The organism is Chryseobacterium phosphatilyticum (genome assembly GCF_002899825.2).
Lineage (GTDB): Bacteria > Bacteroidota > Bacteroidia > Flavobacteriales > Weeksellaceae > Chryseobacterium > Chryseobacterium phosphatilyticum.
The window spans coordinates 115,343-224,058 of sequence record NZ_PPED02000002.1 but is presented as its reverse complement, the minus strand read 5'-3'; the positions used below and the strand labels follow the sequence as shown (position 1 = coordinate 224,058).

Genomic DNA, 108,716 nt, shown 5'->3' with positions numbered 1-108,716 from the left:
TTCACTCCATTATCTCCGTAATCCAACATAACGTTAGTTGTTCCGTCATTGAGTTTGAATGAATAGTTATGAAGCACCACAAGGAAATTATTGGCATCTATTTTTGTATCATAGTCTGTAATTCCTGCTCCGGATACTCCGGTAAGAGAAAGTTTCAGGTAATTAAATAATCCACTGCTTTCCAGTGTAGGATCATAGAGTTGCATTGCATTTTCTGAAGTAGCTAAAAAACTACCTCCGGTCATTGTAGGTTCACCCGGATTTCTAAGGTATAAAGAATTCGTGTGCGTTTTTCCATTGACATCAAGCGTCTCAACAGGATTGGAGGTATTTATTCCTACCTTCCCTCTCTGAGCGTTCAAAAACATCCCCAGACACATGATGATGGTAATATAAATTTTCTTTTTCATATGTTTTTTATTGAAGCCCTAAAGGCGTATTGGTTGAAACTCCTGAATAAGCAGGTGAAGCTGACGATGAAACTGAACCATTAAAAGTACCCCAGTCTTTCACCAGTGATTTTTCAAATACGTTTAAGGTAAGAGTCCAGGTACCGTTTACCGATGAGACAGTTCCTGCTCCTTTAAAACTTAAATTGATCGCATGATATTTCTTCCCGCTTTTTGTTACCTGAGTAATTTCTGTGGAATAAGAACCATACGATTTTGGAGTAGTTGAAGTATTTGCTGCTGATACCGCTCCGGTAAAAACAGCACCTGTAATAGCCACAACATATTTATCAGCATCTAATCCTGTATTCAAATTAACGACTTCATCCAACTTCACATTTTTCAATACAACATTATACATATTTACAGGTGCTACATTACGGAGCGAGATATCCAACAGCTTTACTTTTCCTACAGGTGAAGTATCTTTGGAACGGGTAAGAAGAAGATAATTTCCTCTTGCCGTAGCATTTTCTGTATCAATTAAATAAGACTCAACTAATGTTTCTCCTTCTACATCCAACATCCCTTTGGGTGTACTTGTATTAATTCCAACCTGAGCTTTTATAGCTAAAACAGCAAAAGTCATCAGGAATATTGTAATAATTTTTTTCATATCGTTTATGTTTTTATTGAATTAACGGAGCTGCGGCTGAACCGGTAGTAGAAGCTCTAAGATCCTGAGTAGAATTAAAATCCTTAGCATAAGATCTATCAAATACTAATAAATTCAAGGTCCATACTCCGGTAGGAAACGAAGAATCCGGAGAAAACCCCTGGTAATCTGCTTTAAGTTTCCAGGTACCTCCGTCAGCATAAGCAAATATCTGAGGCATTGGTGTAAGCCAATCTGCAGAATAAGTTCTGGTAGGTTGTGTGAATCCAAAAGAAGAAATCACGACAAGGAATTTATTTGAATTAATCTTCGTATCAAATTGATTTACCCAGTCTTTATCTGAAGGATCACAGGTAATTTTAAACTGCACCAAATTAATGGGAGCAGGAGAATTAGGAACAAAAGAATCGTTATAAGCCGTAATCTTGTTCTCCGGTGCAGGAGACTTAATGATGAAAGTATAGTTTTCATCTGCCCCTAACTTTTCCATAGGTTTCTTGAAAACCATCCCTGATGTTTTCATGGTACCATTAACTGTTAACTCTTTTTCAGGTTTAGTTGTATTAATTCCAACCTGTGCATTTATCCAAACTGCACCCAGTAAAAGAATAATCGAAGTAATTTTTGTCATTAGGCTATGTGTTTATATAAAGTTTGTGTTTTAAGTACCCAAATTTCATTTTCCATGTGAATTTCCATCTAAAAGACATAAAAAATCGCCATTGCAAAAAAGCAATGTAATAAATATGAAAAATATAAGTTTTTTGGATTACAGGATTGATAGGTTGCAATAAGCATGCCATAAAAAGTGAAATACATAATAGAAACCCTTTATTAGCAAGTAAACACAAAGGTTTTCCCATATATGTGATATTTTTTCAAAAAGTCAAAGTGTTATATAGAAGCATTAAGCTAACAAAACTTTCTCTTTTTTAATTAAGAAAAAAGTTGAATGTAAAAAAAACAAAATAATTAAACAACAGTTTAACTATATAAGAAAGCTCAATCAACTATATCCTATGAAATAAAATTACTAAACAACATAAAGTAAAACATTTTAAAACCTACATACACAACCAGGGAGTAAAAAAATAATGTAGACTTATCAATTCTTCCGCTAAATCAGCAACAAGTACTGTGATCAGATTATTGCATTCGTGGTATCCCACTCCACCAGGTTCTCTCCACTTCCATAGATATAAAAGCCTCTTCTGGGTAATTATAGTAATAGCAACAAGAGTTTAGTTAAAAAGTATAGGTGAGTCCATATTCTTTTCTCTACTTATTATTTTCTACTACTAATTTTAAAAACATTAAATAAAAAAAGATCGCCTTTAGGCGATCTTAATATATTTTGAAGTATATTTTAATTATACTTTTTCTACTTGCATATAGCTCAATTCCATAGGGGTTTTTCTACCGAAGATCAATACAGAAACTTCAATTTTCTTTTTGTCCTCAAGAATTTTCTCAACTGTACCATTGAATCCGTTGAATGGACCGTCAATTACTTTAACGTTTTCACCAACAATATAAGGGATTTCAACATCGCTTGCAAATTCTGAAAGCTCATCCATTCTTCCCAACATTCTGTTTACTTCAGATTTTCTCATGGGAACAGGATCTCCTCCTTTTGTTAAGCTCAGGAAAGAAATAACTCCAGGGATATTTTTGATAACGTGAGGAATCTCTCCCATCAGTTCAGCTTCAATCATTAAGTATCCAGGATAGTAAGGTCTTTCTTTAGGAACTTTTTTACCGTTTCTAATCTGAATTACCTTTTCCATAGGAATAACCACCTGAGTAACGTACTGCTCAAACCCTAAACGTTTGATTTCTGTCTCAATATAGTTTTTTACCTTATTTTCCTGTCCGCTGATTGCTTTCAGCACATACCATTTCAATTCGCTCATTTTGGGAAAATACTTTTAATTAATTGAACAAGTTGATTAGCATTCCTATTATGTTGCTGATTGCTTTTGAAAACAATTCATCAACTCCAAAAGTAAATAAAGCCAAGATCACTGTCGCAATAGTCACTACAATTGTAGATGACTGAAGGTCAGCCCATTTTGGCCATTCAACTTTATGTCTAAATTCGTTATAAGAACCTTTTAAAAAATCGACAAATGAACTCATAATTTATATTTGCACGGGCACAAGGATTCGAACCCTGATCAACGGTTTTGGAGACCGGTATCCTACCATTGGACGATGCCCGTAGATAAAAGCTTCCGCAAGAGATTCCTTGCGGAAGCTTTATTTATTTTAAGATATTAATCTAAGATTTCAGTAACCTGACCAGATCCAACTGTTCTACCTCCTTCTCTGATCGCAAATCTAAGACCTACGTTAAGAGCGATTGGCTGTAACAATTCTACAGTGATCTCTAAGTTATCTCCTGGCATTACCATTTCTACACCTTCTGGTAAGAAGATTTCACCTGTAACGTCAGTAGTTCTTACGTAGAACTGAGGACGGTACTTGTTGTGGAATGGAGTGTGACGTCCACCTTCTTCCTTAGAAAGGATATAAACAGAAGCTTTGAATTTTTTGTGTGGTTTCACTGAATCTTTCTTAGCGATAACCATACCTCTCTTGATGTCAGTTTTTTCAATACCTCTCAACAATAGACCTACGTTATCTCCAGCTTCACCTCTATCTAGGATCTTTCTGAACATCTCAACTCCTGTAATAGTAGAAGTTAATTTCTCGTCACCCATACCTACGATATCAACTGGATCACCAGTGTTGATAACACCAGCCTCGATTCTACCAGTTGCTACAGTACCTCTACCTGTAATAGAGAATACGTCTTCGATTGGCATCAAGAAAGGCTTATCAGTATCTCTTGGTGGTTGCTCGATCCAAGTATCAACAGCATCCATTAATTCTTCTACGCTTTTGAACCACTTATCTTCTGTGTTAGCAGGAGAAGCAGTAGCAGCCGTAAGAGCTCCTAGTGCAGAACCTTGAATTACTGGAGAGTTATCTCCGTCAAATTCGTAAGTAGACAATAAGTCTCTAAGTTCCATTTCAACTAGCTCTAATAATTCAGCGTCATCTACCATGTCAACTTTGTTCATAAAAACAACGATTCTTGGTACGTTTACCTGACGGCAAAGTAGGATATGTTCTCTAGTCTGAGGCATTGGACCGTCAGTTGCAGCACATACTACGATAGCTCCATCCATCTGAGCAGCACCAGTTACCATGTTCTTAACATAGTCGGCGTGACCTGGACAGTCAACGTGAGCATAGTGTCTTTTTTCAGTTTCGTATTCAATGTGAGCAGTATTGATAGTAATACCTCTTTCTTTTTCTTCTGGAGCAGAGTCAATTGCAGAGAAGTCTTTTTTCTCAGCAAGACCTTTGCTAGCTAATACAGCAGAAATAGCAGCTGTAAGAGTAGTTTTACCATGGTCAACGTGACCAATAGTACCAATGTTCAAGTGTGGTTTGTTACGATTAAACGTTTCCTTTGCCATGATTTAAAATTATTTATTTATTGTTTTTCAAATTTTCGGTGTGCAAATATAATGAATTTTTAAATACCAAAAACTTTTTATTTAAAAAACTTTCAATATTCTCATCCAATGAAGGACAAACCTTATATTTAACGTATTGAGACTGCAAATTTACGTAATTTTTCCCGATTGAAAAAAACTTTCTGAAACCTTTTATGAAAAAGCCTGAAATACAGAATATTCCAGACTCAATTAATATATAAAATAAAAGATAATCAGGCTTGGCGCAGCTTTTTAGTTCTATTGAAAATCCAGAATATAATAGGGAAAATAAGCAGGGTAAGCACCGTTGCAGTGATCAATCCTCCGATGATCACAATGGCCAGAGGTTTTTGAGACTCTGAGCCAATTCCCGTTGATAATGCTGCGGGCATCAATCCTATCGACGCCATAAGAGCGGTCATGATCACTGGCCTGGTTCTGGATTTCACTCCGGCAAGGATAGCCGTATCAATATCCAAACCGTCTCGGACATTCTGATGAAACTCTGTAATAAGAATTACCCCATTCTGGATACAGATTCCGAGAAGAGCAATCATCCCTACCCCTGCGGAAATACCAAAATTGATTCCTGTAACATGCAAAGCAATGATTCCTCCAATCAATGCAAAAGGGACATTGGCTAAAACAAGAAGAGAATCTTTCATATTTCCAAAAAGCACAAACAAAAGGAAGAATATCATCAAAATACTTACAGGTACCACCTGAGCCAACCTGTGAGAGGCACGTTGTTGATTCTCAAACTGCCCCGTCCATCCTACAGAATACCCATCAGGAAGTTCAATAGTTGCTACTTTTTTTTGTGCATCAGCAATTGTTCCTCCCAGGTCCCGGTCCCGAATGGAAAATTTCACTCCAATATATCTTTTGATATTATCTCTGTAAATAAATGCAGCACCGTTATCTTTAACGATAGTACTGATCTCTTTTAAAGGAATTTTAGCTCCATCCTGTGTAGGTACCATTAGTGAAGCAATATCATTTTCATCCGTTCTGTACTCCTGGGAATAGCGAAGACGAATCGGAAATTTTCTTTCGCCATCAAACATTTCAGAAGCTGTTTTTCCTCCGAATGCCATTTCTAATACAGCTTGTGCATCAGCGGGCATGACTCCATAGGCAGCCATTTTATCTCTGTCTAAGACTACGCTTACTTCCGGTTGACCAATATTTTTAATGATTCCCGGATCTTTTACCCCATCCACATCTTTGATCTTTGTTAAAACTTCATGGGCTAGTTTATCTAAGGTTTCAAGATTATCTCCATAAATTTTTATTCCGTTTTCAGCTTTAAATCCTGCCACAGCTTCCGCTACGTTATCTGAAATCGGTTGTGAATAATTAAAAGTAATTCCCTGATAGCTTCTTAGCTTTTTATCAATTTCATTGATTAATTCTTCATAGGTGATCTTCCGTTTCCACTCGTCTCTGGGCTGAAGGTTGACTGCAAATTGTACGAACCCAAACCCGTTGGGATCCGTTCCGTCATTGCTTCTACCTGTCTGCGCCAAAACATCGGTTACTTCGGAAAAGCTCAGAATATCTTTCTTTAGAAGATTGGCTGTTTTGAGAGATTCTTTTAATGATGAGCTCATTGGCATTTCGGCAGTAATCCAGAGAGACCCTTCATTAAGCTGCGGAAGAAACTCTGTTCCTAAAAATTTCCCTGAAAACAAAGTCACGGCAAGAAATGAAATGGCAACGATCATGCTCATTTTTTTATGCTTAAATGTCATATTAAAGCCTTTTAGCACAATCCTATCCCAGAAATTCACAAACGGGTTATTTTTTTCTTTTACATTTTTATTTAAAAGAATATGGGATAAAACCGGTACCAGCGTCAATGTAAAGATTAGGGCTCCTATTAAAGCAAATCCCAATGTAAAGGCTAAAGGAGAGAACATCTTCCCTTCTACTTTCTGGAAAGAAAAAATCGGGAGAAGGGAAGTAATGATAATTAACTTGGAGAAGAAAATTGATTTTCCCAATCCGGTTCCCGTTTGTTTGATCCAGCCTCCTTTCGCCAGTTTATTAAATTTCTCCATCCCATATTTATGAGCTTTATGATCCAGCATTACAAAGAGACCTTCCACCATGACGACGGCTCCGTCAATGATAATCCCGAAGTCTACAGCACCTAATGAAAGTAAATTTGCGCTCATCCCGGCAAGTTTTAAACATAAAAATGCGAACAACAGGGATAACGGAATGATAATGGAAACTATCAGCGTCGTTCTCCAGTCTGCCATGAAAATTAAAACAATTACCGTTACCAGTACAATTCCTTCAATAAGGTTATGCATTACGGTTTTCGTTGTAAAGTCCATGAGATTGTCACGATCGTAGAAGGTTACCATTTTTACATCTTTGGGTAGGATCTTTTCATTGAGTTCTTTGATTTTGGCTTTTACTCCTACCAGTACTTCTCTCGGGTTCTCCCCTTTTCTCATCACGACAATTCCTTCTACGGTATCATCATGATTATTGAGGGCAGCCTGCCCTACTCTCGGCATGGAGCTCTCATGAACTTCTGCAACATTTTTTACCAAAACAGGATTTCCACTATCGTTCTGAATGGTAATATTCCCGATATCTGTAGCAGATTTTACCAAACCTATCCCTCTTACGACATAAGCCTGCCCATTTTTTTCAATAACATCTCCCCCTACATTAAGGTTGCTTTTCGTAACGGCATCATACACCTGAAGTGGAGTCAGATTGTATTTATCCAAAGCTCTGGGATCAATACTCAGCTCAAAAACTTTATCCTGACCTCCGAAGACGTTAATATCAGCTACACCGGGTACTCCTCGTAAAGCACGATCAATGACCCAGTTTTGCAGAGTTAGCAGCTTACGGGAGTCTTTTGTTTTACTTTCCAGTGTATATCTGAAAATCTCACCGGTAGGCCCATAGGGTGGTTGTACTTCCGGATCTACTTCATCAGGCAGGCTAATGGTTCTTAATTGGTTATTGACCTGATTTCTGGCAAAAGTATCATCCACCCCGTCATCAAACAGAATTTTAACAATAGAGAGTCCAAACATAGTGGTACTTCTCACACTTGTCTTCTTCTGAACAGGGCTCATGGCCAATTCGATGGGTGTAGTAACAAAACGTTCTACTTCTTCTGCACTACGCCCATTCCACTGGGTTATGATGACAATCTGAGTATTGGTTACATCCGGAAAAGCTTCAATGGGCATATTTTTGAAGCTTATGAATCCGGATATTGCCAAAATAGCGACCCAGATAAAGGTAAATGCTTTATTTTTTAGTGAAAAAGCAATTATATTTTTAATGAATTTATTCATGACTGATACATTGATGACCTAAAAAAGCCGTTGAAAGAAATTATTTTAAATCACTACAGTTTTTAGCTATTCAAGGAGCGGTATATCAAAAGCTGATTATTAGTGATCACTTCTTCTCCTTCTTTAAGACCATCTGTTATATAAGTGATATCGCCCACCTGCTTCAATACTTTAACCTCTCTGATCTTGACGTCTGTCCGTGATTTGAAAATAACGACAAAACTTTTATTATCATCAAAAATGACAGACTTAGAGGGAACAGTCAACATGGTATTATTTTCCGAATTGAAAACTTTTATCGTTGCCTTGCTATCCGGGATAAGTAATCCATTGGCATTATTCAGAACAACTCTCGCCTGCATTGCATTGGTTTGCGGGTCAATAATTTTAAATATTTTATCAATTTTCCCATCAAATACTTTATCAGGATAAGAAAGAGTGGATACCTGAGCTTTCATACCCAGGTTTATTTTATCAATGTCAGATTCATTAACGTTCATAATTGCCCATACATTGGTGGTATTGGCAACATCAAAAATATTTTCACTTCTGTCGCTTCTCAACTGCATATCTTTATTGATATTTTTCTGAACAATATAACCGTTGATAGGAGCAATAACACTATAGATATTCCCGGTTTTGACATTATAAACTGTACTTACAGCTGTAGCTCTCTGCAACTGATCCTGTGCCTTCTGTAATTGACTTTTTGCTTCCAGCACATCTCTTTCGGTATTCAGTTTTCCTTCATATAATTCTTTGGAAACCCGCAAATTGTTCTTGGCAACGACCAAATCTGTTTTGGCATCACTTACATCTTTTTGAATTTCCGCAAGTTCTGTACTTCTGATTGTGGCCAGAATCTGACCTTTTTTAACATAATCACCCAGCTCAACATTCACACTCATTACATTGCCCCCAACCAGTGGGTAAACATCTATATAGCTATTTTTATCTGCTGAAATCTTTCCGTAAAAACTATACTCATTTTCAATATTTTTTGTTTCAACTTTAGCTAAAGAAATGGAATTCAACATGGTATTACTCAGTTCGAATCCTTTTTTAGCCTGATTTGTTTTTTCTTCCTCTTTCTTAGAGCAAGCCATTAATGACAGACCTACCAATACAGGGATAATATATTTTTTCATTATTTTAATAGAAGATTTTCGTTTGTACGAGTTGATTAAGTTGCTCTGCTGAAAGCATAATCTGTTTTTTCATATCATAAATGTGAAGAACACTTTGCTTGTAGCTTTCCATGAAGTCTGTGAATTCAATAAGACTTACATTCCCTCTTTGGAAGTTGGTGACGATTCCGTTAAATACCAAATCCATATTTTTAAAATCATGAGGTTTCAAAGTATAATACTGCTGGTACTGATTGTCCCATATTTTGTAAGTGGTATTGACCTGGGCCAGCAACTCTTGTTTTTGTCTTTCTTCATCCTTTTTACTTTCTTCGATCTGGAATTCGGCTTTCATCTCATTCCCTTTATTCTTTTTCCACAAAGGGATGGGGATTCCAAAAGATACGGCAACCTGATTGTCAAAAGCGGCCCCTCTTTGGGTGTAGCGCGCTCCCACTGTCAAATCAGGAATATTAAGAGATTTTTGCCATTTTAGATTAAGCTGACTGCTTTCTGTAATTTTGATGAAGGTGAGGTAATTGGTATTGTTTTCTACTGCTTTTTGTTGCAACTCTTCCAGATTTATCAATGGTTGCCTGTTGAATAGCTGCTCTAATTCTTCTTCAGAAATTATCGGTTCAATATCTGTCTTGTTTCCGGTAAGCAGCTTCAGCGTCTGTTTTTCCTGAATGATATTATTGGTGATCTCAGTTCTATCATTTTGTAATCCTATTACCAGGGACTGAAGTCTCACCACATCTTTTAATGAAACATTCCCTTTTTTATTCTGACTTTCGTAGGCATTGAGCAGATTCGTAATATACTTCAGCTGAAGATCTACATTTTGTTCTTTTTTTTCATCAAAAATAATACTGTAGAAAGTGTTTCTCAATTGGGCTCTCAGGTCTATCACCAATCCTTTGAACTGGAGTTCTGCAATTTCTTTATTGGATTTTGCAAATGCTACTTCGTTCTTTCTTTTTCCACCCAGGACAAGAAGCTGATCGATACCAAATTCTTTTGCTCCTGTAGAGCCTATGTGAAGAACTTTGTTATTCTCCGGGTCAAAAGCATTCAGCTCCACAGATAAATTAGGCTGATCCCAGATTTTTGCCTGAATAATATCTGCTTCTGCTTCGCTGATGTTATATTGAGCAGCAAGCAATTGAAGGTTATTCTTCTGGAAAGCTTCTTCACACTCCAAAAGAGACATTTGCTGTTGTGCTGCCGCAGATGAGGAAATGGCCAGGCACAGCATTGCAATTCTGTTCATTATTTTTCTTTTTAAATTACAAAATTGCTTTGAAGTGATTAAAAGAAACTTAAATGAGGCTTAAAAAAAAATTAAAATGTCCTTAAACAGGACATTTTAAATGATATTTCGATTTTTGAAGAATAAAAATTATTCTCCACTATTGGAATTTTTATAGAAAATTCAATCTATAGTTTAACAGAAACAATCCACAATATTTTACAAAGAATAATTTATTATGATTATTTTCTAAAAACGATACTAAATGTATTGACATGCTCAGCAGGAGAAGAATATACAATCTTAGCATTATGATATTCCAGAATTCGTTTTACAATTCTAAGGCCGAGGCCTGATCCTGCAATATTTTGGGTATTATTTCCCCTCATAAAAGCTTCAAATAGCTTAGACTGTTCTTCTTCAGAAATAGTCTCTCCATGGGAAATGACTTCAACAGCAAGATTGTCATTGGTTTCAGTTATTAACACTTTCACTTCAGCACTGTCCGAATAGATGGCAGCGTTTTTAAAAAGATTAATAAAAACAATAACCAATAAAGACTGAATCCCACTTATAGTCAGAAAAGCATTTTCTGAGGTCTCTTCAGTAATCAGAAAGTCCATTTTAAGATCCGGATAGCTTTTTTCTACCCCTTCAAATGCTTCAAAAATAACTTCATCAATTCTTACCTCCTCGTATATCGTCTGGATATTCTCTTTATCAAATTTGGTAAGAAGCAATAAAGAGTTGGTTAAATCAGACAATTGGTAAACATCACGTTGAATTTGTCGCAAAGAAGAAAGTGTTTCCGGCGAATGTTCTTCAAATTTGATCAGGTTCTCCAGCTGAAAAGCCATTCTGGTAATAGGAGTTCTGATCTCATGGGATGCACTGGCTGTAAAATCTTTCTGCGACTGAAAGACATCGTTTAATCTTGCAATCATGGTGTTAAAAGACTTTGCAAGAACGCTGATTTCGTCATTAGAATTCTGAACCGGAATCTGCTTTGTCAATTTGTGGGCCGTTACTTCTGAAATTTCTTTATTTAAATCTTCCAGAGGGTGTAAAAATTTCTCTACGAAATAATAGCTGAAAAAGCCGATAAGAAGCGTACTCATCACGTAAGCAGTGACCAAGAGATATTTTAGATATCCTAGTTTTGATTTTCCATTGGTATCGAAAGCACTGGTAAGAATATAATAGTTTTCTCCATTGATATTTCTTAATGCCGCGTAAATCTCAGGAACCGTCTTTTCAGTATAAATAATCTTTTTCCTATCCAATTCCTTAAGCATGGTAGTATCCCAGGTAACATTCCGGTCTTTAATAGTACTGTAGACTAGTTCTTTTTTTTGATTAAAAATCAAAATCGTCTCATTCAGAAGAATATTATCTGAATTTTCATTAAAAAAAACAGGAGCTTCTTCTTCAAAGTCCTTGGATTTTGAAATAAAATGAGTCGTAAACTCTAATCGCTGCCTGAATCTTTCTTTAAACTCGTCTCTCCTGAAATCGTTAAAAGATAAATAAATAACCGCCATTACCATTCCAAAAAGCAATGAAAAGGCAATACTAATCGTTAATGCTATCTTTCTCTTTAAAGACATCTATAATGGGCTTAAGTAGTATCCGAAACCTGAACGGGTATGGATCAATTTTATTTTAAAGTCTTTATCAATCTTTTTTCTTAAAAAATTAATATATACTTCTACGGTATTGGTATTGGTGTTAAAATTGTGTTCCCATACATGCTCTGTAATTTGCTGTTTGGAAACTGTTCTCCCCTGTGCTTCTGCAAGGTAAACCAATAATTGGAATTCTTTTAGGGTAAGTGCGATCTCATTACCTCCACGATATACCTTCTGTTCTGTTTTATTAATAATCAAATCATCAATTCTTATAATATCCTGATCAGAACTATCAGAGGTTGCTTTTCTTCTAAGCAGAGAATTGATTCTTAATAGCAATTCTTCAAACTGGAAGGGCTTAACAAGATAATCATCTGCAAGTCTGGTAAAGGCATCTTTTTTATCTGAAATATCACCATAAGCCGAAATAATAATGATAGGAGTACTTTTATCAAATGAACGGATGGTCTGACAAACATCAAGCCCGTTTACTTTAGGTACATTGATATCTAGCAAATACAGGTTGTAGTTATTATTTTTAATCTGGCGAAGAAAAGTTTCTCCGTCATAGATCTTATCACAAGTGAAATTATTAGATTCTAAAAACCTGCAAAGCTCTGCAGAAAGAATGAGATCATCTTCTAACAAAAGAATATTCATCAAAATTTATTTTACACGAATTTAATAATTTTTTAGCCACCGAACGTATTCCTTATATAAGAACATGAAATATGTTTTATAAAGAAAGGATATTTTTTCTCAAGAACTTATTTTTGTTTTCTAAAATAAAGGCAAAAAAAATCCCGAAAGAAATTCGGGAAAATCGAGAGCCAACTACGGGACTTGAACCCGTGACCTCTTCCTTACCAAGGAAGCACTCTACCGCTGAGCTAAGTCGGCATCAACTAAAAAAATCACACTAAAAGCGTGATTTTTTTGAGCGGAAGACGGGGGTCGAACCCGCGACATTCAGCTTGGAAGGCTGACGCTCTACCAACTGAGCTACTTCCGCAATTTTGTTTCCAAAATTATTGGTAAACGCTGTGCAAAACTAAGAAAACTTATTTAATCCTGCAACTTTTTTTTCTAATATAAAATGTGGGGAGAGCAGGATTCGAACCTACGAAGCCGAAGCAACTGAGTTACAGTCAGTCCCATTTAGCCACTCTGGAATCTCCCCAGATATTTTATATTAAATAGAGCCTCCAGAGGGATTCGAACCCACGACCCCGAGATTACAAATCACGTGCTCTGGCCAACTGAGCTATGGAGGCATTTAATATTATTTAAACCTGAAAGTGGTTGAGAAACTCTACTCATTACATTTCAGCAGTTAAAAAAAATTACTTTTATTCGTAATTTTTTGAGCGGAAGACGGGGGTCGAACCCGCGACATTCAGCTTGGAAGGCTGACGCTCTACCAACTGAGCTACTTCCGCAATTTTGTTTCCAAAACCATTGGTAAACGCTGTGCAAAACTAAGAAAACTTATTTAATCCTGCAAGTTTTTTTTATAAAAATATAAGTGGGGAGAGCAGGATTCGAACCTACGAAGCCGAAGCAACTGAGTTACAGTCAGTCCCATTTAGCCACTCTGGAATCTCCCCAAAAGTTTATATTTTATGAGCCTCCAGAGGGATTCGAACCCACGACCCCGAGATTACAAATCACGTGCTCTGGCCAACTGAGCTATGGAGGCAAATATAAAAAAGAATTCAAAAGATCACTGTTCCTTTTTTGCGAGTGCAAATATAGAACGGATTTTTTGAATTCTCAAATTTTTTATAAACTTTTTTTGACTTTTTTTCCTAAGCCATTTCTTTTTTCTTGATTAGTAGCTTTTTAGCAGTATCAACGCATAGGTCCAAACTTTCTTCAAAACTGACAGTTGTTTTCTTTACTACAATATCATCTCCCGGAACCGCCAAAATAATCTCGGCTGTTTTATTCGCTTTATCGGAATTATTTTCTACTTTCAAAAAGATTTTACACTCTTGAATTTTGTCATAGAAGGTATCTAATTTACCTACTTTTTTTTCGATGTGTGATTCTAGTGGTTCGTGAGGAGTTAAACCAATTGATTGTACTGAAATCTTCATAATTCTTCTTTTTTTGATGCTCGAGGGTGAGCTTGATTAAACACTTTTTTCAATTGTTCAATATTAGCATTCGTATAGACCTGAGTACTGGCAAGACTGGAATGCCCTAATATTTTTTTTACTTTGGAGATCTCCGCCCCATTATCCAACACGTGAGTAGCAAAGCTATGGCGGAGGATATGAGGACTTCTTTTTTCCTTTGTTGTTATAAGACTAAGGTACTTATTAACTACCACATAAACAAATTTTTCATTGAGTTTTTTCCCCTTCTTATTTACAAAAAAGTATGATTTATATTCTGTCTGTGGTTTTCTAATTTCAAGATAACTTCTCAAAAGTTCAGACAGCTCATTGGAAATAGGAATCACCCTTTCTTTATTCCCTTTACCAATGACTTTTAATTCGTTCTCATTTAAATCAATATTCTCAAATATCAGGCCACAAAGTTCTGCTTTTCGCATACCTGTCTGGTACAATACCTCCACAATACATTTTTCAAGTACATCGTGTACCTGCGCAAAAATTCTGTCATTGAGATCTGCCATTTCCTCTCTGGACATAGGGATCTGTTTTTCAGGATAAAACTTCAGAGAAGATATCCCTTCCAAAGGAGAAATCTCAATCTCCCCTATTTTAAGAAGAAAAAGAAAAAAACTTCTGAGTGAAGATAATTTTCTATTGATACTCCTTTTTGAAATATCATTTTCGCTTAGTTTAACAATAAAATTCCGTATTACTTTTTTATCGGCTTTGGAAATATCTTCAGAGGACTCTGTTTTGAGGTAGAAATAAGAAAAATCACCAAGGTCTTTTTTGTAACTTGTGATGGTATGGGGAGAATACCTCTTTTCGAATTGTAAATATGTTAAAAATTTATCCAACATCGCTTTAGGTATAAAAATAAAAATTCACTCCTCAAATATAAGAATTTAAGAAGTGAATTAATATGTGATTTAAGAAAAAATTCTTAAGCCTGCTCTTCTTTGCTAAGTGCTCTTTGCTTGTAAGCAGCTTTCAACTTAGATTGTCTCAAAGTTACAGAAGGCTTGATAAACGCTTGTCTAGATCTTAATTGACGAACTGTACCTGTTTTATCAAATTTTCTTTTGTATTTTTTTAAAGCTCTGTCGATGGATTCACCATCTTTAACTGGAATTATTAACATATTTTACATCTCATTTTGGATTGCAAAAGTACTTTTTTTTTCATTAACTGCAAAATATTCCTTAAAACTTTTTTTCAAAATCAAAAAAAATACTGTATTAAGCCGAGTTTAATGTAAAAACCAGGAGTTATTTTAATAAAAAAGAAATAAATCAATTAATCTCCTACACACCTATTTATCTTATACACAACACCCTCATTATCAATAAGTATTAAAAAAATACATTTGTAAAATCAAACAAAAACCAATGAAAAAAAAACTACTTCTGTATTCTCTTATTCTTTTATTTTGTATAAATAATACACTCTTATCTCAAACATATCAATTAACGGGAAATCCTGTAAATACAACCGGATGGACCATAGTCCCAAGCACCATAGTAAGTGGAGATTTCGTTAGACTTGTTGACGATCAACCAGGTAAATCAGGAGCTATAAATCTGAACGCACCAATCAATCTACGATATTGTGATAAATGGAAAGTTGAATTTGACTTCAGAATTGATGGAAACGGGACATCCAGTTTTGGAAGAGGAGACGGTTTTGCTTTCTGGTATCTTGCCAATCCTCCAACAGGATTTGTATCAGGCGGTGGATTAGGGATACCTGCCAATGCTTCTGGCCTGATGGTTGGTTTTGATATTTTCAATAATAGTAATGAAAGGCAAATGAGTAAGGTCCATATTTTATATGGTACAAATAATACTGCGGGAAATAATATAGAATTCAATAATACACCCGGAAGCTCATTCCATTCTGCCGACCTCAACTCAACACAGCCTTTTGTAGGTTCTACATATAAACACGTTGAAGTAACCGGGCAAATAGACCAAGCAAATATGGCAAACTGGATCATCACCGTGCGGATCGACGGCAATCTTATTACCACCCAGTCTTTTGCTCCCTCAGGAGGAGCCGCCAATATGACACAGGGATACTTTGGTTTTTCTGCATCGACAGGAGGAGCGTCAGCTAGAAGTTCCGTTAAAAACGTTAAAATTTACACGGATAAAATTCCTGTTCTTCAAAGTACTATTACGAAATCATTCTGTCCCGGAAACAATACGGTAGATCTAACTTCTTTCAATGCTCAGCTTACTTCCAATCCAAACAATTATACTTTTACTTATTATGTTCAGGGAAGCTCAACTCCTATTGTCAATCCTAGTAATTTTCAGTTTAATTCAAACACAACGATTATCGTTTTCATTAAAGACAATGCACAATCATTATGTGATAATTCAGATAGCAAAATACAGCTTGTTATCACTCCGGCCCCTCCCCCTACAATTACCGCTTCCTCTCCTACTATCTGCTATGGGGGGAATATCACTCTCACATCCAATCAACCCACAGGAAACACATGGTCGACAGGAGAAACAACACCATCCATTACAATAACAACTCCCGGAACCTATACACTCACCAATAGCACAACGGGATGCATTAGTTCCCCGGCTTCCGTTACTATTACAGGCGAAGCTGATCCGAATATACAAATTACAGGAAATTTTATTCTTTGCGAGACACCAACACAACTTACCGCTTCTTCAACTGGCACGGGAAATACCTACTCATGGTCCAACGGAACAACAGGAAACACCACCTCAGTTTCAACACCGGGAACTTATTCAGTAACGGCGACGACACCAGCAGGATGTCAGTATCAGAAATCAGTTACCGTTACTCAGGGAAATGTTCCGGTAGTGCAAAATTCCACTCTAAGCCAATGTTCAAATTCATCAACAGCGACTTTCGATCTTACTTCAGCTCAAAATAACCTTAGTTCAACTCCTGGTGTTACTTTTGATTATTACGTATCTCAGGCTGATGCCATAGCCGGAAACACCAACACAATTACCAATCCGAATGCCTATGTATCAGGAAATGCAATCATTTATGTAAGGGTAAAATCTTCCACAACATGCGCCAAGATTGCGGAACTTCAACTTACAATCACAACTACCACAACCCCAGTAATAACCGCTTCATCTCCTACTATTTGTTATGGAGGAAATATCATTCTTACCTCCAACCAATCTACCGGAAACACATGGTCGACAGGAGAAACAACACCATCTATTACCGTTACAACTCCAGGAACGTATACCCTCATCAATAATACAACAGGGTGTATCAGCTTACCGGCTTCCATAACTATTACCAGTGAATCCGATCCTAATATACAAATTACAGGAAATTTTGTTTTTTGCGAGACACCAACACAACTTACCGCTTCTTCAACTGGCACGGGAAATACCTACTCATGGTCCAACGGAACAACAGGAAACACCACCTCAGTTTCAACACCGGGCACTTATTCAGTAACAGCAACGACACCAGCAGGATGTCAGTATCAGAAATCAGTTACCGTTACTCAGGGAAATGTTCCGGTAGTGCAAAATTCCACTTTAAGTCAATGTTCAAATTCATCAACAGCAACTTTCGATCTTACTTCAGCTCAAAATAACCTTAGTTCCACTCCTGGTGTTACTTTTGATTATTACGTATCTCAGGCTGATGCTATCGCTGGAAATGCAAACACAATTACCAATCCAGCAGCCTATGTATCGGGAAATGCTACAATATATGTGAGAATAAAATCTATGCCCTGCTATAAAATTGCAGAGCTTCAATTAATTGTCAATTCAAAACCCTCTCCTATCATTTCTGCTTCAGCTAATGCAATATGCAATGGCAATAGTGTCATCTTAACCTCCAATTTATCTGCAGGAAACACATGGTCAACAGGAGAAACAACTCCATCTATTACAGTCAGTACAGCCGGAACATATACGTTAACCAATAATAACGGAACATGTACAAGCAATCCGGTAAGCATTACAATTACATCGGGCACTGATCCCAATCTTCAGATTAGCGGGTCCACAACTTTCTGTCAAGGTACATCTACTACATTAACCGCAACCGCAACAGGCACAGGAAACACTTTTTTCTGGTCTAACGGTGTCAATACTGCTACTAATACAATAACAGCACCGGGAACATACACCGCAACAGTAACAACAGCGGTAGGATGTCAATATCAAAAGTCAGTCACTGTAACAATGGATCCTTCAATAATTATCAATATTGCTACCCCAGCTGAAATCACCTGTACTACTTCACAAATCACCTTAGATGCTACATCTTCTGTTTATCAGCCCGGTGCAACATTCTTATGGACTGCTACAGGTGGAGGAAATATTGTTTCAGGAGGCAATACTCTTACTCCGGTCATCAATAATAGTGGTAATTATACTCTCAGAATTACCAGTGCAACACCTAATGGATGCAGCCAGCAATCTTCTATTACTGTCATAAGAAATACAGCTCCCCCAACAATTATACTTTCATCATCCAAACTTACCATTTGCAAGGGTGAATCTGTTACTATAACAGCAACCGGAGCCACCTCCTATATATGGAATACTCTTCCCGGAATCGGAAATACACAAACAGTAAACCCAACGACGACGACGACCTATTCTGCCACCGGAACCGGAGCTAATGGCTGTACATCCACTGCCAGCATTACAATTACTGTTGTTCCTGAAATTGTATCAACATTACATAATATTGAGGTTTGCCAGGGAGATACTGCAATTTTAGATGCAGGTACAGGTCCTGGTTACACATACCAATGGAATACCGGTGCCACTACACAAACTATCAGTGTAAGCACCTCAGGAACCTACACCGTAATAATCAATAACAGATCTTGCTCAAAAACATTTAATGCTACCGTTTCATATATTCCAACTCCAAAGATTCTGGAAATACTGTATAAAGATCCGGTTTTAACCATTATTGCAAAAAAAAACGGAACTACTCCATTAGAATATTCTATCGATGACGGAATTACCTGGCAATCTTCTCATATTTTCCAGGTTCTCAGAAATACAAAATATCCTATTTCTGTAAGAAACAAAGGGGTAACTTGTCTTTCTCGCACCGAATATTACACTTTTTTCATGGCTAATATAATCACTCCTAATGGAGATGGAATTAATGATGTTATTGATTTTAGTGCCATCAGTAAATATGGAAATTTTAACGGAGGAATTTTTGATCGGTATGGGAAATCTGTCTTTAAGATCAGTTCAAAAAATCCCGTATGGGACGGTAAATACCTTGGAAGACCCCTCCCTACTGACACTTACTGGTATAAATTATCATGGGAAAACCGACTAACTGAGAAACCGGAAGAACTTTCCGGATGGGTACTCTTAAAAAACAGGGAATAAAACCTGAAAGTATTAACAACGTTCCCCTTCTTTTTATGAGTGAACCAGCCCTTAATTAAACATAATGACTATAATTTAAAAAAGCTATGAATAGTATTAACGGTATTTGAACAAAATAATTTATCTTTGCACTCACTTTATTCATGGGGTTGACTGGTTTCGACAGCAAGACCAATGGGTAAGTAAGCATGCAGAGAACCGTAGCGCGATCTCTTTAATCCCTTGCTACAAAATTTTAACTGGCAACGAAGAGTTCGCTCTTGCAGCTTAATATCGAAGTATAGTAGATCAAGCGTTTTCCCGAAGATTTCAGTAGGGAAGCAAGATATTCCACAAATGCTCTGTTCTGCGGCGTTTGATTCTGGGATATAGGAATGCGGAAATAAGGCTGTAGAAACTTCGGCTACAACACGAAAACTTAGAAGATAAGCTGGGAGTTGGGTGTCTATCCTCTGCTTTCAGTCGAAAACCAATGGTAGAATAAGCATGTAGAAAGCTTATGTATTGCTTGTTTGGACGAGGGTTCGAATCCCTCCAACTCCACCAAAAAAAGAGAATCTAAATTTTAGATTCTCTTTTTTATTCTCAATAGCAGCCTTATGATAGCAGCTTACTCGGTGATAATCCAAATTGTTTTTTAAAGACAAAGGAAAAATGAGAGAGATCCTCAAATCCCAGATCAATATAAATTTCAGATGCTTTTTTTCCTTTTTCTAAAAGATATCGGGCTTCCTGCAATCTCTTTTGAAGCAGCCATTTTCCGGGAGCTACTCCAAATATTTTTTCAAAATCTCTTTTAAAAGTAGCCAGGCTTCTTCCCGTAAGATAAGCAAACCGATCAAGCTTCACGTTAAAATGATAATTCCTGAGCATAAATTCCTCAAGATTAATTTTATACGGGTCTGAAATATCGTATAAAATGTTTTTAAAAGAAATATCATATTCAAATAAGAGTAATAATGCCTCTTTCTGCTTAACCAAAGCAAGTTCAGGGGATTTATTTTCCAGCAAATCCTGATATTGTAACAGGGATTCCATAAAGTATCTTAAATGAGAAACCTGAGGTAACTCAATAAAAGCTGGTGTTTTTATTTTTTCCTGAACCACAAAGTGCTCTTCAGTACTCATTTGGTTTAATAATCTTTCATCAAATCTAATGGATAGAGATTTGAATTCCGTTTCTTTTCCTGGTTTTTTCAAAAACTTTATAAGCTGGTTTTTTCTTACCAGATAAACATCTCCACTTCGAAACACTTGCCTATGCACTCCGCCATTAAGCTCCATTTCTCCTGAAATCACCATAGACAAGGCATTGTAAGAAGCAAACTGTTCCCCTTCACGAAAAGCAGTAAAGTAACATGAATAGTTGATATACTCTAAGTTTTCAGCCATTTTTATACTATTAAATAAATAGATTCAAGCCAAAAAGTTTCGACCTGACTGTTAAATATAATATTTTTATTTTTTTATATTAAAATTGATTTTAATTCTAAATATTCTTCCAGGCCATAAGCCCCAAACTCTCTTCCTATTCCTGATTGTTTAAAACCTCCGAAAGGTGCCAGGGGGTCATGTTTAAAACCATTGATACAAATCCTGCCTGCTTCGATCCTTGAAGCTACATTCACTGCGCGTCTCTCGTCCTGTGAGGAAATATAGGCAGCTAATCCGTATGTAGTATCGTTGGCAATGGCAATAGCTTCTTCGTCATTATGATAAGGAATAATAGACAGTACAGGGCCAAAAATTTCTTCTCTGGCAATTCTCATATCGTTTCGTACATTCGTAAAAATGGTAGCCTTAACAAAATTTCCATTTTCAAAACCTTCAGGCTTTCCTATTCCTCCAGCCAATAGTTCAGCTCCTTCTTCTATTCCAATCTTAATGTAGTTTTGTACACGCTCATACTGCTTTTCGGACACCATGGGACCAACGTTCGTTTCTTCATCTTCGGGATTTCCTACCCGCACCTGTTCCACGGCTATTTTAGCTATTGCATTTACTTCTTCTAGTTTTGAATAAGGAACTAATAAACGTGTAGGGGCAATACATGCCTGGCCGCTATTCATATAAGCCGCAAAAACAGCCTGAGGAATAACCTGTGTTAAATCAGCATCATCAAGGATAATATTTGGTGATTTCCCTCCCAATTCCAGCGTCACCCTTTTCATAGTATCTACCGCACCCTTTGCAATCATTTTGCCCGTCTGTGTGGAGCCTGTAAATGATATTTTGGAGATATCCGGGCTGCTTACAATCTCAGTTCCAACTACATTTCCCAAACCATTTACTACATTAAAAATTCCTTTAGGTAATCCCGCACTATGAAAGCATTCTATAATAATCCGGGTTTGCAATGCACTCATCTCACTGGGTTTTACGACAACCGTACAGCCCGCAGCAACAGCAGTAGCAAATTTGTTGCAGATAAAACTGTTACTGGAGTTCCATGGGGTAATAATTCCCACTACACCCACAGGAGTCATCTGCACTGAAGTATTCCCTTCCTTTCTGACAAATTCAAAATGTCTCAGAGTCTCTATCATACTGTCGAAGCCACTTATCATATTTTGAAAACTAGCCGTACAAAACTGTCTGGTACCACCATATTCCAAAATCATGGTCTCAATAAGATCTTTTTTGCGGTTTTTCACGGCACTTTTAAGATTATTAAGAATAAGAATACGTTCTTCAATGCTGGTTCTTGAGAATGTTTTAAAAGCTTCCTTTGCAGCAGCAATGGCTTGTTGTGCGTCTATTTCGTTTCCCAGTACAACTTCTCCGATCTTCTGATGATCCGAAGGATTAATAAGTTCAAAAGTTTCATGACCAGTCAACGTTACAAATTCACCGTTGATATAAGCTTTGTCTATGCTTTCCATATGTGTCTATTTTAATTTTACAGAACAAATTTCTGATAATAATCACTTTCGACCTTTGTTGTAAAGCTCAACTTAGCTTTGTTAAAAAGCTCACAAATCTGTATTCATCCTGAAAGCAATGATGATGATCTTGATATCATAAAAAAGACCCCGGTATCGGGCCTCTTTTATTTCAGCTGTTTATAAAATTCATATAATTCTTCTATATTCTCAGAACAAAGTATCCGAACAGCTCGTTCAAGCACCTGTTCATCCCACTCCCACCATTTCATTTCCAGCAGTAATCCAATGTGGTAATCGCTGAATCTTTTCTTTATGGGTTTGGCAGGATTACCACCTACAATGGTATAGGGTTCTACATTTTTCGTGACCAATGCACGGCTTCCGATCACGGCACCATCGCCTATTGTAATTCCCGGCATGATCATAGCCTCTCCTCCAATCCAGACATCATTTCCTATGATGGTATCTCCGGCAGGTTCAAAAGCGTCTTTACTATTTTTGAAGCTGTCAACTTCAGACATATATAAAGAAAGGAAAACTGGAAATCCAGTCATGACGATGTCCCTGATTTCCACACATAATAAAACTTACTCCTGTTCCTATAGAACAATAAGATCCTATAATTAGTTTATCCACATCATCTCTGTCAAGAAGATAGCGCGCGCAATCGTCAAAGGAATGTTCGTGATAGTATCCAGAATAGTAAGAATATTTACCTGCAATAATATTAGGATTCTGAATATGGTCTTTTATGATTTTGCCTTTAAAAGGACTTTCAAAGAAATTTTTCATTTTGATAGCTTTATACAATTAATACTGAGAACAGTTAATGAACTGCTCTTTTACAAAGTTTGATGTATTATTTCAGAAAAGCTAACGTGTTAATTTCATAGTATACAAATATAGAGATTATTTCATCCAATATTACTTATATAATGTTGTATACGTCAAAATATACAAGAAAAATATCACTTATTTTTAAAAAAACCTTTATCAAATATCGTTTTTTATCTTTCTTCATTTTAGAAAATGATCTTGTATGGAACAGAATCCGAAAATTTCTATCCTACTTATTTTTACACCTGATCATGGAAGTTTTGATATCTACCGTCAAAGCAAAAATATAACCTACTGAAAACTAAAAGACTAAAGTAGCAAGAGCTAAAATGAAGTCCTCCTGTCCACAAAAAAGACTAAAAAAATGTTTTATCGTAAAGAATTTTATATATTTGCACCATCTAACAATTAAAAAAAATAATTTACTATGTCAGACATTGCATCAAGAGTAAAAGCTATCATCGCTGATAAGCTTGACGTTGAAGAAACAGAAGTAACTCCTGAAGCTAGCTTCACTAACGATTTAGGAGCTGACTCACTAGATACGGTTGAGTTAATCATGGAATTTGAAAAAGAATTTAACATTCAAATCCCTGATGATCAAGCTGAAAAAATTACTACGGTAGGACACGCTATCGCTTACATCGAAGAAGTAGTAAATAAATAATATTCTTCAACAAAAAAGAAATTAAACAAAGTTTATGGAATTAAAAAGAGTAGTTGTAACCGGGTTTGGAGCAATAACACCAATTGGAAATAATGCAAAAGAATACTGGGAAAATCTTGTGAAAGGTGAGAGCGGTGCCGCTCCGATTACTCTTTTTGATGCCACAAACTTTAAAACGAAGTTCGCTTGCGAAGTGAAAAATTTCGATCCGTTACAGCATTTTGATAAGAAAGAAGCTAAAAAAATGGACCGAAATACTCAATTGGGGCTTGTGGCAGCTAAAGAAGCTGTGGCACATTCCGGAATTATTGAAGACAATGTTGATAAAAACAGAGTCGGTGTAATCTGGGGTTCCGGAATCGGAGGTTTAGAGACTTTTGAAACAGAGGTATTAGGATGGGCCAATACGGAAATTCCGAGGTTTAATCCATTCTTTATCCCTAAAATGATCGCGGATATTACTCCGGGACATATCTCTATTGAATACGGTTTCCATGGTCCAAATTATACCACAGTATCTGCATGCGCATCTTCAGCAAACGCTATTATTGATTCCAAAATGCTGATCCAACTGGGAAAAGCAGACGTGATTGTGTGCGGAGGCTCAGAAGCAGCCGTTACAGCAAGTGGTGTCGGTGGATTCAATGCAATGATGGCACTTTCTACAAGAAATGACGATCCTAAAACAGCTTCAAGACCTTTTGATAAAGACAGAGATGGATTTGTATTGGGTGAGGGAGCAGGATGCATCGTTCTTGAAGAATATGAGCACGCGGTAAAACGTGGTGCCACAATTTATGCAGAATTACTTGGAGGTGGGCTAAGTGCTGATGCACACCACATGACAGCTCCACATCCTGAAGGCCTTGGTGCTTATCTGGTAATGAAAAACTGTTTGGAAGATGCAGGCTTAACTGCTGATGAAGTAGACCATATCAATATGCACGGTACCTCTACTCCATTAGGAGATATCGCAGAATCCAACGCAATTTCGAAATTATTAGGCGAGCATGCTTTTGACATTCAGATTAATTCTACTAAGTCAATGACAGGTCACCTTTTAGGGGCAGCAGGTGTCATTGAAGCTATCGCTGCGTTGGGAACTATTATTCATGGTATTGTTCCTCCTACCATCAACCATTTCACTGATGATGAAAATATTGACAGCAGACTTAACTTTACGTTTAACGATGCTGTGAAGAAAGATGTAAAAGTAGCCATGAGCAATACTTTTGGATTTGGCGGGCATAACGCTTGCGTTCTATTTAAGAAAATCTAAATTCAATGAATGGAGTTACAGAAATACTTTTCTAAATTCCTTCTCAAAAAAAGAAAAAGACAGCTAACGGAAAGAGATTATTTTCTCAGTACCGAACTTAATAAAGTGCTAGGTACAGAGGTTCAAAATATTGCTCTCTACCGTGAGGCTTTTTCTTTGAAAAATTCTTCTAAAAATCAAGACAGCAATTATGAAAGACTTGAATTTTTGGGAGATTCTGTTTTGGGTACAATTATTTCTTGTCATTTGTTCCAGACCTATCCTCAGGCTAATGAAGGGTATCTGACTCAGATGAAATCTAAGATTGTTAATAGGAAAAACCTTAATAAATTAGGAGAAGACCTTAAACTTACCAACCTTTTGCAAAAGCAAAACAGTTCTGCAGCTTTAGGGGAAAACATCTGCGGAAACTTATTTGAAGCTTTAATAGGTGCTGTTTACCTTGATTTCCAATATGATACTTGCAGAAAGATCATTCTGGAAAAACTGCTGACGCCTTCTGAAATCAATAAACTTGAAAACAAAATTGTCAGCTACAAAGGTCTCCTGCTTGAATGGAGTCAGAAAAAGAAGGTCAATATAAAGTATGAAACCTGTGAAGAAGTGCAGGTTAATAAATCGGTCGTCTTCAGGTGCCATGTATGGCTGGGAGAAGAAAAGATTGCTAATGCAGTAGAAACTTCTAAAAAGAAAGCAGAGGAAAAGGCGGCACAAAGGGCATTTTATATTTTAAATAAAAAAGAAAATATACTTGGAAATTCAAAAACTTTATGATCTGGATGATATAGAATTTGAAGATATTGCCATAGGATTGGTAAGATTAGCAAAAGATATACCCGCTCATGAGTTTTTCTATAAAATAAATCAAAGTAACAACCTCAGTTTCTCAAGAAAGAAAGATCTTGTCTTTCATGGGGATTATTATGATTATTTTTTTCCAAGATTTGAGGGCTACCACAAGTTTTCAAAGACAGCTTTTACCTTTATTTCAAACAAATCTTCTGAAAGTAAGCAAAAAAAAGTTCAGACTGAGCTCTTTACAGAAGAAGAAAACATTAAATTTTTATTAAATAATCAGGTAGATGTAGAATATATTCTGCATAGTTCGGAACAGTTTCCTGATTTTTCCGTAATTTTGCTCCCTGAAAATCTTGTGTTTCCAATTCAAGATTATACACTGAGTTCTGATGAAGAACTTTATCAAATTATCCAATATTATGAATAAGTATTTAAAGAAGACAAAAATTATCGCAACACTAGGGCCTGCTTCATCGTCGAAGGAGGTAATGTTAGATTTAATGAAAGCGGGTGTTGATATTTTCAGAATAAATTTTTCACATGCAGATTACGACTTAGTTCGAAAAAATATTGAAATAATTAGAGAACTAAACAGCGAGTATGGGTATTCAGTGGGTATTCTGGGAGATCTTCAGGGACCGAAGCTAAGAGTAGGTGTTGTAAAAGAAGGGTCTTACTTAAACCCTGGAGATATACTTACTTTCACCAATGAAAAGATGGAAGGTGATTCTACCAAGGTTTATATGACTTACCAACAGTTTCCTCAAGATGTAAAAGTAGGGGAAAGAATCCTTATCGATGATGGTAAGCTTGTATTGGAGGTTACTGAAACAAATGAAAAGGATACGGTAAAAGCTAAAACAATTCAGGGGGGACCACTAAGTTCTAAAAAAGGAGTTAACCTTCCTAATACTCAGGTATCTCTTCCTGCATTGACAGAGAAAGACGTTCAGGACGCTAACTTCATGATGGACATGGAGGTAGACTGGATTGCCCTTTCTTTCGTCCGTCATGCACAGGACATCATTGATTTAAAAGAATTAATTGCTAAACATCCAAACGGTAAGTTCAAAACTCCGATCATTGCGAAGATTGAAAAACCGGAAGGGGTTAAAAATATTGAAGAAATTTTAGTTGAATGTGATGGATTAATGGTTGCTCGTGGTGATCTGGGAGTAGAAGTTCCGATGGAGGAAGTTCCCGCCATCCAGAAAAATCTGGTAGAAAAGGCAAGATTCTTCTCTAAACCTGTTATCATCGCAACACAGATGATGGAAACCATGATCAACAGCTTAACACCAACAAGAGCCGAGGTTAATGATGTTGCCAACTCTGTATTGGACGGTGCTGATGCCGTAATGCTTTCCGGAGAAACCTCCGTAGGTAGATATCCTGTACAGGTTGTGGAAAATATGGCTAAAATTGTAAAGAACATTGAAACCACTCATTTCTACCAACATAAAAATGAGCCGATTGAGAAGGACTATAACTGTATTGATGAGAGATTCATTACCAATAGAGTATGTCTTGCAGCGGTAAGAATTGCTAAAACGACTAATGTTTCGGCTATTGTAACCCTTACCCATTCTGGATATACAGCTTTCCAGTTAGCAGCGCACAGACCCAATTCGCAAATCATTGTTTACAGTGGAAATAAAAGAGTCATTACGATGCTGAACCTTCTTTGGGGAGTACATGCCTATTATTATGACATGAAAAAATCTACTGACGAAACAATCATTCAGGTAAATATGCTGACACACAACTACGGTTATATTGAAACAGGTGACTTCGTTATCAACATCAATGCAACTCCGTCGTATGAAGGTGGAAAAACAAATACGCTTAGATTGACGACTGTATAATAAGCAAAATTACTTTTTGTTAAAGTATAAAAGACTCCCGGAAATTAATTTCCGGGAGTCTTTTTTATCATAAGTGCAAATGCGTTAATTACCTACAATCGTTCTTGCTGTTACAAATTCCTTCAAGGCCAGTAGAGACAACTCTGTTCCATACCCCGAAGCCTTTGATCCACCGAATGGAAAACGCGGGTCGGAACTTGTCATTCTGTTAATGTTTACAGTTCCGGATTCAAGGTTTTCAATAAAGAATAATTGGCGAGCCTTATCTTGAGTCCAGACAGAATTTGAAAGTCCGAAAGGAATATCATTGGCAATCTGCAACGCTTCTTCATCGCTTTTAGCAATCATCACCATTCCAAGAGGTCCGAAAAGTTCTTCTTTTAGAATTGGGTTTCCTTCCTGAACCCGAATTAAACCTGGTTTAAATTCATTTTCTGAGATTCTTTCTAAAGGAATAATAATTTCCGCCCCATTTTCCAGAGCTCTGTTGAATTGTGCTTCAAGCTCATCAGCAAGATCAGGTCTGGCCATTCCGGCTAATTTAGTTTCCCTGTTTAGAGGATCTCCTATTTCATATTTTTTATATTCTTCGATGAAGATAGGTAAGAAGTCCTCTTCCACTTTTTCATCAATAATAAATCTTTTTGCTGCAGTACAGGTTTGCCCACAGTTTTGCAGCCTTGACTTGACCCCGGCTTTTGCAGCGCTTTCCAGATCAGCATCTTCAAAGATGATAAAAGCATCACTTCCTCCTAATTCAAGTAAGGATTTTTTGATATTTAAACCAGCTATAGAAGCCACTTCACCTCCTGCTTTTCCACTGCCTGTAAGACTCACTCCTTTTACAGTATCGTGCTCAAGAATTTCTTTTACAGCTTTATGACCAACTTCTAAGTTCTGGAAAACACCTTCCGGGAAACCTGCTTCCAAAAGAACTTCTTCAATTGCATTTCCACTTCCAAAACAAATTGAAGCGTGCTTTAATACGACTGTATTTCCTGCCAGAATTGCAGGAGTAGCAAATCTTAATACCTGCCAGAAAGGAAAATTCCAAGGCATGACTCCCAAAATAACTCCCTTAGGAACATAATGAACTTCTGAATAAGCAAATTCAGATTCAATTTTCTCGGCCTTTAAAATATTCTCTGCATCGGCATAATAATTCATCATCAGTGCACACTTCTCAACCTCAGCAATCGATTCCGAGATGGGTTTATTCATTTCAGTGGTAATGATTCTGCCAAATTTTTCTGAATTATTTTTTAAGATTTCTGCTGCTTTTGCAATTAACTTCTGCCTTTCCTCAAACGGCACTTTTCTCCATACTGAAAACGCTTTATCTGCTTTAATAAGCTTGCTTTCAATTACTTGTTCCATAATATAATTTCTGTTTTAAATTCAGTTAATGAATTTATGAGCGCTTTTAATTTAAAAGCACGGATAAAATCAGCAAATTCTGTTCCTTAGGGCTCTATAAAATAGTGATTTTCTCTATCGGAAGAATATAATTTTATCTTACATCATTAACCATTCATTCACAAGACATGCTGCCAGTCTTGCCGTCCTGTCCTGAATATCAAAAGACGGGTTTACTTCAGCCACATCAAGTGCAACCAGTTTTTTATTCTTTAAAATATGCCTGTAAAAATGCATAAAGGTTGCATCTGCAAAGATACCATTATATGCGGAAGCAGAAACCCCCGGAGCGATCGATGCATTAAAAACATCCATACAAATGGTTAAATAGGCGAAATCAACATTGTTCAACAGATCATCGATACGTTGATAGATTGAGGGAAGATTCTCAAAAAAGAGTTCATCTGCAAGGATGTATTTCATTCCATATTGATGAGCGGTATCAAAAAGTTTTAGGGTATTTGAGTTTCTCTGAATTCCGATATGTAAAGAATTGATAGGGCCTTCCTGAGCAATCTGCCAGAATCCGGTTCCTGAACTTGGGCCTATTCCATTTTCAGGTTGCCTGTTATCAAAATGGGCATCAATATTAATGATTCCAATTTTTTGCTCAGGAAAGGCAGTTTTTACCCCCAGATAGTGCGCATAAGTAACTTCGTGCCCTCCACTCAGGACAAGAGATTTTCCTCCCTTTAAAAGGACCTTAGAAACATTTTTGGCAAGGTTATTCTGAGCATTCTCTAAATTGCCATCTTCACAGGTGATATTTCCAAAATCAAGCAATGAGAAATCAGGAATAATCACCGGGAAATTAGACATATTTTTCCTGATCACATCCGGTGCCTCTTTGGCCCCCTGACGGCCCTTGTTTCTCCTGACTCCTTCATCCACGGCAAAACCATGCAAAACGAAATCATTCGTTGAAACATTGTCATAATTGTGTTCTTCCTGTACTCTCTGAAATAGTCTATGGAAGAGAAGTTCTTCTCCATCCAATCTACCCTGCCAAATATTTTGAAACATAATTCTTTAAAGATTCAATTTTAGTTGCATCATTATCTCCAGTAAAGCTAGCTAATATTGTTTAGAAATAAAAGTGACTTTAACATATTATGTAAAGAATTCATTATTAAAACGATAGTTGTCTTTTATTCTATATCGATGCTATCATTACGGCTTATAAACATTTCATTTATCTTTCCCTAACTCATCTCCCAAAAGTCTTTCTGCGTGTTTTACTTCCCGGTATAATATTTAAAATATTGCCAGTATTTATCTTTAAAAATTCTCACTGAGATGTTATACTCCGGATTGTTTCTTTTTATGATATTAAAAACTTTAGAGATCTTTCTGAAATCCTTGCCTGCAAAATAACTTTCTTTGATGTTATCCGCACTTTCCCGCCCAATATATAAATATCCGTGTACTTTTAATTCTTCAATAGCCAGATCTTCGATATCACTTAATTTTTCAAAATCATCTTTTTCAGGAAGACCATCATTATGATCACCATTATAATGAAATTTAAGTACTGAAATCCATGGATAGGAAGCTTTTGCATCATACTCCAGCAAGTGCATATTCATGCAGGCAATGAGTGGTCTGCCATTTTCAAGATCAGCTCTAAGGATAGAAAACTCGTCCTCGTCATCAGTTCTTTTAACACTTTTATATTTTTCAGTGAATTCTCTTTCTCTCCATAATAGAAAATCCTGTAGTTTTTCAATAGGAACAAGGTCTTTTTCAGCCTGATCTATTCCTATCACTCTGAATGTATCAATTTGTGTCGCAAAGTTTAATTCTCCTAAAAAGTTATCTAAAAACAGACAAACTCCGGTGGTGATGGCGTCTTTATTCTTAGCATTACCATGATACACAAAAACAAGATCAATTTCATCCTGATAATCTTCAAGTTCATTAGAATAGAAAGAAATATTATCTTTTGAGAACGAATAATCTCCCATCCCAACACTAACTTTCTGAATATCCATTGCCGGCTTTAAGGCTGTAAATTTCCAATGGCCCATTTTAGGAGCTGCCTCAATCAATTCTTCCGCAAAGACTATATTTGCTATTTCTCCGTCTACGGTAATAATCAGCTCAGCGGTTACATCATCAGACATTCCTGTCAGGAAGTAATATCCATCCTTTATATTGTTCAGCTTAGAAGCAATGATCTCAAAAAAATCTTTTTCAATGGTTCCCTGCCCTCCTTCTTTAACAATCTGGTAGAAGTCTTTTTCGTGTGTTAAAAACCAATTCCAAAAATCTGTATACTGTTTTTCCTCCATAGCCTTTACCACAATTGTTTGTAATTAATCAACAATATTCCCGTCAATATAGATATGCTCAGCTTTTACACTTCCCTGGTTATAAAGTACGTTTTGGAAATTATTCGTTTTAAAAGTGACAAAATCAGCTTTCTTACCTGCCTCCAATATCCCTCTGTCTTCAAGATTAAGGGCAAAAGCTGCACGAAAAGTCATTCCGGCCAAAACCTCTGCAGTTGTCAGTTTTTGGAAAGTTGCTAAAATGGAGGCCTGGGTAATTAAATTCCCCATTGGAGCAGATCCGGGATTCCAGTCACTTGCAATAGCTACAATAGCTCCTGCATCCAGTAATTTTCTTGCCGGGGTAAATTTTTCGCCCAGTCCTAAACTTGCTCCCGGAAGTGCTGTAGCCACTGTATTGGATTCTGCCAGAAACTGAATATCTTCATCAATTGTTGCTTCCAGATGGTCTGCTGATTTCGCTCCTACTTCTATGGCAATTCGGGAACTTCCCGGTGTGAACTGGTCTGCATGAACAGTAATTTCAAAACCTAAATCTTTAGCTTTAAGTAAAAACGCTTTACTTTCTTCCGGTTGAAATGCTGATTTCTCAATAAAGATATCCACACGGCTGGCAAGATTTTCTTCTTTTACTTTTGGCAAAATCTGAGTAAGAATATAGTCCAGATATTCGGGATTACTTCCTTCAAAATCTCTTGGCTTCAAATGGGCAGAAAGACAGGTCGGAACTAGGGTTGCTCTTGTTTCCTGTTGCGCTTTTTTAATAATTCTAAGCATTTTAAGCTCATTTTGCACATCCAGTCCGTAACCACTTTTTACTTCAATGGTCGTAATTCCCAACTCAACCAGGAAATGAATTCTCTCTAATAAAGTTCTTAATAATTCGTCTTCTGACGCATTTCTTGTGTGTTGTACTGAGCTCCAGATGCCCCCTCCACTTTCAGCAATTTCCAGATAAGTTTTCCCTGCATTACGCATCGCGAAATCATTGGCACGATTTCCCCCAAAACAAATATGAGTATGCGAATCTACAAAGGCAGGAAGCACAATTTGCTCTCCGTCCAACTGTTCAATCTCTATTGTTGGATTTTCATTTTTTAATGCTTCAAAATTTCCGACTTTCTGAATGGTATTGTTATCAACTACAATTCCTCCATCCGTAATGATTTCCAGTTGTTCATCGCTCAATTTTCCTCTTAATGGTAAATTGGCAAGTGTCACAACTTGCTTAAATGGTCCTATTAATTTCATTTATTCAGGCTATGGGTTTAGAGATGAATTACTTTATTCGACAATTTTACATGGTTAGGATTTCTTCAGTATAATAAAATATAGGTACAGTTTTGTCATGCCGAAGAAATCCCTATCATGTACATTAATCATTGACTTCGCAATTCAAATTTAATTTTTCATTTCAAAAATACTTAAAATATCTCAATATATTCAACTTGCTCTGTTTTATAAACTTTCTTCCTCTTCGTGTTTGCTTAAACCTCAAACCTTTTCGCAATCTCCCCTTCAATCTTAACCTAAATTTCCTATCTTTGAGGTAAATGAAATGAATTAATGCCAGATTTTTTACATCCAGATAAGGAAAACTACTCACGCGAGGAGCTGATGCAGGAAGAGCAAATCCGCCCCCAAAGCTTTAAAGATTTTGCGGGACAGAGAAAAACGCTGGAGAACCTTGAAGTTTTTGTTTCCGCTGCCAAAAGACGTGGTGGAGCGCTTGATCATGTTCTTTTACATGGTCCTCCGGGCCTTGGAAAAACCACCCTTGCGAATATTATTGCCAATGAGCTGGGGGTCAACTGTAAGATTACTTCAGGACCTGTATTGGATAAACCAGGAAGTTTAGCCGGTTTATTAACCAATCTGGAAGAAAATGATGTGCTTTTTATTGATGAAATTCACCGTCTTTCTCCCGTTGTAGAAGAGTATCTGTATTCCGCTATGGAAGACTATAAAATTGATATTATGCTGGAGACAGGTCCTAATGCAAGAAGTGTTCAGATCGGACTCAATCCTTTCACCCTTGTAGGAGCGACAACCAGAAGTGGTATGCTTACTAAACCTATGCTTGCCAGATTTGGTATTCAAAGCAGACTGGAGTATTATTCTATTGAACTTTTATCAATGATTATTCAGAGAAGTGCCAGGGTTCTGGGTGTCATTATTTATGAAGATGCCGCCATAGAAATTGCAAGAAGAAGCCGTGGAACTCCAAGGATTGCTAATGCATTATTAAGAAGAGTACGCGACTTTGCTGAAATCAAAGGAAATGGTGAAATTGAGATCAATATTACAAAGTATGCTTTGAATTCTCTTAACGTAGATGAATTTGGTCTTGATGAAATGGACAATAAAATTATGCGAGTGATGATTGAAAATTTCAGAGGAAAACCTGTAGGTATTTCTGCTCTGGCTACCTCTATCGGTGAGAATCCTGAAACCCTGGAGGAAGTGTATGAACCGTTTCTGATCCAGGAAGGTTTTATTATCAGAACGCCGAGAGGAAGAGAAGTAACTGAAAAAGCCTATCAGCATCTCAATATTGCGAGACCTAAAAGTCCCGGAGAACTTTTCTGATTCCAGGCTGATATTTTAAAATGTAATGTTCAATAAAGCTAATGTTTGTACCTAAATTATACAAAAGCGAAGATGTAAATGTGATGAGAGAAATTATAAGCGAAAATTCTTTTGCTTTGCTGATTTCCTCTGTTGATAAACTCCGTGCCACTCACTCTATGATGATGCTGAATGAAAATGATCCGGAAAATGTTTATATTGAAACACATATTTCAAGAGCTAATCCGCAAGCCAAAACCCTAAAAAACGGGGATGAAGTACTTTGTGATTTTTTAGGGGCTCACACTTATATTTCCAGTAGCTGGTATGATCACATTAATGTGTCGACATGGAATTATGAAGCAGTACAAATCAATGGAAAAGTAGAACTGATGAATAATGAGGAACTTTATACTCATTTAGATACGTTAACTTCGAAATATGAAAAGTTTCAGCAGTGCCCCATGATGATGAAAGAGATGGGAAAAGAATTTGTGGAAAAGGAAATGAAAGGAGCTTTCGGAATTAAAGTCATTCCAACTGAGATATTTATCAAACAAAAGCTATCTCAGAACAGGAAAGAAAATGATTTTCAAAACATTATTACACAACTTGAGCAATCGGATGAGAATGCCCGTAAAATTGCTGAAAAAATGAAATTAATAAAGAAATAATCAAAATATACATATGAAGTTATATCCAATACAATGTGGAAAATTTAAACTGGACGGCGGTGCGATGTTCGGAGTCGTCCCAAAGAGTCTGTGGGAAAAAACCAATCCTGCAGACGAAAAAAACTTAATCGAACTGGGAACCCGTTCCCTGCTTATTGAAGACGGCAAGAAGCTTATTCTGGTAGATTGTGGTCTTGGAAATAAACAAGATGATAAATTCTTTGGCCACTATTCTCTTTGGGGAGATGACAGCCTTGATAAAAATCTAAAAAAATATGGTTTTGTAAAGGAAGATATTACCGATGTTTTCCTTACTCACCTTCACTTTGACCACTGTGGTGGTGCTATTGAATGGAATGATGACAGAACAGGATACAGACCTGCATTTAAAAATGCACAATTCTGGACAAATGAAAATCATTGGCAGTGGGCTACAGAACCTAATGCAAGAGAGAAAGCAAGTTTCCTGAAAGAAAATATTCTTCCGATGCAGGAAAGTGGACAATTGAACTTTTTACCTCTTCCAACAACCGGCAATTACGGATTTGCTCCGGACCTGAAAATGGATGTTATTTTTGTAGACGGTCATACAGAAAAGCAAATGCTTCCGGTTATTCAGTATCAGGAAAAAACAATTGTTTTTGCTGCAGATCTTATACCTACTGCAGGGCATATCAACCCTGTGTATGTAATGGGATATGATACAAGACCTCTTTTGACGATGGAAGAAAAAGGAAAATTTCTGAAACAGTGTGTAGACAATGAATATTTATTGTTTTTCGAACATGATGCTCACAACGAGCTGGGAAGTCTTAAAATGACGGAAAAAGGGGTAAGGCTGGATGAGACGTTTAGTTTAAATGATGTTTTTGGATATTAATTTTTAATCATGGAAGAATTACATTCAGAAGCACAACAACCGGAACCGGAACCGGCGCCCAAGATTATTGGATTAACAGGAGGAATCGGATCAGGAAAGACAACAGTGGCTCATTTTATTGAAGAATTCGGATTTCCCGTTTATTATTCTGATGACAGAGCAAAAACCATTGTTAATGACAGTGAAGAACTTAAAATTAAAATAAAGGATTTACTAGGTGATGCATCATATGATGAAAACGGCAGGTATGACAGAAAATATGTTGCGGATAAAGTTTTCAATAACAGGGAGCTACTTCAACAATTAAATGAGATCATCCATCCCGCAGTACGCATTGATTTTGAAAACTGGGTTAAAAAGCAAACCAAATATCTGGTTTTTAAAGAAACAGCATTACTGTTTGAACTCAAACTCAACAGACAATGTTACAAATCTCTTTTAGTCACCGCAGAAGATAATATCAGAATCAAAAGAGTAATGGACAGGGATGATAAAACATACCGTGAAGTACAATCCGTTATGGAAAAGCAAATGCCTGAAAAAGATAAAATAAAAATAGCAGATTGTATTATTTATAACAATACTAATCTGGAAGAATTAAAAGAACAGACTGAAAAAGTAGTTTTTAGTATTGAGTAAATAAAAAACTCGTTAGATCTCTCTAACGAGTTTTTTATTGTAATTATCCCGGGTATCTCATCTATTCTTTAACAAATTTCTTTTGTACTATTGTACCATTATCATTAATCTCTATTACATAAACAGCATTAATAAGCTTACTCACATCCAGTTGATTATTCAGGAGAATACCATTTGTGACCACCCGCCCATCAACATTATAAATTTTGTAATCAGCTTTTGGATTGATATTCTTCACATGTAAAATGGTGTGTACCGGATTAGGATAAAATAGGATATCATTTTGATTAACCGGATTAGGTATTATATTTTTAGAAATTTTCACTTTATAGTCTTCAACTTCTCCATTTGTAAAATTTGTACAATTCAAAGGAATGCCTCCTCTTCGCATAGCAACTCTCATGACTACATATTCATGATCTGTCATGCTTACAAAAGCATTCTGAGGCACATTGAATTTACCTGATACCGGAGATATCCTATTGGGAGATGAATTGAATATTCTTTCGTTGATGTCAAAATCTCCATTTCTATTGAAGTCAATCCATACTGTAATACCTTCATCATAAGTAGTGCCTGTCCATTTCTTTTCAACAATAATTTCATTATCAATAGATCCTTGAATCAGTCCAATGAACGTTTTAGAAACCCCTGTATAATCTGTATAAGTAGATGCTCCGGAAGCATTTTCCATTATAGATTTTTCTTTTGGTTTAACAACAACCTTTGCAATATGCTCCCCGGCTGAATTTCCTGAAGCCATACCACAATAAACCACAGTAGGAGTTGTAAAAAAATATAAAGGACTGTACGCACCTGCTATCCCATTGCAGATATTTACTACCTGCATTTCATATTTGGTCATTTCTATCAACCCCGTCAATACCACATTATTTACGGATGTTGCCACTTCCGTCCAGCTTGGAATTCCTACTTTTCTATACCTTAAAATATAAGTTGCTCCCGGAAAGGGATCCCATTTAACATCTGCTTTAGTTGGTAAAAGTTGAGTAATCGTTAATCCTGGAGGTGGTAATTCACATACTCTCTCGGTAGTAAATACTTTTGAATTTGAGTATGTAACAGGTAGGCATTTGGTATTAGCAATTTGAATTTCATAGGTTTTGTTGCTGATTAGTCCTGTCAGAACAAATGTATTCACAGGTGGAAGAGGTAGGTTTACAGAATTCCATTGCTGTGTTCCGACTTCTCTCCATCTCATTAGATATATAGGGTTCAATGCTAATGGACTCCATGTTATCAAAGCTGAATTTGTGGTAACATTTCCAATTGTCACGTTAGGAGGCACAGGACTACATTCTGTTAAGAATTCATTATGAGAATATCCTCCCGTTATATTATTGCATACTATGGCAATTTCTATTTCATATAATGTATCTGGTAACAAACTATTAAGTAAATTCAAAGTATTAGTCGTCAATGGGGGAACAGCTGCCGGTTGATTTACTATAGTCCAGGTTGTAGTACCCACAGGTCTGTATTTTATAGAATAAGATTCTGCATTATTAGTTACCGGCCAGCTTATCGTAGCGGAATTAAAAGTAACTCCACTCACTGTTACGACCGGAGCGACAGTGCCACAACTAAGCGTCGTAAAATTGGGACCTTGTACCCAGGGACTCTTGCCTGAAGAAGAACACACAGAGCGTACCCACCAATAATACGTTGTATTGGGCAGCAATTGGGATACATTTACGGTAGTGGAAACTGAGCTTCCTGTTGGAATGCTTGCGCTATTAGGTGGAGTGCTTAGACCCGAAAGATAATATTCATATCCCCCTGCAGGAACAGCAGAAGGAACAGCCCAATTGAGAGTAGCAGCCGTAGCTGATATTGGAGATACCGATATCGGATTAGGGATAAGACAGCTATTGAGCATAATATTATCAATAGCTCCGGGAGGCTGAATCCCTCCACTTCCATTATTTCTCCATTCGAAAACCAGGCGCATGGTTCCCCCTGCAAAGCTACTCAGATTCAAATTGGAATTAAGGTACGTCTGCCAGCCGGTTTGTTGATTGAAGTCATTACCTATCCTGATTCTTCCGGATCCTGTTGTAATTTGTGAACCCGCCGTAGGTGTATAAGACGAGGGAACCAGCCATACTCTTAAATAGTCTTCCAAATCTTCCCCTGCCGCCTTCCAATCGAATGATAAATTACAAATAGTTGTTCCGGTCGGGATAGAAATAGCAACATAAGCATGGGTAACACTGGGTGCAATTATATTATAGGTGTTTGAGTTCCCATTGCTATCCGATACATAAATAGCATTAGGAGGGTTTCCGGCTGCACTACCATAAAACCATTTATTGGTCTGCTGTGAATTAACAAAAGTAAAATTACCATCATTGGCTGTAAAATCCTGACTGTATGGCAAACTTGGTGTAGTACATGATTGGAATGCCAAGCCGATAGTAACAAACCATAGAAGTACTATTAAAAAAAAGTATTTTTTTGTCATCGTTTACTTATATTTAATTATCCTTTAAATAAATTTCTTTCGTATCATAGCCCCCGGAATTCCTTTTTATTACCGGAATTTGACTAATTCGCTATTTTAATGATCAAATATCAGCACCAAATCATATTATAAATATTTCACAATCGATTTGATCCCTACTTATTCATAAAGTATATTATTTTTAAAATTTTCTTGTGTACATTCTGTAAAAAAGATTATAAAAAAGGTTGTACTCATTTATCATCTTTTAGTGTTTTTTTCATTTTAATCATAAATAATCTTTCTGACTTACAACCATTATCAATTCTCTGGTTGGAGAGCATTAAGGTTAAGAATCATTATTTTAGTAAGAAAAAGAGAATATTTTTCACTGCCCCAACACACATTGCATTAATGTAACTAAAATACATAATTATTTACAATAAAACAATCAAAAAGAATAATAGATATTAATTTAATATAAATAAAGTCATTTGATTGAAAAAATAAAACAACACAGATCTATTAAATTATTTTTTTCAAATCAATTGAATTATTAATTAAAAAATAAGCCTCCAGGCATGGAGGCTTATTCTATCTTAAGTTAATTATTCTTTTATAAATTTCTTCTGAGCAGTATTTCCGTTATCATCTACATCCAATACATAAACACCGTTAATCAGTTTACTTACATTAATCTGATTATTCAAGAGAATACCATCAGCAATAATTTGCCCTACGGCATTGTAAATTTTATACTTGGCTTTTTTGCTGATATTTTTTACATATAGTATTGAACTTACAGGGTTAGGATAAATTAATATACCTGTCTGATCAATAGGGCTAGGAATACCTTTTCTGGAAATTCTTACAGAATAGTCTTCCACTTCACCATTTTTAAAGTTTAGACAATTCACCGGAACACCATCTCTCTGCATAGCTATCCTCATTACCACATATTTATAATCCGTCATACTAACAAAAGCATCAACAGGTACATTGAATTTTCCTGATACCGGGGATGTCGTATTTGGAGGTGAGGTGAATACTCTTTCGTTAATATCAAACTCTCCATTTCTGTTGAAGTCGATCCATACTGCAATTCCTTCATTATATGTATTACCGGTCCATTTTTTCTCAATAATGATTTCATTATCCGTAGACCCCTGAATTAACTCAATGAATGTTTTAGGAACTCCTGTATAATCTGTATAAGTTGATGCTCCTGAGGCATTTTCCATCATAGGTTTTCCATTTGGTTTAACCGTTACTTTTGCAATATGTTCACCAGTAGAACTTCCAGAAGCCATCTTGCAATAGATTACAGTAGGGGTTGTAAAATAGTAAGGAGGGGTAAATGTACCTGGTGTTCCGTTACAAATATTAGCCACCTGCATCTCATATTTCGTCAACTCTGCTAATCCGGTTAAAATATGAGTATTGGTATTGACAGAAATATTTGTCCAACTTGGAATTCCTACTTTTCTATATCTCAAAATATAAGTTGCCCCAGGGAAAGGATCCCATTTTACTTCTGCTGATGTAGGCAATAGCTGAGTTATTGTTAAGCCCGGAGGCGGAAGCTCACAAGTTCTTTCTGTAGTAAATACTGCCGGGTTTGAATATGGATTCCAGGTTGTTTCTCCGGCACATTTATTGGCAATCTGTACTTCATAAGTTGTATATGGGTCTAAACCACCAAGAGTATATGTATTAACAGGGGCAGCAGGTAAAGGAATATCAGGATTTGGCCATCCTACAGTACCTACTTTTCTCCACCTCATCGTATAAGCAACCCCCACTACACTAGGATTCCAGGTAATTAAAGCAGAATTTGTTGTAATAGAGCTGACTGTGATACCAGGAGGAGTAGGGTCACATCTTGTTGTAAATGTTTTGATAGCAGTAAATGTCCCTGCCGTAATTCCGCAATTGGCAGCAACCTGAACCTCATAAGTAGTAGAAGGAAGCAAGTTATTTAATGTATGCGGAACATTTGTAACATATATCTCAGTCCAGGTAGCAGCTCCTATTACTCTGTATTGCAGGAGATAGGTAAGATTGTTCGTAGCTCCCGTCCAGTTAACTATAGCAGAATTATGAGTTATAGTATTGAATGAAAGCCCAGTTGGTGTATCTGTACTACAAGGCTTTAATCTTACAACATAATCTTCTACTTCTCCATTAATTGCATTTTGACACATTGTAGGAGAGCTCGTACGCTGCAATACAACTCTCATTGTAGTAGTCAGTGGTCCTGAATATGCATTTGCAGGAACTCCAAATAAACCGGAGACAGGCGTTGTGGTACTTGCTGTAGAATTGATAATCCTTTCTGAATTGTCAAATTGCCCGTCTCTGTTAAAGTCAATCCAAGCTGCAACAGCTGTATTACCGGTGGCTCCTGTCCATCCTTTTCCTACAGATATTTTGTTATTGACAGAACCAATTTCTAATGTGATTAAGGTTGCCGGTGTAGTATAGCTGATGTAGTTGGTTTGCACAGAATTATTAGTCATTACAGGTAATGCAGGATTCACAGAAGTAACGGTCACGTTTGAAATATGATCATTAGTTCCTGTACCTGTCATTGAACAATATGACAATGCTGGTGTGGTGAATTGTTGTAAAGGTGAAAATGCACCCTGAGCAGCACCATTACATTTTGTAGCCACCTGAACTTCATATTTAGTCTGTTCTTCCAGACCTGAAATGGTATAATTATTTATTGGAGCAGGCACAGGATCTATGGTTGTCCATACCGTAGTACCTACTTTTCTCCATCTCAAGACATATGTTGCTCCCGTTGTTGCAGCCCATGATACATTGGCAGATGTTGGAGTAAGATTAGTAATAGTAATATTAGAAGGTGCAGCACTTGTACATTGCGGCATATCAATAATTTTCACTGCGTAATCTTCTACTTCTCCATCAGTGAAATTTCCACATGGACTCGGATTATTTGTATTTCGCATCAATACACGCATACGCGTAGTAAGTGGTCCGGCATATGCTGTTGCAGGTACGACAAATGTACCTGTTACCGGAGTCGTTGTATTATTAGATCCATTTAAAATTCTTTCGGAAGTATCAAATGTACCGTTTTTATCAAAATCTATCCAAACACTTATTGCTTTACTGCTCGTACTGGCGGGCCATGATTTAGCGACAGAAATATTGTTGGTAGTTGTTCCTCTTACAAGAGTAATTAATTTTGCAGTATCCGCAGAGTAATCTGTGTAATTATTAGCTCCTGAGTTATTGCTCATCGTATAGGAGTTGGTGGCAGCTACGGTTACATTTGAAATATATCCATTATTTGCATTACTGGAAGTTGCGGCACAGTAAGGAGTCATGAAAATGGTGATAGCGGAAAAACTTCCCGTCACTCCCGCACATACATTTGCAATCTGAACTTCATAATGGGTTCCGGCTGTTAACCCCGTAAGCGTTACTGTATTTGTTGTCGGAGCCGGTGTAACTGTTGTCCACGCTGTTGTCCCCGCTACTCTATATTGTACGACATATGTCGCATTGTACGAAGCATTCCATGTAATAGTTGCAGTGGTCTGTGTGGTTGTCGTAACCTGAACACCTCCCGGAGGATTAGATGTACAAACAGGTAATGTTTCTATTGGAGCTGTACCTATGGCATAAAAAACATTATTAATGGCACTTACCCTGATTTTTGCTGTTCCTCCAACCGTAAGGGGGAAAGAGCTGAAATCCAGAGATTCAGTTCCATCATTGGGTGTTGAAGCAGACACTACGTTCCAGGTAACTCCGTTATCTGTTGTAAAATCTATTTTAACATTAGCAGCATTATAAGGAGCTGTATTTGTATTTACTACATCCCAGGTTACGGTTGTAGGCCCATTATTATAAACCGTTGTTGGATTGACCTTAAATGGTCCGTTATTTCCTACTGTAATGGTTTGAACGGCTGTTTGTGTTTGCTGCTGATTTGCCACCGGATTATTATCACGTACTGTAATCGCAAATTTTGAAGTTCTGGCCACAGTAGATACAGCCTCCCAAAGGTTATTCGAATTGTTTAAAACCCCAGCCAATACAGAGGATAATCTTGGAAAATAGCGGGTAGGACTTGTAGTTGGCATTAAAGACCTGAAGGAAGGGCCTTCCGTGGTTGTTCCAAGATTAACAGCATTAATCTGCCCTGTCATCAGGTCTACTTCTTCCCAAGCATAAGTCATAGGATCGTTTTCTGCATCTGTAACCGAAGCGGTAAGTACGAAGGCTGTCCCTTTTGGAATAGTGTATGTTGGAAGAGGCCCAATTACCGGTGGATTATTTGCTACCGGAGTTTCAACATCACATACTTTTTGTGATAAGACAACTTGAATATCGTCTATACTTTTCTTAAAAAAGTAGGCATCACTATTTTGTTGTAAATTAAAAGAAGTGCCTGCAGGAGGGGTAACGCCTTGGGCATCCGCAACACCGGCATAAGCCATAATTGTGGATCCTGACCCAGGTTCCATCTGCGCTTGATTTCCTTGGTTCTGATAGGTAAATGTATGATAACCTCCTAATTGATGTCCCATTTCATGAGCTACAAAATCTATGTCAAAAGTATCACCTTGTGGAACCCCGTTAGAAGGCGATGTATATCCTGAACCTTTACCATTACTTTGATTTGGGACAGCTACATCCTCACAGACACATCCTACACATCCTGCCATTCCTCCTCCTCCTGAAGCACCAAATAAATGCCCAATATCATAATTAGCAAGCCCAACATTTGTTTCAAGTGTATTTTTTAATTGAAGGCTCCATCCATCCGGATTACTGAATGGATTACCTCCCATCCCTGCAGCAGGACCTGAATAGGGATCTGTTGCAGGATTAGTATAAATAACATTAGGGAAATTTTGTAAATTTAAATGAAGGGCAAAATCTTTTTCAAAAACTCCATTAACTCTGGTTAGAGTTGCGTTAATAGCAGTTAAAGCTCCTGCTACTGTTCCTCCGTGAAATTGGGTATACTCACCTGTCACCGACATCGCCAGCCTTAATGTTCTGTATTTTCGATCTGAAGATCTGGCAAAATCTGTGGGTTGGTTTTGAAAAGATTGTCCTTGCTGATAAAGCTTTTTTATTTCATGCTTGTCATGAGTACTTTCCTCAGTAGAACATACAAAGCCTGCTTTACCTCCTTCCGTTTTCGGGTGAACTTCATAGATGGTTTTATTGGTATTCGCAGGTTCAATGAATTCAGACCCATCTTTAGTAAAAATCATAGATTGAAAATCATTGGGAGCAAGGCTAAATCTCACATATTTTGAAGGATCATCTACTCCGGCTCCTACATACGAACCCAATTGATATTGATCTGCCAGTTCTTTGACAACAACTGGAAAACTATATACTGCAAACCTTTCAATTTTACCCCCTAAAGTTGGTAAAGATATCGTAACAGGTTTTGCATTTCTTCCCATTTCTGGTGCTTTTTCCAGCTGAGCTTTTAACAATGAAATATCTAAAGAATAATAGCTCGTGGTTTGCGAACCATTTTTAAATCCTTTTCTTTCGAACGTTGTCGATGTCCATTGTGCTTGAACTATTACAAACAAACAAAAGAAAAAAAGAGAAGTAAAGATTTTCTTCATAATTTTTCCGTGAATTTTATATTAATCTCACAAATTTAACCATTAATTTAAAATAATACAATTAAAATATACAAATCAATGAAACATCATCAATAAAACACATGTTAAATTAAAAATTTAAACATTTAATTGAATTTAAGTTAAAAAATTCAATACATGTTGAATTATTGATTAAAATTGCAAAAAAAAGAATGACAGAATAAAAAAATAGACCTCCACTTCTGGAGGCCTATTCTATTAGAGATTTAGTTTATTATTCCTTAATAAATTTCTTCTGAGCAGTATTTCCGTTATCATCAATATCCAGTACATACACTCCATTAATTAATCTGCTTACATTAATCTGGTTGTTGAGTAAGATACCATCGGCAATTACCTGCCCTGCAGCGTTGTAAATTTTATATTTCGCTTTTTTGCTGATATTTTTAACAAACAATACTGAGCTTACCGGGTTTGGATAGATCATGATTTCAGTTTGATCTAACGGATTTGAAACTCCTTTTTTAGAAATTCTTACCGTATAATCTTCAACTTCTCCATTTTTAAAGTTGGTACAACTTACAGGAATACCATCTCTTTCCATCGCAACTCTCATGACCACATATTTATAATCAGTCATACTTACAAATGCATCAACAGGTACATTAAATTTCCCTGACACAGGAGATGTTGTATTTGGAGATGAAGTGAATACTCTTTCATTAATATCAAACTCTCCGTTTCTATTGAAATCGATCCAGACAGCAATTCCCTCATTATAAGTGTTACCCGTCCATTTTTTCTCAATGATAATCTCATTATCAATAGATCCCTGAATCAGTTCAATGAATGTTTTAGGAACTCCGGTATAATCTGTATAAGTAGATGCTCCGGAAGCATTTGTCATGCTAGGCTTTCCATTTGGATTAACGGTTACTTTTGAGATATGCTCACCTGTAGCGCTTCCAGAACCCATCTTACAGTAGATTACAGTTGGTGTTGTAAAATAGTAAGGAGGAGTATAGTTTCCAGGTGTACCATTACAGATGTTTACTACCTGCATTTCATATTTTGTAAGTTCTGTAAGACCATCTAACACAATATTATTAACTGGTGTAGAAATCTCTGTCCAACTTGGAATACCTACTTTTCTGTATCGAAGTACATAGGTTGCTCCAGGGAAAGGGTCCCATTGAACTTCCGCAGATGTAGGCAATAATTGAGTAATTGTTAATCCCGGAGGTGGAAGTATACATATTCTTTCAGTTGTAAATACTTTAGGATTGGAGTATGTATTTAATGTAGTTTCTCCATCACATTTATTAGCAATCTGAACTTCATATGTAGTATATGGCTCCAAAGGAATTACACTACCAAGTACATAGGTATTTGCAGGAGAAGCAGGCAGAAGGATATCTGCATTTGGCCATCCTGTTGTTCCTACTTTTCTCCATCTCATAGTGTAAGTAGAACTTGCAGCTAGAGGCGCCCATGTAATCATGGCTGTTGTTGGAGTAATATTACTTACATTAACTGTTGGAGGTGTAGGGTCACATCTCGTTGTAAATGTTTTGATAGGTGTAGCTGTTCCGATTGTCGTCCCACAAATGGCAGCAATCTCAACTTCATAAGTTGTTGCAGGAGTAAGTCCATTAATCGTAAGAGGCATATTACCTAATAATGTAGATGCAAAAACTTCCGTCCAGGTAGTAGTTCCCTGTACTCTATATCTTACAACATAACTTACATTACTAGCTGCCCCCGTCCATGTAATAACAACAGAATTATGAGTTCGTGTAAATGTAGGTGCATTTGGAGTAGCAGTACTACATGGTCTGATCGTTACTCTATAATCTTCTACTTCTCCGTTCAAAGCATTCTGGCACATCACCGGTGCACTGGTACGTTTTAATACTACTCTCATTGTAGTATTAGCCATAGGTCCTGTATAAGCAGTAGCAGGAACATCAAACAAAGCTGTAACAGGCGTAGTTGTACTTGCTGCTGTATTAAGAATTCTCTCGTTGGTTTCAAACTGACCGTTTCTGTTGAAATCAATCCACGCAGAAACAGCATCATTACCTGTTGAACCTGTCCATCCTTTTCCTACCGAAATCTTATTATTCTGAGAATTAACATCTAGTGTAATAAGGGTTTCCGGTGTTGTATAGCTGATATAATTTGTCTGAACAGAATTATTACTCATAGGAAGTACACCCAGGTTAGCAGAAGATACAGTAACATTCGCAATGTGGTCATTATCACCACTACCCGTCATCTGGCAGTATTGTATTGGCAATGTTGTAAATTGTGTTGATGTTGAATATGCTCCAAAAGCACCTGTACCACATTTTGTTGATACCTGAACTTCATATAAAGTCTGCTCTGTTAACGGTGTTGTAGGATCTACTGTGTATACATTACCAGGAGCCGGCACAGGGGATATTGTTGTCCAAGCCGTCGTCCCTACTTTTCTGTAACGGAGTTGATATGTAGCATTCGCAGCCGCAGTCCAGGAGAAAGTAGCACTGATATCAGTAAGGTTTGAAACAGTTATACTTGTGATAGGTGTTGTAGTACATACTGGTTGATCAATAAGCTTCACAGCATAATCTTCCACCTCACCATCATTAAATGTTGAAAATGGCCCACAAGGGGAAGAAACAGTACCATCCATCATCACAACACGCATTTTTGTAACAAGCGGTCCTGAATACGTAGTCGGATCCGGAGGCAATGCGATTGTAAAACCAGCTGTTGCTGTTGTCACAGTGGCAGTGGTATTACTTGCTCCCGTAACAAATCTCTCACTAGCTTCAAAAATTCCATTTCTGTTTAAGTCAATCCATACACCTATACCAAAGCTGGATGAAGAGCCCGGCCAGTATTTGGTGATGCTTATTTTATTTCCTGTTGTTCCTCTTACTAAAGTAATTAAACGGGTAGGATCAGCAGAATAATCTTTATAAACATCATATCCAGAATTACTTACCATTAATGGCCCGTTTGTAGGTGTAACCACTACTTTACTAATATAACCATCTGAAGTTGTATTAGGGGGTGTATTTGTACAATAGGTAAGAGTAGGTGTGGTAAAGTTCACACTTGTTGAAAATGCTCCCTGATTACCTTGACATGTTGTTGCAATCTGAACCTCATATTGGGCATTGTCTTCCAAGTTAACAATAGTATAACTGTTTGACAGTGGAGTTGTAAGGTTCACAGAAGGTTGCCATGTAGCAGCTCCTACTTTTCTATATCGAAGAGTATAAGTAGCTCCTATTGCCGGAATCCAGTTTACAACAGCAGTACTTGCTGTAATATTTGAAACGGTAATATTACTTGGAGGGTTTGCATTACATGGCTGTAACGCAATAACCTCTAATGCAAAGTCTACGTAATTTCCGGAGCTTGCCGGACCACAAGGGTTAAGAGTACCAGAATATGTAGTTGCTACTCTTACTCTGTAAGTACCTGGTGCCTGGTTGGCAGCAATAGGGATGACCCCGGTTGCCGTTGCAGCATATCCACCTGTACTTGTATTCAGAATAGCTTCTCCCGGATCATTAAAATCAAAGTCATTATTCCAATCTACCCATATATAATAATAGTATGTATTGTTTCCTGCTGAAGCCAGATTCATTGTTACTGAAGTGGTTGGTATAGCAGAAAACGCTGTAGGTGTACTGTTTACATATGCAGAATAGGCATTTGCAGTATAGTTTAAGTTCGAAATCCCCCCCGTAGACGTAATGTTATTCAGATAATACGAAGTTGAACTGGTACCTCCTGTTGGTACACAATATCCGGTATAGAAAGAAATCGGTCCTTTCCAGGCACTTTGATCTGTAGCACTACATCTCGCTCTCACCCAGGCATAATATGTAGTATTAGGTGTTAATGGAGAAAGTGTTGCCGTTGTACCGGAAGGTACATTTTGCGATGGCACTGTAGCTCCTGTTGGCGCGGTATTAGAGGTGCTATAATACACATCATATCCCTGTGCGGGAACATAAGAAAAAGCAGTCCAGTTCAAGACTGCACTTGTTTGCGTAATTGTACCTAGAGATAACGTTCCGGTTGTCGGCATAGGCGGACATGTAGGTGGTGTCACTAATTTTATCGGTCCCGACCAGGTACTTTCCGACGTTCCACTACATCTGGCTCTTACCCATACATAATAAGTTGTATCAGGTGTCAACGGAGAAAGTGTCGCTGTTGCACCTGCTGCTACAGTTTGTGTGGGTACAGTGGCAGCAGTAGGAGCTGTGTTGGTAGTTGAATAATAAATTTCGTATCCTCCTGCCGGAGCTGGAGAAGGTGCTGTCCAGTTTAATACTGCACTTGTTGCCGTTACAGTACCTAAACTTAACGCACCCGCTGGTAAACATGCAGGTCCGGGACCAAAAGTTATTTGAACATTTGGTCTGTTTGCTGTAACCGTTCCCAAATCGGTATCCGTAGGAGCTGAACTATCTTTCTGATAGTACATATGTCTTGAGGTCGCTGTCGAATAAGTAAAAGCAGCACCTGTTGTTCCTCCTCCTCCTCCAGATCCACCAAAGTTGGTTTCAACTAAAACCATAAGGTTATCAGCTGAGTTATAATAATAAGGAGTCTGCAATGCTACGGTATACCATCCTGCTGTTATATTACTGACAGGGCCGTCGTATACTAAGGCTGCTCCAGAAATTGTACTAGACCAGTTTTGTGAAGTAATCGTTGTTGTTGTACTTGGTACAGATTTCACATAAATCTTTACCGGAAGAGTTATGTTCAGTGATCCGGTAGCTTTCCAGGCTAAAGACTGAATACTTCCGGATGTTCCGACTTCCGTACCCGTATAAAGTGATGCTGATCGCTCGAATCCGTAGTAAGATCCGAGGGGAAATCTTTGAGTACTTGTTCCTGTACCAACTATAACTGTTTGTGCCTGCACGAGCAGTCCAAAGACTATACAGAGCAAGGTTATGAGCCCCCTTATAGGCCGGCTCATTTTACAGAGTAAAAGTCCACTCATATTTTAAAAATTTAATAATGATAACAATAAGTAATTCTAAGTGTTCAAATTTTAGTGTCATGGCGATTCTTGAAACATCGCCTTTTACAGATAAACTGCAATAAAAAGAATAATTTTATACCATAAGCTAATATTTTAATATTTACACAAATCTAATGATTTTTTCATTGTGAACTATTCATTAAACGTAATTTTTTTGAAAAAATTACACAATAATTACACATATGGTTAAAAATAAAAAATCCCCGGAAATAGCCAGGGATTTAACATTATTTACAAATATATTATTTTTTGATAAATTTAGACTTGAACAATTCCTGTCCTTTTTCATCAATGGTAATGATATATCCCCCTTTAATTAAAGATGAAATATTAATCCTTCCACTGTTTACATTTCCAGTATTGATCAATTGACCCGTAGCTCCGAAAATCTTATAAGTTGCTTTATCAGAAACCTTAGTTATATTAAGAACATCAGTAGCCGGGTTTGGATATAACTGGATGCCACTATTTTTAAAGTTGCTTTCAGAGGTACCTAAATTACTTGTAATATATACGTTATAATCTTCAACTTCTCCGTAACCAACATTAAGTCCGCATAAAAAGTCAGGAGGTAATGATAATCCTACATATGAGCCATTAGGACCAGCACCAATCCAACCGCCTAAAACTCTCATTCTTAAAGCTTCTCCTTCCACAGCATTACCCGGAATATTAAATGTTCCGCTAACTACAGTTCCCGGTTGAGTCAATGTAATAGGATAATCCAGTACTCTTTCAGATTCAGAGAAAATTCCGTCTTTATTGAAATCAATAAACGCTACTACAGCATCATAATCAGCAGCTCCTGTATTACCTAATGTAACAGAAATAGGCTGAGGCGTTCCTTTTGTCAAGTTAACATGAAGCGCTGTATTTGTAGTATAGTTTGTATATGTACTGCTTGCTGAAGTATTATTTATATTACCAATTGTCACATTTTGAATATACTCATAATCCTGATCATTTGTAACAGTAGAACAATAACGTAATGCTGGTGTTGTAAAGTTTACAGACGCAGAGTAAGTACCTACTGTTGCACCACATACTAAAGCAACCTGAACTTCATACGTTGTATCATCTACCAAACCAGCTATATTAATGGAAGGAATAGTGCTATCCACTTCTGTCCAGGTCGTTGTACCCACTTTTCTGTAGTGTACTTTGTACGTTGCTCCTGTATAAGACATCCATGACACACTCGCCGTATGCATAGTAATATTATTTACCACGACATTCGTTGGTGCAGCAGAACTACACGCTGCCAAAGGTCCTAGCGTTACAGATCCAAGAGCATAGAAAACATTTCCGATTGCAGAAATTCTCACTTTAATCGTTTGTCCGTTTAATGCAGAAGGGAAAGTAAAGTTCTCAGATCCGTCATTAGGAGTTGAAGCTGACAATACAGTCCAGGTAGTTCCGTTATTTGTAGTATAATCAATCTTTACATTAGCAACATTGTAAGGAGCAGCATTAGTATTTGCCACCACCCATTGAACCGGAGTCGGCGTATTAACATCAGCATATTGATTAGCAACTCTGAAAGGTCCATTATCACCTACATTAATTGTCTGAGTTTTAACAGAAGATTGTTGTTGCTGTACATTGGTATTATTATCTCTTACTGTAACGGAAAACTTACTTGTTCTTGCTACCGTTGATACAGATTCCCAAGTATTATTTGAATTAGTTAATGTTCCTGTCAATACACTTTCCCATTTTGGAAAATATCTTGTTGGGCTAGTTGTTGGGGAAACTGATCTAAACGAAGCTCCGGTAGTAGTAAGTCCTAAATTGAAACGATCAATAGGCAGGTCGGCATCATCAACTTCTTCCCAAGTATAAGTCAATGGATCATTTTCAGGATCTGTTGCTGTTGCTGTTAACGCGAAAGCAGTTCCTTTAGGAATAGTAAATGTTGGCAAATCATCAATTGCCGGTGGATTATTATTGATTGCTGTTTCAATGTCACAAGTCTTAGCAATTAAATTCGCTTGAATCTGCCCAATACTTGCTGAATGGAAGTAAGGATCGGAATTAGGTTGAACATCCGTATCAAGACCACCAGTAATTCCAGCATATCCCATAATAGTAGATCCAGATCCCGGTTCCATATTAACACCGCTTCCTTCCAGATTATGAGAGAAAGTATGATTACCTCCTAACTGATGCCCCATCTCATGAGCAACATAATCTATATCAAAAGCATCACCTTGCGGTATTCCGTTAGAAGGAGAAGTAAATCCTGAGCCTTTTCCTTTAGGAACATTTGGTGTAGGATCAATACATACACATCCTATACATCCTGCATTACCTCCGCCTCCGGATTTACCGAATAAATGACCAATATCATAATTAGTATCACCTACATTATTTACATTGGATAATGTATTCTGCAATTCAAGATTCCAGGCACCTCCTGCACCAGCCTGTGCACCAGAATAAGGATCATTAGCCGGATTTATATAAATTACGTTCGGATAGTTCTGTAAATTCAGGTGCAATGCAAAATCTTTTTCAAAAACTCCGTTTACCCGGCTTAAAGTAGCGTTAATTGCAGCCAATGCAGGAGCTCTTTTCTGGTCATCAGTCGCAGTTGCTGGAACTCCTGCCTGAGTCATAAAATATTGGGTATATTCTCCTGTAACTGAAACCACCAATCTCATTGTTCTGAATTTCTTATCAGAACTTTTTGCAAAAGTTGTCGTCTGATTTGAGAAAGACTGCCCTTTTTTCAACAAATCATCTATCTGCTTTTTTGCAGCAGGAGATTCATCTGTAGAACATAAGAAAGAGTCACGATTTTTTCTTGTCTTTGGGTGAATAGCATATACCGTTCGATCAGCAGAGGTGGGCTCAATAAATTCGTATTTATCACCATCAATAACCATAGACTGGAAATCATTTGGTGCTAAACTAAATCTCAAATACTTAGTAGGATTATCAATACTCGCTCCCACATAAGATCCTAAATCAAACTTATCTGCCAGCTCTTTTACAACAACCGGAAAACTGTATACATTAAATCTTTCAATCTTCCCATCCATTGTAGGAAGAGAAATTACAACAGGAACAGAATTAGCTCCCATTTCCTGAGCATTCTTTAACTGAGATCTTAGTAAGTCGAGATCTAATTTATAGTACCCGTTACTTCTTACACTAGAACCATCAGCTTTTAATCCTGTACTTCTTTTATTACTGTCACCTTTAAAGGAAGTTGGCGTCCATTGACCGAACGCTGCTCCTCCTACAAAAGTAAGCAGTAAGGCAGTAAATAGTCTTTTCATAAATTAAAACATAATTATAATTCCGCCAAATATAACTATTTTATGAATTATATAAATGAAATAATACTATATTTTTCAAAAACATACATCAAACAGCCGAATTCATTAAAAAAAATACAAACTTTAAAATTATTAAAGTTTGTATTGTATATATTTTAAAAGGCAATAAATAGTTTTATTAAAACTTATAGGCAAGATTCCATGCAAATCCCATATTGAACTTGGAAGAGCTTCTTCCAAATCCAGGAACAATCATTGGAGAGATATCATCCTGTTTTGAGGTATATACCATGTACCTCGGTTGAAGATTTACATCTATATAGAAATTTGAGTTAAAGAGCTGTACCCTCCCCCCTAATGTACCTTCCAGCCAAAAAGAAGATTGAGATGATGACGGAAAAGCTACTGAAGAACTACTTCCTCCAAATCCACGAACAGGAATTGCCATATACTCCTGATTGTAGAATGATCCGGCTACTTTTCCCCCGGCATAAAATCCATTAAATTCATTTTCTGCATCTTTCGCCAGCATATAAAATGCTCCTAATTTAGCAAAAGGACCATTTGCTTTTGCATCGTAACCATTCTTCTGATATATATTCTTCTCAAAACCAGCTTCTGCAATTAGATGCACATTTCCATTCAATTTTGAGGAAACAAATCCCTGATATACTTTTCTGTCAGAGAAAAAAGAAACACCTGCATTAAGGGCATCAAAACCAACCATAAAGTTGGGTTCATATTTCCAATGCTCCTTTTTTTCCTTTTTCACTTCTTTTTTTTCCTGCGCCCAGCCTAGTATTCCTATTATACTAAAAAAGAAGGAAAAGATTAGTCTTGTTTTCATTCTCTATTTGATTTAGCCCTAATTCTACCTTTTTGACAACATTAGGGGTTATTAATTCTGAAGTTAAATTTTCATAAGTTTTTTTAATACCACATCCAGGCGAGACATAAGCAGATTTTGTAGTATAACCTACCCTCACCTTTGATTGTGGCCCTTTAATTCTGGTTTTAAAATAAAGATCAGTATAAGGTACATCGTCAACACGCAAAGGAATCAATCTCGATGAATTATTTGCTGTTTTACCTAAATCTACAATAGCTCCCGTACCATAATCTACAGCGACATATAGGGAATCCACCGTTATCTCTTTGCCGTCAGCATTTCTAAAAGCAACCCTAATTCTGGGAGTACCTTCACCACTTTCGCAGATATCGTCATCTCCACCACATGAGAAGAGCATTCCTAAAAAACAGGCCAGTATGAGAATTTTAAAATACTTCATATTAAGATTTGAAATTCAAATTTAATTAAATTTATTTTTTAACCAATAGAGCAATATTTTCCACATGATGAGTTTGTGGGAACATATCTACCGGTAATATTTTTATTAAAGTATAATGATCTTTCATTAATGCAAGGTCTCTTGCCTGAGTGGCAGAATTACAACTTACATACACTACTTTTTCAGGAGCAAGTTTTAATATCTGCTCAACCACTTTCTGGTGCATCCCATCTCTTGGAGGGTCAGTGATCAATACATCCGCTTTTGGATGATTTTCCATAAATTCATCGTTAAAGACATTCTTCATGTCTCCACAATAGAAAGTGGTATTGGTAAGGCCGTTTAATTCCGCATGTTCAATGGCTGCGTCAATTGCTTCCTGCACAGATTCGATACCAATAACCTGCTTTGCATTTCTTGCAACATATTGGGCGATAGTCCCTGTTCCTGTGTACAAATCATACACAACTTCATCTCCTTTCAGATCTGCAAATTCTAATGTTTTTCTATACAACTCTAAAGCCTGCTTATAATTGGTCTGAAAGAATGACTTAGGTCCTATTTTAAACTTTAGCCCATCCATTTCTTCCATTAAGAAGCCTTCTCCAAAATAAATATTGATATTTAAATCATAAATAGAATCATTTTGTTTTGGATTAATAGCATAAACCAACGTTTTGATCTGCGGGAATTTTTCTAATAAATACTGAAAAAGTTTTTCTCTGTTAGCTTTCTCTTCTCTATATAGCTGGAATAAAACCATCCATTCTCCCTTAGAGTTTTGCCTCATCATTAAGGTTCTTAAAAAGCCTTCTTGATTTCTGACATCAAAAAAATCTAATCCATTTTCTACTGCAAAGTTTTTCACAGCTAAACGAATCGCATTAGATGGGTCTTCTTGAAGAAAACATTCTTTAAGATCTAAAATCTTACTCCACATTCCAGGAATATGGAAACCTAAGGCATCTCTATTCCCAAAATTCTCTTCAGAACTTATCTCATACTGAGTAAGCCATTTTGCATTGGAGAAAGAAAACTCCATTTTATTTCTATAAAAATACTGTTCATCAGCACCTAAGATTGGCATGGTCTCAAAATCATCAATCCCACCAATTCTTTTTATATTATTATATACTTCCCCCTGCTTAAAATCAAGTTGCTTTTCATAGCTCATATTCTGCCATTTGCAACCTCCACAAGTTCCAAAATGAACACATTTCGCATCTACTCTATATGGAGAAGGTTCCAAAACATCTACCGCTTCACCTTCATAGTAATTGGACTTGGCTTTTTTTACTCTTACATTGACTATATCTCCGGGAATAGCACCTGAAACCAGTACCGTTTTCCCTTCTTCTGTTCTACCAATCGCTACTCCTTTTGCCCCGGCAGCCACCAGCTTAATATTTTCAAGAACAATATTTTTCTTCTTTCTCATTCTACAAATTCTATTTTTTCTAGGAATGAAACCTTTCGGTTCCATTCTGCAAAAATACAATAAAAAAAACCTTATCCGAGGATAAGGTTTTCAACTATATGAAAGTTTATTATTTCGTCTGAGCCGGTTGTGGATTTGCAGGCTGTGGAGCTGCTTGTTGTGCAGCAGGATCAATCTGCATTTGAGGCTGTAATTGTTGAGCATTTGGGTCTACTCTTGGAGCGGAAAGTCCCGTAAGTTTATCCAGAATAACTACCAATTCCTGTTCACCTAAATTGACAAATGATCTGCTGGCAATTTTGCCGTCTTTATCAATAATTACATAGCAAGGTAATTTAAATCCGTAAACACCGTACTTTTTAGCAATTTCAGATTCCATTCCTTTCTCTCCGTACACATTTACTCCTTGAACTCCTTTTAATAAAGAATTACTTGTTTTTACAAACTGATCTTTTGTATCATCTACATTCACAAATACAAAGTTCATTTTAGATTTGTAAAAGTTTACTACTTCTTTTAAAACCGGAACGGTAGCCTCCCCAATGTAAGGATTCCATGAAGCATAGAAAAATAACATATATGGCTTTCCTTTGTTTTCAGAAAGATTATACGATTTGCCATCTTGTTTTACTAAAGGTGCCTCTGGTGCAGCTTCTCCTATTTTAAGCCCTGTAATAGCTACCTGCATTTTCAACAGGTCACTTTTGATCGTAGCATCTTTAATATCGGTATCAATAATCTTTTTGATTTTGTCGATATTTTTAGATGGTGTTGTTGGATGAATATCTGCCTGAGCCATTACAAACGCCAAAAGATAATCTTTTGCAGTTTGAGAAAGGTCTTTTTTAGTTTTTAAATACTGAGCAAACATTTCAGAAGTCGTAATATCCGTCTTTCCTTTCCCATTTGCTTCAGCATATTTCTGGAAATCAGGAGTCATTTTCACCAACAGGTATTGTCTGTACAATGGGATAGTTTTCACCATTGCATCTTTATCGCTATCTAATGATGTTTCATAATCTTTGAAAGCTTTAGTCGCTTTATATGATGGATTCCCTGACATTGGACCATGAGACATTTCATAATTGGCAAGCAGGTTAAGAATTGTTACTTTAACGTCATTCTTTTTCCAGGCCAATAGTCCTTTACTAGGATTATTTTTTTGTGCAAGTTCATCTACATTCTTATTGATATCAGCTTCTACTTTGTGCATTCCTTTTAAAAATGCAGCTTCGTCTCCACCCATCAATGCTCCTAAATTAACTTTGCTGGCATAAGTTGCCAGAAACTTCTGACTTGCAGCAAGAAAGTCATTATTTTTTTTAGCATCACCTGTGATTACATATTCGTTCGGGAAAGTAGCTCCATTTCCAGAAATATTAACATTCTGCCCTTTCTCCAGATAAATCAGATTTTGTCTGTTGGCGTAGTTGATGACATACATCCCATCTTTAGGAGCATCAAAGCTTCCCGAAAAATTCCCATCTTTATCCAGACCTATATTAATTAAAGGTAGGGTTCCTACTCCAGAAGCTTCAACAAATTCAATTCTTTCCAATGGTGAACTTCCAGTAATTTTTCCTTTTAATTCTACTTTTTTTGAACAAGACATCACGAAGATCGCGATGATAAACAATAAAAGATATTTTTTCATTTCAATTTTTAATATTACACAAAAATACGCTTTTTAGGGCTTCTTAATTCGCAGTGGTTATTTTTTTTAAAAAATTTATTATAGTCGATCAAAAGGGACTTTACAAACACTTTGTCTTTCAATTTTTTACTTATAAAAAATCCCCGAAAATGCATTTCACAATCCCATTCAACTACCCTCCAAATATATACTTATTAAATAAAGAATACCTAAAGAACATCAATAAGTTAACAAACTTTAACAGCAAATAATGATACATACAAAAAATCGCCTCCGAAATGGAGACGATTTTTTACATATTTTGAATCAATTCTATCCTTGATCTACAAGAGCAGCCATGTATTCTCTGTTCATTCTTGCGATATTCTCAAGAGAAATACCTTTAGGACACTCAACTTCGCAAGCTCCTGTGTTTGAACAGTTTCCGAATCCTTCTTCATCCATTGCTTTCACCATGTTCAGAACTCTTCTTTTCGCTTCCACTCTACCTTGTGGTAATAAAGCATACTGAGAAACCTTAGCACCAACAAATAGCATAGCAGAACCATTTTTACAAGTAGCTACGCAAGCACCACATCCGATACAAGCAGCAGCATCCATAGCCTTGTCTGCATCTTCTTTAGGTACCGGCATTGCATTGGCATCCAATGTATTTCCTGAAGTATTTACAGAAATAAAACCACCTGCAGCCATTACTCTGTCGAATGCACTTCTGTCTACCATTAAGTCTTTGATAACAGGGAAAGCAGCACTTCTCCAAGGTTCAATAACGATTGTTTCACCGTCTTTGAACATTCTCATGTGAAGCTGACAAGTTGTAATACCTGTATCCGGACCGTGCGCTCTACCATTGATGTAAAGAGAACACATTCCGCAGATTCCCTCACGACAGTCATGATCAAAAGCAATTGGTTCTTTTCCTTCGTTAATTAGATTTTCGTTCAGAATGTCCAACATCTCCAAAAATGAAGAATCTGTAGAAACATCTGATATTTTATAGGTCTCAAACTGACCTTTAGTTTTACTATTTTTTTGTCTCCAAATTTTCAGCGTAAGATGTAAGCCTTTTTTTGCACTCATAATTTTATATTTATAGGTTGGAGATTATTTGTAACTTCTAGTTTTAACCTCGATGTTGTCATATATCAGTTCTTCTTTATGCAACACTTCCGCGTTGATATCGTTACCCTGATATTCCCAAGCTCCGACGTATTTGTAGTTTACGTCATCTCTTTCCGCTTCACCATCCGGAGTGGAGTGATCTTCACGGAAATGCCCACCACAAGATTCGTTTCTATGTAGTGCATCGATAGCCATCAACTGACCCAATTCAAGGAAGTCTGCTACTCTGAATGCTTTTTCAAGCTCAGTGTTCATTCCTTCTCCTTCACCAGGAACTTTTACGTTTTTCCAGAAGTCATTTCTTACTTCTTCAATTTCTTTGATTGCTTCTCTTAATCCTTCAGGAGTTCTTCCCATTCCTACTTTATTCCACATGATGTGCCCTAATTGCTTGTGGAAATGATCTACCGAATGGGTTCCTTTATTATTCAGGAAGAATTCAACTTTTTCTTTAATTCCTTTTTCAGCTTCGTCAAATGCTGCTGAATTGGTAGGAATTGCCCCTGTTCTGATATCTGCAGAAAGGTAATCTGCGATTGTATAAGGAAGTACGAAATATCCGTCTGCAAGACCTTGCATCAATGCAGATGCTCCCAATCTGTTGGCTCCGTGATCTGAGAAGTTTGCTTCACCGATTACGAAACATCCAGGTATTGTAGACTGAAGGTTATAATCAACCCATACACCACCCATTGTATAGTGAACTGCAGGATAAATCTTCATTGGAGTTTTGTAAGGATCATCAGCAGTAATTTTCTCGTACATTACGAATAAGTTACCGTACTTCTCCTCAACCCAGCTCTTACCAAGATCATAAATCTGCTGATCTGTAGGATTGTGAATATGTTTTTCGATAGCGGCTTCTTTACCTTTTTTCATGATCTCTGTAGAGAAATCCAGGTAAACACCTTCCTGAGTATCATTATTTTCGATTCCGAATCCGGCATCACATCTTTCCTTAGCAGCTCTTGATGCAACGTCTCTAGGCACAAGGTTACCAAATGCAGGATATCTTCTTTCTAAATAATAATCTCTATCTTCTTCTTTAATGTTTTCAGGTCTTAGCTTACCTTCTCTGATTGCTACTGAATCTTCAATCTTTTTAGGAACCCAGATTCTTCCAGAGTTTCTTAATGATTCAGACATCAAAGTCAGTTTAGACTGCTGAGTTCCATGAACTGGGATACAAGTCGGGTGAATCTGTACATAGCAAGGGTTTGCGAAGTATGCTCCTTTCTTGTGAATTTTCCAGGCTGCAGAAACGTTTGATCCCATTGCATTAGTAGAAAGGAAATATACATTCCCGTAACCTCCGGAAGCAATCACCACAGCATGAGCTGAATGTCTTTCAATTTCACCGGTTACAAGGTTTCTTGCAATGATTCCTCTCGCTTTTCCGTCAACAATTACAAGATCCAACATCTCATGACGGTTGTACATCTTGATTCTCCCTTTACCGATCTGACGGCTCATTGAAGAATATGCTCCTAACAATAACTGTTGTCCGGTTTGTCCTTTTGCATAGAAAGTTCTTTTTACCTGAACTCCACCAAATGAACGGTTATCTAACTGACCTCCGTAATCTCTTCCGAAAGGAACCCCCTGGGAAACACACTGGTCAATAATATTTGCAGAAACTTCAGCTAATCTGTAAACATTGGCTTCTCTTGCTCTATAGTCACCACCTTTAATGGTATCGTAGAACAATCTGTAAGTAGAGTCACCGTCTCCCTGATAATTTTTAGCTGCGTTGATCCCTCCCTGAGCGGCAATAGAGTGTGCTCTTCTTGGAGAATCCTGGTAGCAGAATGCTTTTACATTGTATCCTTGCTCAGCTAAAGTAGCTGCTGCAGAACCTCCTGCCAAACCTGTACCTACAACAATAATATCAATCTTATCTCTGTTGTTTGGTGCAACAAGGTTCATATGGTCTTTATGATTTTTCCACTTGTCTTTTAAAGGACCTGCCGGAATTCTTGAATCTAATTTACTCATACTAGTATATTGATATTATTGAGTTATAAAATGAAAAACTGCAACGATGATAAATCCTGCAGGAATAAGGATGGAATACCATTTCCCGAAAGCTTTGATTACCGGCGTGTATTTTGGATGTCTTGCTCCGATAGACTGGAATGAAGACTGAAATCCGTGAGCTAAGTGTAATCCCAATAAAACGAAAGAAATCACATATAAAGCCACTCTCCAAAGATCTGCAAACTTCTCATGAAGTTCCGGCCAGAAACGTTCTGCATCAGGAGCAATTCCTTCCACATACTTATAATTGATTTCATGTAACCAGAAATCATACAAGTGAAGCGCTAGGAAAGCCAAAACAACAGCTCCGGAAATAATCATATTTCTAGACATCCATGAAGAGTTCACAGAAGCATTGTTTGATTCATACTTTACCGGACGCGCTTTGTTATTCTTAATTTCCAATACAAATCCCATTGCAAAATGGAAAATTACTGCAAAACCAAGAATAGGCTGCATTAAGAACTGCACAAAAGGATTATAGCCCATAAAGTCAGATGCTGTGTTGAAAGCATCTTTGTTCAGGACTGATAACAAATTGGTTGTCAAATGCAGTATAAGAAAAATCAGCAAAAACATAGCTGATAATGCCATAGCGTATTTTCTACCTATCGTAGAACTCGTTAAACCTGCCATATAAGTTTAAATTTGAATTTCCCACAAAATTAAGAAATGTTAACAATATCGAAAAGTGAGAAATCTCACAATTAGGCAGTTTGTAATCTTTCTAAATAAGAAATTAACATATTATAAATACAAGAAAACAGAACGAAGAAAATCACTATTTTACCACATAAATTGTATTTCTAAAAACTACTTTTTGAACAGATGCAGGAAGCGTTTTTATGTCAAAATGTCTTATTCTTCTTGAAGAACAATAGGGCTTGATAATAAACTGCAGAGCCGTTTTTGAAACAGGACTTTCTGAAGTCCAGAAACAGGTTTTATCCCCTTGTTTTATTAAAAAAACTTTGGTTTTCCCCATATTGAGAAATAGTATTTCTTCTTTTTTATTTTCACAAATTTGATATCCGCTTCTTATCATTAAAAAAATAAAAAAAAAGCTTCCCAATCTTATTGTGTTTTTAACATTAAATTTTATGATGACAGATCTCAGTACATATACGACTACTAACAGAGACAACACTTCGGGCAGGCTCATAGGTACATTTTCAAAAAACAAAACATTCGCTTCAGCAAACCAGTGGATTGCTTTCAACAAAATTTGAATAGCAAAGTCATACGCCATGGTTATGAAGTAAAAATCAAGTCTTAAAGCTATAAATGCAGTCATCAAAAATGAAAAGACAATAATAATTTCTGAAAAAGGCACGATAAAAAAATTAGCAATAACCGAAATGATTGAAAACTGATGGAAGTAGTACAAAATCAGAGGTAATGTGGCCAACTGGGCAGACAAGGATATTGTAATGGTATTAAATATCAGTTTCTTCAAATAATGATCCTGCTTGGGAAAGTAGCGGAGAAGAGGTTGATTTAACCAAAAAATTCCTAAAACAGCAAAATAGCTGAGTTGAAAACCTACATCAAAAAGCTGTTGTGTATCTAAAATCAAAATGATCAACACAGATAATGCCAACGAGTGAAGCAGGTCAGGTTTCCTCTGAAGCAGAACAAAGGAAAAATAGATACTCAACATGATACATGCTCTCAAAACAGAATTCCCAAAACCTATGAAACCTGCGAACAACCAGATAAAAACAAGACTTAACAGTATTACATATTTCCTGAATTGTATGGGAATAAAACGTCCCAATAAAAAATAAAACATGCCAAAAATCACAACAATATGTGTTCCCGAAATAGCCAATAAATGTACCAGTCCCGATCTCCTAAAATCCTCCACAGTACTGGGATCCATTTCCGTTCTATCCGCGAGGATAATCCCTTTCAAAAATGCTTTGGCATTTGCTTCCATCTCAGTTTGAGCAATTTTCTGGAGAATATCAAGTCTAGATTGCCTGATATTGTCAGTAAAGCCTACATCATCCCGGTTCACACTTAAAATCTCTTTTGAAATAAAACTCTGATAGTCAATATTTTTACGCTTTAGATACCGGGCATAGTCGAACTGGAAGTCATATCGCGGAGATTGAGGTTGAGTTATATAGGCATAAGCTTTATAATAATGAGTAAAATCGAGTTCTTTATTTGCCTTCGGAATATAAAGAACTGAAAGAAAGTTTTTCTTCCCTGCTTGTACCCTCCCTGTATATTTTTTGTACTTTTCTGTTGAGTTTAACTTCTGAGAAATTCTGAAAACTATAGTTTCTTTTCCATTGACTATGATTTCCTTTTCGAATGTGGGCACATTGTAGAAATGAAGTATTATCCCTGTTCCAAAAAAAAGAAACCCCAGAAAAATTGGTCTCATCTTATGCAAAAAGTAAGATTGGAAAAATAATACTACTAAAATTCCAAAACTAACTACTGCTACAGCATACACTAATGTATCTCTCAGCAAAAGCTTATCCTGGAAAACAATTCCAAGAATAAAGCATATTGCCAGGATGAGAAGAGGTTGCTTATTCAATTTTAAAAAGTTATTTTCAGAAGGTTAAGAATTCAGATGAATTTTGCAAATACTAAACAAACAGATAAAGGGGCTTTACGATATCAATAGAACGCTTGATTTTTTCCTCTAAAACATGAGAATTAAAAAGCATTTTTATAAATAATCACAAAGTCTAAGATGTTTACCTTAGACTTTATGATAAAAAGAGGGGGCTAAGTTTATTAATTTTTACTACAATGGCAACTTTACTTTATAGGAGCTCCGCCCGCCTGAACAGGCCAATAAGGATTCTGGTAAATTGTTGATTTACCTGGATCTCCGTTAGACGCTAATAAAAAATGTTGATAAGCTATCGGATTCAGGTAATGAGCCTGTGTAAAATTATAACCATTATAAAAATTATTATTTTGCGACGTTATCTGATAAGGTCTTAAATAAATGCTATTGGCCTTAGGAGATACATTTGGATTTGCTTCCGGCTCTGCCCTGAGACGACTAACGCCATTATCTGAATAGTTTTTATACATAGATTCCCAAAGGTTCATTCCTTCAATCTGATAATTATTAATCTGATCCAAAGCTCTCCATCGTTTAAGATCTTCCCAGCGCATTCCTTCAGCTATCAATTCGTTCCTTCTTTCTCTGCGAATATTGTAGAGTGTTCTATCTATTAACTGACCATGTGAATATTTTGCCCAATCATCTTCTTTAGAAAGGTCGGTAGCATTAATTGTAACATAAAAATCCGTTGGTAAACCTGCTCTTTTCCGTAATTGTTGCCAATATACCGTAGCACTGCCGTCCAGGCTCCCGTTTTTAACATAGCATGCCTCTATATAATTGAGGTAAGCCTCAGACGCTCTATAAATCAAGCTGCCCGTAATACTTGTATTCCCACCATAATAAGCCGGATCCCCATACAGCCCTTTTTTTACTTTATACCCAGTCACGGATTTTGATTCATTGATATCTAAAATATTAGGGTATCCCGCTAGTTTATTACCTGTAGAGGATGCATCCATATCATCTTCTGGTGCCAGCAAAAAAAGTTGAAGGCGTTCATCACGATCCTTTCTGACATCACTTAATTCTTTATCTCCATTATAGCCAGATCCGGAAGTGTAAATGGGAAGGCCGTTTTTCATGAGAAACGATTCTATCAATGATCTGGTATAACCTGTTCCTCCTCCGGTATTTAAATAGTTTTGTGTAGAATTGGTAAGGAATTTGGAACTATACTGTCTCCAAAAAAGAACTTCGCTGTATGGATACATATCCTGATCAGAAAACATTTTAAAATAAGTATTGTTGAATACTGCTTTTGTCTGGGTTTGATGTGTATTTGTTACCAAAGGAAATACATCTGCAATTGCTTTGGAAGCATCCATCGCCTCGCCTAAAAAATAATTAATTTCAGAATCAATGTTAATAGAATAGCCGGAAAGATAATCTTTGCCTGCCCCTGGCCAGCCAGGCCCGCCAGGAACAAAAGCAGTATTATTATGATATTTTTCCCAGGTACCCTCATACAATGCAACTCTGGATTTTAAAAACTGCGCAACCTCCTTACTGATACGGTTTTTATTCTCCACAGGCCCTGGTTTTAGAAGTTCAATAGCTTTATTAAGATCTTCTATGATAAATCTTGCTACTTCATTTCTTGGACGTCTTTTTGAAGCTTCTATGAGCATGGCTCTGTCATCAGAATAGACTTCCTTTATAATTGGAAAATCACCCAAGTTCATTAATTTACTGAAGTACTCATTAGCTCTGAGAAAATAAGCTTCTCCTATATAGTGTCGTATATTTGAATCATTGCCTGTAATTTCTTTTTTTGCATAATTTTTTTCAACATTGGTAATAAAATAATTAATATCTCTAATTCTATCAAAATTCCAGACTCCCCCACTGGTTTCTACCCTCCATAAACCTGGATTCCAGCGATCAGAAGCATTTGGTGAAGCTTGATTATCTGTATTATTATCATATCCAAACGTACCTATACTCCAGTCTCCGTGGGAAGGAAAACTATATAATGATATGGTATAGGTAGCCAAATCCTGTTCAGATTTCAGATATACGTTAGGGGTAACTGTATCTAAGGGTTCTCTGTCTAGAAAATTGTTACAGGATATTGTTGTCACAACAAGTAACTGCAATAACAGGCTTTTTATTTTATTTGTATTCATAATAAATTGATTAAAAGGTTAATGACAATCCTGTAGATATAACTTTTGATAACGGGTACACTTTACCACTTCCCCATGCGCCATTTATCGTTTCAGGATCAAAGATTTTGGACAAACTGGTAATCGTAAATACATTTTCAGCTGATAGATAAACCCTGAGATTACTTATTCCTAAAGACCTCAGCATATCCTTAGGAAGACTGTATCCAAATTGAATATTTTTAAGCCTTATATAGGCTCCGTTTTGTATCCAACGAGTCTGCGCTGCAAAGTTTTTTGTTCCGGAATCGAATATAGGCCGGGGATAATAAGAATCTACATTGGGTCCAAAGGGACTATCTGTATTAGCAGGTCTGAAATAATTAAGATGCTGTTGAAATGCTGCTGCCTTCCATAAATTGACATTGGCTCCCACAAAGTAAGGCTCAGTTCCAAGATTGACATCTCTTTTTCCAACTCCCTGAAATAAAAAACTACAATCAAATCCCTTATATTCCATACTGATATTCAATCCAAAATTATAACGTGGAGTACTATTTCCGATGATACGCCTGTCACCTGGATTACTAAGTGTATTATTTCCATCATCAACTTTACCATCTCCATTAAGATCTTCATACATAATATCCCCTGCTGCCCAGTTCCCCCCCAATCTATCCTGATTATTTTTTTTCAGCCATTCGTTCATCTCCTCATCAGTTTTGGCGATTCCTTTTGTCTTATACCCCCATATTTCACCTAGATACCTTCCTGCATAATAATAATCCAGGTTCCCTGTTTCGTTATTATATCGGGTTACTTTTTGTCTGTTGTCACTTAATACCCCGTTTATATTGTAACTAAAATCTTGTCCGATTTTACCTCTCCAGCCTACTTCGAGTTCAAAACCTTTAGATTCCATATCAGCATTATTAGTATCAGGAACTGCAGTCCCAAATGTTGCGGGTAATCCGGGAGCCGGAGATACCATATCAAATGTTTTTCGTCTGAAATAATCAAATTTCATGGTAAGTTTGTTTTGGAAGGCTGCAAAATCAATCCCGTAGTTCCAGGTTGTTACCCGTTCCCAAGTTAAAGACCTGCTTACCATACCTGGAGCATAAGCAGTATTGGTTCGCTGTCCATTGATAAGCCATGAGCCATTATCCGCATATAACGGCATCGACTGAAAGAAGGGATACCAACCTATTTTATCTGTATTCTGATTTCCTAAAGATCCGTAGGAAAATCTTAATTTAAAATCATTAATTGCACGAGCAAAGCTCCCCAAACTCTTCCAGAATTCTTCTTTACTCATATTCCATCCAACAGAAACAGCAGGATAGACATTCCATCTCTGGTCACGTAAAAAACGGCTTGTTCCATCATATCGGGTACTCACTTCTACTAAATAACGTTGTTTGTAATTATAATTCAACCTTCCAAAAACGCCAAACGTTGCCCAATGCCCCCGTGATCCGCCTACTCCCGTAGTCTTGCCATAAGTAGCATCAATGGCGATAACATCCGTAGAATACAGCATATCTCTGGAAGCCCTAAGACTTTGAGATTTATTAAGTTCAGATTGCATTCCCATCATGATCTTAAAATGATGATGATCTAATTGTTTCTCATAGGTTGTATAAATATTGGTATTAAAAAAATTCCGTTTTGATGCAAACTCTTCTACCAGGGAAGTCCCAGGCTGTCTCAATCCACTTATATCATAACCTACAGGAATAGGCGTACCGTTACCATCATACTTATAGATGGGAAGGAAAGAGCTACTGACAAAAGTGTTGGTGGTAATATAATTGAACTCTGCTCTGGTTTCCCAGTTTTTTATGGGAGTAAAAACAAGTGCTACCTGTTGAGTAAGAATATCCTCCTGGTTCCTCCTGTTACTATTTTCCAATTCCTGAATTTCATTTCCGCTCATATAATTTCCAAAAGTGTCCCTTATAGCGTTTGTTGGCCATCTTCTTGCAATATTATGATAAAACAATGCTCCCATAAACCCAGAGCTTCCATAGTCTGTACGCGTAAACCTATTACTATAATTCAACTGAAGAAAAGGCAGAAACTGGGTAGTAATTTTCCCATTTAAGCTGTATCTGTTCAATTTATCCGGGTTATGGCGCATTAAGCCATCTGTTCCCAGCCAATTAGCTGAAAAATAGTAATTAATCTTCTCTGCACCTCCTCTTATACTCAGGTTATTTTCTGTGGAGGGCACCCATTTTCTGTAAAATTCTTTAAACCAATTGACGTTAGCAAAACCTTCATTATATGTTCTCCAATATTGACCTTGCGCGTTCCATTCTGTACCATCTTTAATTCTTCCTTCTTTATAATCTTTGATTTTTTGAATAGTTTCCGCAGAAAAAACCTGATTCTGACCAGCATTTTTAGCAGCTTCATTAAAATAATATGCAAATGATTCTGAATCAAGTATACTAGGTTGTAAAAGCGGATTACTAAACCGTGTCATCAGATCATAACTTACAACCGGTTTACCTGACCTTCCCGTTTTTGTGGTAACCAGAACCACTCCGAATGGTGCTCTCGAACCATATATAGAAGCCGATGCGGCATCTTTTAAAACCGATATACTGGCGATATCCCTTGGGTTCAAAGATTTCAGATCTCCCTCTACACCGTCAATGAGTATAAGCGGAGCAGATGAAGTATTCCCAACAGTCCCCGTCCCACGAATGGTGAAACTTAATGCATTATCCAGCTGCCCACCCCCTGTTCCCAGGCTGAAATTCAATCCTGCCACGGTCCCTTGCAAAGCCTGAATAGCATTATTAATAGGGCGTCCCTCAATTGCTTTTTCAGTGATTGTAGAAACTGCTCCTGTAATATTTTCCTTCTTTTGCTTTCCAAAGCCAACCACAACAACTTCATCGATAGCTTTAGCCAAGTCATTTTTACTTCCATTTACATGTAACTCTATTTGAAACATTGTAGTATTTGCATCCACAACCAATTCTTTAGGAGTATACCCCGGAGCTTCAATTAACAGGACATCCAGAACATCCGCCTTAATTCTAAAGGAACCTTTTGCATCAGTAGTGGTTTCTATATTTTTTCCTTTTACTGAAATTTTTGCTCCTGATACAGGTTTTCCTTTCCTATCAAAAACCACCCCTGTCACTTCATTTAAATCTCCAAAAGAAGCGACAGATGGTAATAAGATTTTTTGATTTTCTTCTAAAAAAACAGTCTGACTCACAAGACAATACTCGTATTCTTGTCCGTAATTAATAATTCTGTATGGTAATTTGCCATGCGCAGAACATGAAGCAAAAAACAATACTGCCGGCAATACCGTATTTCTATAATACTGCTGCCGCCATAAAGTATTTTTTTGTAACATATGGTCTTAATTTTAAAACAACATAAGACCTTATGGCCTTATTGAGATAGTTGGGTATTGAAACGTTTGCAACTCATATCGCTGCGACTTATCAGACGCAAAACTCCTATTCATGTTCGAAAACATAAATTACTCTGGCAAAAAAATCTATTGAATTATCTGGCAGTGAATAACCAAATAAAAATGCTTCTAAATTGAATGTATGGGTGGCATTAAATACATGTAAAGAAAATATATCTTATACTATAGAAGAAAAACCATATTAGCAGATAAAATTTGAAGCATAGGCATAAAGGGTTTTAATTTTTTTTCATCCTTTTCAGTTTAGTTTTTAGTTAAATTCATATCAATTAAGAAGATCTAAAAAAATGAACATAATCATAAATCTAGATATACATCAGACATATATCTAAAATAAACATAAAAACAATTGAAAATCAAACGTATAAATCGAAAACACTCTAAACACATCATATGTATAGGAAATATAAATATATTGTGATATTAAAATAATAAATGAAGTAGATATGTAGCATATTGTAATATCATTATTTGCTTAAAAAGACAAATGAAAAAGTATAAATAGTACAAAAAAATATTCAGGATAATGGCTCATTTGTATTTCTGTGAAAATAAGTGATTAAGAGATCAGATACAGCTACTACTCTAATAAAACTAATACAAAAAAAGACCATCAAATATTTGACAGTCTACATTTTATATAAGCAATTAAAAAACTATATTACATCACCTTTAAAAATCACATCAGCAGCGTGTTCACTTGCTCCACTACCACCAAGTTTTTCTCTTAACAGTTTATAATCTGTAAGTACCTGGTCTCTTTTTTCTCCTTCCAGAATTTTAGAAAGTTCGTCTACAAGGTTCTTAGTGTTCAGGTCATTCTGAATCAATTCCTTTACCACTTCTCTGTCCATAATCAGGTTGACCAGAGAAATGTAATTAATATTTTTAACCAGTCTTTTCGCAATAGCATAAGAAATTGTGCTTCCACGATAGCAAACTACTTCGGGAATATTTAATAAAGCAGTTTCTAAAGTCGCGGTTCCCGAAGTAACCAAAGCAGCTTTTGAGCATCTCAGCAAATCATATGTTTTGTTGGAAACAAAGTGAACATTATCATCCACATATTTTTGATAAAACTCCTTAGGAAGACTTGGTGCACCGGCTATTACAAACTGATAGCTTTTAAAATGAGGTCGTACGGAAAGCATGATCTCCAGCATTTTCTCCACCTCCTGTTTTCTGGATCCCGGCAAAAGAGCAATAATTTCCTTTTCGTTTAATCCATTTTCCTTTTTAAATTTTTCGGTATTTATATCCTTAAGATCAGAAATAGCATCCAGTAAAGGGTGCCCTACAAAATGAGAATGAACACCATGTTTTCTATAAAATTCTTCTTCAAATGGAAGAATCACCATCATTTCATCCACATATTTTTTGATGGTTTCTACTCTTCCTTCTTTCCAGGCCCAAAGCTGTGGAGAAATATAATAAACAACCTTGATTCCTAATTCTTTCGCAAACCTGGCAATCCTCAGATTAAATCCCGGATAATCCACCAAAATTAAAACATCCGGTTTATTGTTCTGAATATCCTCTTTACAGAATTTAATATTATTCAAAATGGTTCTCAAGTTCATCACCACTTCGAGGAATCCCATAAAAGCGAGATCCCGGTAATGCTTCACCAATGTCCCACCCTGAGCTTTCATCAGGTCACCGCCCCAAAATCTAAATTCTGCATTCGGATCTTTTTGTTGTAGAGCTTTCATCAAGTTGCTCCCATGCAAATCACCGGAAGCTTCACCAGCAATAATGTAATACTTCATGTCTATAGTAAGGATAGAGAACAAATTAAAATATATCCGATCTTAATTTGTAAATTTGTTCAAAGATAATGATAAAAAATGTCAGAAGAATTTGAAATCCGGAATAAAGTTGCAGAAAGCGGCCTTATCAATTTTGACCTTGCCTCTTTACTTCCAAAAGGGGAAAGAAAGGGAATTGACCTTAAAGAATTTCTTTTTCAGGAAATGATCCTGAAAGAAAAGGATTTCCGGGAAAAAGTAGAAGCAATCCATACTGAAGAATATAAAGACACCTATATTTATATCTACAATTCTGTAGATACCATCATCCCATTATGGGCTTATTTTGTTTTAACCGCAAAGCTTACAGATGTAGCCAAGAAAATAGTCTTTGGCAATCGTGAAGATCTGGAGGTAATTCTGATGCACAATGCGATCCAGACCTACGATTTTGGAGATATGAGAGGAAAGAGAGTTTTGGTAAAAGGATGTTCTGACAAAGAAATCCCTGAAAATGCTTATATAGAATTGGTTGAACAACTAAAACCAATGGTAAAATCACTGATGTTCGGTGAAGCTTGTTCTAATGTTCCGATTGTAAAGAATTAAAAAGATACTCAAAAAATTTTAACAATAATTATGAAGTGCAGGTATTTTGTGAGGCATATTTTTTGATAACTTTGATTCACTTAATACAAACAAACACAAACAATGAGTTTAATTGACCTACTTACGGGGAATACCAGCAACCAGGTTGCAGAACAGGCTGAAAACAAATTCGGAATCAGCAAAAACCAAGTCATTGCCTTATTGGCAGTAGCTACACCGCTTATCATTTCTTATCTCAGAAACAAATCTCAGGACGCAAAAGAAGCAGAAGCATTAAACAATGCCTTAGATAAAGATCATAACGGAAGTATTTTAAACGATGCTTCACAGATTGAGGCAAGACAAGCGGAAGGAGGATCAATTCTTGACCATGTCTTTGGTGGACAAAAAAGCAATGTAGAAAACCAACTCTCACAAAACACAGGAATTTCAATTGATAAAATCGGACCCATTCTAGCCATGTTAGCTCCGGTTGTTATGGGATATATCGGTCAGCAAAAACAACAAAGCAATGTGGGAGCCGGTGGTCTTGGAGACCTTTTGGGAGGAATCCTTGGAAATGCTTCGAATCAGGCTCAATCACAACAGTCTAATCCTTTAAATGATATTCTGGGAAGTGTTTTAGGCGGGGGTGGAAACCAAGCTCAATCTTCAGGAAATCCATTGAATGATATCTTGGGAAGCGTTCTTGGTGGCGGTGGAAACCAACAACAAGGTGGAGGCCTGGGAGGTATTCTTGGAAATATTTTTGGAAAATAATTAATTTAATTTGTTATAAAAAAAAGACCTGGGAAATTTCTCAGGTCTTTTTATTTCTTTTTACTTTTTAGACTTTTCTTCAGCAGCTACAAAGGATTTTGACACTTTTTTAGGTCTCCTTTTCCCATAACTTCCGGAATTAATTTTTCCTCTTCTTGATTTCTTATCTCCTTTTCCCATAGTAATATGTATTTTGTTATTCTTACGAATTTATAAAATACACCTTTAAAATCCAATAAATGAAGCTGTTAAAATTTTATAAAATAAGAAGGGAAGCTGGAAGAGGGAGGATGGAAGCTGCTATTAGGTTGCTATTTCTATTCTCTGTAATCAGATCAAAATTTACACTTTATACTTTCTGGAGAATGGCTATTTAGATAATTTCAGACCTGCGATACTTCCTTCTTCTAGCTTCCATCTCCCAGCCTTTCTACACTTTTATCGTCTTCCATTTCCCTTTTTTAAACAAAATAAAAGCTACAATTGTGATCAACGTCTCAGCAGCAGGTATGGAGATAAACACTCCCTTTGGTCCCATTCCCAGATATTTTGAAAGAAAATAAGCCAATGGAATCTGAAACAGCCAGAACCCAAAAAGATTAACCCATGTTGGTGTCCACGTATCACCGGCTCCATTGAAGGCATTGATCATTACCATTCCTATTCCGTAGAAAACAAAGCCCGTACACATAATATAAAGGGCAGTTTTTGCAAAGTCCTTTATCTCTGTTTCCTGAGTAAAAAAGCTTACCAGAAAGTTCCCAAGAAATATAAATAGTAAACTAACAATCAGCATAAAAATCACATTATACTTTACTGTTTTCATTACAGATTGCTCTGCTCTCAACATTTCATTGGCACCCATATTTTGGCCGACCAACGTAGAAGCAGCGTTACTCAATCCCCATGCAGGAAGCATAAAGAACATCATAAGTCGTAAAGCGGTCTGGTATCCTGCTGAAGCATTTTCTCCGCCTGTAGTGGCTACAAGCTCTGCAAGAAATATCCAACTGCATGAAGCAATTACAAACTGAAAAATTCCGGGAGTGGCAATCTTTATAATGGATTTAATCAAACCAAAATGAGGTTTAAAATAGTTAAGTTTAATCCGAATCTGCGTATCAGCAATCAAAAGATGGTACAGTTGATAAATAACTCCTATACTTCGTCCTATAGTAGTTGCCAAAGCGGCACCGGTAAGCCCCATAGCTGGAATCGGTCCTAATCCTTTTATCAAAACCGGACAAAGAATAATGTTGGCAATATTGGCAATCCATAAACTTTTCATCGCAATCATCGCATTTCCTGCCCCTCTGAAAATCCCGTTTATTAAAAATAAAAGCATAATAATGGTACTGCTTCCCATCATAATTCGCGTAAAGTTCTTCCCATATGCTGCCGCTTCAGGTCTCGACCCCATTAAAATTAAAATCTCTTCCGCATAAATTACACCGAGTATACTCAAGACAAAAGTCACAGCAAATGAAATTAATACTACCTGTGCAGCACTTCTGGAAGCCTGTTCCGGATTTTTCTCACCAATTCTTCTTGCCACCAGGGCAGTAGCAGCCATGCTCATCCCAATCGCAATAGAATACATTATAGACAGCACAGATTCAGTAAGCCCTACCGTCTGAATAGCAAAGCCACTTTCTTTCAGGTGCCCTACAAAATAGAGATCTACCAGGGCAAATACAGACTCCATTGCCATTTCCAGCATCATCGGAATCGCTAAGAGTAAAACAGCACTTCTGATATTTATTTTGGTAAAATCAGCCTCTTCCCCACTAAAAGCCTTTTTCAAGAACTCAATATATCTGTTCATATTTTTGTGATTTGTCTGGCAAAAATATTGATTCAAAACCAATTGAGAATTGGCATATGAAAAGTTTTTAAACATTTATACAACAAGAAAATACAGATGTGAAGCTGGTTTTAGTTTTAATCCTTCTTATAAAAAGAGCTAGCACACTGAACAAAAATCAAATTTACAATAAAAATTTATCGTAATACGATAAATTTTTATACATTTACAACAAAACAATACTTATGAAATTAATTGGTGAAAAATCACTGTCTACGATTTTAAGCAAAGCATCACTTGCCGTCAGTTTGGTTCAGCTTTTATATTTAAGCTATATCATCTTTGGATTTATAGTCGTTTATGTCAACCAGCAACAGAATGCCCATTACTTTTCCGAGACTTTCAGTGCTGGAAACTTCAATAGAGAAGCAGCAGAACCCGCAACTGATTCTGTGATGTTTAAATTCAATATGCCATTTTCAGACTCCATCACAACAGGAAGCTATACTTTGTATACACTTATTTCAATTGGATTTTTCATTGGATTTTACAGTGTCTTCACTTTTTATTTATTCAGAATTTTCAGAGGGATGAGTCATGAAGTTATTTTTAATATTGGAGTGATTCGTAATCTGAAACAATTTGCCCTTCTCAATATTCTGTTTATTCCTGTTTGTTGTACCATTCTTTATTTTCTTAAACAATCTTTATACAGCATCGATCCTATGCTGATACTACTCCATTTTAGTACAGGAATAATCATATTATTTATCATAGAATTTTTTAAAAAAGGATATGAATTACAAACTCAAAATGATTTAACCATCTAGTTATGTCCATTATTATCAATATAGACGTGATGCTTGCCAGACGAAAAATGCAATCTCAGGAACTGGCTGAGAAGATTGGAATCACACAAGCTAATCTCTCTATTCTAAAAAACGGAAAGGCCAAAGCCTTCAAAATATCCACATTAGAAGCCATTTGCAAAGCTTTAGACTGCCAACCCGGCGATATATTAGAATTTAAACCTTAAAATAAAATACCATGAAATTCTTTCAAAACTTTTCAAAAACATTCATCTTCATTATTGCCTTTTCCTCACTTAATCTTACTTCTGCACAAGAGCTGACCAACGAACACAAACAAATGTTAAAGTATGATAATACAGCCTATTTCGCCGCATTGGTCAATAAGGAAAACATCAATGCATGCTACCCTATAGAAAACAACGCCTACACCCTGCTGGGATTAGCCATAAAAATGAACAGTCGTCAGGTATTTCAAAAACTGATTGATGAAAAGGCTGATGTAGAAAAATCTTGTGATGGAAAAACCCCTCTGATGTTTGCTGCAAAATACGGTAATACTGAATTGGCAAAAAAACTGTTAACAAACGGGGCAAAAAAAGATACCAAAACAGATAAAGGCTATACCGCTCTGGATTATGCAAGAAAGTATGAAAAACCGGAAATGATTAAGCTTTTAGAGTAAAAAAGCAGATCGACCAGAAAATAATTTGATAAAGCAGCAAAAGCCAATGGTGAGTAAACTTATTATACAAAACTTATAAATTTTACCATTTCCCAATTAATAATTTACATAATTCCCAAAATACAAACCCAATAATTAGTAAAACTTAGCAATTGGTAAAAAAAATTAATTTAGATTTGTATATTCTTATTCTTAAAAGTAATTCTTATGAAAAAAATAACCTCTACAATTTTTCTATTTGGAATTTTAGCATTTGCCAATATGCTTTCTGCACAGAAAATGACTCAGGAAAAAATGAAGGCCATTTATTCTGATGATATCTCAATATTTAAAAAACATTTTGCTCCTGCAGACTATAATAAATGCTTCACTCTTGGATATGAGCAATTCTCCCCGCTTGGATTCAGTGTGCTAAGTGGAAAAACAAAGATCATCAATTTTTTATTGAGCAATAAAGCCAATATCAATAAAAAATGTACAGCAACTCCGCTTCAGATTGCTAACGATGCAAAAAGAGTGGAGATCGCCCAGCTGCTTACTGAAAGAGGGGCAACCAACAATTAAAAAGAGACAAAATATAACAGATAAACTTCCGAAAGGAAGTTTTTTTGTTTATAAAACCTGCAAAAATCTTATCTTTGCCAACGAAAAAATAAAGGCTTGAAACAGAGTCTTAAATATTGAATTTTAAACAAATAATTATGTTTCGATCACACACCAACGGAGAATTATCTCTAAAAAATCTGAATGAAGAAGTTACACTATCTGGATGGGTACAGACTATCCGTGATAAAGGATTTATGATTTGGGTAGATCTTCGAGATCGTTACGGAATTACCCAGCTGGTTTTTGATCAGGATCGTTCTTCTGCCCAATTGATGGAAGAAGCTAAAAAACTAGGACGTGAGTTTGTGATTCAGGCTACCGGAAAAGTTATTGAAAGAGTAAGTAAAAATCCTAATATTCCAACAGGCGAAATTGAGCTGTTAGTAGAGAAATTAACGATTCTGAACGAATCACAATTACCTCCTTTCACCATTGAGGATGAAACAGACGGTGGAGAAGAATTGAGAATGAAATACCGTTACCTGGATATCAGAAGGAATCCGGTAAAAGATAAACTGATCTTCCGCCACAAAATGGCTCAGAAAGTAAGAAATTACTTATCTGAAGAAGGTTTCATTGAAGTTGAAACTCCTGTTTTAATCAAGTCTACCCCGGAAGGAGCAAGAGACTTTGTGGTTCCAAGCAGAATGAACCCGGGACAATTTTACGCATTACCACAGTCTCCGCAAACTTTCAAACAATTATTGATGGTTGGCGGAATGGATAAGTATTTCCAGATTGTAAAGTGTTTCCGTGATGAAGACCTAAGAGCTGACAGACAACCGGAATTTACCCAAATCGACTGTGAGATGGCTTTTGTAGAGCAGGAAGATGTCATGAATGTTTTTGAAGGAATGACCAAGACACTTATAAAAGATATTACAGGTCAGGAATTCGGAGATTTCCCAAGAATGACTTTCGCAGATGCGATGAAAAAATATGGAAATGACAAACCGGATATCCGTTTCGGAATGGAATTCGTAGAATTGAATGAGCTGGTAAAAGGAAAGGATTTCAAAATATTTGATGATGCTGAGCTGGTTGTAGGGATCAATGTAGAAGGATGTGCAGACTACACAAGAAAACAGATTGATGAACTTGTTGACTGGGTAAAGCGTCCACAGATTGGTGCTTCAGGAATGGTTTGGGCAAAATTCCAGAATGACGGCGTAAAAACCTCATCAGTGAATAAATTCTATAACGAGGAAGACCTGGCAAAAATCATCGAAAAATTTGGAGCAAAAGAAGGTGACTTAATGTTGATTCTTTCCGGAAACGAAAACAAAGTACGGGCTCAACTTTCTGCTTTAAGAATGGAACTGGGAAACCGTTTGGGATTAAGAAAAGGAAATGTATTCGCACCGCTTTGGGTCGTTGATTTCCCATTACTGGAATTTGACGAAGAAAGTGGCCGTTATCATGCAATGCACCACCCTTTCACTTCTCCAAAACCTGAAGATGTTCATTTATTGGAAACTGATCCGGGTAAAGCAAGAGCTAATGCTTATGATATGGTTCTTAACGGAAATGAAATCGGAGGAGGATCTATCAGAATTTTTGATAAGGATCTTCAATCGAAAATGTTTGATTTATTAGGATTTACCAAAGAAGAAGCGGAAGCTCAGTTTGGATTCTTAATGAATGCTTTCAAATATGGAGCCCCTCCACATGGTGGTCTGGCATTCGGTTTTGACCGTTTGGTAGCGATTCTTGACGGGAATGAAGTGATCAGAGATTATATCGCATTCCCTAAGAACAATTCAGGACGCGATGTCATGATTGATGCACCGGCAGCTATTGCTGATGCACAGCTCGACGAATTAGAATTACAATTGAATTTAAAAGCATAGATATGAAGCGGGGTAATTGCCCCGCTTTTTTATTATACATTATTGGAAACTTCAATGCTTTATACTGACAATAATATCTTTGAGAAATAAATATTCATCAGATAACATTTTTTATAGTTCATAACATTACAAATTCCAATACATCATATTAAATTGTTCAATAGAATAAACTTTATGGCAGTATAATATACGGTTTCAGACATCATATCAAACTTCCGTGAAATAACCAGATTTACAATTTAATAGTAAAAAATAAAATATAATAAAGAATTTAACGAAACAAATACAGTTATTGAATAAAAAACCAACAAAACAATCATTATATTATGTTATATATAAATATAATTTTTTATTAATACATTTATAACATACAGCTGAATTATAATGAAGAGTTAATCAGACTTAGGAATTGATGTATTTTTACAATCTTGTGCGTATGATCATAATAGGGCTGTTCATATTTTCAAAAAAGTGATCAACAAACCAATATTAAATAATATGAAAAGCAAACTATTACTCTTATCATCATGTCTTGTTTTGGCACTGAATTCATGTAGATCTGATATTGAAAATGCACAGGCAAGTTCAATGGATCATACAACCACAAACCTGGATAATGCAAAGATTCACAAATTATTAATTAACGGAACTTACACCTATGTTAATGAAGTAAATGGTGAATATTTTTATGCAGATGATATTACTATTAGCTCTGAGCAGTTTAACAAATTAAAGATGCAGGCCAATTCTGAAATATCAACAGTTGAGAAGAGCACCATTGTAAGTTCCTTCATTAAGACATGGCCAAACGCAACAGTCTATTATACCTTACCCAGCCAAGGAAGCCTGAGTACTCAGAATTATAATACATTCCTTACCAATATCAACAAAGCGTTCGATATGATTTCTTCTCAAACCAGTGTTCAGTTTGTAGAACGTACCAATCAAACAGAATATATCACTTTCACTTACACAACAAGCAATAGTTCTCCACTTGGATGGCAAAAAAACAGAGTTAACGGTATTAAAATTTATAATATCACTTACCCCGCAATTATTGCTCACGAAGTAATGCATTCTATGGGAATTATGCATGAACAGTGCCGTCCGGACCGGGATCAGTATATTATTGTAGATGTTAATAAAGCAACAGAAGGAAGTCGTCATAACTTCAATATTTATAATGATTACGGAGGATACGGTGCATTTGATTTCGGGTCAGTCATGATGTACCAGTCTACGGACTTTGCTATAGACTCAAGTCAACCTGTAATGACTAAGCTGGATGGATCTACTTTTACCAAGCAAAGGACTGGATTATCTGCCGGTGATTATGCTGGAATAAATCATTTATATGGACCTGTTAATTCCTCTTCTGCAATCAACGGAACTTATACCATGACAACAGCTTTAGCGAGTGATAAAAATTTAGATATTTCCGGAAGCTCTACTACAGATGGTACCAGCATCATTCTGTATTCAGCTTCTACAGGGAATAACCAAAGATTTACTTTCAGCAAATCAGATCATGGTTATTATATCATTAAATCCATACTGGATCCTACAAAAGTATTAACTGTGAAAAGCAATGGAACAGTGAACGGAACAGCTGTTGAATTAAGGACCAATTCAAATACAGATTCTCAAAAATGGTTGTTATTCAATCTGGGAAATAATGGTTTTGGATTCGCTCCAAAGAATGCACCGGCACTGAGATTAGAGGTAAAAAATGGTTTAACAACTAATCTTACACCTATTGTAATCGGCACCACGGATCAAACGCTTCAGCCTTCTGTAAAGCAACGTTTTATACTTACAAAAGTTAACTAAACTTTTTTATCCAAATAAAGAGGTTAGGAAATGCATTTCCTAACCTCTTTTGTTTATCTTATCAACGTACCATTTCCTGCTGTATGATTATTTTCTGATTAATTTCAACATTTCATTTCTTCCCGGACCTGTTGAAAGATAAGTCACCGGAATTCCCAATTCAGCCTCCAAAAATGATAGAAACTCAATTAATTCTTCTGGTAATTCTGAAGGGCTTTTCATGGTAGAAAAATCAGCATTCCAGCCGCTCATCCATTTTAGTACAGGCTTCCCGTTTTCCGGAAGTATACCTGAAGTGGCTATCATTTTTCCGTCTTCCAGTTCATAATGGGTACAAACTGCTACAGATTTCAATCCGCTTAACACATCAGCTTTAGTCAAAACCAATTGAGTTACTCCATTGATCATTACAGCATATTTCAAAGCCGGAAGATCCAGCCATCCGGTTCTTCTCGGACGCCCTGTATTGGATCCAAACTCATTTCCTTTTGTTCTGATTTCTTCTCCTAATTCATCAAATAACTCAGTCGGAAAGACTCCATTTCCTACTCTGGTACAGTATGCTTTAGCTATCCCAAATATTTCACCGATCTTTTTCGGCGAAACACCTAATCCACTGCTTGCTCCTGAAGCCGTTGTTGAAGAAGAAGTTACATAAGGATAGGTTCCGTGATCAATATCGAGCATCGCCGCCTGAGATCCTTCAGCCAATATAGCCTTTCCTTCAGCTAAAGCATTATTTAGATATATTTCCGTTTCAGTACATTTGAATCTCTTCAGAAAATCTACTGCTTCAAAAAACTCATTACTGATGTCTTCCAATGAAGGTAACTCTAAACTGCCTTCCGCAAGCATCTTGTAATCTCTTGCTAAAATATGCTTTACTCTGTTTTCAAAGTCCGGAGTATACATATCTCCCACTCTTACATTCTGTCTTAAAATTTTATTTGAATATGCCTGTGCAATCCCATTTTTGGTTGTTCCAATGGTGATGTAATCGGAACTCTCCTCCATAAAAATATCCAGCAGTTTATGAGTAGGCAGGACAAAGTGAGCTTTCAAAGAAATAACGATGTTGTTTTCCGGCTGAACGGTCTCATCAAATAATTGAAGATTGAGTATTTCTTTCTTAAAGCTTACAGGATCCAGAACTGTACCTGTTCCGATTACATTCTGTACTCTTTTCATAAAGATGCCCGAAGGAATCATTTTAAGGGTAATTCTTTTACCATTTCGTTCTATGCTGTGTCCTGCATTTGATCCACCGTTGAAGCGGGCTGTAATGTCATAATTCTCACTGATCAGATCAATAAATTTTCCCTTTCCTTCATCACCCCACTGCAATCCTAGTACGATATCCATATTTTAAATTTTATGGAACAAAGCTATGATAGTTTGAAAAAGAGGCCATTGCCAATTGACAAAAACGTATTTTTTAAGAATTTATATCTCTACAGACTTCTAATGGGTTCATATGATTCCTACTTTTACAGGTCTATGAAGTATTTTAAAAACGACAGAGCGGGTTAAGGTCTGTCCCTATTACATATTTACAATTCTTTTGTATCCTTATTCTGATGACATTGTATTACTCATTGATCGTTCTTCTGATACGGCTCAAAGACGAAGGAGTCACTCCAAGGTAAGAAGCTAACATCGATTGTGGTACCCTGTTAGCCAGTCCCGGATAATGATTTAAAAAGTGAATGTACCGTGATTTGGCATCCTGATTGAGCATAATACTCGCCACTTTAAGTTTATTCTCCGCTACGAAAGCATGAATTCTTGCAAAAAGCACAGGCCAAACAGCAATTTTTTCTTCCAATATTTTAAAATGCTTCAAATCGATCACAAGCAGTACAGCATCTGTAATGGCTTCAATATCTTCATGAGCCGGGAGCTGATCGGTAAAGCCCTGAAAATCTCCAATAAATCGGCCTTCATAGATAAAATACCGGGTAAAATCATCACCTTGTTTATTATAATACAGAGAACGAAAGACACCATCTTTGACAAAAGCAATTCTTGGGCTCGGTTTTCCGGCTTCCACAAAAGTTTCTCCTTTTCGCACTTTAATTTCCTGAATTCCTTCTGCAATCAGGAGCTGGTCACTGTCATTCAGTAATCCGAATTTTTTGATGTAACTAAAAAGTTCTTCCATATTATTTTACCCATGAAACAGAAATATAAAGGTATAAAACTCCGTGATAAAAACCATTGCCATTTGACAACAAAGCTCCTTAAAAATACCACAAAAGCTTTACCCGGCATGTTAATTGCTTGATTTTTAAAAACGTAAGACAATGAAGGCAATCTGGAATGGCGCCATTGGCTTCGGTTTAGTAAACATTCCCGTGAAGATTTACTCTGCTACTGAAACCACGAAACTGGACCTTGACATGCTTGATAAATCCGATTTTTCCAATATCCGGTTCAAGCGTGTGAATGAAAATACGGGAAAAGAAGTAAAATGGGAAAATATCGTTAAAGGTTTTCTTATGGATGATAAATATATTGTCCTGGATGAACAGGATTATGCAGCTGCGAGTCCGGAAAAGACAAAAATTCTTTCTATTGATCAGTTTGTAAAAGAGTCTGAAGTCGATAGTGTTTATTTTGAAACGCCTTACTATCTGGAACCGCAGAAAAACGGTGAAAATGCGTACAGGCTTTTATTAAAAGCACTGGAAGAAACTCAAATGGTAGGCATAGGAACTTTTGTCCTCCGTGAAAGCGAAACTATCGGAATGATCCGCCCATATAATAACGACATACTCGTTCTTAACCGTCTGAGATTTGATCAGGAAATCAGAGAATATGCAGATTTAAAAATTCCGGCCCAAAAAGCTCCTAAACCAGCAGAGCTTAAAATGGCAGTAAACCTGATCAAACAACTTTCTCAGGATTTCGATCCTGCCCAATATAAAGATACTTATTCTGATGCATTGATGAAAATCATTAAACAGAAAGCAAAGGGTAAAAATATAAAAGCTAAAAAAGCCGAGCCTGCTAAAGAAGGTAAAGTGATTGACCTCATGGCACAGCTTAAGGCCAGCTTAAGCAATTCCAAATCTAAATCCGCATCGTAATGGCTCTGAAAGACTATCAAAAGAAACGGAAGTTTGATGAAACCTCCGAACCTAAAGGAAAAACAAGGAAGAGCAAAAACAAACTGATTTTTGTGATTCAAAGACATGCAGCTACCCGGCTTCATTACGATTTCAGGCTTGAAATGGAGGGGGTCCTGAAAAGTTGGGCTGTTCCGAAAGGGCCATCATTAGATCCAAAAGATAAACGTCTTGCGATGATGGTAGAAGATCACCCTTACGACTATAAAGATTTTGAAGGAAATATTCCGGAAGGAAATTACGGTGCCGGACAGGTAGAAGTATGGGACAGTGGAACGTACGAACCTTTGGACAATAACTCTAAACTTTCCGATGAAAAGGAGCTGCTGAAAGAACTGCATGCCGGATCTCTAAAATTTATATTGCATGGCAAAAAACTTAAAGGAGAATTTGCATTGGTTAAAATGAAAAATAACGAGGACAACGCCTGGTTACTTATCAAGCATAAGGATGAATTTGCGGAGAGCCCTTATGATGCTGAAAAAAATACCGCTCCAAAATCTTTGGTGACCAAATTTTTAGAGGAAAAAAAAAGCCTGAAAACAAACCTAAAAAAGAAGTCATAGTTTCTGAAAAAAGCTTCAGGAGCTTTAATTCTTTAGCCAACGAAAAAAAATTAAAGAACTTTATCAAACCCATGTTGGCGAAACTTTCTGAAAAAGCCTTCGATGATAAAGACTGGCTTTTTGAAATCAAATGGGATGGTTATCGTGCTATTGCAGATTTAAGCCACAAAGAACCCTTGTTCTATTCGCGGAACGGAATTTCATTTTTAACGAAATTTGATAAAATTGTCCGGGACTTTGAACAACAAAAGCATGATATGATCCTTGACGGTGAAATTGTCGCATACGATCATCAGGGAAAACCCAATTTTCAACTTTTACAACAAATTGGAGATAATCCCAATCTGGCCCTTACTTATCAGGTTTTTGATATTCTGTGGCTGAATGGTCATTCCACAGAAGAGCTTCCGTTAATTCAACGAAAAGAGCTTTTAAAAGAGGCATTGACTGAAACCAATGTTATAAAGTATTGTGATCATATTCCTGAAAAAGGGATTGAGTTTTTTAAAGAAATGAAAAAAATGAATCTGGAAGGAATGATAGCAAAAAGGGCAGACAGTCTTTATACAGAAAATTATAGAACTGCTGATTGGCTTAAAATTAAATTCACCAATACAGATGAAGCCATTATTTGCGGATTCACAGAACCCAGAGGTTCAAGAAAAAGTTTCGGAGCATTAATTCTTGGAAAATATATTGACGGGAGCTTAATCTATTGTGGGCATACCGGAACGGGTTTCAATAATAATTTACTTGAAGAACTTTATCAAAAATTTCAAAAGCTCATCATAAAAACCTCTCCTTTTGAAACAATTCCCAAAACCAATATGCCGGTAACCTGGCTTAAGCCTGAACTGGTTTGTGAAATTAAATATTCCGAAATCACCAGGGACAGCATCTACAGACATCCTGTTTTTATAACACTACGAAATGATAAAGAACCACAGGAGATTAAAAGTTCCGGTCGTAATAAAGACACCGAAAAATCTAAAGATATGAAAACAAAAGCATCAACAAAAAAAACTGAGGTTTCTGAGAAAGAAAAACAGGTCACTTTGGATAAGCACCTTATAAAACTCACGAATCAGGATAAAATATACTTTCCTAAAGATGGCATCACCAAAGGAAATGTCATTGACTATTATCAATCGGTGGCCCGCTATATTCTACCCTATTTAAAAAATCGTCCCCTTTCTCTCAACCGTTTTCCTAATGGGATCGAAGAACAGGGTTTTTATCAGAAAGATGCCGGAGATCATATTCCTGACTGGATCAAAACGACCCAGGTGTATTCTGAATCCAATGATAAATATATTGATTATATATATTGTAATGACAAAGCAACTCTGGCCTATCTGAATAATTTAGGATGCATAGACCTCAATCCATGGAACAGTTCATTGCCGGATCTGGAACATCCTGATTATCTGGTTTTAGATCTTGATCCCTCGAAGAAAAATACATTTGACGATGTTATTGAAACAGCTCTTCAGGTCAATGAAGTACTAAACTCAATCAAAATAAAAGGGTATTGCAAGACTTCCGGTAGTACAGGAATTCATATTTATATTCCCATGGGCGGCAAATATGATTTTGACCAGGTAAAAGATTTTGCCCATATTCTGATGAAACAGGTCAATGAGAAACTTCCCAAGCTTACAACTTTGGAAAGAAGTCTACAAAAAAGGGATAATAAAAAAATTTATCTTGACTACTTGCAAAACAGAACGGGACAAACTCTGGCAAGCGCATATAGTCTAAGACCCAAACAAGGAGCTTCTGTTTCGATGCCTTTGGCTTGGGATGAACTGGTTCCCGGACTGAAACCTACTGATTTTAACATCCATAATTCTTTGGAGCGGATAAAAGAAAAAGGCGATTTGTTCAAACCTGTGCTGGGTAAGGGAATTGATATGATGAAAGCACTGGAATTATTGCAAAATATTGATTAATTTTCAAGACTTTTATGAACAAATAAAAAATTATGAGGAATTTATCCATCTTGTTTATTTTAATTTTATTGACAAGCTGTTCCGATACTACAACTCGTGAAAAATCAAATGTAAGGCCAACTCAATATTCCTTCGATAATATGATACCCGATTACAGTACTGATACTTTATTTATAAAATCAAGCTTCGCTGATTGTGGAGAATGGGGTGGCCATGAAGAATTGATAAAAATTTATCGTTTAGAGAAAAAATTTAAGCTAACGTACATAAAATATGAAGTAAATTGTGAGGCCAGAGATCAGTTCGGTTTAACACAAATTGAAAAGTTCAACAAAAATATTACATTGTCTCAATTTCAAAAAATGGCTTTAATGAATTATATGGAGCGTTTAATGAAATCTCAATTTTTGGATAAAGAAATTTCACATTCCGGCAACTATTTTTCACTTGAAAATACTAAAGGAAATCTGAAAATTTCCTACGGAGGAAATCATCCTTTATTGTTGGAAAATTATAACGACTTATTATTCAAACTTGAATTCCCAAAAGTGGTTATTCAACAGAATTAACATTTTGGATTAATAAAAAAATCCTGTATAAATTACAGGATCTTTATGTGACGTTATTTATTGTAAACATACACATCTCTTTGTGGAAAAGGAATTCCGATTCCTGCTTTATCAAGAGCTTCTTTACAGCTGATGATCAGCTCTTCATTCATAGCCCAGAAATTCTCAGTGGAAGAAGTTACTCTTATTGATAAGTTGACGGCACTATCTCCAAGCTCAGTCACCACAACCTGTGGAGCAGGTGTAGCCAGGGCATATTGATTATTTCTTATGATATTCATCAAAATGTCTTTTGTATATCTAAGATCCGCATCGTAAGCAACACCAATATCAATCGCCGTTCTTCTTGTACCCAATTGAGTGAAATTGGTAATGCTATTATTGGAAACCACTCCATTCGGAATCACAATTAAATGATTTTGTGGGGTAATCAACTTTGTATGAAAAATATCGATCGCCTGTACCGTTCCTGAAACACCGGAATTGGTAGAAATAAAGTCGCCAATTTTAAAAGGCTTTAATAGCAGAATCAATATACCTCCTGCAAAATTCGTCAGTGAACCCTGTAAAGCCAAACCTACCGCCAAACCGGCAGCACCAATCATCGCTACAAATGCAGAGGTTTGTACTCCTAACTGAGTGACTACCACAATAAAAAGAAGAATATTAAGACCCCAGTTAATAATATTTAAAAGGAAAAGCTGTAAAGAAGCCTCCATATTACGCTTTTTAAAAGCTTTTTCAACAAGCTTCTTGATCATTCTAATGATCCACGAACCCACCAGGTAAATCAATATCGCTGAGATGACTGCCGTAAAAATTCTTGGTGCCCATGCGATTGCTGAAGAGATTAAGGCATCCCAATGTTGTTGAATGTTGTTCAATTCCAGATTGTCCATTATGTAGTACTATTTATGTGTTTTATATTGAATACTAATTGATTTCCCAAATAGTAAGGTTCTCTATGAAATTGAGCGAAAATACATCTACAGACAAAAGAAACGATACCTTACCTATGTGGAAGTAAAGTAAATGTTTTAAATATGAAAATAAATTGATTACTGAACAGAAGGGTTCAGCTGTACTCAATGATCATTCAGAACCATTTCTTATATGAAGAAATAATTTCGGTTCTCATTATTACAAAAAAGATACCGAACTCTACTTCAAGTATAACAAACATGTATGAAAATAAACAATTAAATACCCTAAACGAAAATATTTTTTACAGATTTCTATAACTTAAGTAAAAAGCTATGGCAATTTAGCCACCAGTCCTTCAGGCAAAAGTCTTAGAATGTGATAGATAATCTTCCATTTAAAATTAGGAACGATCGTAAAAGTATTTCCGGCGTTTACAACATACCTTGCAACATAATCAGGTTCCATCATTAAAGATTCGTTTAGCTCCAGACCTTCATTGATTTTTGTTCTGATATACCCAATAACCAGTGCATTTACAATTATTTTCCTGGAAGAAAGTTCTTGTCTCAGCCCCGCAAGGTATTGGGTAAAAGCTGCCTTAGTACTTCCATATACAAAATTACTTTTTCTTCCTCTCACTCCGGATAATGAAGACAGACCTATTATTCTTTCCAGGTTCTTATTATTTTGATCCATTACAATATGATTGAGGATAGAAACCCCACCCATATAGTTAACCTCCATCATTTGCATAGCTCCCTTAAAATCAGTCAATGCTTTCTGATTATCCACCAAAAACCCCGCAGCATATACCACAATGTGAGGTTTTACAGGAAGATCTGCATAAAATTTCTGATGAGAATCAAAGTTCGCAGCATCAAAATATAAAACATTTATTCTATTCCGATCCAGATTACTTGTATCAATAAAGTCTTCCAATGATGTCATATTCCTGGAGGCAGCTATTACGGAAAACCCTTTTGCCAGATATTGTTTGATACATTGTTTGGCAACATCGGAATTGGCACCGAGAATGAGAACGGTTTTGATTGTGCTTTGATTCATGGAGCAAAGATAATTGTTTTATTAAACACTCATTATCTGAATATTTTCAGAGATCATCATACTTTTACCCCGAAAGAAAAGTATACAAAAGTTTAAGACTGAAGTGATAGAGTAAAAATTCAAATGTACTCCTAAGATTTCCAAAATTCATATGGCTAGAATGAATATGATCCGTTTCAGGATTCCCCCCCTACTCAAACAATAAAAATTTTTAAACGGATTGCATTTGGGGGTTTTTCACATTTTTTAATGCTTTTAAAAAAAGAAGATACAAAAAAGTTGCGGCGGGTGAACTTCGTTCACCCGCCGCAACTTAATATTTTCGAACTGAATTATTTCTTTTCTTCAGTTTCTATTTCTTTTTTATCTGCTTTATCAGCAGTTTTTGCTTTATCTCCGAAACGAGCTTCTGTCATTTCTCTGGAAACAGCTGCTTTCTCAAATTTCAGTTTTCCTGATAATGTTTCAATCACCAAACCATCATCCTGAATCTGAGCAATTCTTCCGTGAAGACCGGATGTAAGTACTACTCTGGTTCCCACTTTAAGGGTTTCCTGAAAGTTTTTTTCCTGCTTTTGTTTTTTCATCTGAGGTCTGATCATCAGGAAATAAAATCCTACGAACATTACCCCCATCATGATCAACATCATTGGTGAAGATCCTCCTGGTTGTGCCTGTAAAAATAATGTCAACATATTCTAAAATTATGGTTGAATGTTCGCTGTGAACGTTAATTTGATAGGAGCTTTGTCTACATTAGCAAAAACATCTGCATATTTCTGAACGTTTCCGTCAAAGTTGCTGGAGTCAAAGTGTAATGTAATTTTTCCTTTTTTACCAGGCATAATTGGCTCTTTTGTAAAGTCAGGAGCAGTACATCCACAACCTGGTTTTACTTCAGAAATTACCAATGGGTTCTTTCCTGTGTTAGTAATTTCATATACATGCTCTACTTTGTCTCCTTTTTTGATTTTCCCAAAATCGAAGTTGCTTTCAGATAAAGCAATAGAAGTAGAAGGCTCTTTAGAAACAGGAGCTGCTGCAGTTTCACCTGCAGGAGTTGCAGCTGAATCAGTTACTACCGGAGTAGCGACTGCTGTAGAATCAGTAGTAACAGTTTCTGTGCTTTGAGTTTCTTTATTTTCTTTTTTACATGAAACTAAACCCAAGCCTATGATAGATAAGGCGATAATTGATAACGTCTTTTTCATTTTATATTCTATTTTGATCTTTACAATATTTATCTAAAATACCATTAACAAAGATATTGGAACGGTCTGTAGCAAATACTTTTGCAATTTCAATATATTCATTAATAATAACTCTTGAAGGGGTAAACGCAAAATTATCAAGTTCTGCAATAGCAGTAGACAAAATAACTTTATCCATGAGAGAAACTCTTTCCAGATCCCAGTTTTCTAGTCTTACTTCTAATTTTTTCTCATTGTTTTCCCAGTTGTTCAGGGTATCTCTTAACAACTTTAATGCAAACGTTTTATCTTCTTCATCTTTAATCATTTTGATTAAAGTTCTGCTTTCTTCGTCTTCTCTCAGGAAACCGATCGTTTTTTGAACCATCGAATTGGCAATATGGATATCATCATACCATGAAAGTTCTTTATCTCCCAGATAGTCATGAAAATCTTCATTCTCGGCAATATATCTTAAAAATAATTTCCCAATAAATTTCTGATCTTCTTCAAAAGAATACCCTTCTTCTTTCATGAAATCCTGATACCTTTTTCCTGCAGTGATTCTCTGGAAAGTTTTTACCAATAAATCATCATGCATATCCCATTTCAACTGCTTATGTTGACCTGTAAAGAACAATCGCTCCGGATTTTCTTCCAGCTTAAGCAATACCTGATTATTGATGAATTTTTGGTTAGGATTAATATCAGCATCGGTCTTAAGGTATTTATTTTTCCCGATTTCAATCTGATGTTCCGCCAGATCTTTCAGGCCTACCAGAAAATTAAGCTGGTAGATGTATAGATAATAGATTTTCTCTATACCAGAGAACATGTTTTTCTCTAAAACATCAAACTTTACAGGATTCTGATAGTAAGAATACACTGTTTGTACTACTTTTTCACGGATTTGTCGTCTTCCTAACATTCAAAGAGCTTTTTATGGGTGCAAAGATACAAAATTTAAAATTGATGAAATTCGTAATATGATGACATTTTCGTAATTTTGTAAAACTATATGAAAGCGCTAAAAACCTTAAACCCTTATTTTTGGAAGCATAGGATGCTCTTGTTCTGGGGGGCATTATTTATTATTGCCAGTAATTTTTTTAATATATATAAAGTACAATTTGTAGGAAAATCTGTGGATGAACTTACAAAAGGTGGAAACCTGGGGTTTAATAAGCAGGTTTTGATTTATGTAGGAATTATTGTGGGCTGCTCACTTTTAACGGGATTCTTTACTTTTATGATGAGACAAACCATTATTGTGGCTTCCAGAGGAATTGAATACGATCTTAAAAATAAAATCTACAGACATTATCAGGATTTATCTTTAACGGATTATAAGCAAACAACAATTGGAGACCTGATGAACAGGTTAAGCGAAGATGTTGTTGCAGTAAGAATGTATCTGGGGCCAGGAATTATGTATGTAGCCAACCTCATTGTTCTTGTTCTGATCACCGCCATTTATATGGTAAAAACAGATGCGTCCATGACATTATGGACCTTACTTCCTCTTCCTATTCTATCTTATGCTATTTATAAGGTAAGTTCAATTATTAATAAGAAGTCGAAAGTCATGCAGAAAAGCCAATCTGCCATTTCTACTTTTGTACAGGATAGTTTTTCAGGAATACGGGTAGTTAAGTTTTTCGCAAGAGAAAAGTATATTGAAAAAAATTACGGAGTTAAAGTAACCGATTATCAGAACAAAGCTTTGGATCTGGCAAAAACAGAAGCGTATTTCTTTACAATTATTTTATTTGTAATCGGATTATTAAATGTGGCAATCATCTGGATCGGTGGAGCGAAATATATTGCTGGAGAATTAAGTATTGGTAAAATTGCAGATTTTTTTATGTATATCAATACTCTCATCTTTCCATTTTCAATGGTAGGCTGGGTCACTTCAGTGAATCAACGAGCTGAAGCATCTATGCAAAGAATCAATGAATTCATGGACAAAAAGTCGGAAATTGTCAATACTAACTTTGAAAATTACCCTATTCTCGGAGAAATTGAATTCAAAAATGTTTCTTATGTATACCCAAATACCGGAATTCAGGCACTTGAGAATTTAAGTTTTAAAATCAAAGCCGGAGAATCATTGGCTATTATGGGGAAAACCGGAAGCGGTAAATCTACTATAGCCCTCCTTTTATGCAGATTAATAGATCCTACTGAAGGAGAAATCTTAATTGATGGTAAAAATCTGAAAGAGCATAATCTGCACAACTATAGAAACTTTATAGGGTACATTCCGCAGGAGAGCTATTTATTCTCTGATTCTATCGAAAATAATATCGGATTTGCCATTGATCATCCTTCTCATGAAAAGGTGGTAGAGTATGCTCGAATTGCAGATGTTCACAAAAATATTGTTGAGTTTAAAGAGCAATATAAAACACTGGTTGGTGAACGCGGTGTAATGCTTTCGGGAGGTCAGAAGCAAAGAATTTGCATCGCAAGAGCCCTGATTAAAGACCCAAATATCATAATTTTTGATGATTCGTTGTCTGCTTTAGACACGGAGACCGAACAGAATATTCTCGAAAATATAGACCGGAAAATCAGTAATGCTACGTCCATAATTATCACGCACAGAGAGTCTAGCGCTCAAAAAGCCGATCAAATCATCAACCTCACAGAAATTGCCAATTCTGTAACTGCTTAGCCATTTCGTTCCCAATTGTTAAATAAATCATAAAAAAAATTTTGTGATTAAAAGAATTCTTTTATATTTGTTCTTAACAAGATTAAAAAATATCTAACAATGAGTGAATACAAGGAACGCCATGAAAATGAGATTTTCACGAAGGTGTTAAAAGCAGGGAGAAGAACTTATTTCTTTGATGTGCGCGAGACGAAAGCAGGAGATTATTATCTTACGATTACCGAAAGTAAAAAGAATTTCGGGGAGAATGGGGAAGCCACATTCGAGAAGCATAAAATTTACCTTTATAAGGAGGATTTTAAAAGTTTCCAGGAGATGTTTAATGAGTCCACAGATTTCATCATTAATGAAAAGGGTGAGGATGTAATTTCAGAAAAACATGACAAAGACTTCAAAAGCAAATCTTTCACAATTGATTCTGACGACGAAGTTTAAAAAAAGAATATCTAAAAACACAAGCATCTGAAAAAGATGCTTTTTTTATGCCTGAATATGGCTTATGGCTTATGGCTTATGGCTTATGGCTTATGGCTTATGGCTTATGGCTTATGGCAAAATTAACGATTAAAAAGAAAAAGTACACTTTTTGAAAGTGTACTTTTTCTGATCAATAACAGGTTAAATCCTGAACAGCATCAATTAAGTTTTTAAAATACGGGGCGAATATATAATAGCGATGAATTTTAACTACAAGCATACATGAAAGAAAATGGAAATCTGGTTGTTATGGCAAGAAATTCGTTTTTAAGAATAGTTGTATTTCTTCGCCTTTTATAGCAAAAAGGTATGATGTCAATTCAAGTACTTTTTATACTATTATTCCCGTTTATTGAATCAACGGAAACATTCACGATAAAATTAAATATAAATCGAAAGAATTCATAAGTAATAATTGCAGTTCAATTTACTTTTGAACCGATATAAAATAAAAAAGTACACTTTTAAAAAGTGTACTTTCTTTGGGTGAATGAGGGGTCTCGAACCCCCGACCTTCGGAACCACAATCCGACGCTCTAACCAACTGAGCTACAATCACCGTTTTTCTGAGTGCAAATATAGGACATTTTCCTCAACTACCAAACAATTCCGTCAAAATTTTTCAAAGAAATTAGCTTCTCAGACGTAAATCCCTCAGCATAAGCTACTCCCGATAGCCGACCTAAATCTTGTGCACGATAGGTTAAGCTCTCATAAAAGTCTTTTGTGGTAATCGGAGTTTCAGGTTCCTTGGAATTAGGGTCATAAAATTGGGTTTTATAAGCCATACATGACTCAATTTTTTTATCCAGAAATTCCGAGATGTCAATTACAAACTCAGGTTTTATATCTTTCCACTGAATATAATGAAAAATATGCTTTGGTCTCCAGACTTCCTGACTTTCACCATCAAGTACGGTTTCTATTTTTCGCAATCCGGATAAAAAGCACGCATCTGATACTAATTTCGCTCCTTTCGCATGATCCGGATGTCTATCATCAATCGCATTGGCTAAGACGATTTCCGGGCGGTATTTGCGGATCATTTTTACGATCCTCAATTGGTATTCTTCAGAATTAACAAGAAAGCCATCTTTCATTCCAAGGTTCTCTCTTGCGGAGAGTCCTAAAATTTGAGCTGCATCTGCAGCTTCCGCTTTTCTTGTTTCATCTGTACCTCTTGTTCCGAGTTCGCCTCTTGTAAGATCTACAACCACACATTTTTTACCTTCCGAAACCATTTTAGCAATAGTTCCGCCACATCCAAGTTCTACATCATCAGGATGTGCTCCAAAAGCAAGTATATCAATTTTCATATGTAGATATTTATTTTTTATGGTAGCATGCAATCGGTGCCTTCATCGATGTTTGTTTCAATCTGAAGATTTCGGTCATGCAATTTTACAGAACCAAAGATAGGATTTAAAATAAAAACTTCCCAAACATTGCGAATGGGAAGTTTTAATATTTATAATTTACATTTTAAATTACTTATTGATCTCTGCATTTAATTTCACAGCATCCTGATAAGTAGGATCTAATTGTAAAGATTTAGCTACGTAATCTTTTGCTTTTGCAACATCAGAATCTTTACTCATATAAGCTACTGCAAAATATGCGTATGCAAGAGTCTGTTTGTTAGCTTCCTGATCAGCTGGTTTTACTGTACTGATGAATTTTTCGTAAGCAATTTTTGCAGCATCATTATTTCCTGCCTGTTGATAGGAATATCCCTGGCTGTAATAAGCCGGAGCCCAATCAGGAAGCAATGCTGACATTTTTTGCCAAGTAAGAATAGCACCACTCCAGTTTTTAACATCCTGGTAAGCTGTTGCTAATTTAAACAGGGCATCAGAATCCTGATTATTGGCAGCAACCTGCTTTTTCAAAGCTTCGATAGCAGGATTAGTAGGTCCTTTATCTACATCAGCCTGAGAAGCGCCTCCACCACCAGCGATGTTAGCTAGTTCCAGATCCCACTTCATTGTTTCGTCTTTTGCAGCTTTTGCAATTGCAATTTTCTGCTGAGATTCAGTCATTAAAGCAGATTTCTTAGCAGCATCTTTTTCGTCTTTTGCTAATCCTGCAGCGATAAGTCCCTGTAATCCCTGGTCAGCAGGCAGTACTCTTGTTTTCTCTGCCTGAGAAATAAAAGTATCCATGTTTTGCTTTGCACCGGTATAGTTTTTATCTGCAAAATCCTGATATGCTCTCAATTTGAACTTAATAGGATCTTCGATTTTATCAAATATTTTATCTAATACTGCTTTAGAATTTGCATAATCTTCGTTTGTGAAGTATAATTTTGAAATTTCTAATTGAGTATAAGGGTCTTCATCAGCATATTTTGTATAGTTGATAAGATCTTGTGTAGCCTTTGCGTTCTGCTGGTATCTGATATCGTATCCTGCCATTGCTTTATATACAGGTGCATATGTTGCATCTACTGCAACTGCCTTATCAAGACTTTCTTTAGCATTTTTCCACAATTGTGCAGCCATCCATAAAGTTCCCATTCGTGTATAAACAGACGCCTTATTTTTAGCTAAAGGTAATGCTTTATCATAAGCAGACATTGCCTCTCCCGGCATTCTTTTTATTCTGTAAGCATCTCCTAATGTATAATAATAATGAGCTGGAACTCCTTTTTTCTCAGCTTTTTCAATCGCTTTAGTTAAGAACTGAATTGCAAGATCAGGTGAACTGTTCTTTTCAAATAAAGTTAAAGCTTCGGCTGCTCTGAATAATACTTCAGCATCTTTTTCTCTGGAATCAGTTACTATTTTTTGGATTTCCGCAATAGCAGACTTGTCTCCTTTTCCTAATTTTACGGCAGCTAAACCAATTTTATTAACAAAGCTCTTACCGTCAGCAGCAAGTCCTTTGTTGAAGTTTTCAGTTGCTTTGGCATAATCAGGTTCTCCTTGTCTTAAGAAAGTATTTCCCAGGTAGAAGTAGTTCTCAGCGGTAGGTTCTTTAGCGATCATATCAGTGAAGTTGGTCTTTGCCTGAGCAAATTTATCACTGTCTATACTATTGATACCATCCTGCAGTGTCTGTGCAGTGGCAAAACCGGTAAAAAATACCACGGCTGCTCCAAAAGCAATCTTTTTTACATTCATAATCATTATATCTTTCATTTTATATTTTCTAAATAATCGAGTTATATTCTACACAATTTTCAGACCAAAATGATCATTTTTTTAAGGGTAAATTGTGACTTTAATATTTTTTAACGCATTTGCACCTCTCTTTTGTAGATGTTATAGGGCTGTAAACCTTCTTTTTGAACTATTTTCTGTCCTAAGTGTGTGCAAGAGAATCTTATAAATCCATTTGCAATATTAAAATTGCCTTCATTAATAAGGAAATAAAGAACTCTTGTAAATGGGTATTCCATCGAACGAAGTCCTTCAAAATCGGCAGTATACTGTTTTCCTTTATCTACAACCGGCAGTACTTTAACCATTTCTCTTAGTTTCTCTGAAGTTTTATCATAAGGACGACTAAACGTATTGAGTCCGATTACTCCAATTTTATCAGGATACTTTCCTAATTCTTCAATTATTTTCTGATTTCCGGGAATGATTGAAAATTTAAGATCCTTAGGTTGTTTTTTAAGCTTTTCAGCAACAAAATTAAGGTTACTGGAATTGGTTCCGTCAAAAATAAAATCTTTTTTATCAGATAGCAGTCCGTTGCTGATCTCTTCTATAGAAATACTTTCTTTTGGAGAATCTTTAGGAACGACAAACACAACTGCATCTGCAGCAAATTTCGCAGGAAGAAACTTTAAATCAGTTCTTTCTTCGTATGTTTTTATTTCTTCGGGACTAAGATTTCTGGACATCACCACCACCTTTGCCTTCCCTTTCAGCAGATCCAACAAGCCTAAATCTTCCTTTTGGGTAGCCACTTTAATATGGGTTTCCGGATAATTGATCATATAGCCATCGGCTAATGCTTCAGTTACACTTTGAAAGGATTCGTCTGTATAAATTGTAAGATCACCTTTATTATAGGATGGAGATTTCTCTTCTTTTTTGCACCCTACAACGAACATAGTTACAGCAAAAATAATTGCCAGTTTAAAACTATTCTTCATCTCTCGATTTTTTGATTCTTGAAATTGCTCTGTAAATCCTAAACACTCCATAAATAATCAGTACTCCCCCTAATGCATAAGCAATAGCAGGTTCTAAAATGGTGAAAAAGAATTTATAGACAATGACTACAATTCCCAAAACGATATAAAACAATCCCGTAACCAGGGATAACCAATTGAACATCATGTAACAAAAATACCAAAAAAAATAAAAAAGAGAAGCATATGCTTCTCTTTTTATTTATAATTTGAATAAATAATCTTATTCAAAGTTCATCGTAAATGGTACGCTATAGTAAGATCTAACGCTTTCTCCATTTCTCTTAGCAGGAGTCCACTTTTTAAGTTTCTTAACTACACGTATTGCTTCGCTGTTGAAGTCGCCATTTGGAGATTTTTCTTCAATGGTAACTCCGGAAACAGTTCCGTCTTTTTCTACAACGAACTTAAGCTTTGCTTTAAGTGTACCTTCACCTCCTTCCATTAGGGAAGTATCAAAGTTATCTCCCAAGAATTTTCTTAATGCACCCATACCTCCAGGATATTCTGCAGACTGGTCTACATCTTTGTAGATTTCATTAGGGTTATTCGCTTTCACCTCTACTGTAGCAGTTTTTGTACCTGTAGATGGTGGTGGTGGTGGCGGTGTATAAGCTGGAGCTTTTACTCCTTCCTGATTATTCAAACCAGTTGTAGTTTCCAACTGCTTAGTAATCGGTGGTGGTGGAGTTTCAATTTTCGGAGCTTTTACAGGCTCAGGAACAACGTTCTGAATCACCTCAATTTTCTCTTCTTCTTTTGGAGGAGGAGGTGGTGGTGGTTCTTCTTCTTTAGGTTGCTCAATGATCGGATCTTCTTCGATGATATCTACAAGATCTGCCTTTACTTCTTGCTTAGGCGGAGCTGTAAGATTCTTTATCGTAAGATAGATGAACGGAGATAAAGCAGCCAAAAGGAATAAAGCTGTTCCGATAATAAATGACTTTGTTAAAAGTCTCGGATACTGATGTCTAAGATCATAGGCACCATATTCCTTGTTTCTATTTTCAAATACAATCTCATCTAAGGTAAGATTCGGACCGTATACATTTTCATCTGCCATAGTAGATATAACAATTTTATGGTTAAATTACTTTGTAGCAGCCGGCGCAGTGGCACCGCCTATTTTCTTTTCATAAATAGCCTTCTCCCAAGCCTTCAAATCGGTAACCCCGTATTGCTCACTTTTGGTAATTGCCATTTCATCAAGAATATCAACAAAGTTCTTATATACAGCATCGTCAGTTGGCTTAATGATCACGGTAAATTTCGTTTGATCTGCAGCTCTAGATTTTGCCTGCTGAATTACTTTTCTAATTCCTTCTCTGTCAAGAGTAGTTTCCATAAGGGTCTGGTCATTCAAAGAAGTTGCATCTTGCTGATGCCAGAATACTCTATTCCCTTTTCCTAATAAGATAGAAATTGAATTAGAAAGTTTAATCTCGGTTGGAGGAGGTTTCGGCTGATCTTTTTTAGGTTTAGCCGGAAGTCCTAAATCCATCACATTCGGTTTACTGAATGTAGTTGTGAACATAAAGAAGGTAATCAATAGAAAACCCAAGTCCACCATAGGAGTCATATCGACTCTGGTATTTTGCTTCTTGGAACGGACCTTGCCGCCTTTGCCGCCTTTTTCTTGTACTTGTACTTCTGCCATTTCTATCGATATTATTCGTTAGGTTTACCTTCTTGTGATGTAATCAACCAAAATTTAAGAAAATCAATATCTCTTAAACCCTCAAATAGACCTTTAACTTTAGGATACTGAGTGGTAACGTCACCTTTAATAGCTAACTTGTAGTCAGGGTTAACGCTCAAACTTTCTTTTACCCAATCAATTAATTGCTTATTTGTACTGTCCATAGGAATACCTGTAGGACTCTTATAATTTTTCTGCTCATCTGCAGGCATATCCAAATAACCTTTTAATTGGTTCATTGGAACTCCAATTGCCTGTACTTTCTGGAAAGCCGCCTTTTGGTTGTTGTCAAAAGTAATACCATACTTTTGTCCCATTTTATCTAAAAGAGCAACTCTTTCTGATGCATTTTCTACTGGCTGGAAATAGAATTTTCCGTCCGGAGTAGCATTGATAGTCATTAAACTAGCATCAGGAAGCAATTTTTCCGAAATTGAAGATGGCGGTTTGATCTGCTCCACGTCAGGTTTTTTAAACTGAGTGGTCAAGATAAAGAACGTAAGAAGTAGGAACGCAACGTCACACATTGCGGTCATGTCCGTTACGACTCCATGTCTTTTAGGTTTGACTCTCGCCATTATTATAAAATATTTTTAATTAAACTTCTTTTAATTGCTAATGCAAATTCCTTGCTAATTCTTAGTTGAATTCAGCGAAAGATTGTTGGATACTCATAGAGATCTCATCGATCTTGTAAGTTAATCCATCAATTTTAGATGTAAAGAAGTTATAAAGGATAATAGCGATTGCTGAAGTACCAATACCTAATGCCGTGTTGATCAAGGCTTCAGAGATACCAGTAGATAGAGCAGCAGCATCTGGAGTACCACCTCCTGAACCTAATGCGAAGAACGCCTTGATCATCCCGATTACTGTTCCAAGTAGTGCGATTAGGGTTGCAACTGTACCTAGAGTAGAAAGGATCATCATGTTTTTCTCAAGCATTGGCATCTCAAGAGTTGTAGCTTCTTCGATAGCTTTGTTAAGAGCTACCATTTTCTGCTCTTTATTTAATGTGTTATCATGAGAAAGTGCTTTGTAAGTAGTAAGACCTTCTTTTACTACGTTACCTACAGAACCTTGTTGTCTGTCACACTCTTCGATAGCTTCATCAATTTTGTTTTGGTTTAGTAAGCTTCTTACTTGTACAACAAAGTTGTCTAAGTTTCCTTTTCCGGCAGCTTTACCAAGAACGAAATATCTTTCAAAAGAGAAAACGATTACAGTAATCATGAAAGTAATCAAGATTGGTACGATAACTCCTCCTTTGTAGATAATACCTAAAAACGATTCTGGGTGAATGTCTTTTCCTTCAATACTTGAAAACGCTACAGATCCGCTTCCTAGTTTATCTGCATCTTTGAAGTTTCCTGGGCTACCAAGAACGAATAAATAAATACACACTCCTATAGCAAATAGAATAGGAATAATAACAGCTGGATTTAAACCTCCTGCCTTTCTAGCAACTACTTGCTCATCATTTTTTGAAACATTCATTTCCATATTTAACTAAATTATATTGTTTTAAAATTTTACAGGGTGTAAATTAAAGGCAAAATTAATTAAAATGCAAGAGTCTTAATTAAACATTTTGCTTTTTTTTAATAAAGAAAATTTAATACGATTTTAATATTATAATTATTCGCAATTATTTTATATATATTTTTCAAATTTAACATTTGGGTTAAAAAATCAAAAAAATTAGACCCCCATTTTTTTTAATTTCCCAATGTTAATTTTTTTTTAAATTACGATATTCACAATACGGTGAGGAACTACAATGATTTTTTTAGGGGTTTTTCCCTCCAAAATCTGTTGCATTTTCTCGTTTGAAATCACCAAATCTTCCACCTCCTTAGCAGAAAACTGAGCCGAAAGCGAAATTTTGAACTTCATTTTACCATTTACGCTTACCGGATATTCAATTTCATCCTCAATTAGATAATCCTCGTTTAATACAGGGAATTTTTCAAATTCAATGGATGTTTCATGCCCTAACAGACTCCAAAGTTCTTCACAAATATGGGGTGCATACGGAGAGATGATAACGGCAAGAGGTTCTAAAATATTGCGTTTGTTACATTTTAATTTCTGAAGCTCATTGACCGCAATCATAAAAGATGATACCGAAGTATTGAATGAGAAATTTTCAATGTCGTAAACGACCTTTTTAATTAAGGTATGTAAAACTTTATATTCTGCTTTCGTCGGCTCTTCGTCAGAAACTTCAAAATGGTCTGCGTTAAAATAAAGGTTCCAGAATTTTTTAAGGAAGCCATATACTCCACTTAGCCCTTGAGTATTCCAAGGTTTGGATTGCTCCAATGGTCCAAGGAACATTTCATATAATCTTAAACCATCAGCTCCGTATTCTTCACAGATGTCATCAGGGTTTACTACATTATATTTAGACTTGGACATTTTTTCTACTTCACGGTCGGTAATGTATTTTCCATCTTCCAGAATAAATTCTGCATTCGCATAATCTGGTCTCCATGCCTTGAAAGCTTCGGTATCCAATTCATCAGAGGTTCCTTTTAATAAGGATACATCAACATGGATCTGCTGAGTCTGATATTCTCCGGCTAAATTTTTAGATACATATTGATTGGTACCATCAATTCTATATACAAATGCACTCATCCCAAGAATCATCCCCTGGTTGATCAATTTCTGGAAAGGCTCATCATGATTGATCCAACCTCTGTCTTTTAAGAACATATTCCAAAAACGGGAATACAATAAGTGACCGGTAGCATGTTCACTACCTCCAATATATAAATCTACTTGCCCCCAATAATCTGAAAGATTCTTTGCGGAGAATTCTCCATCATTCTGAGGATCCATATATCTAAGGAAATACCATGAGCTTCCTGCCCATCCTGGCATAGTGGATAATTCTAATGGGAATACAGTCTTGTCATCAATTAAATCTGTATCTACTACTTTTTGATTTGATTCATCCCAGGCAAATGTTTTTGCATTTCCTAATGGCGGATCTCCATCCTCTGTTGGTAAATATTTTTCAACCTCAGGAAGTTCTAGCGGCAATGCAGAAGTCGGTAATGTATAAGGCATGCTATCCTTATAATATATAGGAACAGGTTCTCCCCAATATCTTTGTCTTGAGAAAATAGCATCACGTTGTCTGTAGTTGGTTGTTCCGTGACCGATTCCTTTGTTTTCAATCTCAGAAATTATTTTTGATTTTGCATCATTATAATGTAACCCGTTTAAGAAATCAGAATTTACGCAAACAGAATCTTTAGAGTCAAAAGATTTTTCCTGAACATCTTCTTCAGTTTCTACAACTTTTTTAATTTCAAGATTAAATTTCTTGGCAAATCGGTGATCACGCTCATCATGTGCGGGAACAGCCATTACCGCTCCTGTTCCATATCCCATCAACACATAGTCTGAAATATAGATTGGCATTTTTTCTCCACTGAACGGATTGATTGCATAACTTCCCGTGAAAGCTCCACTCACGTTTTTCACGTCAGACATCCTGTCTCTCTCGGTTTTCTTGGAAGTTTCTTCAATATAAGTATCTACTTCTTCTTTCTGGGCATCTGTAGTAATGGTATCTACCAAAGGATTTTCGGGAGCTAATACCATAAATGTAGCACCAAAGATGGTATCAGGTCTTGTAGTAAATACCTCAACAATTTCGTCATGTCCTTCTACCTGAAACTGAACCTGTGCCCCCTGAGATTTACCAATCCAGTATTCCTGAGAATCTTTCAAAGGCTGAGGCCAGTCTAATGCAGTAAGTCCTTGTAATAATCTTTCTGAGTATGCAGAGATTCTCATACTCCACTGCATCATTTTTTTCTGAAATACAGGAAATCCGCCTCTTTCCGATTTCCCGTCTTTCACCTCATCATTGGCCAATACAGTTCCTAATGCAGGACACCAGTTTACCGTAGTCTCTGCTCTGTAGGCAAGGCGGTAATTCAATAAGATATCTTCTTTATCAAGATCGGAAGCATTTTTCCAATCTTCAGCGGTGAAATTTAATTCATCGTTTTGGTTAGCATTTAATCCTTCAGTTCCTTTTTCTTCAAAATACTGGATTAAGGTATCAATAGCCTCAGCCTTATCTGTATTTTTATTATACCATGAATGATACAACTGAATAAAAATCCATTGTGTCCATTTATAATACGATGCATCAGAAGTTCTCACTTCTCTGCTCCAGTCAAATGAAAATCCTATTTTTCTTAATTGTTCTTCGTATCTGTTGATATTCTGCTCTGTTGTGATTGCCGGATGCTGTCCTGTCTGGATGGCATACTGCTCAGCAGGAAGTCCGAAACTGTCATACCCAACAGGGTGGAGAACATTAAACCCCTGGTGTCTTTTATATCTCGCGTAAATATCTGATGCAATATATCCAAGCGGGTGACCTACATGAAGTCCGGCTCCGGATGGGTATGGGAACATATCGAGTACATAAAATTTAGGTTTATCGGTATTATTGGAGGTTTTGTAGGTCTGCTTTTCCTCCCAGTATTTCTGCCACTTTTTTTCTATCTGCTGATGATCGTAAAACACTTTATATATGTATTATATGTTAGACTTTAAATATTTGGATTATTTTTTCTCGTAAACAAGATTCACAAAAATAATGATTTTAAAAGAAATAGAAATTTAAATTATGATGAATTCCAAATCTTTGCGCAATAAAAAATCTCATCCGGGGATGAGATCTGTTCTTATATCTTGAAATATACGTACTATTGTTGAGGGTTTACTCTCTTAAAAGTATATGTTCTTGTTTTAAATACAGTCGGATCCTGAGTTTCTTCTCTTACTGAGAGGTTGAGGGTTGTATCATTTAAGGTTACTACCTTTCCTGTAACCGGTTCTACAATACCCTGAAATTTCATGATAATCGTTTTTCCACTTTTCTCATAAGTATAGGTAAAGTTCTTATCCGGTAAAATATTACATGTTCCACCAGCTGTCGTAGGTTCTGTTACATCTATTTTTTTTCCGTTTGTTTCAGTACTGAACCACCATCTGGACTGTTTCTGACAATCGGTATAAGTAATCTGATCTGAAACCGGTTGTTCCCCTGTTTCAACTGTAGTAACCACTTCTTTTAACGGTTGCCAGAGACCTACAAGTGGAGCTTCTCTCACAGTATCGTTATCATTATTACATCCGGTAGCCACAAATAATGACACACCTGCAAATAGTAGTAGTAATTTCTTCATAGATTAATTTTTTCAAGCGCTAAAATTATAATTTTTTTGATTTAAATAACGTTTTTTTATCAAAAATTATTTCATCATCCTTTATTTATATGTATTTTAAAGCAAGAAAGCTCAATAAGACCTTTATTTAACAAATATTGAATCTGGTAAAGTCTTCCTAATTTTATTAAAAAAGTTACTTTTGTAAGAAAAATAGCAAATGCAGGATATTACGAAAAACAATTTTGATTTTATACGCGTTCTCCTTGCCTTTATTGTCTTTCTAGGGCATCTTGGCACTCTCAGTAATTCTCCTGATCTTAAAATTTTTGAACACAGTCCCATAGAAATTGCCGTTTTCGGCTTCTTTGCAGTCAGTGGATTTCTTATAGCAAGGAGTTATGAAAGATCTTCCAGTCTAAAAAGTTATTTAAAAAAGAGAATCAAAAGAATTGTTCCCGCTTACTTATTGGTTATTTTTTTATGTGCAATTTTACTAAGTTTGGTAAGTACATATTCTTTCACTGAATATTTTAGCAATACACAAGTTTACAAATACCTTTTCTGGAATTCATTATTTTTAAATTTCAAAGCCCCCTGGCTTCCCGGAGTTTTTGGAAATCAGGCCGTAAATGGTGCCCTTTGGACACTGAAGATAGAAATGTGCTACTATTTTGCTGTACCTCTGTTGTTTTTGCTTTTTGGAAAGAAGAATAAATACAGAAATATAAGTTTGATAATTTTATACTTTTTGTCACTTATTTATCTAAACTATTTTGAATCATTAAATAAAATTTCACTTGCCAAACAGCTGCCCGGAACATTATCCTATTTTATCCCAGGAATGCTGATCTACTTTAATTTTGATAAATTTATCCAACATAAAAATATAATTTTTATCATTGCCCTCGCTACCGTTTGGATTGATTTATACTTAAAATTTCAGCTTTTTTCCCCAATGATGATCGGTGTTATCGTCATGTATATTGCCTATTCATTCAAATTTTTAAATAATTTCGGAAAATATGGGGATTTCACATATGGAATTTATATTTTCCACTTCCCAATCATCAGAACTTTCCAGACTTTAGGATTGTTTGAAGATTACAACCCTTTTGTAATGGCTCTGGTATGCATGTTCGTGGTCATTGCTGTTGGGGTAAGCTCATGGCATTTCTATGAAAAAAGATTTTTATAATTTTACCCATATTTTATAGCACAAATGAAAGACCTTGTTTCTATTATCACCCCCTGTTACAATTCTGCAGAATTTATTGAAGAAACGATACAATCTGTTCTTACTCAAACTTACCAGAATTGGGAATGGTTAATTACTGATGATCTTTCTCAAGATAATACAGTAGAGATCATCAGAAAATACAATGATCCAAGAATAAAACTACAGGTACTAGAAAAAAACGGAGGTGCAGGAAATGCAAGGAATAACAGTCTTGAAAGAGCACAGGGCAGATATATCGCTTTCCTTGATTCTGATGATTACTGGTATCCTGAGTATCTTGAAACAATGACAGATTATATGCAGCAGCATAATGCGGAACTTGTGTATTGCAATTATTCCAGATGCGACGAACAATTGCAGCCAATACTCAAAGATTTTATGGCAGATACCATTGTTACTTTTTCCAATTTATTAAAAACCTGCAGACTCGCACCGGTTTCTACCATGTATGACACCAAAAGGGTAGGGAAATTTTTATTTCCGGTTAAAAGTAAGCGTGAAGATCATGTCATGTGGCTAAATCTTTTAAAGGTAATCCCTGAAGGGATGCCTATTAATAAAACAATGGCAAAATACAGGATGCGGGAAAACAGCGTTTCAAGAAATAAAAAAAATATCATTAAAGATCAATACCTGGTATATAAAGACTTCATGGGATTTTCTACTTTAAAATCATTGTATTATACTGCTAATTGGGCTTTAAACGGTTTCCTTAAATACTCAAAAATTTTCAACTGATGGAATATTCGAAAGAGTTTAAAGCAGCATTGAGCGCCTTTTCCGGTACTGATAAAGATAGACTTATTTTCAGGCTTCTGAGAAAAGATAAATTGTTGTCAAAAAAATTGTATTTCGAACTGATTGATCCTGAGACGACCGATGAGAAGAGAAACACGAAGGAAGAGCAGGTAGAAGAACAGGTTGTGTTAGCATCAAAATACATTGGAAATGCCAAATACTTTCTTGGAATTATCCGGAAAATAAGTGCTGATATTACTGAACATGTAAAAATAACAACTGATAAGTTTGGAGAAGTTTCGCTGAATCTTTTACTGATTAATAAGATTTTAGAGTATAACGATGATCTTAGCAGACAGAGATTTGACAATGTGTACAAACTCTATATTTATATCATCAATAAAATATTCAAATCACTGACATTAATCAAAAAACTGGATGAAGATTACTGGATGGAAATTGATGAATACCTTCGGGACAGCTTGAATAAAATCAAAGAAAATCATTATCTTCAAAAACTTTGCATCAACAACAGCCTTGACTTCAATTGGTTTGAATGTGAAAAAATCCCAGACAATATTGATCAAATCATGAAGGAAATAAAAAGCCAGGGATTTTTAAGATAAAATCTTATCCAGAATCATTGCTGTAGAATTGGGTTTACTATCAATGAAATTCTTAGCATTTTCAGACATTGTTTCCAGTTCTTCCTGATTATCCTCATTGGTAACAAACAGCACAAATTCAGAAGCTTCATACTCATCTTTGAAAGCTCGTCCTCCATCTGCAGCGATAAGTCCGTCAGCTTCAGGATTTTTTTTGTAATGGTCACCAAAAACAACAGGTACACCAAAAGTGGCTGCCTCCAGGATATTATGCAATCCTGCCACATGAAAACCTCCACCAACAACTGCTACATCAGCATAGGAATACAATTTTGAAAGTAAACCAATACTATCAATAATCAGAATTTGAGCATCAGAATTTACTAATTGAGAACTCTTCATCTGGCTGTATAATAAGGCATCCGGGAAAAGATTTTTTAAGTGCTCTACTCTTTTGAGATCGTGAGGAGCAATGATTATTTTTACCATCCTATTTTTACGGGAAACAACTTCGGCTAATTTCTCTTCAGCCTGCCACGAACTTCCAAAAACAACAACCTTATGACCTTTTTTAAAATCCATAATATAATCAACATGGTTATCTCTTTCCCTGAGCTGTTTCACTCTATCAAACCTTGTATCTCCCGTTACTGAAGACTGCAACAATCCTACGCTTTTTGCCAACGCAAGAGAGAACTGGGTTTGGTGAAAGAACCAGTCTACATTTTTCTGAAGTTGTTTTACAAACCATTTTCCATAGGACGTAAAAAACGACTGTCTTTCATAAAACAGTGCGGAAATAACATAAATTTTTGTACCACGGTTTTTAAGTGTGCTCAAAAGATTATACCAATAATCATACTTCACCGTAAAAAATAGTTCAGCATCAAATTGCGCTACAAATTCATTGATAATACTCTTTTTATCAAAAGGCAGATAACAAATCACATCCGCAATATGTTTCTTTTTAATGACATTTTCATAACCCGACGGAGAAAAGAAGGTAACAAGAATCTTATGGCCGGGGAAATTCTTTTTAAGTTGTTCCAAAACAGGCAATCCTTGTTCATATTCCCCAAGACTGGCTGCATGCATCCAAATCACTTTATCGGTTTTTAAAAGTGCAGACTTCACTTTATCTAGGGATTGCCCTCTCCCTTCAACGCCTTTTTTAGTTTTATCATTAATCAACGAGAAAACGTTCATTCCGAACGTAAGGAGACTGATCAATATATTGTAGAGAAAACCCATTTTATTATTCTTTAATTTCAATTCTGTCATGATCCGCAGGAGGATTGGATATGACCAAAAACTCTATTTCTTCAGCAGATTCATTGGAGATAAAATGCTTTGATCCGGGTGCAATGGAAATTGATTCCCCTTCTTTAACCGGCAGCTTTTCTTCATTGATATACAGAACAGCTTCTCCTTTCAGAATGTAAAAAAACTGTTCTGCTATTTTGTGATAATGTAATTTTTCTGAAGTTCCTGCAGGCATCTTTTCCTGCTTCACGGAAAGTTTGGGAGTATTTTTCAAAATCCAGCTGTCACACTGATTTCCCCAAATATAATGTTCCGAATTGTCTTTAGAATGTATCATGTAAACAAACGAGTAATAATAAGTATTGCAGGTACAAATCCTATAATTGATAAAATAAGTACTATCATAGGAATTCTGGGTTTTGCTTTATTATCAAAAGAGTATCTGAACATATAATCCTGGTTATTGATAAATAATATCATAATCATCATAAACAAAACCCTCAGAAAGATCTTCATAATCAAATACTGTGAAATCCTATTCTGTTCTGTAATCTCTACCGGAAAATTAGCCCTTTCAGGATGCCTGGTAATATATGTGAATACAACAAACAGTAATATGGCAATTACAGGCATCAAAAAAGCATATATTTTTCCTCCGGATCGGTCAGGGTTTCCCTCCACATCAAAGTGAACAGGAATTCTTTCCGGTAAAATGTGGTAATACTTTATAGTAAATCCCCACAAAAAAGCGACTAATCCAAAATTAAAAATATCAATAACTGTAAAGAGAATATTTTCCATTTTAGATGAGATTTAATTGTAATTAAATAACACTTTTTAGTACTCTCAGTTTGTGAGTATGCTTATTCATTTCTTTATTAAAAATCCCCGTTGAATCCAGTGTATCAATTCGTACTTTTCCGGAAGCATGGATAATTTTCTGGTTCTCCAGCATAATTCCTACATGGATAATTTTCCCGTCAGCATTTTCAAAGAAAGCTAAGTCTCCGGGTTTGGTTTCTTCTACAAAAGTAAGAGCCTCCCCTACCTCAGCTTGTTGTGAGGCATCCCTGGGAATTTTAATATCGTGAACTTTATATACCAATTGTGTAAAACCAGAACAGTCTACCGCAAAAAAACTTTTACCTCCCCATAAATAAGGTACATTCAGGAATTCTTTTGCTGTAAGGGCAATACTTTCGCGGATGTCATGACTTCTTTTTGATGCCACGACAGGAAATTCTACTTCAGAGCCTATTGAAAGTAAGGTTTTACCGTCATTCATCAGCACAGAAGAAAAATCCTCTGTAACTACGGTTACTTTTCTCCTGGTAAGCTCCTCATCCGTCACAGGTTTTAGCTGTTTGGTATCCATCCATCCTTCATAGCCATCATAATGCATTTTTATTTTGGTCCAGGTTTTATCTACTTCCAAAATATCAGCACTTTCTCCAAACAATATTTCCGTAACGATTTCTGCTCTGTCAGAATTTTCTGCACGAACCGGCGCTACTGTAACTATACAAATTCCTTTATTCATTAACTCTATATTTAATGATCATAATTTAAAGATTAGAAAAGCCTACAAGAGTTCTTTACCTTTAATCTTTGAATATTTAACTACTTCCTGCGAAGGAAGTTTACTCCATCACGCAAAGGTAAAATAAGATTTTCAAAATCTTCGTCTTTTGCTGCTAAATCATTTAATTCCTGAATAGACTGTGTAGATTTTAATTTGGGATTTTCTTCCAGGATTTTTCCGTACCACAAAACGTTATCAAACAGGATTACAGACCCCGACTTCGTTCTCGGTTTAATCAGCCTAAAGTATTCTGCATAATTCTCTTTATCTGCATCTACAAAAATCAGATCAAAAAATTCATCTGTTTCTTTTAAAAATTCTTTAGCATCCTGAAGTTTAAAGTCAATCTGACCGGCATATTCACTGGCTTCAAAATATTTTTTCGGAAGATAAGCAAGATCTTCATTAACATCCAGGGTAGTAATCTTCCCGTCTTTCGACAAACCCGAAGCAAGACATAAGGTTGCATATCCTGTAAACGTTCCTATTTCAAGAACATTCTTAGGTTGCATCATCTGCGAGATGATGGTCAGCAATCTCCCTTGCTGATACCCCGAAATCATATGAGGCTGTGTTGTTTTTTGGTAAGTCTCCCTCCTTAGCTTTTTCAGAATCTCAGATTCCGAAGACGCATGTGCCTCCAAA

86 protein-coding genes, 9 tRNA genes, 1 other RNA gene and 2 pseudogenes (1 of these 98 cut by a window edge) are annotated in these 108,716 nt (G+C 36.2%); 29 read left to right on the top strand and 69 right to left on the bottom strand.

What is annotated here, in order from left to right; translation table 11 throughout:
- The 22 genes and pseudogenes from C1631_RS08195 to rpsU all read right to left on the bottom strand — a co-directional run.
- Positions 1-410, bottom strand: a pseudogene (locus C1631_RS08195) (hypothetical protein); the annotation flags it as partial.
- 7 nt (positions 411-417) lie between these two features.
- Entirely contained in the window at positions 418-1,065 is a 648-nt protein-coding gene (locus C1631_RS08190; protein ID WP_103247207.1) for a hypothetical protein, read from the bottom strand.
- Positions 1,066-1,078: 13 nt separating this feature from the next.
- The gene (locus tag C1631_RS08185) at positions 1,079-1,696 is read right to left on the bottom strand and encodes a hypothetical protein (protein WP_103247208.1); all 618 of its coding nucleotides are present in this window, start codon (positions 1,694-1,696) and stop codon (positions 1,079-1,081) included.
- A gap of 739 nt (positions 1,697-2,435) precedes the next feature.
- A complete protein-coding gene (nusG, locus tag C1631_RS08175; RefSeq protein WP_039369546.1) occupies positions 2,436-2,978 on the bottom strand; it encodes a transcription termination/antitermination protein NusG in 543 nt (180 codons plus the stop codon).
- Between the two features lie 19 nt (positions 2,979-2,997).
- Entirely contained in the window at positions 2,998-3,204 is a 207-nt protein-coding gene (secE, locus tag C1631_RS08170) for a preprotein translocase subunit SecE (RefSeq protein ID WP_002976410.1), read from the bottom strand.
- A gap of 12 nt (positions 3,205-3,216) precedes the next feature.
- Positions 3,217-3,287 (bottom strand) — tRNA-Trp (locus C1631_RS08165).
- Positions 3,288-3,341: 54 nt separating this feature from the next.
- Positions 3,342-4,553, bottom strand: a complete 1,212-nt coding sequence (tuf, locus tag C1631_RS08160) for an elongation factor Tu (RefSeq protein ID WP_109711618.1) — start codon at positions 4,551-4,553, stop codon at positions 3,342-3,344.
- A 254-nt stretch (positions 4,554-4,807) separates the two neighbouring features.
- Entirely contained in the window at positions 4,808-7,906 is a 3,099-nt protein-coding gene (locus tag C1631_RS08155) for an efflux RND transporter permease subunit (protein ID WP_109711616.1), read from the bottom strand.
- A gap of 62 nt (positions 7,907-7,968) precedes the next feature.
- Positions 7,969-9,054, bottom strand: a complete 1,086-nt coding sequence (locus C1631_RS08150) for an efflux RND transporter periplasmic adaptor subunit (RefSeq protein WP_103248833.1) — start codon at positions 9,052-9,054, stop codon at positions 7,969-7,971.
- A 4-nt stretch (positions 9,055-9,058) separates the two neighbouring features.
- A complete protein-coding gene (locus C1631_RS08145) occupies positions 9,059-10,306 on the bottom strand; it encodes a TolC family protein (protein WP_185144658.1) in 1,248 nt (415 codons plus the stop codon).
- Between the two features lie 221 nt (positions 10,307-10,527).
- On the bottom strand, positions 10,528-11,892 hold the full coding sequence (locus tag C1631_RS08140; protein ID WP_109711614.1) for a HAMP domain-containing sensor histidine kinase: 1,365 nt from the start codon (positions 11,890-11,892) through the stop codon (positions 10,528-10,530).
- On the bottom strand, positions 11,893-12,573 hold the full coding sequence (locus C1631_RS08135) for a response regulator transcription factor (protein ID WP_103247072.1): 681 nt from the start codon (positions 12,571-12,573) through the stop codon (positions 11,893-11,895).
- Between the two features lie 168 nt (positions 12,574-12,741).
- A tRNA-Thr gene (locus C1631_RS08130) sits at positions 12,742-12,813 on the bottom strand.
- Positions 12,814-12,852: 39 nt separating this feature from the next.
- Positions 12,853-12,925: transfer RNA gene (locus C1631_RS08125), tRNA-Gly, on the bottom strand.
- A gap of 87 nt (positions 12,926-13,012) precedes the next feature.
- A tRNA-Tyr gene (locus tag C1631_RS08120) sits at positions 13,013-13,093 on the bottom strand.
- A gap of 20 nt (positions 13,094-13,113) precedes the next feature.
- A tRNA-Thr gene (locus tag C1631_RS08115) sits at positions 13,114-13,187 on the bottom strand.
- A gap of 92 nt (positions 13,188-13,279) precedes the next feature.
- A tRNA-Gly gene (locus C1631_RS08110) sits at positions 13,280-13,352 on the bottom strand.
- 87 nt (positions 13,353-13,439) lie between these two features.
- A tRNA-Tyr gene (locus C1631_RS08105) sits at positions 13,440-13,520 on the bottom strand.
- A gap of 18 nt (positions 13,521-13,538) precedes the next feature.
- Positions 13,539-13,612 (bottom strand) — tRNA-Thr (locus tag C1631_RS08100).
- Positions 13,613-13,721: 109 nt separating this feature from the next.
- Entirely contained in the window at positions 13,722-14,012 is a 291-nt protein-coding gene (locus tag C1631_RS08095; protein ID WP_103247071.1) for an HPF/RaiA family ribosome-associated protein, read from the bottom strand.
- On the bottom strand, positions 14,009-14,896 hold the full coding sequence (locus tag C1631_RS08090) for a phage lytic cycle repressor MrpR family protein (RefSeq protein ID WP_103247070.1): 888 nt from the start codon (positions 14,894-14,896) through the stop codon (positions 14,009-14,011). The genes C1631_RS08095 and C1631_RS08090 overlap by 4 nt, the downstream gene beginning before the upstream one ends.
- 83 nt (positions 14,897-14,979) lie before the next feature.
- Positions 14,980-15,177: a 30S ribosomal protein S21 gene (gene rpsU, locus C1631_RS08085; RefSeq protein WP_045501128.1), complete on the bottom strand. Its 198-nt coding sequence runs from the start codon at positions 15,175-15,177 to the stop codon at positions 14,980-14,982.
- 247 nt (positions 15,178-15,424) lie between these two features.
- Between rpsU and C1631_RS08080 the strand changes: the two genes are divergently transcribed.
- Together C1631_RS08080 and ssrA are read left to right on the top strand one after the other, a co-directional pair.
- The gene (locus C1631_RS08080; protein WP_109711612.1) at positions 15,425-19,423 is read left to right on the top strand and encodes an FIDD domain-containing protein; all 3,999 of its coding nucleotides are present in this window, start codon (positions 15,425-15,427) and stop codon (positions 19,421-19,423) included.
- Between the two features lie 145 nt (positions 19,424-19,568).
- Positions 19,569-19,969: a transfer-messenger RNA gene (gene ssrA, locus C1631_RS08075) on the top strand.
- Positions 19,970-20,020: 51 nt separating this feature from the next.
- On the opposite strand, the gene C1631_RS08070 is transcribed toward ssrA, so the two are convergent.
- The 3 genes and pseudogenes from C1631_RS08070 to catB form a co-directional block, all read right to left on the bottom strand.
- Entirely contained in the window at positions 20,021-20,815 is a 795-nt protein-coding gene (locus C1631_RS08070) for a helix-turn-helix domain-containing protein (RefSeq protein WP_109711610.1), read from the bottom strand.
- A 74-nt stretch (positions 20,816-20,889) separates the two neighbouring features.
- The gene (locus C1631_RS08065; protein WP_103247067.1) at positions 20,890-22,305 is read right to left on the bottom strand and encodes an aldehyde dehydrogenase family protein; all 1,416 of its coding nucleotides are present in this window, start codon (positions 22,303-22,305) and stop codon (positions 20,890-20,892) included.
- A 167-nt stretch (positions 22,306-22,472) separates the two neighbouring features.
- A pseudogene (gene catB, locus C1631_RS08060) lies at positions 22,473-23,100 on the bottom strand (type B chloramphenicol O-acetyltransferase).
- Between the two features lie 472 nt (positions 23,101-23,572).
- On the opposite strand from catB, the gene C1631_RS08055 reads away from it, so the two are divergent.
- Genes C1631_RS08055 through pyk form a run of 5 tightly spaced genes read left to right on the top strand, consistent with a single transcriptional unit; the run spans position 23,573 to position 27,754 of the window.
- Positions 23,573-23,812, top strand: a complete 240-nt coding sequence (locus tag C1631_RS08055) for an acyl carrier protein (protein ID WP_002976354.1) — start codon at positions 23,573-23,575, stop codon at positions 23,810-23,812.
- A 34-nt stretch (positions 23,813-23,846) separates the two neighbouring features.
- A complete protein-coding gene (gene fabF, locus C1631_RS08050; RefSeq protein WP_103247066.1) occupies positions 23,847-25,091 on the top strand; it encodes a beta-ketoacyl-ACP synthase II in 1,245 nt (414 codons plus the stop codon).
- 9 nt (positions 25,092-25,100) lie between these two features.
- Positions 25,101-25,865, top strand: a complete 765-nt coding sequence (gene rnc / locus C1631_RS08045) for a ribonuclease III (protein WP_109711608.1) — start codon at positions 25,101-25,103, stop codon at positions 25,863-25,865.
- Positions 25,843-26,316: an IPExxxVDY family protein gene (locus C1631_RS08040; RefSeq protein ID WP_109711606.1), complete on the top strand. Its 474-nt coding sequence runs from the start codon at positions 25,843-25,845 to the stop codon at positions 26,314-26,316. Before rnc ends, C1631_RS08040 begins: the two co-directional genes overlap by 23 nt.
- Positions 26,309-27,754: a pyruvate kinase gene (pyk, locus tag C1631_RS08035; protein ID WP_103247074.1), complete on the top strand. Its 1,446-nt coding sequence runs from the start codon at positions 26,309-26,311 to the stop codon at positions 27,752-27,754. Before C1631_RS08040 ends, pyk begins: the two co-directional genes overlap by 8 nt.
- 84 nt (positions 27,755-27,838) lie before the next feature.
- On the opposite strand, the gene C1631_RS08030 is transcribed toward pyk, so the two are convergent.
- The 4 genes from C1631_RS08030 to hutI form a co-directional block, all read right to left on the bottom strand.
- Positions 27,839-29,131: an aldehyde dehydrogenase family protein gene (locus tag C1631_RS08030; RefSeq protein WP_109711604.1), complete on the bottom strand. Its 1,293-nt coding sequence runs from the start codon at positions 29,129-29,131 to the stop codon at positions 27,839-27,841.
- 138 nt (positions 29,132-29,269) lie between these two features.
- Positions 29,270-30,193 carry a formimidoylglutamase gene (gene hutG / locus C1631_RS08025; protein ID WP_103247063.1) on the bottom strand — a complete coding sequence of 308 codons (924 nt, stop codon included), beginning with the start codon at positions 30,191-30,193 and terminating at the stop codon, positions 29,270-29,272.
- Positions 30,194-30,405: 212 nt separating this feature from the next.
- Positions 30,406-31,461 carry a DUF695 domain-containing protein gene (locus C1631_RS08020; protein ID WP_103247073.1) on the bottom strand — a complete coding sequence of 352 codons (1,056 nt, stop codon included), beginning with the start codon at positions 31,459-31,461 and terminating at the stop codon, positions 30,406-30,408.
- A gap of 24 nt (positions 31,462-31,485) precedes the next feature.
- Positions 31,486-32,712 carry an imidazolonepropionase gene (gene hutI / locus C1631_RS08015; protein ID WP_109711602.1) on the bottom strand — a complete coding sequence of 409 codons (1,227 nt, stop codon included), beginning with the start codon at positions 32,710-32,712 and terminating at the stop codon, positions 31,486-31,488.
- A gap of 315 nt (positions 32,713-33,027) precedes the next feature.
- Here hutI and ruvB point away from each other — a divergent pair, with 315 nt between their 5' ends.
- The 4 genes from ruvB to coaE are packed head-to-tail and all read left to right on the top strand — an operon-like array spanning position 33,028 to position 36,222.
- Positions 33,028-34,050, top strand: a complete 1,023-nt coding sequence (ruvB, locus tag C1631_RS08010) for a Holliday junction branch migration DNA helicase RuvB (protein WP_109711600.1) — start codon at positions 33,028-33,030, stop codon at positions 34,048-34,050.
- Between the two features lie 41 nt (positions 34,051-34,091).
- A complete protein-coding gene (locus C1631_RS08005; protein WP_103247060.1) occupies positions 34,092-34,703 on the top strand; it encodes an FMN-binding negative transcriptional regulator in 612 nt (203 codons plus the stop codon).
- A gap of 13 nt (positions 34,704-34,716) precedes the next feature.
- Positions 34,717-35,583, top strand: coding sequence for an MBL fold metallo-hydrolase (locus C1631_RS08000; RefSeq protein ID WP_103247059.1), 867 nt, complete (start codon positions 34,717-34,719; stop codon positions 35,581-35,583).
- A 9-nt stretch (positions 35,584-35,592) separates the two neighbouring features.
- The gene (gene coaE, locus C1631_RS07995) at positions 35,593-36,222 is read left to right on the top strand and encodes a dephospho-CoA kinase (protein WP_109711598.1); all 630 of its coding nucleotides are present in this window, start codon (positions 35,593-35,595) and stop codon (positions 36,220-36,222) included.
- Between the two features lie 61 nt (positions 36,223-36,283).
- Here coaE and C1631_RS07990 read toward each other — a convergent pair whose 3' ends face one another.
- From C1631_RS07990 to lpxB, 15 genes are all read right to left on the bottom strand, one after another.
- The gene (locus C1631_RS07990; protein WP_109711596.1) at positions 36,284-38,707 is read right to left on the bottom strand and encodes a GEVED domain-containing protein; all 2,424 of its coding nucleotides are present in this window, start codon (positions 38,705-38,707) and stop codon (positions 36,284-36,286) included.
- Positions 38,708-39,294: 587 nt separating this feature from the next.
- A complete protein-coding gene (locus tag C1631_RS07985; RefSeq protein WP_103247464.1) occupies positions 39,295-44,316 on the bottom strand; it encodes a GEVED domain-containing protein in 5,022 nt (1,673 codons plus the stop codon).
- Between the two features lie 253 nt (positions 44,317-44,569).
- The gene (locus C1631_RS07980; protein ID WP_103247465.1) at positions 44,570-49,315 is read right to left on the bottom strand and encodes a GEVED domain-containing protein; all 4,746 of its coding nucleotides are present in this window, start codon (positions 49,313-49,315) and stop codon (positions 44,570-44,572) included.
- 284 nt (positions 49,316-49,599) lie between these two features.
- Complete coding sequence (locus C1631_RS07975) at positions 49,600-52,641, bottom strand: reprolysin-like metallopeptidase (protein WP_103247466.1); 3,042 nt, start codon at positions 52,639-52,641, stop codon at positions 49,600-49,602.
- Positions 52,642-52,819: 178 nt separating this feature from the next.
- A complete protein-coding gene (locus C1631_RS07970; RefSeq protein WP_103247467.1) occupies positions 52,820-53,488 on the bottom strand; it encodes a DUF6048 family protein in 669 nt (222 codons plus the stop codon).
- Positions 53,454-53,930 (bottom strand): DUF6452 family protein, encoded by a 477-nt coding sequence (locus C1631_RS07965; protein ID WP_103247468.1) that lies wholly within the window; start codon positions 53,928-53,930, stop codon positions 53,454-53,456. Before C1631_RS07965 ends, C1631_RS07970 begins: the two co-directional genes overlap by 35 nt.
- 31 nt (positions 53,931-53,961) lie before the next feature.
- Positions 53,962-55,368 carry a 23S rRNA (uracil(1939)-C(5))-methyltransferase RlmD gene (rlmD, locus tag C1631_RS07960; RefSeq protein WP_109712330.1) on the bottom strand — a complete coding sequence of 469 codons (1,407 nt, stop codon included), beginning with the start codon at positions 55,366-55,368 and terminating at the stop codon, positions 53,962-53,964.
- A 109-nt stretch (positions 55,369-55,477) separates the two neighbouring features.
- Positions 55,478-57,022, bottom strand: a complete 1,545-nt coding sequence (locus C1631_RS07955; protein ID WP_109711594.1) for a TlpA family protein disulfide reductase — start codon at positions 57,020-57,022, stop codon at positions 55,478-55,480.
- A gap of 312 nt (positions 57,023-57,334) precedes the next feature.
- Positions 57,335-58,102, bottom strand: coding sequence for a succinate dehydrogenase/fumarate reductase iron-sulfur subunit (locus tag C1631_RS07950; protein ID WP_103249530.1), 768 nt, complete (start codon positions 58,100-58,102; stop codon positions 57,335-57,337).
- A gap of 24 nt (positions 58,103-58,126) precedes the next feature.
- Positions 58,127-60,139, bottom strand: a complete 2,013-nt coding sequence (locus C1631_RS07945; protein WP_103249531.1) for a fumarate reductase/succinate dehydrogenase flavoprotein subunit — start codon at positions 60,137-60,139, stop codon at positions 58,127-58,129.
- A 15-nt stretch (positions 60,140-60,154) separates the two neighbouring features.
- Positions 60,155-60,817, bottom strand: coding sequence for a succinate dehydrogenase cytochrome b subunit (locus C1631_RS07940; protein ID WP_109711592.1), 663 nt, complete (start codon positions 60,815-60,817; stop codon positions 60,155-60,157).
- 145 nt (positions 60,818-60,962) lie between these two features.
- Positions 60,963-62,735, bottom strand: a complete 1,773-nt coding sequence (locus C1631_RS07935; RefSeq protein ID WP_109711590.1) for a ComEC/Rec2 family competence protein — start codon at positions 62,733-62,735, stop codon at positions 60,963-60,965.
- 227 nt (positions 62,736-62,962) lie between these two features.
- Positions 62,963-64,906, bottom strand: a complete 1,944-nt coding sequence (locus tag C1631_RS07930; protein WP_109711588.1) for a RagB/SusD family nutrient uptake outer membrane protein — start codon at positions 64,904-64,906, stop codon at positions 62,963-62,965.
- A 10-nt stretch (positions 64,907-64,916) separates the two neighbouring features.
- Positions 64,917-68,267, bottom strand: a complete 3,351-nt coding sequence (locus C1631_RS07925) for a SusC/RagA family TonB-linked outer membrane protein (RefSeq protein WP_103247544.1) — start codon at positions 68,265-68,267, stop codon at positions 64,917-64,919.
- 737 nt (positions 68,268-69,004) lie between these two features.
- Entirely contained in the window at positions 69,005-70,117 is a 1,113-nt protein-coding gene (gene lpxB, locus C1631_RS07920) for a lipid-A-disaccharide synthase (RefSeq protein WP_109711586.1), read from the bottom strand.
- A 78-nt stretch (positions 70,118-70,195) separates the two neighbouring features.
- On the opposite strand from lpxB, the gene C1631_RS07915 reads away from it, so the two are divergent.
- Positions 70,196-70,705, top strand: a complete 510-nt coding sequence (locus C1631_RS07915; RefSeq protein WP_103247542.1) for a DUF2480 family protein — start codon at positions 70,196-70,198, stop codon at positions 70,703-70,705.
- A gap of 102 nt (positions 70,706-70,807) precedes the next feature.
- Entirely contained in the window at positions 70,808-71,464 is a 657-nt protein-coding gene (locus tag C1631_RS07910) for a DUF937 domain-containing protein (RefSeq protein ID WP_103247541.1), read from the top strand.
- A gap of 60 nt (positions 71,465-71,524) precedes the next feature.
- Here the strand turns inward: C1631_RS07910 and C1631_RS07905 are convergent, their stop codons facing one another.
- Positions 71,525-71,644 (bottom strand): 30S ribosomal protein THX, encoded by a 120-nt coding sequence (locus tag C1631_RS07905; protein WP_103247540.1) that lies wholly within the window; start codon positions 71,642-71,644, stop codon positions 71,525-71,527.
- Between the two features lie 59 nt (positions 71,645-71,703).
- Here C1631_RS07905 and C1631_RS23975 point away from each other — a divergent pair, with 59 nt between their 5' ends.
- Positions 71,704-71,841 (top strand): hypothetical protein, encoded by a 138-nt coding sequence (locus C1631_RS23975; protein WP_165828256.1) that lies wholly within the window; start codon positions 71,704-71,706, stop codon positions 71,839-71,841.
- 53 nt (positions 71,842-71,894) lie between these two features.
- On the opposite strand, the gene C1631_RS07900 is transcribed toward C1631_RS23975, so the two are convergent.
- Positions 71,895-73,289, bottom strand: a complete 1,395-nt coding sequence (locus tag C1631_RS07900) for an MATE family efflux transporter (RefSeq protein WP_109712328.1) — start codon at positions 73,287-73,289, stop codon at positions 71,895-71,897.
- A gap of 224 nt (positions 73,290-73,513) precedes the next feature.
- On the opposite strand from C1631_RS07900, the gene C1631_RS07895 reads away from it, so the two are divergent.
- The 6 genes from C1631_RS07895 (at position 73,514) to C1631_RS07870 (ending at position 79,048) form a co-directional block, all read left to right on the top strand.
- Positions 73,514-74,098, top strand: a complete 585-nt coding sequence (locus C1631_RS07895; RefSeq protein WP_103247539.1) for a DUF2975 domain-containing protein — start codon at positions 73,514-73,516, stop codon at positions 74,096-74,098.
- A 2-nt stretch (positions 74,099-74,100) separates the two neighbouring features.
- The gene (locus C1631_RS07890) at positions 74,101-74,304 is read left to right on the top strand and encodes a helix-turn-helix domain-containing protein (protein WP_103247538.1); all 204 of its coding nucleotides are present in this window, start codon (positions 74,101-74,103) and stop codon (positions 74,302-74,304) included.
- A gap of 11 nt (positions 74,305-74,315) precedes the next feature.
- The gene (locus tag C1631_RS07885) at positions 74,316-74,762 is read left to right on the top strand and encodes an ankyrin repeat domain-containing protein (RefSeq protein ID WP_109711585.1); all 447 of its coding nucleotides are present in this window, start codon (positions 74,316-74,318) and stop codon (positions 74,760-74,762) included.
- Between the two features lie 207 nt (positions 74,763-74,969).
- The gene (locus C1631_RS07880) at positions 74,970-75,326 is read left to right on the top strand and encodes an ankyrin repeat domain-containing protein (RefSeq protein ID WP_103247537.1); all 357 of its coding nucleotides are present in this window, start codon (positions 74,970-74,972) and stop codon (positions 75,324-75,326) included.
- 137 nt (positions 75,327-75,463) lie between these two features.
- Positions 75,464-77,218: an aspartate--tRNA ligase gene (gene aspS / locus C1631_RS07875; protein WP_103247536.1), complete on the top strand. Its 1,755-nt coding sequence runs from the start codon at positions 75,464-75,466 to the stop codon at positions 77,216-77,218.
- 498 nt (positions 77,219-77,716) lie between these two features.
- Positions 77,717-79,048 (top strand): M12 family metallopeptidase, encoded by a 1,332-nt coding sequence (locus C1631_RS07870; RefSeq protein ID WP_109711583.1) that lies wholly within the window; start codon positions 77,717-77,719, stop codon positions 79,046-79,048.
- 87 nt (positions 79,049-79,135) lie between these two features.
- On the opposite strand, the gene C1631_RS07865 is transcribed toward C1631_RS07870, so the two are convergent.
- Positions 79,136-80,410, bottom strand: a complete 1,275-nt coding sequence (locus C1631_RS07865; RefSeq protein WP_103249698.1) for an adenylosuccinate synthase — start codon at positions 80,408-80,410, stop codon at positions 79,136-79,138.
- Positions 80,411-80,636: 226 nt separating this feature from the next.
- The gene (locus C1631_RS07860; RefSeq protein ID WP_109711581.1) at positions 80,637-81,209 is read right to left on the bottom strand and encodes a Crp/Fnr family transcriptional regulator; all 573 of its coding nucleotides are present in this window, start codon (positions 81,207-81,209) and stop codon (positions 80,637-80,639) included.
- A 142-nt stretch (positions 81,210-81,351) separates the two neighbouring features.
- Here C1631_RS07860 and ku point away from each other — a divergent pair, with 142 nt between their 5' ends.
- The 4 genes from ku (at position 81,352) to C1631_RS07840 (ending at position 85,263) form a co-directional block, all read left to right on the top strand.
- On the top strand, positions 81,352-82,137 hold the full coding sequence (gene ku / locus C1631_RS07855; RefSeq protein WP_103248514.1) for a non-homologous end joining protein Ku: 786 nt from the start codon (positions 81,352-81,354) through the stop codon (positions 82,135-82,137).
- Entirely contained in the window at positions 82,137-82,742 is a 606-nt protein-coding gene (locus C1631_RS07850) for a DNA polymerase ligase N-terminal domain-containing protein (RefSeq protein WP_109711579.1), read from the top strand. Before ku ends, C1631_RS07850 begins: the two co-directional genes overlap by 1 nt.
- 71 nt (positions 82,743-82,813) lie before the next feature.
- Positions 82,814-84,694 (top strand): DNA ligase D, encoded by a 1,881-nt coding sequence (gene ligD, locus C1631_RS07845; protein ID WP_103248512.1) that lies wholly within the window; start codon positions 82,814-82,816, stop codon positions 84,692-84,694.
- Between the two features lie 32 nt (positions 84,695-84,726).
- Positions 84,727-85,263 carry a hypothetical protein gene (locus C1631_RS07840; RefSeq protein WP_103248511.1) on the top strand — a complete coding sequence of 179 codons (537 nt, stop codon included), beginning with the start codon at positions 84,727-84,729 and terminating at the stop codon, positions 85,261-85,263.
- A 53-nt stretch (positions 85,264-85,316) separates the two neighbouring features.
- On the opposite strand, the gene C1631_RS07835 is transcribed toward C1631_RS07840, so the two are convergent.
- The 5 genes from C1631_RS07835 to C1631_RS07815 form a co-directional block, all read right to left on the bottom strand.
- Entirely contained in the window at positions 85,317-86,162 is an 846-nt protein-coding gene (locus C1631_RS07835) for a mechanosensitive ion channel family protein (protein ID WP_109711577.1), read from the bottom strand.
- Positions 86,163-86,517: 355 nt separating this feature from the next.
- Positions 86,518-87,252 carry an SDR family NAD(P)-dependent oxidoreductase gene (locus tag C1631_RS07830; protein WP_185144657.1) on the bottom strand — a complete coding sequence of 245 codons (735 nt, stop codon included), beginning with the start codon at positions 87,250-87,252 and terminating at the stop codon, positions 86,518-86,520.
- Between the two features lie 332 nt (positions 87,253-87,584).
- Complete coding sequence (gene yajC, locus C1631_RS07825) at positions 87,585-87,947, bottom strand: preprotein translocase subunit YajC (RefSeq protein WP_103249305.1); 363 nt, start codon at positions 87,945-87,947, stop codon at positions 87,585-87,587.
- Positions 87,948-87,956: 9 nt separating this feature from the next.
- Positions 87,957-88,463: a DUF1573 domain-containing protein gene (locus tag C1631_RS07820; RefSeq protein WP_185144656.1), complete on the bottom strand. Its 507-nt coding sequence runs from the start codon at positions 88,461-88,463 to the stop codon at positions 87,957-87,959.
- Between the two features lies 1 nt (position 88,464).
- On the bottom strand, positions 88,465-89,370 hold the full coding sequence (locus C1631_RS07815) for a transcription antitermination protein NusB (protein ID WP_103249304.1): 906 nt from the start codon (positions 89,368-89,370) through the stop codon (positions 88,465-88,467).
- Between the two features lie 90 nt (positions 89,371-89,460).
- Here C1631_RS07815 and C1631_RS07810 point away from each other — a divergent pair, with 90 nt between their 5' ends.
- Together C1631_RS07810 and C1631_RS07805 are read left to right on the top strand one after the other, a co-directional pair.
- Positions 89,461-91,122 (top strand): ABC transporter ATP-binding protein, encoded by a 1,662-nt coding sequence (locus C1631_RS07810; protein WP_109711575.1) that lies wholly within the window; start codon positions 89,461-89,463, stop codon positions 91,120-91,122.
- Between the two features lie 99 nt (positions 91,123-91,221).
- Positions 91,222-91,557: a DUF3276 family protein gene (locus C1631_RS07805; protein ID WP_034701927.1), complete on the top strand. Its 336-nt coding sequence runs from the start codon at positions 91,222-91,224 to the stop codon at positions 91,555-91,557.
- Between the two features lie 526 nt (positions 91,558-92,083).
- Here the strand turns inward: C1631_RS07805 and C1631_RS07800 are convergent.
- The 11 genes from C1631_RS07800 to C1631_RS07750 all read right to left on the bottom strand — a co-directional run bounded on the left by C1631_RS07800 (position 92,084) and on the right by C1631_RS07750 (position 102,664).
- Positions 92,084-92,159 (bottom strand) — tRNA-His (locus tag C1631_RS07800).
- A gap of 36 nt (positions 92,160-92,195) precedes the next feature.
- Positions 92,196-92,915: a bacillithiol biosynthesis deacetylase BshB1 gene (gene bshB1 / locus C1631_RS07795; RefSeq protein WP_103247118.1), complete on the bottom strand. Its 720-nt coding sequence runs from the start codon at positions 92,913-92,915 to the stop codon at positions 92,196-92,198.
- 171 nt (positions 92,916-93,086) lie between these two features.
- Complete coding sequence (locus C1631_RS07790; protein ID WP_109711573.1) at positions 93,087-94,739, bottom strand: tetratricopeptide repeat protein; 1,653 nt, start codon at positions 94,737-94,739, stop codon at positions 93,087-93,089.
- Positions 94,740-94,831: 92 nt separating this feature from the next.
- Entirely contained in the window at positions 94,832-95,704 is an 873-nt protein-coding gene (locus C1631_RS07785; protein WP_109711571.1) for a PstS family phosphate ABC transporter substrate-binding protein, read from the bottom strand.
- Positions 95,694-95,891, bottom strand: a complete 198-nt coding sequence (locus C1631_RS07780; protein WP_185144655.1) for a DUF308 domain-containing protein — start codon at positions 95,889-95,891, stop codon at positions 95,694-95,696. Before C1631_RS07780 ends, C1631_RS07785 begins: the two co-directional genes overlap by 11 nt.
- Positions 95,892-95,966: 75 nt before the next feature.
- Complete coding sequence (locus tag C1631_RS07775) at positions 95,967-96,806, bottom strand: energy transducer TonB (protein WP_109711569.1); 840 nt, start codon at positions 96,804-96,806, stop codon at positions 95,967-95,969.
- A gap of 27 nt (positions 96,807-96,833) precedes the next feature.
- On the bottom strand, positions 96,834-97,400 hold the full coding sequence (locus C1631_RS07770; protein ID WP_103247122.1) for a biopolymer transporter ExbD: 567 nt from the start codon (positions 97,398-97,400) through the stop codon (positions 96,834-96,836).
- A gap of 11 nt (positions 97,401-97,411) precedes the next feature.
- Positions 97,412-98,020, bottom strand: coding sequence for an ExbD/TolR family protein (locus tag C1631_RS07765; RefSeq protein WP_047098809.1), 609 nt, complete (start codon positions 98,018-98,020; stop codon positions 97,412-97,414).
- A gap of 61 nt (positions 98,021-98,081) precedes the next feature.
- Positions 98,082-98,945, bottom strand: a complete 864-nt coding sequence (locus C1631_RS07760; protein ID WP_103247123.1) for a MotA/TolQ/ExbB proton channel family protein — start codon at positions 98,943-98,945, stop codon at positions 98,082-98,084.
- Between the two features lie 240 nt (positions 98,946-99,185).
- Complete coding sequence (gene leuS / locus C1631_RS07755; RefSeq protein ID WP_109711567.1) at positions 99,186-101,999, bottom strand: leucine--tRNA ligase; 2,814 nt, start codon at positions 101,997-101,999, stop codon at positions 99,186-99,188.
- A 182-nt stretch (positions 102,000-102,181) separates the two neighbouring features.
- The gene (locus C1631_RS07750; protein ID WP_103247125.1) at positions 102,182-102,664 is read right to left on the bottom strand and encodes a lipocalin-like domain-containing protein; all 483 of its coding nucleotides are present in this window, start codon (positions 102,662-102,664) and stop codon (positions 102,182-102,184) included.
- 199 nt (positions 102,665-102,863) lie between these two features.
- Here C1631_RS07750 and C1631_RS07745 point away from each other — a divergent pair, with 199 nt between their 5' ends.
- From C1631_RS07745 to C1631_RS23970, 3 genes are read left to right on the top strand one after another with little or no spacing between them, the layout of a single operon-like run.
- Positions 102,864-103,841: an acyltransferase family protein gene (locus C1631_RS07745; protein ID WP_109711565.1), complete on the top strand. Its 978-nt coding sequence runs from the start codon at positions 102,864-102,866 to the stop codon at positions 103,839-103,841.
- Between the two features lie 24 nt (positions 103,842-103,865).
- Positions 103,866-104,621: a glycosyltransferase family 2 protein gene (locus C1631_RS07740; RefSeq protein WP_109711563.1), complete on the top strand. Its 756-nt coding sequence runs from the start codon at positions 103,866-103,868 to the stop codon at positions 104,619-104,621.
- On the top strand, positions 104,621-105,247 hold the full coding sequence (locus C1631_RS23970) for a deoxyuridine 5'-triphosphate nucleotidohydrolase (protein WP_103247128.1): 627 nt from the start codon (positions 104,621-104,623) through the stop codon (positions 105,245-105,247). Before C1631_RS07740 ends, C1631_RS23970 begins: the two co-directional genes overlap by 1 nt.
- Here the strand turns inward: C1631_RS23970 and C1631_RS07725 are convergent.
- The 5 genes from C1631_RS07725 to C1631_RS07705 all read right to left on the bottom strand — a co-directional run.
- The gene (locus C1631_RS07725) at positions 105,239-106,477 is read right to left on the bottom strand and encodes a 3-deoxy-D-manno-octulosonic acid transferase (RefSeq protein WP_109712323.1); all 1,239 of its coding nucleotides are present in this window, start codon (positions 106,475-106,477) and stop codon (positions 105,239-105,241) included. The genes C1631_RS23970 and C1631_RS07725 overlap by 9 nt on opposite strands.
- A gap of 4 nt (positions 106,478-106,481) precedes the next feature.
- Positions 106,482-106,826: a cupin domain-containing protein gene (locus C1631_RS07720; RefSeq protein ID WP_103247129.1), complete on the bottom strand. Its 345-nt coding sequence runs from the start codon at positions 106,824-106,826 to the stop codon at positions 106,482-106,484.
- Positions 106,823-107,290: a DUF1648 domain-containing protein gene (locus tag C1631_RS07715; RefSeq protein WP_103247130.1), complete on the bottom strand. Its 468-nt coding sequence runs from the start codon at positions 107,288-107,290 to the stop codon at positions 106,823-106,825. Before C1631_RS07715 ends, C1631_RS07720 begins: the two co-directional genes overlap by 4 nt.
- Positions 107,291-107,312: 22 nt before the next feature.
- The gene (locus C1631_RS07710) at positions 107,313-108,029 is read right to left on the bottom strand and encodes a C40 family peptidase (RefSeq protein ID WP_103247131.1); all 717 of its coding nucleotides are present in this window, start codon (positions 108,027-108,029) and stop codon (positions 107,313-107,315) included.
- 80 nt (positions 108,030-108,109) lie between these two features.
- On the bottom strand, positions 108,110-108,716 hold the 3' portion of the coding sequence (locus tag C1631_RS07705) for an O-methyltransferase (RefSeq protein WP_103247132.1). Its footprint extends 41 nt past the window's final position; the window shows 607 of its 648 coding nt (coding positions 42-648); the start codon falls outside the window, past its right edge; the stop codon is at positions 108,110-108,112.

Coding starts and splice junctions, on each gene's coding strand:
- C1631_RS08190 (WP_103247207.1), bottom strand. CDS start 1,065: ATGAAAAAAATTATTACAATATTCCTGATGACTTTTGCTGTTTTAGCT.
- C1631_RS08185 (WP_103247208.1), bottom strand. CDS start 1,696: ATGACAAAAATTACTTCGATTATTCTTTTACTGGGTGCAGTTTGGATA.
- nusG (WP_039369546.1), bottom strand. CDS start 2,978: ATGAGCGAATTGAAATGGTATGTGCTGAAAGCAATCAGCGGACAGGAA.
- secE (WP_002976410.1), bottom strand. CDS start 3,204: ATGAGTTCATTTGTCGATTTTTTAAAAGGTTCTTATAACGAATTTAGA.
- tuf (WP_109711618.1), bottom strand. CDS start 4,553: ATGGCAAAGGAAACGTTTAATCGTAACAAACCACACTTGAACATTGGT.
- C1631_RS08155 (WP_109711616.1), bottom strand. CDS start 7,906: ATGAATAAATTCATTAAAAATATAATTGCTTTTTCACTAAAAAATAAA.
- C1631_RS08150 (WP_103248833.1), bottom strand. CDS start 9,054: ATGAAAAAATATATTATCCCTGTATTGGTAGGTCTGTCATTAATGGCT.
- C1631_RS08145 (WP_185144658.1), bottom strand. CDS start 10,306: ATGAACAGAATTGCAATGCTGTGCCTGGCCATTTCCTCATCTGCGGCA.
- C1631_RS08140 (WP_109711614.1), bottom strand. CDS start 11,892: ATGTCTTTAAAGAGAAAGATAGCATTAACGATTAGTATTGCCTTTTCA.
- C1631_RS08135 (WP_103247072.1), bottom strand. CDS start 12,573: ATGAATATTCTTTTGTTAGAAGATGATCTCATTCTTTCTGCAGAGCTT.
- C1631_RS08095 (WP_103247071.1), bottom strand. CDS start 14,012: ATGAAGATTTCAGTACAATCAATTGGTTTAACTCCTCACGAACCACTA.
- C1631_RS08090 (WP_103247070.1), bottom strand. CDS start 14,896: ATGTTGGATAAATTTTTAACATATTTACAATTCGAAAAGAGGTATTCT.
- rpsU (WP_045501128.1), bottom strand. CDS start 15,177: ATGTTAATAATTCCAGTTAAAGATGGTGAATCCATCGACAGAGCTTTA.
- C1631_RS08080 (WP_109711612.1), top strand. CDS start 15,425: ATGAAAAAAAAACTACTTCTGTATTCTCTTATTCTTTTATTTTGTATA.
- C1631_RS08070 (WP_109711610.1), bottom strand. CDS start 20,815: ATGGCTGAAAACTTAGAGTATATCAACTATTCATGTTACTTTACTGCT.
- C1631_RS08065 (WP_103247067.1), bottom strand. CDS start 22,305: ATGGAAAGCATAGACAAAGCTTATATCAACGGTGAATTTGTAACGTTG.
- C1631_RS08055 (WP_002976354.1), top strand. CDS start 23,573: ATGTCAGACATTGCATCAAGAGTAAAAGCTATCATCGCTGATAAGCTT.
- fabF (WP_103247066.1), top strand. CDS start 23,847: ATGGAATTAAAAAGAGTAGTTGTAACCGGGTTTGGAGCAATAACACCA.
- rnc (WP_109711608.1), top strand. CDS start 25,101: ATGGAGTTACAGAAATACTTTTCTAAATTCCTTCTCAAAAAAAGAAAA.
- pyk (WP_103247074.1), top strand. CDS start 26,309: ATGAATAAGTATTTAAAGAAGACAAAAATTATCGCAACACTAGGGCCT.
- C1631_RS08030 (WP_109711604.1), bottom strand. CDS start 29,131: ATGGAACAAGTAATTGAAAGCAAGCTTATTAAAGCAGATAAAGCGTTT.
- hutG (WP_103247063.1), bottom strand. CDS start 30,193: ATGTTTCAAAATATTTGGCAGGGTAGATTGGATGGAGAAGAACTTCTC.
- C1631_RS08020 (WP_103247073.1), bottom strand. CDS start 31,461: ATGGAGGAAAAACAGTATACAGATTTTTGGAATTGGTTTTTAACACAC.
- hutI (WP_109711602.1), bottom strand. CDS start 32,712: ATGAAATTAATAGGACCATTTAAGCAAGTTGTGACACTTGCCAATTTA.
- ruvB (WP_109711600.1), top strand. CDS start 33,028: ATGCCAGATTTTTTACATCCAGATAAGGAAAACTACTCACGCGAGGAG.
- C1631_RS08005 (WP_103247060.1), top strand. CDS start 34,092: ATGTTTGTACCTAAATTATACAAAAGCGAAGATGTAAATGTGATGAGA.
- C1631_RS08000 (WP_103247059.1), top strand. CDS start 34,717: ATGAAGTTATATCCAATACAATGTGGAAAATTTAAACTGGACGGCGGT.
- coaE (WP_109711598.1), top strand. CDS start 35,593: ATGGAAGAATTACATTCAGAAGCACAACAACCGGAACCGGAACCGGCG.
- C1631_RS07990 (WP_109711596.1), bottom strand. CDS start 38,707: ATGACAAAAAAATACTTTTTTTTAATAGTACTTCTATGGTTTGTTACT.
- C1631_RS07985 (WP_103247464.1), bottom strand. CDS start 44,316: ATGAAGAAAATCTTTACTTCTCTTTTTTTCTTTTGTTTGTTTGTAATA.
- C1631_RS07980 (WP_103247465.1), bottom strand. CDS start 49,315: ATGAGTGGACTTTTACTCTGTAAAATGAGCCGGCCTATAAGGGGGCTC.
- C1631_RS07975 (WP_103247466.1), bottom strand. CDS start 52,641: ATGAAAAGACTATTTACTGCCTTACTGCTTACTTTTGTAGGAGGAGCA.
- C1631_RS07970 (WP_103247467.1), bottom strand. CDS start 53,488: ATGAAAACAAGACTAATCTTTTCCTTCTTTTTTAGTATAATAGGAATA.
- C1631_RS07965 (WP_103247468.1), bottom strand. CDS start 53,930: ATGAAGTATTTTAAAATTCTCATACTGGCCTGTTTTTTAGGAATGCTC.
- rlmD (WP_109712330.1), bottom strand. CDS start 55,368: ATGAGAAAGAAGAAAAATATTGTTCTTGAAAATATTAAGCTGGTGGCT.
- C1631_RS07955 (WP_109711594.1), bottom strand. CDS start 57,022: ATGAAAAAATATCTTTTATTGTTTATCATCGCGATCTTCGTGATGTCT.
- C1631_RS07950 (WP_103249530.1), bottom strand. CDS start 58,102: ATGAGTGCAAAAAAAGGCTTACATCTTACGCTGAAAATTTGGAGACAA.
- C1631_RS07945 (WP_103249531.1), bottom strand. CDS start 60,139: ATGAGTAAATTAGATTCAAGAATTCCGGCAGGTCCTTTAAAAGACAAG.
- C1631_RS07940 (WP_109711592.1), bottom strand. CDS start 60,817: ATGGCAGGTTTAACGAGTTCTACGATAGGTAGAAAATACGCTATGGCA.
- C1631_RS07930 (WP_109711588.1), bottom strand. CDS start 64,906: ATGAATACAAATAAAATAAAAAGCCTGTTATTGCAGTTACTTGTTGTG.
- C1631_RS07925 (WP_103247544.1), bottom strand. CDS start 68,267: ATGTTACAAAAAAATACTTTATGGCGGCAGCAGTATTATAGAAATACG.
- lpxB (WP_109711586.1), bottom strand. CDS start 70,117: ATGAAGTATTACATTATTGCTGGTGAAGCTTCCGGTGATTTGCATGGG.
- C1631_RS07915 (WP_103247542.1), top strand. CDS start 70,196: ATGTCAGAAGAATTTGAAATCCGGAATAAAGTTGCAGAAAGCGGCCTT.
- C1631_RS07910 (WP_103247541.1), top strand. CDS start 70,808: ATGAGTTTAATTGACCTACTTACGGGGAATACCAGCAACCAGGTTGCA.
- C1631_RS07905 (WP_103247540.1), bottom strand. CDS start 71,644: ATGGGAAAAGGAGATAAGAAATCAAGAAGAGGAAAAATTAATTCCGGA.
- C1631_RS23975 (WP_165828256.1), top strand. CDS start 71,704: ATGAAGCTGTTAAAATTTTATAAAATAAGAAGGGAAGCTGGAAGAGGG.
- C1631_RS07900 (WP_109712328.1), bottom strand. CDS start 73,289: ATGAACAGATATATTGAGTTCTTGAAAAAGGCTTTTAGTGGGGAAGAG.
- C1631_RS07895 (WP_103247539.1), top strand. CDS start 73,514: ATGAAATTAATTGGTGAAAAATCACTGTCTACGATTTTAAGCAAAGCA.
- C1631_RS07890 (WP_103247538.1), top strand. CDS start 74,101: ATGTCCATTATTATCAATATAGACGTGATGCTTGCCAGACGAAAAATG.
- C1631_RS07885 (WP_109711585.1), top strand. CDS start 74,316: ATGAAATTCTTTCAAAACTTTTCAAAAACATTCATCTTCATTATTGCC.
- C1631_RS07880 (WP_103247537.1), top strand. CDS start 74,970: ATGAAAAAAATAACCTCTACAATTTTTCTATTTGGAATTTTAGCATTT.
- aspS (WP_103247536.1), top strand. CDS start 75,464: ATGTTTCGATCACACACCAACGGAGAATTATCTCTAAAAAATCTGAAT.
- C1631_RS07870 (WP_109711583.1), top strand. CDS start 77,717: ATGAAAAGCAAACTATTACTCTTATCATCATGTCTTGTTTTGGCACTG.
- C1631_RS07865 (WP_103249698.1), bottom strand. CDS start 80,410: ATGGATATCGTACTAGGATTGCAGTGGGGTGATGAAGGAAAGGGAAAA.
- C1631_RS07860 (WP_109711581.1), bottom strand. CDS start 81,209: ATGGAAGAACTTTTTAGTTACATCAAAAAATTCGGATTACTGAATGAC.
- ku (WP_103248514.1), top strand. CDS start 81,352: ATGAAGGCAATCTGGAATGGCGCCATTGGCTTCGGTTTAGTAAACATT.
- C1631_RS07850 (WP_109711579.1), top strand. CDS start 82,137: ATGGCTCTGAAAGACTATCAAAAGAAACGGAAGTTTGATGAAACCTCC.
- ligD (WP_103248512.1), top strand. CDS start 82,814: ATGTTGGCGAAACTTTCTGAAAAAGCCTTCGATGATAAAGACTGGCTT.
- C1631_RS07840 (WP_103248511.1), top strand. CDS start 84,727: ATGAGGAATTTATCCATCTTGTTTATTTTAATTTTATTGACAAGCTGT.
- C1631_RS07835 (WP_109711577.1), bottom strand. CDS start 86,162: ATGGACAATCTGGAATTGAACAACATTCAACAACATTGGGATGCCTTA.
- C1631_RS07830 (WP_185144657.1), bottom strand. CDS start 87,252: ATGAATCAAAGCACAATCAAAACCGTTCTCATTCTCGGTGCCAATTCC.
- yajC (WP_103249305.1), bottom strand. CDS start 87,947: ATGTTGACATTATTTTTACAGGCACAACCAGGAGGATCTTCACCAATG.
- C1631_RS07820 (WP_185144656.1), bottom strand. CDS start 88,463: ATGAAAAAGACGTTATCAATTATCGCCTTATCTATCATAGGCTTGGGT.
- C1631_RS07815 (WP_103249304.1), bottom strand. CDS start 89,370: ATGTTAGGAAGACGACAAATCCGTGAAAAAGTAGTACAAACAGTGTAT.
- C1631_RS07810 (WP_109711575.1), top strand. CDS start 89,461: ATGAAAGCGCTAAAAACCTTAAACCCTTATTTTTGGAAGCATAGGATG.
- C1631_RS07805 (WP_034701927.1), top strand. CDS start 91,222: ATGAGTGAATACAAGGAACGCCATGAAAATGAGATTTTCACGAAGGTG.
- bshB1 (WP_103247118.1), bottom strand. CDS start 92,915: ATGAAAATTGATATACTTGCTTTTGGAGCACATCCTGATGATGTAGAA.
- C1631_RS07790 (WP_109711573.1), bottom strand. CDS start 94,739: ATGAAAGATATAATGATTATGAATGTAAAAAAGATTGCTTTTGGAGCA.
- C1631_RS07785 (WP_109711571.1), bottom strand. CDS start 95,704: ATGAAGAATAGTTTTAAACTGGCAATTATTTTTGCTGTAACTATGTTC.
- C1631_RS07780 (WP_185144655.1), bottom strand. CDS start 95,891: ATGATGTTCAATTGGTTATCCCTGGTTACGGGATTGTTTTATATCGTT.
- C1631_RS07775 (WP_109711569.1), bottom strand. CDS start 96,806: ATGGCAGATGAAAATGTATACGGTCCGAATCTTACCTTAGATGAGATT.
- C1631_RS07770 (WP_103247122.1), bottom strand. CDS start 97,400: ATGGCAGAAGTACAAGTACAAGAAAAAGGCGGCAAAGGCGGCAAGGTC.
- C1631_RS07765 (WP_047098809.1), bottom strand. CDS start 98,020: ATGGCGAGAGTCAAACCTAAAAGACATGGAGTCGTAACGGACATGACC.
- C1631_RS07760 (WP_103247123.1), bottom strand. CDS start 98,945: ATGGAAATGAATGTTTCAAAAAATGATGAGCAAGTAGTTGCTAGAAAG.
- C1631_RS07750 (WP_103247125.1), bottom strand. CDS start 102,664: ATGAAGAAATTACTACTACTATTTGCAGGTGTGTCATTATTTGTGGCT.
- C1631_RS07745 (WP_109711565.1), top strand. CDS start 102,864: ATGCAGGATATTACGAAAAACAATTTTGATTTTATACGCGTTCTCCTT.
- C1631_RS07740 (WP_109711563.1), top strand. CDS start 103,866: ATGAAAGACCTTGTTTCTATTATCACCCCCTGTTACAATTCTGCAGAA.
- C1631_RS23970 (WP_103247128.1), top strand. CDS start 104,621: ATGGAATATTCGAAAGAGTTTAAAGCAGCATTGAGCGCCTTTTCCGGT.
- C1631_RS07725 (WP_109712323.1), bottom strand. CDS start 106,477: ATGGGTTTTCTCTACAATATATTGATCAGTCTCCTTACGTTCGGAATG.
- C1631_RS07720 (WP_103247129.1), bottom strand. CDS start 106,826: ATGATACATTCTAAAGACAATTCGGAACATTATATTTGGGGAAATCAG.
- C1631_RS07715 (WP_103247130.1), bottom strand. CDS start 107,290: ATGGAAAATATTCTCTTTACAGTTATTGATATTTTTAATTTTGGATTA.
- C1631_RS07710 (WP_103247131.1), bottom strand. CDS start 108,029: ATGAATAAAGGAATTTGTATAGTTACAGTAGCGCCGGTTCGTGCAGAA.